The 114,532-nt window shown below is 54.1% G+C and carries 109 protein-coding genes, 1 tRNA gene and 1 riboswitch (1 of these 111 only partly in view); of the genes, 53 read left to right on the top strand and 57 right to left on the bottom strand.

Features of this window, described 5'->3' with window-relative positions:
• Nucleotide 1: 1 nt before the first annotated feature.
• The gene (locus M8Q36_RS02860; protein ID WP_020455386.1) at nt 2-703 is read right to left on the bottom strand and encodes a pirin family protein; all 702 of its coding nucleotides are present in this window, start codon (nt 701-703) and stop codon (nt 2-4) included.
• A gap of 105 nt (nt 704-808) precedes the next feature.
• Between M8Q36_RS02860 and M8Q36_RS02855 the strand changes: the two genes are divergently transcribed.
• Complete coding sequence (locus tag M8Q36_RS02855; RefSeq protein ID WP_200552321.1) at nt 809-1,705, top strand: LysR family transcriptional regulator; 897 nt, start codon at nt 809-811, stop codon at nt 1,703-1,705.
• A gap of 32 nt (nt 1,706-1,737) precedes the next feature.
• On the opposite strand, the gene M8Q36_RS02850 is transcribed toward M8Q36_RS02855, so the two are convergent.
• From M8Q36_RS02850 to M8Q36_RS02800, 11 genes are all read right to left on the bottom strand, one after another.
• Nucleotides 1,738-2,085 (bottom strand): DUF805 domain-containing protein, encoded by a 348-nt coding sequence (locus M8Q36_RS02850; protein ID WP_045513183.1) that lies wholly within the window; start codon nt 2,083-2,085, stop codon nt 1,738-1,740.
• 124 nt (nt 2,086-2,209) lie between these two features.
• Nucleotides 2,210-3,196 (bottom strand): glutathione S-transferase family protein, encoded by a 987-nt coding sequence (locus tag M8Q36_RS02845; protein ID WP_249879973.1) that lies wholly within the window; start codon nt 3,194-3,196, stop codon nt 2,210-2,212.
• Between the two features lie 75 nt (nt 3,197-3,271).
• Nucleotides 3,272-3,664 carry a DoxX family protein gene (locus M8Q36_RS02840; protein ID WP_020455382.1) on the bottom strand — a complete coding sequence of 131 codons (393 nt, stop codon included), beginning with the start codon at nt 3,662-3,664 and terminating at the stop codon, nt 3,272-3,274.
• Between the two features lie 218 nt (nt 3,665-3,882).
• Entirely contained in the window at nt 3,883-4,173 is a 291-nt protein-coding gene (locus M8Q36_RS02835; RefSeq protein WP_017457399.1) for a YqjK-like family protein, read from the bottom strand.
• Nucleotides 4,170-4,565 carry a phage holin family protein gene (locus M8Q36_RS02830; protein ID WP_017457400.1) on the bottom strand — a complete coding sequence of 132 codons (396 nt, stop codon included), beginning with the start codon at nt 4,563-4,565 and terminating at the stop codon, nt 4,170-4,172. The genes M8Q36_RS02835 and M8Q36_RS02830 overlap by 4 nt, the downstream gene beginning before the upstream one ends.
• A 1-nt stretch (nt 4,566) precedes the next feature.
• Nucleotides 4,567-4,869 (bottom strand): ElaB/YgaM/YqjD family protein, encoded by a 303-nt coding sequence (locus tag M8Q36_RS02825; protein WP_017457401.1) that lies wholly within the window; start codon nt 4,867-4,869, stop codon nt 4,567-4,569.
• A 38-nt stretch (nt 4,870-4,907) separates the two neighbouring features.
• Nucleotides 4,908-5,276 carry a DUF1090 domain-containing protein gene (locus tag M8Q36_RS02820; protein WP_025263828.1) on the bottom strand — a complete coding sequence of 123 codons (369 nt, stop codon included), beginning with the start codon at nt 5,274-5,276 and terminating at the stop codon, nt 4,908-4,910.
• A gap of 148 nt (nt 5,277-5,424) precedes the next feature.
• On the bottom strand, nt 5,425-5,811 hold the full coding sequence (mzrA, locus tag M8Q36_RS02815; protein ID WP_249879972.1) for an EnvZ/OmpR regulon moderator MzrA: 387 nt from the start codon (nt 5,809-5,811) through the stop codon (nt 5,425-5,427).
• A gap of 4 nt (nt 5,812-5,815) precedes the next feature.
• The gene (gene yqjA, locus M8Q36_RS02810) at nt 5,816-6,478 is read right to left on the bottom strand and encodes a DedA family general envelope maintenance protein YqjA (protein WP_017457404.1); all 663 of its coding nucleotides are present in this window, start codon (nt 6,476-6,478) and stop codon (nt 5,816-5,818) included.
• Between the two features lie 326 nt (nt 6,479-6,804).
• Nucleotides 6,805-7,581 (bottom strand): transcriptional regulator ExuR, encoded by a 777-nt coding sequence (exuR, locus tag M8Q36_RS02805; protein WP_020455378.1) that lies wholly within the window; start codon nt 7,579-7,581, stop codon nt 6,805-6,807.
• A 123-nt stretch (nt 7,582-7,704) separates the two neighbouring features.
• Nucleotides 7,705-9,006 (bottom strand): MFS transporter, encoded by a 1,302-nt coding sequence (locus M8Q36_RS02800; protein WP_160268575.1) that lies wholly within the window; start codon nt 9,004-9,006, stop codon nt 7,705-7,707.
• A 465-nt stretch (nt 9,007-9,471) separates the two neighbouring features.
• Here M8Q36_RS02800 and uxaC point away from each other — a divergent pair, with 465 nt between their 5' ends.
• The 3 genes from uxaC to M8Q36_RS02785 all read left to right on the top strand — a co-directional run bounded on the left by uxaC (nt 9,472) and on the right by M8Q36_RS02785 (nt 13,112).
• Nucleotides 9,472-10,884: a glucuronate isomerase gene (gene uxaC / locus M8Q36_RS02795; RefSeq protein WP_200552315.1), complete on the top strand. Its 1,413-nt coding sequence runs from the start codon at nt 9,472-9,474 to the stop codon at nt 10,882-10,884.
• A 17-nt stretch (nt 10,885-10,901) separates the two neighbouring features.
• Nucleotides 10,902-12,389, top strand: coding sequence for a UxaA family hydrolase (locus tag M8Q36_RS02790; protein WP_249879971.1), 1,488 nt, complete (start codon nt 10,902-10,904; stop codon nt 12,387-12,389).
• Between the two features lie 171 nt (nt 12,390-12,560).
• Nucleotides 12,561-13,112 (top strand): YgjV family protein, encoded by a 552-nt coding sequence (locus tag M8Q36_RS02785; protein ID WP_020455374.1) that lies wholly within the window; start codon nt 12,561-12,563, stop codon nt 13,110-13,112.
• A gap of 15 nt (nt 13,113-13,127) precedes the next feature.
• On the opposite strand, the gene sstT is transcribed toward M8Q36_RS02785, so the two are convergent.
• The 4 genes from sstT to M8Q36_RS02765 all read right to left on the bottom strand — a co-directional run bounded on the left by sstT (nt 13,128) and on the right by M8Q36_RS02765 (nt 17,432).
• Nucleotides 13,128-14,372, bottom strand: a complete 1,245-nt coding sequence (sstT, locus tag M8Q36_RS02780) for a serine/threonine transporter SstT (protein ID WP_249879970.1) — start codon at nt 14,370-14,372, stop codon at nt 13,128-13,130.
• A 240-nt stretch (nt 14,373-14,612) separates the two neighbouring features.
• Nucleotides 14,613-15,578, bottom strand: coding sequence for a TerC family protein (locus M8Q36_RS02775; protein WP_249879969.1), 966 nt, complete (start codon nt 15,576-15,578; stop codon nt 14,613-14,615).
• Between the two features lie 248 nt (nt 15,579-15,826).
• The gene (locus tag M8Q36_RS02770) at nt 15,827-16,825 is read right to left on the bottom strand and encodes a Gfo/Idh/MocA family protein (RefSeq protein ID WP_065369432.1); all 999 of its coding nucleotides are present in this window, start codon (nt 16,823-16,825) and stop codon (nt 15,827-15,829) included.
• 106 nt (nt 16,826-16,931) lie between these two features.
• A complete protein-coding gene (locus M8Q36_RS02765; RefSeq protein WP_249879968.1) occupies nt 16,932-17,432 on the bottom strand; it encodes a M48 metallopeptidase family protein in 501 nt (166 codons plus the stop codon).
• 70 nt (nt 17,433-17,502) lie between these two features.
• Between M8Q36_RS02765 and rlmG the strand changes: the two genes are divergently transcribed.
• Nucleotides 17,503-18,633, top strand: coding sequence for a 23S rRNA (guanine(1835)-N(2))-methyltransferase RlmG (gene rlmG, locus M8Q36_RS02760; RefSeq protein WP_249879967.1), 1,131 nt, complete (start codon nt 17,503-17,505; stop codon nt 18,631-18,633).
• 89 nt (nt 18,634-18,722) lie between these two features.
• Here the strand turns inward: rlmG and M8Q36_RS02755 are convergent, their stop codons facing one another.
• Both M8Q36_RS02755 and lsrK read right to left on the bottom strand, forming a co-directional pair.
• Nucleotides 18,723-20,744, bottom strand: coding sequence for an NADPH-dependent 2,4-dienoyl-CoA reductase (locus tag M8Q36_RS02755; protein WP_249879966.1), 2,022 nt, complete (start codon nt 20,742-20,744; stop codon nt 18,723-18,725).
• A gap of 142 nt (nt 20,745-20,886) precedes the next feature.
• A complete protein-coding gene (gene lsrK, locus M8Q36_RS02750; RefSeq protein ID WP_249879965.1) occupies nt 20,887-22,461 on the bottom strand; it encodes an autoinducer-2 kinase in 1,575 nt (524 codons plus the stop codon).
• Nucleotides 22,462-22,599: 138 nt separating this feature from the next.
• Here lsrK and lsrF point away from each other — a divergent pair, with 138 nt between their 5' ends.
• Together lsrF and lsrG are read left to right on the top strand one after the other, a co-directional pair.
• Nucleotides 22,600-23,487, top strand: a complete 888-nt coding sequence (gene lsrF / locus M8Q36_RS02745; protein ID WP_017457417.1) for a 3-hydroxy-5-phosphonooxypentane-2,4-dione thiolase — start codon at nt 22,600-22,602, stop codon at nt 23,485-23,487.
• Nucleotides 23,484-23,777, top strand: coding sequence for a (4S)-4-hydroxy-5-phosphonooxypentane-2,3-dione isomerase (gene lsrG, locus M8Q36_RS02740; RefSeq protein ID WP_249879964.1), 294 nt, complete (start codon nt 23,484-23,486; stop codon nt 23,775-23,777). The genes lsrF and lsrG overlap by 4 nt, the downstream gene beginning before the upstream one ends.
• Nucleotides 23,778-23,959: 182 nt before the next feature.
• Here lsrG and ygjG read toward each other — a convergent pair whose 3' ends face one another.
• Nucleotides 23,960-25,339, bottom strand: coding sequence for a putrescine aminotransferase (gene ygjG / locus M8Q36_RS02735; RefSeq protein WP_249879963.1), 1,380 nt, complete (start codon nt 25,337-25,339; stop codon nt 23,960-23,962).
• A 431-nt stretch (nt 25,340-25,770) separates the two neighbouring features.
• Between ygjG and M8Q36_RS02730 the strand changes: the two genes are divergently transcribed.
• Both M8Q36_RS02730 and M8Q36_RS02725 read left to right on the top strand, forming a co-directional pair.
• Nucleotides 25,771-27,291, top strand: coding sequence for a methyl-accepting chemotaxis protein (locus tag M8Q36_RS02730; protein ID WP_249879962.1), 1,521 nt, complete (start codon nt 25,771-25,773; stop codon nt 27,289-27,291).
• A gap of 443 nt (nt 27,292-27,734) precedes the next feature.
• Nucleotides 27,735-29,297, top strand: coding sequence for a methyl-accepting chemotaxis protein (locus M8Q36_RS02725; RefSeq protein WP_249879961.1), 1,563 nt, complete (start codon nt 27,735-27,737; stop codon nt 29,295-29,297).
• On the opposite strand, the gene M8Q36_RS02720 is transcribed toward M8Q36_RS02725, so the two are convergent.
• Nucleotides 29,294-29,815 (bottom strand): PadR family transcriptional regulator, encoded by a 522-nt coding sequence (locus tag M8Q36_RS02720; RefSeq protein WP_249879960.1) that lies wholly within the window; start codon nt 29,813-29,815, stop codon nt 29,294-29,296. The two genes, M8Q36_RS02725 and M8Q36_RS02720, sit on opposite strands and share 4 nt — an antisense overlap.
• Before the next feature lie 239 nt (nt 29,816-30,054).
• Here M8Q36_RS02720 and M8Q36_RS02715 point away from each other — a divergent pair, with 239 nt between their 5' ends.
• Entirely contained in the window at nt 30,055-30,825 is a 771-nt protein-coding gene (locus M8Q36_RS02715) for a siderophore-interacting protein (RefSeq protein WP_249879959.1), read from the top strand.
• Between the two features lie 36 nt (nt 30,826-30,861).
• Here M8Q36_RS02715 and M8Q36_RS02710 read toward each other — a convergent pair whose 3' ends face one another.
• From M8Q36_RS02710 to M8Q36_RS02680, 7 genes are all read right to left on the bottom strand, one after another.
• The gene (locus tag M8Q36_RS02710; protein ID WP_249879958.1) at nt 30,862-32,031 is read right to left on the bottom strand and encodes a DNA repair protein; all 1,170 of its coding nucleotides are present in this window, start codon (nt 32,029-32,031) and stop codon (nt 30,862-30,864) included.
• Nucleotides 32,032-32,297: 266 nt separating this feature from the next.
• Entirely contained in the window at nt 32,298-33,440 is a 1,143-nt protein-coding gene (locus tag M8Q36_RS02705) for a response regulator (RefSeq protein ID WP_017457425.1), read from the bottom strand.
• Complete coding sequence (locus M8Q36_RS02700) at nt 33,433-34,527, bottom strand: HDOD domain-containing protein (RefSeq protein ID WP_249879957.1); 1,095 nt, start codon at nt 34,525-34,527, stop codon at nt 33,433-33,435. The genes M8Q36_RS02705 and M8Q36_RS02700 overlap by 8 nt, the downstream gene beginning before the upstream one ends.
• Nucleotides 34,518-35,627 carry a sensor histidine kinase gene (locus M8Q36_RS02695; RefSeq protein WP_249879956.1) on the bottom strand — a complete coding sequence of 370 codons (1,110 nt, stop codon included), beginning with the start codon at nt 35,625-35,627 and terminating at the stop codon, nt 34,518-34,520. Before M8Q36_RS02695 ends, M8Q36_RS02700 begins: the two co-directional genes overlap by 10 nt.
• Before the next feature lie 5 nt (nt 35,628-35,632).
• Nucleotides 35,633-36,745, bottom strand: coding sequence for an FIST N-terminal domain-containing protein (locus M8Q36_RS02690; RefSeq protein ID WP_249879955.1), 1,113 nt, complete (start codon nt 36,743-36,745; stop codon nt 35,633-35,635).
• A gap of 391 nt (nt 36,746-37,136) precedes the next feature.
• Complete coding sequence (locus M8Q36_RS02685) at nt 37,137-37,505, bottom strand: STY0301 family protein (RefSeq protein WP_249879954.1); 369 nt, start codon at nt 37,503-37,505, stop codon at nt 37,137-37,139.
• A 301-nt stretch (nt 37,506-37,806) separates the two neighbouring features.
• Nucleotides 37,807-37,882, bottom strand: a tRNA-Ile gene (locus tag M8Q36_RS02680).
• A gap of 126 nt (nt 37,883-38,008) precedes the next feature.
• Between M8Q36_RS02680 and mug the strand changes: the two genes are divergently transcribed.
• Nucleotides 38,009-38,515 (top strand): G/U mismatch-specific DNA glycosylase, encoded by a 507-nt coding sequence (gene mug / locus M8Q36_RS02675; protein WP_131407639.1) that lies wholly within the window; start codon nt 38,009-38,011, stop codon nt 38,513-38,515.
• Nucleotides 38,516-38,573: 58 nt separating this feature from the next.
• On the opposite strand, the gene rpoD is transcribed toward mug, so the two are convergent.
• From rpoD to rpsU, 3 genes are all read right to left on the bottom strand, one after another.
• A complete protein-coding gene (gene rpoD, locus M8Q36_RS02670; protein ID WP_020455309.1) occupies nt 38,574-40,415 on the bottom strand; it encodes an RNA polymerase sigma factor RpoD in 1,842 nt (613 codons plus the stop codon).
• A gap of 156 nt (nt 40,416-40,571) precedes the next feature.
• Nucleotides 40,572-42,317, bottom strand: a complete 1,746-nt coding sequence (dnaG, locus tag M8Q36_RS02665) for a DNA primase (RefSeq protein ID WP_097400771.1) — start codon at nt 42,315-42,317, stop codon at nt 40,572-40,574.
• Between the two features lie 168 nt (nt 42,318-42,485).
• Nucleotides 42,486-42,701, bottom strand: coding sequence for a 30S ribosomal protein S21 (rpsU, locus tag M8Q36_RS02660; RefSeq protein ID WP_001144069.1), 216 nt, complete (start codon nt 42,699-42,701; stop codon nt 42,486-42,488).
• Between the two features lie 238 nt (nt 42,702-42,939).
• Here rpsU and tsaD point away from each other — a divergent pair, with 238 nt between their 5' ends.
• Nucleotides 42,940-43,953, top strand: a complete 1,014-nt coding sequence (tsaD, locus tag M8Q36_RS02655) for a tRNA (adenosine(37)-N6)-threonylcarbamoyltransferase complex transferase subunit TsaD (RefSeq protein ID WP_020455307.1) — start codon at nt 42,940-42,942, stop codon at nt 43,951-43,953.
• 39 nt (nt 43,954-43,992) lie between these two features.
• Here tsaD and plsY read toward each other — a convergent pair whose 3' ends face one another.
• A complete protein-coding gene (plsY, locus tag M8Q36_RS02650) occupies nt 43,993-44,616 on the bottom strand; it encodes a glycerol-3-phosphate 1-O-acyltransferase PlsY (RefSeq protein WP_017457434.1) in 624 nt (207 codons plus the stop codon).
• A 163-nt stretch (nt 44,617-44,779) separates the two neighbouring features.
• Here plsY and folB point away from each other — a divergent pair, with 163 nt between their 5' ends.
• Both folB and bacA read left to right on the top strand, forming a co-directional pair.
• Nucleotides 44,780-45,148, top strand: coding sequence for a bifunctional dihydroneopterin aldolase/7,8-dihydroneopterin epimerase (gene folB, locus M8Q36_RS02645; RefSeq protein WP_065370028.1), 369 nt, complete (start codon nt 44,780-44,782; stop codon nt 45,146-45,148).
• Between the two features lie 107 nt (nt 45,149-45,255).
• Nucleotides 45,256-46,074: an undecaprenyl-diphosphate phosphatase gene (gene bacA, locus M8Q36_RS02640; RefSeq protein WP_249879953.1), complete on the top strand. Its 819-nt coding sequence runs from the start codon at nt 45,256-45,258 to the stop codon at nt 46,072-46,074.
• Nucleotides 46,075-46,085: 11 nt separating this feature from the next.
• Here the strand turns inward: bacA and M8Q36_RS02635 are convergent, their stop codons facing one another.
• Nucleotides 46,086-47,327, bottom strand: a complete 1,242-nt coding sequence (locus tag M8Q36_RS02635) for a multifunctional CCA addition/repair protein (RefSeq protein WP_249879952.1) — start codon at nt 47,325-47,327, stop codon at nt 46,086-46,088.
• 67 nt (nt 47,328-47,394) lie between these two features.
• Complete coding sequence (locus M8Q36_RS02630; RefSeq protein WP_249879951.1) at nt 47,395-48,009, bottom strand: TIGR04211 family SH3 domain-containing protein; 615 nt, start codon at nt 48,007-48,009, stop codon at nt 47,395-47,397.
• A gap of 239 nt (nt 48,010-48,248) precedes the next feature.
• On the opposite strand from M8Q36_RS02630, the gene M8Q36_RS02625 reads away from it, so the two are divergent.
• The 3 genes from M8Q36_RS02625 to hldE are packed head-to-tail and all read left to right on the top strand — an operon-like array spanning nt 48,249 to nt 53,890.
• Entirely contained in the window at nt 48,249-49,550 is a 1,302-nt protein-coding gene (locus tag M8Q36_RS02625) for a CYTH domain-containing protein (RefSeq protein ID WP_249879950.1), read from the top strand.
• Nucleotides 49,551-49,566: 16 nt separating this feature from the next.
• Nucleotides 49,567-52,416 carry a bifunctional [glutamate--ammonia ligase]-adenylyl-L-tyrosine phosphorylase/[glutamate--ammonia-ligase] adenylyltransferase gene (glnE, locus tag M8Q36_RS02620; RefSeq protein WP_249879949.1) on the top strand — a complete coding sequence of 950 codons (2,850 nt, stop codon included), beginning with the start codon at nt 49,567-49,569 and terminating at the stop codon, nt 52,414-52,416.
• Between the two features lie 46 nt (nt 52,417-52,462).
• Nucleotides 52,463-53,890 carry a bifunctional D-glycero-beta-D-manno-heptose-7-phosphate kinase/D-glycero-beta-D-manno-heptose 1-phosphate adenylyltransferase HldE gene (gene hldE, locus M8Q36_RS02615; RefSeq protein WP_249879948.1) on the top strand — a complete coding sequence of 476 codons (1,428 nt, stop codon included), beginning with the start codon at nt 52,463-52,465 and terminating at the stop codon, nt 53,888-53,890.
• 57 nt (nt 53,891-53,947) lie between these two features.
• Here the strand turns inward: hldE and ubiK are convergent, their stop codons facing one another.
• Nucleotides 53,948-54,247 carry a ubiquinone biosynthesis accessory factor UbiK gene (gene ubiK / locus M8Q36_RS02610; protein WP_160268646.1) on the bottom strand — a complete coding sequence of 100 codons (300 nt, stop codon included), beginning with the start codon at nt 54,245-54,247 and terminating at the stop codon, nt 53,948-53,950.
• 122 nt (nt 54,248-54,369) lie between these two features.
• Nucleotides 54,370-54,519: riboswitch (FMN riboswitch) on the top strand.
• Nucleotides 54,520-54,625: 106 nt separating this feature from the next.
• Between ubiK and ribB the strand changes: the two genes are divergently transcribed.
• A complete protein-coding gene (gene ribB / locus M8Q36_RS02605; RefSeq protein ID WP_020455297.1) occupies nt 54,626-55,279 on the top strand; it encodes a 3,4-dihydroxy-2-butanone-4-phosphate synthase in 654 nt (217 codons plus the stop codon).
• A gap of 441 nt (nt 55,280-55,720) precedes the next feature.
• Here the strand turns inward: ribB and zupT are convergent, their stop codons facing one another.
• The gene (gene zupT / locus M8Q36_RS02600) at nt 55,721-56,497 is read right to left on the bottom strand and encodes a zinc transporter ZupT (protein WP_020455295.1); all 777 of its coding nucleotides are present in this window, start codon (nt 56,495-56,497) and stop codon (nt 55,721-55,723) included.
• Nucleotides 56,498-56,694: 197 nt separating this feature from the next.
• Here zupT and ygiD point away from each other — a divergent pair, with 197 nt between their 5' ends.
• From ygiD to M8Q36_RS02580, 4 genes are all read left to right on the top strand, one after another.
• Nucleotides 56,695-57,483 carry a 4,5-DOPA-extradiol-dioxygenase gene (ygiD, locus tag M8Q36_RS02595; protein WP_020455294.1) on the top strand — a complete coding sequence of 263 codons (789 nt, stop codon included), beginning with the start codon at nt 56,695-56,697 and terminating at the stop codon, nt 57,481-57,483.
• A gap of 310 nt (nt 57,484-57,793) precedes the next feature.
• Nucleotides 57,794-58,771 carry a TRAP transporter substrate-binding protein gene (locus M8Q36_RS02590; RefSeq protein WP_020455292.1) on the top strand — a complete coding sequence of 326 codons (978 nt, stop codon included), beginning with the start codon at nt 57,794-57,796 and terminating at the stop codon, nt 58,769-58,771.
• A gap of 62 nt (nt 58,772-58,833) precedes the next feature.
• A complete protein-coding gene (locus tag M8Q36_RS02585) occupies nt 58,834-59,343 on the top strand; it encodes a TRAP transporter small permease (protein ID WP_097400782.1) in 510 nt (169 codons plus the stop codon).
• A 29-nt stretch (nt 59,344-59,372) separates the two neighbouring features.
• Nucleotides 59,373-60,659: a TRAP transporter large permease gene (locus M8Q36_RS02580; protein ID WP_249879947.1), complete on the top strand. Its 1,287-nt coding sequence runs from the start codon at nt 59,373-59,375 to the stop codon at nt 60,657-60,659.
• 37 nt (nt 60,660-60,696) lie between these two features.
• Here the strand turns inward: M8Q36_RS02580 and M8Q36_RS02575 are convergent, their stop codons facing one another.
• The 3 genes from M8Q36_RS02575 to tolC all read right to left on the bottom strand — a co-directional run bounded on the left by M8Q36_RS02575 (nt 60,697) and on the right by tolC (nt 64,104).
• Nucleotides 60,697-61,857, bottom strand: coding sequence for a glutathionylspermidine synthase family protein (locus M8Q36_RS02575; RefSeq protein WP_249879946.1), 1,161 nt, complete (start codon nt 61,855-61,857; stop codon nt 60,697-60,699).
• A gap of 5 nt (nt 61,858-61,862) precedes the next feature.
• Nucleotides 61,863-62,531: a DUF1190 family protein gene (locus tag M8Q36_RS02570; RefSeq protein ID WP_249879945.1), complete on the bottom strand. Its 669-nt coding sequence runs from the start codon at nt 62,529-62,531 to the stop codon at nt 61,863-61,865.
• Nucleotides 62,532-62,673: 142 nt separating this feature from the next.
• Nucleotides 62,674-64,104: an outer membrane channel protein TolC gene (gene tolC, locus M8Q36_RS02565; protein ID WP_249879944.1), complete on the bottom strand. Its 1,431-nt coding sequence runs from the start codon at nt 64,102-64,104 to the stop codon at nt 62,674-62,676.
• 206 nt (nt 64,105-64,310) lie between these two features.
• On the opposite strand from tolC, the gene nudF reads away from it, so the two are divergent.
• The 5 genes from nudF to parE are packed head-to-tail and all read left to right on the top strand — an operon-like array spanning nt 64,311 to nt 68,723.
• Entirely contained in the window at nt 64,311-64,943 is a 633-nt protein-coding gene (nudF, locus tag M8Q36_RS02560; RefSeq protein ID WP_020455286.1) for an ADP-ribose diphosphatase, read from the top strand.
• A complete protein-coding gene (locus tag M8Q36_RS02555) occupies nt 64,940-65,362 on the top strand; it encodes a DUF1249 family protein (RefSeq protein WP_020455285.1) in 423 nt (140 codons plus the stop codon). The genes nudF and M8Q36_RS02555 overlap by 4 nt, the downstream gene beginning before the upstream one ends.
• Nucleotides 65,363-65,386: 24 nt before the next feature.
• Nucleotides 65,387-66,214 carry a 3',5'-cyclic-AMP phosphodiesterase gene (cpdA, locus tag M8Q36_RS02550; RefSeq protein WP_249879943.1) on the top strand — a complete coding sequence of 276 codons (828 nt, stop codon included), beginning with the start codon at nt 65,387-65,389 and terminating at the stop codon, nt 66,212-66,214.
• The gene (gene yqiA, locus M8Q36_RS02545; protein WP_249879942.1) at nt 66,214-66,789 is read left to right on the top strand and encodes an esterase YqiA; all 576 of its coding nucleotides are present in this window, start codon (nt 66,214-66,216) and stop codon (nt 66,787-66,789) included. The genes cpdA and yqiA overlap by 1 nt, the downstream gene beginning before the upstream one ends.
• Nucleotides 66,790-66,830: 41 nt before the next feature.
• Complete coding sequence (parE, locus tag M8Q36_RS02540; protein WP_017457459.1) at nt 66,831-68,723, top strand: DNA topoisomerase IV subunit B; 1,893 nt, start codon at nt 66,831-66,833, stop codon at nt 68,721-68,723.
• Nucleotides 68,724-68,804: 81 nt separating this feature from the next.
• On the opposite strand, the gene M8Q36_RS02535 is transcribed toward parE, so the two are convergent.
• Nucleotides 68,805-69,134: a hypothetical protein gene (locus tag M8Q36_RS02535; RefSeq protein ID WP_249879941.1), complete on the bottom strand. Its 330-nt coding sequence runs from the start codon at nt 69,132-69,134 to the stop codon at nt 68,805-68,807.
• A 196-nt stretch (nt 69,135-69,330) separates the two neighbouring features.
• Here M8Q36_RS02535 and M8Q36_RS02530 point away from each other — a divergent pair, with 196 nt between their 5' ends.
• Complete coding sequence (locus M8Q36_RS02530) at nt 69,331-71,079, top strand: hypothetical protein (RefSeq protein ID WP_249879940.1); 1,749 nt, start codon at nt 69,331-69,333, stop codon at nt 71,077-71,079.
• Between the two features lie 10 nt (nt 71,080-71,089).
• Here the strand turns inward: M8Q36_RS02530 and M8Q36_RS02525 are convergent, their stop codons facing one another.
• Complete coding sequence (locus M8Q36_RS02525; protein WP_249879939.1) at nt 71,090-71,953, bottom strand: helix-turn-helix transcriptional regulator; 864 nt, start codon at nt 71,951-71,953, stop codon at nt 71,090-71,092.
• 165 nt (nt 71,954-72,118) lie between these two features.
• Between M8Q36_RS02525 and M8Q36_RS02520 the strand changes: the two genes are divergently transcribed.
• Genes M8Q36_RS02520 through M8Q36_RS02510 form a run of 3 tightly spaced genes read left to right on the top strand, consistent with a single transcriptional unit; the run spans nt 72,119 to nt 76,500 of the window.
• Nucleotides 72,119-73,945 (top strand): DUF2264 domain-containing protein, encoded by a 1,827-nt coding sequence (locus tag M8Q36_RS02520; protein ID WP_249879938.1) that lies wholly within the window; start codon nt 72,119-72,121, stop codon nt 73,943-73,945.
• A 58-nt stretch (nt 73,946-74,003) separates the two neighbouring features.
• Nucleotides 74,004-75,263, top strand: a complete 1,260-nt coding sequence (locus tag M8Q36_RS02515) for an oligosaccharide MFS transporter (RefSeq protein WP_045512101.1) — start codon at nt 74,004-74,006, stop codon at nt 75,261-75,263.
• Between the two features lie 46 nt (nt 75,264-75,309).
• Nucleotides 75,310-76,500: a glycoside hydrolase family 88 protein gene (locus M8Q36_RS02510; RefSeq protein WP_249879937.1), complete on the top strand. Its 1,191-nt coding sequence runs from the start codon at nt 75,310-75,312 to the stop codon at nt 76,498-76,500.
• A gap of 39 nt (nt 76,501-76,539) precedes the next feature.
• Here the strand turns inward: M8Q36_RS02510 and M8Q36_RS02505 are convergent, their stop codons facing one another.
• The 4 genes from M8Q36_RS02505 to qseB all read right to left on the bottom strand — a co-directional run bounded on the left by M8Q36_RS02505 (nt 76,540) and on the right by qseB (nt 79,580).
• On the bottom strand, nt 76,540-76,854 hold the full coding sequence (locus M8Q36_RS02505) for a putative quinol monooxygenase (RefSeq protein WP_020455276.1): 315 nt from the start codon (nt 76,852-76,854) through the stop codon (nt 76,540-76,542).
• A 34-nt stretch (nt 76,855-76,888) separates the two neighbouring features.
• On the bottom strand, nt 76,889-77,470 hold the full coding sequence (locus tag M8Q36_RS02500; RefSeq protein ID WP_020455275.1) for an NAD(P)H-dependent oxidoreductase: 582 nt from the start codon (nt 77,468-77,470) through the stop codon (nt 76,889-76,891).
• Between the two features lie 107 nt (nt 77,471-77,577).
• Nucleotides 77,578-78,924, bottom strand: a complete 1,347-nt coding sequence (gene qseC / locus M8Q36_RS02495) for a quorum sensing histidine kinase QseC (protein ID WP_249879936.1) — start codon at nt 78,922-78,924, stop codon at nt 77,578-77,580.
• Nucleotides 78,921-79,580: a quorum sensing response regulator transcription factor QseB gene (gene qseB, locus M8Q36_RS02490; RefSeq protein ID WP_249879935.1), complete on the bottom strand. Its 660-nt coding sequence runs from the start codon at nt 79,578-79,580 to the stop codon at nt 78,921-78,923. The genes qseC and qseB overlap by 4 nt, the downstream gene beginning before the upstream one ends.
• A 144-nt stretch (nt 79,581-79,724) precedes the next feature.
• Here qseB and M8Q36_RS02485 point away from each other — a divergent pair, with 144 nt between their 5' ends.
• The 5 genes from M8Q36_RS02485 (at nt 79,725) to M8Q36_RS02465 (ending at nt 87,260) form a co-directional block, all read left to right on the top strand.
• On the top strand, nt 79,725-80,114 hold the full coding sequence (locus M8Q36_RS02485) for a YgiW/YdeI family stress tolerance OB fold protein (RefSeq protein ID WP_249879934.1): 390 nt from the start codon (nt 79,725-79,727) through the stop codon (nt 80,112-80,114).
• A gap of 118 nt (nt 80,115-80,232) precedes the next feature.
• Entirely contained in the window at nt 80,233-82,491 is a 2,259-nt protein-coding gene (parC, locus tag M8Q36_RS02480) for a DNA topoisomerase IV subunit A (protein ID WP_249879933.1), read from the top strand.
• A gap of 242 nt (nt 82,492-82,733) precedes the next feature.
• A complete protein-coding gene (gene plsC, locus M8Q36_RS02475) occupies nt 82,734-83,471 on the top strand; it encodes a 1-acylglycerol-3-phosphate O-acyltransferase (RefSeq protein ID WP_249879932.1) in 738 nt (245 codons plus the stop codon).
• A 71-nt stretch (nt 83,472-83,542) separates the two neighbouring features.
• A complete protein-coding gene (gene ftsP / locus M8Q36_RS02470; RefSeq protein WP_249879931.1) occupies nt 83,543-84,955 on the top strand; it encodes a cell division protein FtsP in 1,413 nt (470 codons plus the stop codon).
• 121 nt (nt 84,956-85,076) lie between these two features.
• Nucleotides 85,077-87,260 (top strand): YgiQ family radical SAM protein, encoded by a 2,184-nt coding sequence (locus M8Q36_RS02465; protein WP_249879930.1) that lies wholly within the window; start codon nt 85,077-85,079, stop codon nt 87,258-87,260.
• An 89-nt stretch (nt 87,261-87,349) separates the two neighbouring features.
• Here the strand turns inward: M8Q36_RS02465 and dkgA are convergent, their stop codons facing one another.
• Together dkgA and yqhD are read right to left on the bottom strand one after the other, a co-directional pair.
• Nucleotides 87,350-88,177, bottom strand: a complete 828-nt coding sequence (gene dkgA / locus M8Q36_RS02460; protein ID WP_249879929.1) for a 2,5-didehydrogluconate reductase DkgA — start codon at nt 88,175-88,177, stop codon at nt 87,350-87,352.
• 101 nt (nt 88,178-88,278) lie between these two features.
• On the bottom strand, nt 88,279-89,442 hold the full coding sequence (gene yqhD, locus M8Q36_RS02455) for an alcohol dehydrogenase (protein WP_249879928.1): 1,164 nt from the start codon (nt 89,440-89,442) through the stop codon (nt 88,279-88,281).
• Nucleotides 89,443-89,637: 195 nt separating this feature from the next.
• On the opposite strand from yqhD, the gene M8Q36_RS02450 reads away from it, so the two are divergent.
• Complete coding sequence (locus M8Q36_RS02450; protein WP_017457477.1) at nt 89,638-90,537, top strand: AraC family transcriptional regulator; 900 nt, start codon at nt 89,638-89,640, stop codon at nt 90,535-90,537.
• 34 nt (nt 90,538-90,571) lie between these two features.
• On the opposite strand, the gene M8Q36_RS02445 is transcribed toward M8Q36_RS02450, so the two are convergent.
• Together M8Q36_RS02445 and metC are read right to left on the bottom strand one after the other, a co-directional pair.
• The gene (locus M8Q36_RS02445) at nt 90,572-91,231 is read right to left on the bottom strand and encodes a DedA family protein (RefSeq protein WP_249879927.1); all 660 of its coding nucleotides are present in this window, start codon (nt 91,229-91,231) and stop codon (nt 90,572-90,574) included.
• A 116-nt stretch (nt 91,232-91,347) separates the two neighbouring features.
• Nucleotides 91,348-92,535, bottom strand: a complete 1,188-nt coding sequence (gene metC / locus M8Q36_RS02440) for a cystathionine beta-lyase (RefSeq protein WP_249879926.1) — start codon at nt 92,533-92,535, stop codon at nt 91,348-91,350.
• Between the two features lie 251 nt (nt 92,536-92,786).
• Between metC and exbB the strand changes: the two genes are divergently transcribed.
• Nucleotides 92,787-93,518, top strand: coding sequence for a tol-pal system-associated acyl-CoA thioesterase (gene exbB / locus M8Q36_RS02435; RefSeq protein WP_249879925.1), 732 nt, complete (start codon nt 92,787-92,789; stop codon nt 93,516-93,518).
• Nucleotides 93,519-93,524: 6 nt separating this feature from the next.
• A complete protein-coding gene (gene exbD, locus M8Q36_RS02430) occupies nt 93,525-93,950 on the top strand; it encodes a TonB system transport protein ExbD (protein WP_017457481.1) in 426 nt (141 codons plus the stop codon).
• Between the two features lie 48 nt (nt 93,951-93,998).
• Here exbD and M8Q36_RS02425 read toward each other — a convergent pair whose 3' ends face one another.
• From M8Q36_RS02425 to M8Q36_RS02415, 3 genes are all read right to left on the bottom strand, one after another.
• Nucleotides 93,999-94,895, bottom strand: a complete 897-nt coding sequence (locus tag M8Q36_RS02425; protein WP_502825465.1) for an SDR family oxidoreductase — start codon at nt 94,893-94,895, stop codon at nt 93,999-94,001.
• Between the two features lie 116 nt (nt 94,896-95,011).
• Nucleotides 95,012-95,455, bottom strand: coding sequence for a cytoplasmic protein (locus M8Q36_RS02420; protein ID WP_249882713.1), 444 nt, complete (start codon nt 95,453-95,455; stop codon nt 95,012-95,014).
• Complete coding sequence (locus M8Q36_RS02415; RefSeq protein ID WP_249879924.1) at nt 95,448-95,852, bottom strand: hypothetical protein; 405 nt, start codon at nt 95,850-95,852, stop codon at nt 95,448-95,450. Before M8Q36_RS02415 ends, M8Q36_RS02420 begins: the two co-directional genes overlap by 8 nt.
• A gap of 102 nt (nt 95,853-95,954) precedes the next feature.
• On the opposite strand from M8Q36_RS02415, the gene M8Q36_RS02410 reads away from it, so the two are divergent.
• Together M8Q36_RS02410 and M8Q36_RS02405 are read left to right on the top strand one after the other, a co-directional pair.
• Complete coding sequence (locus tag M8Q36_RS02410; RefSeq protein WP_017457485.1) at nt 95,955-96,461, top strand: ESA_00282 family adhesion-associated protein; 507 nt, start codon at nt 95,955-95,957, stop codon at nt 96,459-96,461.
• Between the two features lie 87 nt (nt 96,462-96,548).
• On the top strand, nt 96,549-97,043 hold the full coding sequence (locus M8Q36_RS02405; RefSeq protein WP_017457486.1) for a TIGR00645 family protein: 495 nt from the start codon (nt 96,549-96,551) through the stop codon (nt 97,041-97,043).
• A gap of 41 nt (nt 97,044-97,084) precedes the next feature.
• Here the strand turns inward: M8Q36_RS02405 and M8Q36_RS02400 are convergent, their stop codons facing one another.
• The gene (locus tag M8Q36_RS02400; RefSeq protein WP_045512128.1) at nt 97,085-98,125 is read right to left on the bottom strand and encodes an aldo/keto reductase; all 1,041 of its coding nucleotides are present in this window, start codon (nt 98,123-98,125) and stop codon (nt 97,085-97,087) included.
• A 166-nt stretch (nt 98,126-98,291) separates the two neighbouring features.
• On the opposite strand from M8Q36_RS02400, the gene yghX reads away from it, so the two are divergent.
• The 11 genes from yghX to hybG all read left to right on the top strand — a co-directional run bounded on the left by yghX (nt 98,292) and on the right by hybG (nt 108,935).
• Nucleotides 98,292-99,179, top strand: coding sequence for a YghX family hydrolase (yghX, locus tag M8Q36_RS02395; protein WP_249879923.1), 888 nt, complete (start codon nt 98,292-98,294; stop codon nt 99,177-99,179).
• 989 nt (nt 99,180-100,168) lie between these two features.
• Nucleotides 100,169-101,818 (top strand): methyl-accepting chemotaxis protein, encoded by a 1,650-nt coding sequence (locus M8Q36_RS02390; protein WP_249879922.1) that lies wholly within the window; start codon nt 100,169-100,171, stop codon nt 101,816-101,818.
• 68 nt (nt 101,819-101,886) lie between these two features.
• The gene (locus M8Q36_RS02385; RefSeq protein ID WP_025263833.1) at nt 101,887-102,174 is read left to right on the top strand and encodes a DUF2623 family protein; all 288 of its coding nucleotides are present in this window, start codon (nt 101,887-101,889) and stop codon (nt 102,172-102,174) included.
• A gap of 241 nt (nt 102,175-102,415) precedes the next feature.
• Complete coding sequence (gene hybO / locus M8Q36_RS02380) at nt 102,416-103,534, top strand: hydrogenase 2 small subunit (RefSeq protein ID WP_020455253.1); 1,119 nt, start codon at nt 102,416-102,418, stop codon at nt 103,532-103,534.
• Between the two features lie 2 nt (nt 103,535-103,536).
• Nucleotides 103,537-104,514: a hydrogenase 2 operon protein HybA gene (hybA, locus tag M8Q36_RS02375; protein WP_249879921.1), complete on the top strand. Its 978-nt coding sequence runs from the start codon at nt 103,537-103,539 to the stop codon at nt 104,512-104,514.
• Entirely contained in the window at nt 104,504-105,676 is a 1,173-nt protein-coding gene (gene hybB, locus M8Q36_RS02370) for a Ni/Fe-hydrogenase cytochrome b subunit (RefSeq protein ID WP_249879920.1), read from the top strand. The genes hybA and hybB overlap by 11 nt, the downstream gene beginning before the upstream one ends.
• Nucleotides 105,673-107,376: a hydrogenase 2 large subunit gene (gene hybC / locus M8Q36_RS02365; RefSeq protein ID WP_045512141.1), complete on the top strand. Its 1,704-nt coding sequence runs from the start codon at nt 105,673-105,675 to the stop codon at nt 107,374-107,376. Before hybB ends, hybC begins: the two co-directional genes overlap by 4 nt.
• Nucleotides 107,376-107,873, top strand: a complete 498-nt coding sequence (locus tag M8Q36_RS02360) for a HyaD/HybD family hydrogenase maturation endopeptidase (protein ID WP_249879919.1) — start codon at nt 107,376-107,378, stop codon at nt 107,871-107,873. The genes hybC and M8Q36_RS02360 overlap by 1 nt, the downstream gene beginning before the upstream one ends.
• Nucleotides 107,863-108,342, top strand: a complete 480-nt coding sequence (hybE, locus tag M8Q36_RS02355) for a hydrogenase-2 assembly chaperone (RefSeq protein WP_249879918.1) — start codon at nt 107,863-107,865, stop codon at nt 108,340-108,342. Before M8Q36_RS02360 ends, hybE begins: the two co-directional genes overlap by 11 nt.
• Nucleotides 108,335-108,673 (top strand): hydrogenase maturation nickel metallochaperone HypA, encoded by a 339-nt coding sequence (gene hypA, locus M8Q36_RS02350; protein ID WP_249879917.1) that lies wholly within the window; start codon nt 108,335-108,337, stop codon nt 108,671-108,673. The genes hybE and hypA overlap by 8 nt, the downstream gene beginning before the upstream one ends.
• A gap of 7 nt (nt 108,674-108,680) precedes the next feature.
• Nucleotides 108,681-108,935 carry a hydrogenase maturation factor HybG gene (hybG, locus tag M8Q36_RS02345; RefSeq protein WP_249879916.1) on the top strand — a complete coding sequence of 85 codons (255 nt, stop codon included), beginning with the start codon at nt 108,681-108,683 and terminating at the stop codon, nt 108,933-108,935.
• Here the strand turns inward: hybG and fucR are convergent.
• The 4 genes from fucR to M8Q36_RS02325 all read right to left on the bottom strand — a co-directional run bounded on the left by fucR (nt 108,926) and on the right by M8Q36_RS02325 (nt 112,251).
• A complete protein-coding gene (fucR, locus tag M8Q36_RS02340; protein WP_249879915.1) occupies nt 108,926-109,648 on the bottom strand; it encodes an L-fucose operon activator in 723 nt (240 codons plus the stop codon). The genes hybG and fucR overlap by 10 nt on opposite strands.
• Nucleotides 109,645-110,631 carry a sensor domain-containing diguanylate cyclase gene (locus tag M8Q36_RS02335; protein WP_249879914.1) on the bottom strand — a complete coding sequence of 329 codons (987 nt, stop codon included), beginning with the start codon at nt 110,629-110,631 and terminating at the stop codon, nt 109,645-109,647. Before M8Q36_RS02335 ends, fucR begins: the two co-directional genes overlap by 4 nt.
• Before the next feature lie 132 nt (nt 110,632-110,763).
• Entirely contained in the window at nt 110,764-111,627 is an 864-nt protein-coding gene (gene yghU, locus M8Q36_RS02330; RefSeq protein WP_249879913.1) for a glutathione-dependent disulfide-bond oxidoreductase, read from the bottom strand.
• Nucleotides 111,628-111,693: 66 nt separating this feature from the next.
• Nucleotides 111,694-112,251, bottom strand: a complete 558-nt coding sequence (locus M8Q36_RS02325; protein WP_249879912.1) for a DsbA family protein — start codon at nt 112,249-112,251, stop codon at nt 111,694-111,696.
• 435 nt (nt 112,252-112,686) lie between these two features.
• Between M8Q36_RS02325 and M8Q36_RS02320 the strand changes: the two genes are divergently transcribed.
• Complete coding sequence (locus M8Q36_RS02320) at nt 112,687-113,166, top strand: hypothetical protein (protein ID WP_249879911.1); 480 nt, start codon at nt 112,687-112,689, stop codon at nt 113,164-113,166.
• 285 nt (nt 113,167-113,451) lie between these two features.
• Here M8Q36_RS02320 and M8Q36_RS02315 read toward each other — a convergent pair whose 3' ends face one another.
• Nucleotides 113,452-114,532, bottom strand: partial view of a TonB-dependent siderophore receptor gene (locus M8Q36_RS02315; protein ID WP_249879910.1) — the end only. It continues 1,109 nt past the right edge of the window; the window shows 1,081 of its 2,190 coding nt (coding positions 1,110-2,190); its start codon lies beyond the right edge, outside the window; the stop codon is at nt 113,452-113,454.

The raw sequence follows: 114,532 nt of genomic DNA, 5'->3' as shown, positions 1-114,532 counted from the left end.
ATCACACGGGTAAATCTATCAGCAAAGCGCGCAACGGCGTATCCGCAACCAGGGTTATGTTAGCCTCGTCACGAATAAACGCGCCGTCACCACAGGTGAGCGCTTCTTTTGCTTCGCAATGCGTTACTGCGTGTACCGTACCGTGAATCGATTGCAAATAGGCGCGCGGGCCATGCAGTTGAATCTGCAACTCTTCGCCTTTGGCAAGCTCGATATGGTGCAGCCACACTTGCTGGCGAAGCTGCAAACTTCCCTGGCTGCCATCGGGGGAAGCCAGCAGTTGCTGCGCCACATCGGCAATGGTCATTTTTTGCACCGGTGGGTTTTCACGCTCGGGACAGGCATCCAGCCATAACTGCATGCGCGTTAACGATTTGTCTTTGCTAAGGTTATGTTCGCTGTAGCTGATGCCGGGCTGGGTGGCAATTAACAACGCTTCACCGGCTTTCGCCTGGACATGGTTGCCCTCGCTGTCGCGATACTCCGCTTCGCCTTCCAGAATCAGATTTAAAATATCCACTTTCGGGTAGGTGCGTGGCTGGAACGACGCGCCAGGGGCGAGCACTTCCTGGTTCAACACACGCAGGGAGGCATAGCCCAGTAATTTCGGGTCGAAGTAATGTCCAAAAGAAAAAGTGTAGCGGGCCTGAAGCCAGCCGAAGTCAGCTTGTCCGCATTGTTTTGCAGTACGTGTAGTAATCATAATTGTTGACCTCTCTTTACTTAAAACAATGTTAAAGGTATGGACGCTGCATTGTTAGCCAGATATTCTGCCCGGTATGTTCAAATTTCCTGAATGAGAACACTTATGGCCAAAGAAAGGGCGCTGACGCTGGAAGCGTTACGTGTGATGGATGCGATTGACCGACGCGGAAGCTTTGCCGCGGCGGCGGATGAGTTGGGACGCGTGCCTTCTGCGCTCAGCTATACCATGCAAAAACTTGAAGAAGAGCTGGATGTCGTGCTGTTTGACCGTTCCGGGCACCGAACGAAATTCACCAATGTCGGGCGAATGCTGCTGGAGCGAGGTCGCATCCTGCTGGAAGCCGCCGATAAACTGACAACCGATGCAGAAGCGCTGGCGCGCGGTTGGGAAACACACTTAACGCTGGTCACTGAAGCGCTGGTGCCAACGGGGGATCTGTTTCCGCTGGTCGACCGGCTGGCCGCAAAAGCCAATACGCAGTTATCGATCATTACTGAAGTGCTGGCCGGGGCGTGGGAGCGGCTGGAGCAGGGGCGTGCCGATATCGTTGTCGCGCCGGATATGCATTTTCGCTCTTCGTCGGAAATCAACTCACGCAAGCTTTACTCGGTAATGAACGTCTATGTTGCTGCGCCGGATCACCCGATCCATCAGGAAGCGGAACCGCTCTCGGAAGTGACGCGCGTGAAATACCGCGGCGTGGCTGTTGCCGATACCGCCCGCGAGCGTCCGGTGCTGACGGTACAGCTTTTGGATAAGCAGCCAAGGCTGACGGTGAGTACCATCGAGGATAAACGCCAGGCGCTGCTGTCCGGCCTGGGCGTGGCGACGATGCCTTATCCACTGGTTGAACAGGATATCGCCGAAGGTCGCTTACGTGTTGTGAGCCCGGAATATACCAGCCAGGTAGATATCATTATGGCCTGGCGTCGCGACAGTATGGGCGAAGCGAAAGCCTGGTGTCTGCGGGAAATTCCCAAGCTGTTTGCCGGTAAATAAGTCATTGCTCCACGTTTGTGGAGCAATGCCATTCAGGGGAACGCTTTCGGTACGGGGCCAAAGGGGTTTTCTACCGGCGTGCCGCGCTGGCTGTAAAACGCCAGCAGCATCAACCAGCCAATCACCGGAAACAGCAGCAGCAACAGCCAGCGCCAGCTTCGGTTGGTATCATGCAGGCGGCGTACCTGAACCGCCAGGTTTGGCACCAGCACCAGCAGGGCGTAAATCTGGCTTAACAGGTGCCAGCCGATGATCCTGTCGACCACATACAGCACGCCAAAGAGGATAAGGTTGACCAGTGTGAACATCCAGAATTCGCGGCGGTGCGCGCGTCCGTGAAATGTCGCGTAGTTGCTCAGTACCCTAAAATACCAGTCCATTTCCCACCTCGATCAACGGTCAATCCGTTGTTTTCTCAACGATCCCTGTAAGAATAGACGGCAAAAATACAAAGCGAAAACCCGGCGAGAAATAATTTGGGCGCGGTGAAACGCGCCCGGAAGATCAGGAGAAACGCAGGTCGCGTCCGTGTGGTTCATCCAGATCCTGCCACGGCCCGATAGAGATAATTCCGGTCGGGTTAATGGTTTTGTGGCTGCGGTAATAGTGGTTGCGGATATGGGCGAAATCGACCGTTTCCGCAATACCCGGCATCTGATAAATGTCGCGCAGAAAGCCGTGCAGATTCAGATAGTCGCTGATGCGATGCTTATCGCACTTGAAGTGAGTGACATAGACCGGATCGAAACGCACCAGCGTTGTCCACAGGCGGATATCCGCTTCCGTAAGCCGGTCGCCGGTCAGGTAACGATGCTGTCCGAGGATCTGCTCAAGGCGTTCCAGCGCATTGAAAACATTGACCACTGCTTCGTCATACGCCTGCTGGCTGGTGGCGAAACCGGCTTTATAGACACCGTTATTCACGTTGTCGTAGATCCAGCCGTTCAGTTCATCGATCTGATCGCGTAATTCTGGCGGGTAGTAATCGCCCGCTTTCGCGCCCAGACCGTCAAAAGCGGTATTGAACATGCGGATGATTTCCGCCGATTCATTGCTGACAATGGTGTGATTCTTTTTATCCCACAGCACAGGCACCGTGACGCGTCCGGTGTATTGCGGGTCGGCATGCAGGTAGAGCTGATAAAGGAATTCGTGTTGATACAGCGTGTCGCCAGTTGCCGCCGGAAAGTCATCGTCAAATGTCCAGCCGTTCTCCAGCATCAACGGGTTGACCACGGAAACAGAGATAAACGGCTCAAGGCCTTTGAGTTTACGCAGGATCAGCGTGCGATGCGCCCACGGGCAGGCGAGTGAAACATATAAGTGGTAGCGGTCTTTCTCGGCGGCAAAGCCACCTTCGCCAGAAGGACCTGGTGCGCCATCTGCGGTAAGCCAGTTGCGAAATGCGGATACCGAGCGCTGGAAACGTCCGCCGGTGGATTTGGTGTCATACCAGTTGTCGTGCCAGACGCCGTCAATCAGTTGTCCCATTTTGTCTCCTCCTTCTGAATAGCAAAAGCGAGGAGTGGTCTCCTCGCTTTGATCTCTTCACTCAGTATAGAGCGCTTACCATTTTTTATTCAGGACGCGGTCGATACTGATGGCGCCCGGGCCAGTGATGCCCAGCAGCAGGTAACCGCCAGCGATGGTCAGGTTTTTCATGAACATCAGCGAGTTCACGCCTTCTGCAAAATTGCTGTGGAAGATGAACGCGGTCAGCAGCGTAAAACCTGCGGTGAACAACGCTGTGGTACGGGTCAGGAAACCGAACAGGATCGCCAGACCGCCGCCAAACTCAAGAAGAATGGTCAGTGGCAGGAAGAACCCCGGCACGCCCATCGCTTCCATATATTGCTGAGTGCCTGCATAACCGGTGATTTTGCCCCAGCCTGCGGTAATAAACAGAATCGGCATCAGGATACGAGCAACCAGGAAACCAACATCTTCTAATTTTTTCATCTTTCTCTCCAGGGAACCACAATAGCGGCTTTCAGTAAAATGTCTGCAATTACGGGCGAATGCCGCGTGCTTGCTGTCGATGGAGAGGATAGTAATCGTGACGGGAAAAGATTGTTAGCAAGGAAAACTGTCGAAATTTTTCAAAAAAACTGAGCAAGCAGAAAAGCAAACGGGCGATGGATAACCATCGCCCGCGTAAGCCGTGCTGTGATTGTGTTTCAGTGCGTTGCGTTGAGCGTTGACTTGACCAGCCGCCATAAGCTCCATGCGCCTAAGCCGCGTTTAGCCCAGCGCACAAGCATATTGGGGTGGCGCACGGACCATATCGCCATCGCGCTGCTGCCCACCAGCGCCCAGGAGCGCAAGCTGAGCAGCGTATTCCAGCCGCGATCGTAGGCTCCTGTGGCCTCCAGCCACTCACGGCGGCTGGCGGTGAGATCCAGGCGTTGTTGTTGGATCTCACTAAGCAAACGAGCTTTGCGCTTCAGACGTTCCGCTTTGCCGCTCACTTATCCTCCTCCAGCAAGGCGCGGTCGTTTGCCAGCTCCTGGCGAGTATGACGCAGAAGCGTCGAGGCTCGCGCTTTACGCAATGTCCAGATGCCGCCTATCAACGCCAGCACCAGCAACACGACGGTGGTTGCAATCATCGCGTTCAGGCGATATTGCGGATCGATGGCCCAGATAATCAGCACCATCAGGCTCATCAGGCCAAATGCGGCGAAAAGCATGGTCAGCCCTACCATAAGCAGCAGCTGGAATAAGTTCGCTTTCTCTTCTTCCAGCTCGACAACCGCCAGCCGCAGGCGGGTCTCAACCATTTCAACAAGAATGGTCACAATGCGTTGACCAATCCCCAGTACGCTTTTGCCCGGCCCTTGCGCGTTTCGCAAATCCGTCATCTTAGCGACGCGACAGCAGTACGCCCAGCACCACACCGACGGCGGCGCCGATACCTACGCTGGCCCACGGGTTGTCACGCACATACTCGTCGGTACGCGCAGCCGCTTCGCGGGTTTGGCGGGCGAGCGCATCGCCAGTTTCGCCCAAACGGTGACGGCTGTCGCGCAACGCCTGTTCCGCTTTAGTGCGTAATTTACTCAGCTCTTCTTTCGACTTATCGCTGGAATTGCTCAGCACTTCTTCCAGCGTATCCGCCAGGGATTTCAACTCAGCGCGCAAATGGTCAGCATTATCTTTCGACATAATTCTCTCCAGGTGAGTGAGTGGTTATTTCCATTAAATCAGTAGTCACGCGCCTCCAGGGCTTTCAGTTCCGCCTGTGCCTCTTTCAGCTTGTGCTCGCGTTTGCTTATTTTCTCCGCATTGCCTTTTTGCTTTGCCTCATTCAGATCGTGGCGACGCTCGGCAACCTCTTCTTTCATCTCAGCGATTTTTTTCTGATGGGCGGCGCGCAGCTTGCTGTCAGAGCAATTGGCGCGCACTTCTCGTAGCGCCTTGTTCAGACCGTCAATTCGGCTCTGATTGTTATGCTTTTCGGCATAGCTGATTTCGCGCTGGATCTCATGTTCCTTTTCCTGGCAGGGCGAAGCCGCCTGGGAAAATGCGCTTAGCGAAAAAAGGGCCAGCGCCAGTGCAATGCGGTTTTTCATAATCGAGAACCTTCCATTGTTGGCCAGCGAAACGATGGTTACGCCAGCGTCCAGTGACATAAAGCGAACTCTGGTTCCGTGTACTCAAGCATAGTAAGTAAACGGCCAAACACCAAAGTGAGTGAAAAGATTCAGAATCCTGGAAAGGTTAACCGAATCGATGTGTGCTGTTGCGCAGGCGGGTCAACCATGCGGAGGTTTGGTTGTTATCATCGTCCTGGGCGGCGATGATGTAACCATGAGGTAAGGTGCGATCGAGTACGATTTTCGCCGCCGCGCTCTGCTCACTGGATTCAAATTTGATTAACAGCGTGTCGTCCTGCGGCGTAATACTTTTAAAGTGAATGCCGTTGGCATCAAGATGGTGCCAGACAGAGAAACCATCCGGCACGCTGACATTTTGCGCGCTCGGGCGAATCGCCAGCGTTGATTCACGGTTTTGCAGCGTCGTCCAGGCGAAAAACATCACGCTGAAAACGGTCATCGCCGCGACACCCATCAGTAACCAGCGTAAAAAGGGACGTTGCAATTCCATGGTCTTAACCCCGATTGCGGTATTTTTTCTTCCACAGCACCACCAGTGAGCCGGCAAGGCCAATCACCAGTAATACTACCGGAAGCAACATCAGACAGGACATCAGCGCATCTTCGTATTTACGAAACACCGGCGTCTTGCCCAGCAGATAGCCCAGCGTGGTGAGTATCAGTACCCACAGCAGACCGCTCATCCAGTTAAAGAACTGGAAGCGGGCATTACTCAGACCAGAAAGTCCGGCAATAGTTGGTAACAGGGTGCGAACAAATGCAATAAAACGACCAATCAGCAGGGCGGAAAGGCCATGTTTGTGAAAAAGATGGTGCGCGCGCTGATGATAATGCGCAGGCAGATGCGATAACCAGTTTTGCACGATGCGCGTATTACCCAGCCAGCGCCCCTGAATGTAACTAAGCCAGCACCCCAGGCTTGCCGCCACTGTCAGTAATAAAATGGTTTGCGGATATCCCAGTGCGCCTTTTGCAATCAGCACACCAATCAGTACCAGCAGGCTATCGCCAGGAAGAAACGCTGCCGGAAGCAGGCCGTTTTCAAGAAATAAAATGACAAATAAAACAAAATAAAGCATGCCGATCATACCGGGCTGCGAGAGTGTCGCGAAATCCTGGCTCCAGAGGGCATGGAGTAATTGGCTTAAAAGTTCCATTCAGTGTTCCTGGTACATCGGTTTACGTCACGCCCAGCACAGCACGGCGATTATCTTTAATACATTATGGTCGCTCGTGGCACACTCGATACGGCATATTCTGATAACGGACGTTGTGAGCAAGCACTAACTTACATGATGACAAATGCATCCAATTGTAACAAATGCCGACGTTATGAGTCAGTCAGAAAAATGAGTTTCGGTGATGATTTTGCTTGTCGCAGCAGGGGGAGGCGAGGCTATTTACAAAGGCTGACACTCTAGACGGTTTACTTACCTTAAACCAGGGCAGGCGCAGCGTAAGTGTGCGCCTTACAGGACATTTTTTATTTACTGCCGGTTGCGGCGGTATCGAGATGCACCACCGGGTTTTCCGCAAACAAATAACGATCGGCGTTGAACTCAAAATCATCACTGGTTTCGTTAAACAGCATCTGTTTGGTGTTTTCCAGATGTTGCCACATCGCCAGTTTCGCCGCGTGCGGGTCTTTGCGAATCAGCGCACGCAGGATCTGGTCATGATCATCACACCAGTTATCCACGGTGCGTAAGTCGATGTGATCGTGCAGTTTTTTCCAGTATGGGTTGTGAACACGCTGTGTCCACATTTTCTCAACGATGGCCGCCAGCGCCGTGTTTTGTGTGGCCAGCGCAACTTGCACATGGAACTGCAAATCCCACTCAGAATCGCGGAAGCACTTCTCTTTACGCGCGTTATCCTGAATTTCCATCAGCTTCATGATGTCCTGTTTCGTCACCTGGGTGGCGGCGAATTCAGCAATATTACTTTCGATAAGCTGACGTGCCTGCAGCAGTTCAAACGGGCCGTAATTAGCGAACTCAAGGTTTTCATCCGGCGCCTGGGTGTGACGTGCTACGTTGGAAATAACATGGATACCGGAGCCTTTGCGAACTTCAACATACCCTTCCACTTCGAGCATAATAATGGCTTCACGAACCACGGTCCGGCTTACGCTTTTTTCATCGGCGATGAAGCGCTCGGCGGGCAGTTTGTCTCCCACCAGATAGACGCCTTGCTCAATACGGCTTTTAAGCTCCGCGGCAAGCTGCTGGTACAAACGTCGTGACTCGGAGATTTCCATATGTGAGCTCCAGGGAAAAGAAGGGCAATAATAGATTTGTTATACCACTTTTACTGCTTTCTCACCATCGCAGATAGTAAAAAAGCCGCACCAGGCGGCTTTTTTAAGTATCAAAATTGAGGTTTAACTTTGTGCTGCCGGGCCACCGAGCGAATGCTCTTTCACCACCTCTTCGGCTGATTTGTTTTTCAGCACCGTCCAGATTACCACGGCACCCAGCAGGTCGAACAGAGCCAGCACAGCGAACAGCGGGCTAAAGCCGATGGTATCCGCCAGCGCACCAACCACCAGGGCAAACAGGGTACTTGCTGTCCACGCTGCCATACCGGTCAGGCCGTTCGCCGTTGCCACTTCGTTACGACCGAATACGTCAGAAGAGAGTGTAATCAGCGCACCGGACAGAGACTGGTGAGCAAAACCACCGATACACAGCAGGCCGATTGCCACATACGGGCTGGTGAACAGGCCGATCATACCTGGGCCAATCATCAGTACCGCACCCATGGTCACTACCATTTTACGGGAAACAATCAGGTTCACACCGAAGACACGCTGGAACAGCGGCGGCAGGTAACCGCCCACGATGCAACCCAGGTCGGCGAACAGCATCGGCATCCAGGCGAACATGGCGATTTCTTTCAGGTTAAAACCGTAAACCTTGAACATGAACAGCGGGATCCAGGCGTTAAACGTACCCCAGGCTGGTTCTGCCAGGAAACGCGGCAGCGCGATGCCCCAGAACTGACGGGTACCCAGAATCTGCCAGACGGACATTTTTTTGCCGTTGTTGGTCTGGTGTTGTGCTTCCTGACCGCCAATGATGTACTCGCGTTCTTCTTCGCTCAGTTTTTTCTGATCGCGCGGGTGTTTATAGAAAACCAGCCAGGCCATCGCCCAGGCAAAGCTCAGCACACCAGAGATGATGAACGCCATTTCCCAACTGTGCATCACAATTGCCCACACCACCAGCGGCGGCGCAATCATCGCACCAATAGAAGAACCGACGTTGAAGTAACCCACTGCGATAGAGCGTTCTTTCGCCGGGAACCATTCGGACGCCGCTTTCAGACCCGCCGGGATCATCGCTGCTTCAGCGGCACCCACCGCGCCACGCGCCAGTGCCAGACCACCCCAGCTGCCTGCCAGCGCAGTCGCGCCGCAGAATACCGCCCAGGTAATCGCAAAGAAGGCATAACCAATTTTGGTGCCCAGAACGTCCAGTACGTAGCCTGCAACAGGCTGCATAACAGTATAAGCCGCGGAATAAGCCGCAATGATGTAAGAGTATTGCTGAGTAGAAATGTGCAGCTCTTCCATCAAGGTTGGAGCGGCAGCCGCTACGGTGTTACGTGTCAGGTAGCCCAGCACGGTGCCGACCGTCACCAGTGCTATCATGTACCAACGTAATCCTTTGATTTTACGCATGTAAACCTCATCGTTATGTTATTACCGCCTGCGCGGCCATCCTTCGATCGGGTTCGGAGGATGAAACGGGGAGGACGTACCCGGGAGAACTCCCGGTACGGCCCAAACCTTGCCATAAGTAAGCGTGTTTAAGTCGGTATCCGTACCCAAAAAATCCGATTAACTTTTTATCGGGAATGCATTCCGTCGGCTTATGTGTTCGACGGCAGGAAAGATAACTTGTCATACAACTTGAAAAGGTGAGTGACATCACAAAAGCGTTTTTCTTTGTGTGGTCTTTAACTTTGCCGGGATAAGCCAGAAATGGCGCGGGTTGGCGGGATATTCAGGCGCCTGGATTGTCAGTTTTTGTCTGCTTTTATTGATCCAACTCACGAAAATATCTTCGGTCTATAGAAATTGGTGTGATAACTTTGTCAGCATTAAAGGTAAGCATCAGACGCACTCGTTTAGAGGAAGACGATAATGACCCCGTTTATGACCGAAGATTTTCTGTTAGATACCGAATTTGCTCGCCGTCTGTACCACGACTACGCAAAAGACCAGCCGATTTTTGACTACCATTGCCACTTGCCGCCGCAACAGATCGCTGACAACTACCGCTTTAAAAACTTGTATGACATCTGGTTGAAAGGTGATCACTACAAATGGCGCGCCATGCGTACCAACGGCGTACCTGAGCGCCTGTGTACCGGTGACGCTTCCGATCGTGAGAAGTTTGACGCCTGGGCTGCGACCGTGCCGCACACCATTGGTAACCCGTTATACCACTGGACGCATCTGGAACTGCGTCGTCCATTTGGTATTACAGGTAAGGTGCTGTCGCCGTCTACCGCCGACGAAATCTGGAACCGGGGCAATGAACTGCTGGCGCAGGATAAGTTCTCCGCGCGCGGCATCATGCAACAGATGAACGTGAAAATGGTTGGTACTACCGACGATCCGATTGACTCGCTGGAACATCACGCCTCGATCGCCAAAGATGGCACCTTCCACATCAAAGTGCTGCCGAGCTGGCGCCCGGATAAAGCGTTCAACATTGAACAAGCCACCTTCAACGATTACATGGCGAAGCTGGGCGAAGTTTCTGATACCGACATCCGTCGTTTTGCCGATCTGCAAACGGCGTTGAGCAAACGCCTGGATCACTTTGCGGCGCACGGTTGTAAAGTTTCTGACCACGCGCTGGACGTGGTGCTCTTCGCTGAAGCCAGCGAAGCCGAACTGGATAGCATCCTGGCGCGTCGCCTGGCGGGTGAAACGCTCGGTGAGAAAGACGTGGCGCAGTTTAAAACAGCGGTACTGGTATGGCTGGGTGCGGAATACGCCCGTCGCGGTTGGGTGCAGCAGTACCACATCGGCGCACTGCGTAACAACAACCTGCGTCAGTTCAAACTGCTGGGGCCAGACGTCGGCTTCGACTCCATCAACGACCGTCCGCTGGCGGAAGAGCTCTCCAAACTGCTGAGTAAGCAGAATGAAGAGAACCTGCTGCCGAAAACCATTCTGTACTGCCTGAACCCGCGTGATAACGAAGTGCTCGGCACCATGGTCGGCAACTTCCAGGGCGAAGGTATGCCAGGCAAAATGCAGTTCGGTTCCGGCTGGTGGTTTAACGACCAGAAAGATGGCATGGAACGTCAGATGACGCAGCTGGCGCAACTGGGTCTGCTGAGCCGCTTTGTTGGCATGCTGACCGACAGCCGCAGCTTCCTCTCTTACACCCGCCACGAATATTTCCGTCGCATCCTGTGCCAGATGATTGGCCGCTGGGTCGAAGCGGGCGAAGCCCCGGCGGATATTCAGCTGCTGGGCGAAATGGTGAAAAACATCTGCTTTAACAATGCGCGTGATTACTTCGCGATTGAACTGAACTAAGGCCGTTTGAGGTTGATATGCAATACATCAAGATCCATTCACTGGATAACGTTGCGGTAGCACTGGCGGATCTCGCTGAAGGCGCGGAAGTCATTATCGACAACCAAACCGTTCGGCTGCGCCAGGCGGTGGTACGCGGGCATAAGTTTGCCCTGCAACCCATCGCCAAAGGTGAAAATGTTGTCAAGTATGGTCTGCCAATTGGTCATGCGACAGCAGATATCGCGTCGGGCGAATACATCCATTCCCATAATGCCCGTACCAATCTGAGCGATGTGGACGAGTATAGCTATCAACCTGATTTTCAGGAGGAAGGCGCACAGGCGGCGGATCGTGACATTCAGATCTACCGCCGCGCTAACGGCGAAGTCGGGATCCGCAACGAGTTATGGATCCTGCCGACGGTCGGCTGTGTGAATGGCATTGCCCGTCAGATCCAGAGCCGTTTCCTGAAAGAGACGCAGGACGCCGAAGATATCGACGGCGTTTACCTGTTCAGCCACACCTACGGTTGTTCCCAACTGGGTGACGACCACATTAACACCCGCACTATGTTGCAAAATATGGTGCGTCACCCGAACGCGGGTGCGGTGCTGGTGATTGGTCTGGGCTGTGAAAACAACCAGGTCGACGCCTTCCGTCAGACGCTCGGTGAATTCGATCCGGAACGCGTCCACTTTATGGTCTGCCAACACCAGGATGACGAAGTGGAAGCCGGTCTTGAGCATTTGCATGAGCTTTATCAGGCGATGCGCAACGACAAGCGTGAACCGGGCAAACTGAGCGAGCTGAAATTCGGCCTTGAGTGCGGCGGTTCTGATGGCCTTTCTGGCATCACCGCCAATCCAATGCTGGGCCGTTTCTCGGACTACGTAATCGGCAACGGTGGCACTACCGTGTTAACCGAAGTACCGGAGATGTTCGGTGCGGAACGTATTCTGATGAGCCACTGCCGCGACGAAAGTACCTTTGAGAAGACCGTCACCATGGTCAACGACTTCAAACAGTACTTTATCGCGCATAATCAGCCGATTTACGAAAACCCATCGCCGGGTAACAAAGCGGGCGGTATCACCACGCTGGAAGAGAAATCACTGGGCTGCACGCAAAAAGCGGGTGCCAGCCAGGTGGTGGACGTGCTGCGTTACGGTGAGCGTCTGAAAACCCACGGTCTGAACCTGCTGAGCGCACCGGGTAACGATGCGGTTGCTACCAGCGCGCTGGCCGGGGCAGGCTGCCATATGGTGCTGTTCAGTACTGGTCGCGGCACACCTTACGGCGGTTTTGTTCCGACGGTGAAAATTGCTACCAACAGCGAACTGGCAGCGAAGAAGAAACACTGGATCGACTATGATGCCGGTCAGTTGATTCACGGCAAAGCGATGCCGCAACTGCTGAGCGAGTTCGTGGATGTGATCGTCGATATCGCCAACGGCAAAAAGACCTGTAACGAGAAAAACGATTTCCGCGAACTGGCTATCTTCAAAAGCGGCGTAACGCTTTAATTTACCTTTATCTTTCGCGCCATGCCTGTGTTGGCTACGCTCATTCACCCCGGTCAGCTCCCGGGGATTTGTGAGCTTGCCGCCTTGCCCTGGCGCGAAATTTTTGGGTCAGGCCTGCTCGCAGGCTTTCAGTGATGTGTCGCTTTCCCCAAAATCCTACAAGGAATTTCCATGACCACGTATTGGCTTGCCCAGGGCGTTGGTGTGATTGCTTTTCTGATTGGTATTACCACGTTTATCAACCGTGATGAACGGCGCTTCAAAAAGCAACTCTCAGTCTATAGCGCCATTATCGGCGTACATTTCTTTCTGATGGGCGCGTTCCCGGCGGGCTCCAGCGCCATGCTTAATGCCATCCGCACCCTGATTACTCTGCGTACCCGTAGCCTGTGGGTCATGGCACTGTTTATTGTGCTTACCGGCGGATTAGGGCTGGCGAAATTTCACCATCCCATGGAGTTGTTACCGGTTGCCGGGACGATCGTCAGCACCTGGGCGCTGTTTCGTTTTAAAGGCTTGCCGATGCGCTGCGTGATTTGGTGCTCAACCGGCTGCTGGGTGATCCACAACATCTGGCTCGGATCGATTGGCGGTTCGCTGATCGAAGGCAGCTTTTTAGTGATGAATGGCCTGAACATTATTCGCTTCTGGCGCATGCAAAAACGCGGCATCGACCCGTTTAAAGTCGAAACCGCGCAGCAAGAGAAACCGGCTGCCCGGTGAAGGCAGCCAAAAAGATCAGTTACGCAGGGCGTTATTCACCAGGCGTGTATCTTCCGCCTGACACACCGCTGCGGTAAACAGCACATCGGTGGAGGAGTTGAGCGCGGTTTCGCAGGAATCCTGCAAGACGCCGATAATAAAGCCGACCGCTACCACCTGCATGGCCACATCATTGGAAATACCAAACATGTTACAGGCCAGCGGGATCAGCAGCAGGGAACCGCCCGCCACGCCGGACGCGCCACAGGCACAGAGCGACGCCACCACGCTCAGCAGCAGCGCCGTTGGCACATCAACCGTAATGCCCAGCGTATGCACTGCCGCCAGTGCCAGCACGGTAATGGTGATTGCCGCGCCCGCCATGTTAATGGTGGCACCCAGCGGAATAGAAACCGAATAGGTATCGCGATCGAGATTCAGCTTCTCACACAGCGCCATGTTCACGGGAATATTCGCTGCGGAACTGCGGGTGAAAAAGGCGGTGACGCCGCTTTCACGCAGGCAGGTAAAGACCAGCGGGAAAGGGTTGCGGCGGATCTTCCAGTACACCAGCAGCGGGTTAACCACCAGTGCGACAAACGCCATGCAGCCCACCAGTACCATCAGCAGTTGCGCGTAGCCTAACAGTGCGCCAAAACCGGATGTCGCAAGGGTAGAAGAGACAAGGCCGAAAATGCCGATTGGCGCAAAGCGGATCACGATGCGCACCATAAAGGTGACGGCGCTGGCCATATCCTGCACCAGATTTTTGGTGCTCTCGTTACTGTGGCGCAGCGCAAAACCCAGCCCCACGGCCCACACCAGAATGCCGATGTAGTTCGCGTCCATGATCGCGGTCACCGGGTTGGCGATCATGCTGGTCAGTAAACCGCGCAGCACTTCGACAATACCGGATGGCGGCGTGACATCATTGGCGCCTGGCACAAGCTGAAGTGTCGAAGGGAAGAGAAAACTGACCAGTACAGCGGTCAGCGCAGCACTGAACGTGCCTAACAGGTACAGCACCAGCACCGGGCGCAGATAGGTTTTTTGCCCCTGCTGATGACCCGCGATAGAGGCCATCACCAGCATCAGCACCAGAACCGGTGCCACCGCTTTTAACGCGCTGACGAAAAGCGTGCCCAGAATGCCGGTCGCAACAGCGGCGGGCGTTGAGATCCACGCCAGTAAAATACCCAGAACTAAGCCAATAAGGATCTGTTTCACCAGGCTGCCATCAACCAAGCGTTGCAGTAACCCGGTGGAGCGGTGCGTTGTCATGCCATGTTCCTTTCGTGTTGTGGAGTTGCATCCCGCATGCCTTTTTGGGTGACATTTGTCAGGATGTAACATTTGATTGCAGAAAGGAGTATATGGACTCTGCGGCAACACGGAAGGGAGAAAGGCGCACTTTTCCAGCCTGGCGCGGCTTTTTGAATTTTTGTGTTAACGTTTTGTGATAAAGGCGACAAGGCTGATGAAATGACCGCTCCGCGCACTGGCAGAGCGGCCATTTACGGCTTACGCCCTATTTTTCTTGTCATTCTGGTGGTTAACCCACGCGTTGAGCAGCATGGTCAGCACGAGGATCCCACCCACTACGCCAAGCGAGATGGCGATCGGAATATGGAAGAAGTCGACAATTAGCATCTTAATGCCGATAAACACCAGAATAACCGACAAGCCATATTTCAACATCGAGAAGCGTTCCGCCACGCCCGCCAGCAGGAAATACATCGCACGCAGGCCCAGAATCGCAAACAGGTTTGAAGTCAGCACGATAAAGGGATCGGTGGTCACGGCAAAAATCGCCGGGATGCTATCGACCGCGAAAATCACATCGCTTAGCTCAACCAGAATCAGCACCAGCAGCAACGGTGTGGCGAACAGCAGGCCATTTTTGCGCACGAAAAAGTGCTCATTTTCGATGGTATCGGTCATGCGTAAATGGCTGCGTAGCCAGCGCACCAGCGGTTTATCGCCAATCCCCGTTTCGTCTTCTTTTGCCAGCGCCATTTTCACGCCGGTAAACAGCAGGAACGCGCCAAAAACATACAGCAGCCAAGAGAACTGAGTGATAAGCCAGCTGCCGGCGAAAATCATAATCGTGCGCAGCACAATCGCGCCGAGCACGCCGTAAACCAGCACCCGGCGCTGCAACGCGGCAGGCACGGAGAAGTAGCTAAACAGCATCAGCCAGACGAAGACGTTATCGACCGCCAGCGCTTTTTCAATCAGATAACCGGTGAGGAACGCCAGCGCCTGCGTGTCGGCAACGGCGCGTCCTTCGGTTTGCGTGAGATACCACCAGAAGGCGGCATTGAACAGCAGGGAGAGGCTAACCCAAACCACAGACCAGGCGGCCGCCTGCTTTATGGTCATCGTATGGACGCCGCGACGCCCCTGAAGCAGAAGGTCGACGGCCAGCATAATCACGACCACAATCGCGAAGCCGCCCCATAACATCGGTGTACCGACAGTATTCATTGTGTGAATCCTTACCTAAAAACAAAAAACGGCTAACGTCGGAAGAGGTTAGCCGTTTGCTTTAGGTGCAATGGATCCTCGCCTTCCGGCAAGGTCTCACTTACGTCTGTGAAGACGCCCGGCGACCGGATGCATATACGCATCGTAATGACGATCCACCGGCAATGAAGTTACTCCCCTTTGCAGGTAACAAAATATGTCAGCACATTGATTCCGTCAATGTAAAGCCAGGTATGCTTTACGAACTTTTACGCCGGAAGCTGTTCGCCGATGTCATCCGCCGGGAAAACAACGCCGATCTGGCGGCGAATTTCCGTTTGCAGTTTGGCCGTAACCCGGCTGACATCCAGCCCAGGGTGGTTGACTTCGTTCTCTTCCACCAGGCGGGCAAAGGTTTCCGCTTCATACAGCATGGTATTGATGTGCTGCGGCTGGGTCAGTTCCTGCGCTTTGCCGCCGCGCGGCACGAACGAGATTTTCTGGCATTCGGAGATTTTCTCGATCACCAGCGATCCCGCCTCGCCCTGAATTTCGCTCGGCAGCACGGAATCACTCACTTTCGAGTGTTGCAGCGTGACGCTGAAATCACCGTAATCCATCACCACCACGCCGTGGGCATCCACGCCGCTTTCCAGCAGGCTGGCGGTGGCCTGAACGCTGTGCGGCTCGCCCCACAGCGCCACGGCGGACGCCAGGCAGTAGAAGCCAATGTCCATAATCGAACCGTTAGAAAACGCCGGATTAAAGGTATTCGGGTTTTCTCCGTCCAGGTAGCGCTGGTAGCGCGACGAGTACTGGCAGTAGTTGATAAAGGCTTTACGGAGCTTGCCCGCTTTGGCAAGCGTTTGTTTCAGCAAGATAAAATTCGGCAGGCTGGCGGTTTTGAACGCTTCAAACAGCACCACCTGATTTTCCCGCGCGCAGGCGATGGCCGCTTCCACTTCACGCAGGTTAGAGGCCAGCGGTTTTTCGCAGATCACATGCTTTTTGTGACGCAGAAAAAGCTGCGTCTGCGGGAAGTGCAGGGAATTCGGGCTGGCAATATAAACCGCGTCAATCGCATCGCTTTGCGCCATATCTTCAAGCGAGGTAAACAGATGTTCGACCGGGTAGTCGTTGGCGAACGTTTGCGCCTGTTCCAGGCTGCGGGAAAAAACGGCGGTGAGTTTATATTTGCCCGTTTCATGGGCGGCATCGACAAACTGGCGGGTGATCCAGTTCGTACCTATGACAGCGAAACGTATCATACAGGCGCTAATTCTCCGTAAGGGGGGTCTTTGATCACTCTAGCATGACGAGATGACAAAACCAGTGCACTGCCCCGCACAAGCACAAAAGGTGATGGCGAAAATCTCACCCGTTACGATCCTGCGTCAGATGCGTTAGCCACAATCGCGTATCAAACTCGAGCTGGTGGTACTGCGGCTCCATATAGCAGCACAGCTGGTAGAACGCTTTGTTGTGATCTTTCTCTTTAAGATGTGCAAGTTCGTGAACCACGATCATCCGCAAGAAGGCTTCTGGCGCATCGCGAAACACCGTGGCAACGCGGATTTCCGCTTTGGCTTTTAACTTGCCACCCTGCACGCGGGAGACCGCCGTATGCAAACCGAGTGCATTATTTAACACGTGGATTTTGCTGTCATACATCACCTTATTCACCGGCGCGGCGTTACGCAGATACTGATTTTTCAGCGCTTGCGTATAGTGATAAAGCGCTTTGTCGGTAGTGATGTCGTGGCTTTCCGGATAGCGCTTTTTCAGCACCTCGCCCAGCCGGTTCTGTTCAATCAGGGCGGTAACCTGCGTCAGCAGGGATTCAGGGTAGCCCTGAAGATAGGTCAGCTTGTTCATGGCGAAATATGTTTACATCTCCGGATAATTAAGCGATAAAACGCGCGAATTTTAGCATTGCGGAGGGGCGATGAGCCAGGTTGAGTTAAACGGACAATCATTCACTTTAGACAGATTCCCTGTCGGCGTGGAAGAGGCGTCGCTACAGGCGTGGGACGCGGCGGACGAGTATCTGCTGCAACAGGTGAATGAGGTCGATGGCCCGGTTCTGATTTTTAATGACAGTTTCGGCGCGCTGGCCTGTGCGCTGGCGTCGCATCGCCCGGTTTCCGTCAACGACTCCTATATAGCGGAGCTGGCGACACAGCATAACTTACGCATTAACGATCTGGACGAAACCGCCGTCACGTTGCAAGACAGCCTGAGCCAACTGCCCGCAAACCCGGCGTTAGTGCTGATTAAAGTGCCAAAACAGCTGGCATTGCTGGAGCAGCAACTGCGCGCACTGCGCAACGTGGTGACGCCGCAAACGCGGATTATCGCCGGGGCGAAAGCGCGCGATGTCCACAACTCGACGTTAGCGCTGTTTGAAAAAATCCTCGGGCCGACCACTACGTCGCTGGCATGGAAAAAAGCGCGGCTCATCAACTGCACCTTTAGCGCACCTGCGCTTGACGAGAATTCGATGCTCGCCAGCTGGAAGCTGGACGGCACGAACTGGACTATCCATAACCATGCCAATGTCTTTTCCCGTAGCGGGCTGGATATTGGCGCGCGATTTTTCCTGCAACATCTGCCGGAAAACGTGGAAGGTGAGATGGTTGATTTAGGCTGCGGCAACGGTGTAATTGGTTTAAAACTGCTGGCGCAAAACCCGAACAGCCGTGTGCTGTTTGCCGATGAGTCGGCAATGGCGGTGGCTTCCGCGCGGCTGAATGTGGAAGCGAATCTGCCACAAGCCGTTGAACGCAGCGAGTTTATGATCAACAACTCGCTGTCCGGCGTGGAGCCGGACAGGTTTGACGCAATAGTGTGCAACCCGCCGTTCCACCAGCAGAGTGCGATTACCGATCATATTGCCTGGCAGATGTTTAACGATGCGCGTTTTTGCCTGAAATATGGCGGCGAGCTGCGCATTGTTGGCAACCGCCACCTCGACTATTTCCGCAAGCTAAAACGCGTATTTGGCAACTGCGAAACCCTCGCCACTAACAACAAGTTCGTGGTGCTGAAAGCGGTGAAAGTGCGTAAGAAACGCTAATGGAAAGTGGCTCGCTCTGCGGGCCACTTTGTTATCCATAGAAAACTTCCAGCCAGACTGGGAGGCCGGAAAGCTTTAAGGCAGTTATTTTAAATCGCCAGCGCCAGCTTTGTCCCTTGTGCAATCGCCCGGCGGGCATCCAGCTCCAGCGCCACATCGCAGCCACCTATCAAATGCACTGTTTTGCCCGCTTCACGCAGCGGTTCCGCCAGCTCGCGTTTTGGCTCCTGGCCTGCGCAGATCACCACATGATCAACAGCCAATAGCTGAGGTTCACCGCCGATCAACAGGTGCAACCCGGCATCATCGATCTTTTGATAACTGACCGCCGGGATCATTTTCACGCCACGCGACAGCAACGTGGCACGGTGGATCCAGCCGGTGGTTTTCCCCAGACCTTCACCAGGTTTGCTGGCTTTACGCTGCAACATCACAATGCGGCGCGGGCTTTTCGGCAACTGTGGTCCTTCCGGGCGCAGACCGCCCACTTCATTCAGGCTGGTATCAATTCCCCATTCCACACAAAATTCGGCGATGTTCTGGCTGGTTGGCTCGCCCGGCTGGCTTAAATACATGGCGGTATCAAAGCCGATCCCGCCGCAGCCAATAATGGCCACACTTTCACCCACCGGTGCTTTATCGCGCAGCACATCAAGGTAGTTCAGCACTTTTGGATGGTCGATCCCGTCGATCGGCGGCATTCGCGGTTCAATGCCGCTGGCGAGGATCACCTCGTCAAACTCCAGCAGTCGGGCCGGATCGACGCGTTGATTCAGGCATAACGTAACACCAGTCAGATCGATCATCCGCCGGTAGTAACGCAGCGTTTCGTAGAACTCTTCTTTGCCGGGGATCTGTTTGGCGACATTAAACTGCCCGCCGATCTCCGCCTGGGCATCAAACAGCGTTACGCCATGCCCGCGTGCGGCGGCATTAATGGCGAACGCCAGCCCGGCAGGGCCTGCGCCGACCACCGCCAGGTTTTTCTTTTGCACAGCCGGAAGTACCGGCATTAGCGTTTCATGGCAGGCGCGGGGGTTAACAAGGCAGGAGGTGACTTTACCGGCGAAGATCTGATCCAGGCAGGCCTGGTTACAACCGATGCAGGTATTGATCTCATCCGCGCGACCATTTTGTGCTTTCGACACAAACTCGGCATCGGCCAGAAACGGGCGCGCCATCGATACCATATCGGCATCACCACGCGCGAGGATCTCGTCGGCCACCCCAGGATCGTTAATGCGGTTGGTGGTAATAAGCGGCACCTGCACTTTGCCTTTCAGCTTGCGCGTCACCCAACTGAATGCGCCGCGCGGCACCGGCGTGGCGATGGTCGGGATACGCGCTTCGTGCCAGCCAATACCGGTATTAATCAGCGTCGCGCCTGCAGCTTCTACCGCCTGCGCCAGCGCGATGGTTTCTTCCAGCGTGCCGCCGCCTTCGACGAGATCCAGCATCGACAGGCGGTAGATAATAATAAAGTCGCTGCCGACGCGCTCGCGCACGGCACGCACCACTTCCAGCGCAAAGCGCATACGCCGGGCATAATCGCCGCCCCATTCGTCCTCACGGTGATTGGTGCGCGCGGCGAGAAATTCGTTAATCAGGTAGCCCTCAGAACCCATCACTTCAACGCCGTCGTAACCGGCCTGCTGTGCCAGCGCAGCGCAACGGGCGAAATCATCAATCAGCATGAGAATTTCATCATGGCTCAATTCATGCGGCGTAAAGCGGTTGATCGGCGCCTGTAACGCCGATGGCGCGACCAGCTGCGGCTGGTAGCTGTAACGCCCGGTGTGCAGAATTTGCAGGGCGATCTTGCCGCCTTCCTGATGCACCGCTTCAGTGATTTGCCGGTGATGGGGAAGCTGGCTGGCATCGTGCAGCACCGCGCCGCCTTCCATGGTGACGCCGGAAAGCGCAGGCGCAACGCCGCCAGTGACAATCAGCCCGACACCGTGACGGGCGCGTTCGGCATAAAATGCCGCCAGCCGCTTTGCACCGTCCGGGCGCTCCTCCAGCCCGGTGTGCATCGAACCCATCAGCACACGGTTTTTTAGCGTGGTAAAGCCCAGATCGAGTGGGGTGAACAGCGACGGGTAATGGCTCATGCTCTCTTCCAGTGTAAAATTATTGTTATGTGGTCGGATGAGTTCTACTTTAGCCGTCGCGGCAGAAAAGGGAAAAGGCGGAGCGAATGATTGTGATGGGATTCAAATATCCCTCTCCCGCAACGGGAGAGGGAAACACGCGTCAGGCGCCGGTTGTCAGGCCGGGTGCCTGCCACAACGATGTGGTTAAACCGCTGTCGACGAGGCCTAGCTGCTCCGCGTAGATTTTCTGCCACTTCAGCATCATGGTGTCGTACAGTTCGCGGTGTTCCGGGTTTGGCGTAAATTCCCGGCTCCAGCGCACCAGCCGTTCGCCAGTGGCCGCCATATCGTCATACAACCCGGCTCCCACACCCGCGGCGATAGCGCAGCCCAGCGCGGTGGCCTCTTTCACTTCCGGTACGCGTACTGGCAGGCCCGTGACATCGCTTAAAATCTGGCTCCACAGCGCGCCTTTCGCCCCCCCACCCGCGAAGACCAGGCTCTCGAACTGTACGCCGGAAAAGCGTGAAATCTGCGCCAGATTGCAGGCGGAAACGATGGCCGCGTTCTCTTCCAGTGCGCGGAACAGCGTGGCTTTGTTGCATTTTTCCGGGTCGATGGAGAGGTTAATAAACGACGGTGCGGCGTGATACCACTGCTTAAAATGCATGGCATCGGAGAAAATGGGCATCACGCCCCATGAACCGGCTGGAACCCGGCCTGCCATCTCTTCCAGTAAGGTGTAGGCGTCAATGCCCATCCGCTCGGCAATCAATTTTTCTTCGGCGCAAAACGCGTCGCGGAACCAGCGCATGGTCAGGCCGGTGAAAAAGCTTATCGACTCAGCTTGTACCATGCCAGGAATGACATGCGGATTGACGCGGATATTCATTTCCGGGTCGGTGCGCACTTGCGGCAGGTTCACCACTTGCTGCCAGAACGTGCCGCCGAGTACGGCGGTTTGCCCGGCGCGCACCACGCCAAGGCCAAGGCTGCCGAGCTGTACATCACCGCCGCCCATCACTACCGGCGTGCCTTCGCGCAGACTGCACTCTTGCGCCGCCTGGTGAGTCACTTCGCCCAACAAGCTGCCGGTCTCTTTCACCGGTGATAACAGATCCGGGCGTAACCCGGCCATATCCAGCAAATCGGGTCGCCAGTCACGCGTGAAAAGATCGAGCATACCGGTGGTGCCGGCATTGGAAGGATCCACCGCTAACCAGCCGGAGAGGCGCGAGGCCAGCCAGTCGCTGATCATGGTGATGGTGGCGGTGTCGCGGTAAATGTCGGGGCGATGGTGCGCCAGCCACAGCAGACGCGGCATGGCGCTGAGCGCCAGTGTCTGCCCGGAAACGCTGTAGACTTCGGCTTCAAACTGCCAGTCATGGATCTCTTTTAACTCGGCAACTTCATGGCTGGCGCGGGAATCCACGTTGGCGCACGCCCAGATGGCGTCGCCATTGTTGTTATACAGCACAATGCCTTCGCGCATGGAGCAGCAGGCGACTGACTGGATATCCGCGCCGCTAAGACCGGCGGTTTTCAGCGCCTGGCGGATGCACTGGCAGGCCAGTTGCCAGTTGGTGTTGAGGTCAAATTCCATTGAGCCGGGGACGTTTTCCACGCTGAGGTGTTTCCACTCGGCCTGACCGACGGCAATTTGCCGCCCGCTTAAGTCGAAGATCACTGCCCGAATGCTGCCAGTTCCTGCATCTAACGCTAAAAGGTAACTCATGGGTTTTGCCCCCTCGCAAGCATCATAGATAAAACTGTGATCCTCGTACGGTCGTAAATATAGTTCAGCGCCTACGCTTTTGAACATTCTTCAGTCACAAAATCACTTGTTCTATCACAGCTTTTTGCGGGAGGCAGGATGGCGGATGTAGATGACATCAAAGATGGCAAAGACTTTGGACTGGGCACCGCGCAGCAAAATGTGCCTTTCACCCTGAAGGGCTGCGGTGCGCTGGACTGGGGCATGCAATCGCGGCTGGCAAGGATCTTTAACCCACAGAGTAACCGCACGGTGATGCTGGCCTTCGATCACGGCTATTTTCAGGGACCGACGACCGGGCTTGAGCGTATTGATCTATCGATTGCGCCGCTGTTCGCGCAAACCGATGTGCTGATGTGTACGCGTGGCATTTTGCGCAGTGTGGTGCCGCCCGCCACCAATAAACCGGTGGTGTTGCGCGCCTCTGGCGGCAATTCAATCCTTGCCGAACTCTCTAACGAATGCGTGGCGGTGGCGATGGAAGATGCGCTGCGGCTCAACGTCTGTGCGGTGGCGGCGCAAATCTACATCGGCAGCGAATATGAGCACCAGTCGATTAATAACATCATCAAGCTGGTGGATGCGGGCAACCGCTACGGTGTGCCGACGATGGCGGTGACCGGCGTAGGTAAAGAGATGACGCGCGATGCGCGTTATTTTTCGCTGGCCAGCCGTATCGCCGCCGAAATGGGCGCGCAGTTTGTGAAAACCTACTTTGTGGAAGAGGGGTTCGAAAAGGTCACTGCCAGTTGCCCGGTGCCGATCGTGATTGCTGGCGGGAAAAAGTTACCCGAGCAGGAGGCGCTGGAGATGTGTTTCCGCGCTATCGATCAGGGTGCGTCAGGCGTGGATATGGGGCGCAACATTTTCCAGTCCAGCGCGCCGCTCGCCATGCTCAAGGCGGTGAAAAAAGTGGTACACGAGCACATGCACGCCCGTGAGGCGTACCAGTTCTGGCTGGAGGAAAAACAAGGAGAGCAACCATGAATGTGACGCTGGTGGAAATCAATATCAAACCGGACAGGGTAGATGAGTTTTTACAGGTCTTTCGCGCCAATCACGAAGGCGCTATCCGCGAGCCGGGGAATCTGCGTTTTGATGTATTACAGGATCCGAAAGTGAAAACCCGCTTTTTTATTTATGAAGCGTATCAGGATGACGCCGCTGTCCAGGCACACAAGGAGACACCGCATTACCTGGCGTGCGTGGAGAAACTGGAAGAACTGATGTCGGAGCCGCGCAAAAAACGCAGCTTTATTGGTTTGCTGCCGCAGTAAACATCCGCTTTCATGGTGCATTGATTGCGCCAGGAGGCGCATACCGCACCTGCAAAAGCCGTTTCTGCGTGAGATTGAAATCTCAAGGTACCAGGGCAGAAAACCTGAACGGCTGATGACCACTAATTTTCCATGGGCAATAAAAAACCCTCTCCCGCGGGGAGAGGGTTTTATCCAGACATTTACGCCAGCTCTTCGGTAACCCGCAGTGCTGCCAGTGCGTTGGCTGCCGCTTTCAGTACTTCCTCACACTGCTCAATGGTCAGCGTCAGCGGCGGTTCGATACGAATGGTTTTCGCATTATTCAGCGTTCCGGCAACCAGCACACGCTGGCGGAACATCTCACTGGCAAAGTTGTAGCCCGTTTCGTTATCGACAAACTCAATCGCCATCAGCATCCCGCGACCACGCGCATCCTGCACCAGATCCGGATATTGACGCACCAGCGCGCGGAAACCGTCCAGCAACATGTCGCCTTTCTGCTCCGCCTGAGCGGGCAGGTTCTCTTCCAGCAGCACATTGATGGTCGCCAGCGCTGCCGCACAGGCCAGCGGGTTACCGCCAAAGGTGGTGGTATGCAGGAATGGGTTATCAAACAGCACCGAGAACACCTCTTCGGTGGCGACAGTCGCGCCAATCGGCATCACGCCGCCGCCCAGCGCTTTCGCCAGGCACAAGATGTCTGGCTGCACGTTTTCGTGTTCGCAGGCGAACATTTTGCCCGTACGACCCATGCCGGTCTGCACTTCGTCAAAAATCAGCAGCGCGCCAAACTCATCGCACAGCTTGCGTACCGCTGGCAGATAACCGACTGGCGGTAAGATCACGCCACCTTCACCCTGGATCGGTTCCAGGATCACGGCGGCGACATCATCACCGGTTTTCCGGCATTCGCTAAGCAGCGTACGCATCGCGTCTATATCGCCAAACGGCACATGACGAAAGCCTGGTAACAGGGGCATAAAGGGTTTGCGGAAGGTCGATTTTGCCGTTGCCGACAATGCGCCCAGCGATTTACCGTGGAACGCACCGCTGGTGGCGACAAAGGTGTATTTACCGCGCGGTGACTGGTAGGCTTTCGCCAGTTTTAACGCCGCTTCGACGGACTCCGTGCCGCTGTTGCTAAAGAAGCTGTATTTCAGTTTGCCAGGCGTCAGTGCCGCCAGTGTTTTCGCCAGCATGGCGCGTAACGGATCGAGCAATTCCTGGCTATGCAGAGGTTGTTTCGCGAGTTGATTCTGTACGGCGGAAACCACAACTGGATTACGGTGCCCCACATTGAAAATTCCAAATCCACCCAGGCAATCTAAAAACTCCTGCCCCTGGGTGTCGACAAGCGTGTTCAAACTGCCAGCTTGCCACTCTACGGCTCCGTAATCCCCGCCGGCGGTAACAGATTTTCGATACTCCAGAAACCCCGGATTGACATGCTCTTTAAAGTAATCCACCACCTCTCGGTTTAATGCTTTCATCTCCTCATGGTCAAGCGTTCGCTTTTCAATGAGATTCAGTGCGTGAGCGCTGCACGCTAATGCCGATGCGCTGGAAGGTAACCTGTTCAAAATGGGCTCCGGGGGCTCGCGTATCACATGATACCGATTTAAGTATTGCAGGGATTACGCCACTTCGGTGCAGGGAGCATAAATCGGGATAAATGCCAGGGAAAAATGAAGGTGCGCAAAATTTAATCATGCCGTTACGTTAATAATTTGTATCTTTTGTGATTAAAAATTGTTCTCTTCAGGAGTGGTGCTGAGCGCATTGCGCCCATTTGGTGCAATAAATGCGCGATTATAGGGCGTTTGTGTTACGAAAACTCAGTGATAACATAGCGAAATTATTAAAATCATAGAGTTAACGGACCCACGAAAAACAGGGTTTTATTGCAAATTGCGATCTAAATCAAATTTAACAACTAAAGATAAACCCATTATCGCCGAAATAACATTCGCAGTAATTTTTAACAGCAATATAACCTGCATAGGACGCAATCATGTCTTCTCCTCCTTATGTCAGCCAACAGCGCTTTATGCTGGAGGATGACACCACGCTGATGTCGACAACTGACCAGCAAAGTTACATCACCCACGCCAACGACGCGTTTATCCATGCCAGTGGTTATACCCATAATGAGCTGCTTGGCCAGCCCCACAATCTTGTTCGCCATCCGGATATGCCCAAAGCGGCTTTTGCTGATATGTGGTACACCCTGAAACAGGGCGAGCCGTGGAGCGGCATCGTCAAAAACCGGCGTAAAAATGGCGACCATTACTGGGTGCGAGCTAATGCTGTTCCCATGGTGCGCAACGGCAAAGTGACCGGCTACATGTCGATTCGCACCGAGGCGAAAGATGAAGAGATCGCCGCCGTTGAACCGCTGTACAAAGCGTTAAACGAAGGGCGCTGTAATAAACGCGTCTATAAAGGCCTGGTCATTAGCAAGCACTGGTGGGGAAAACTGGCAGGCATGCCGCTCCGCTGGCGTGCGCGTAGCGTCATGACGTTGTTGTGGGCTGCGCAATTTGCTGGCTTATGGTTCACCGGCGCAGGCGGCCTGGCGCTGGCGGTGAGCACGCTGGCGATGTTGCTGGGCTGCCTGGCATTTGAGTGGCAAATCGTTCGCCCGGCGGAAAACGTGGCGCGTCAGGCGCTGAGTGTGGCCACCGGGGAACGCAATAGCGTGCAACCGTTGAATCGCAGCGATGAACTGGGGCTGACATTGCGGGCGATCGGGCAACTGGGGCTGATGTGCCGTTGGTTGATCAATGACGTTTCAACCCAGGTTCACAGTGTGCGTAGCGGCAGTGAAACGCTGGCGAAAGGTAATGAAGATCTTAATGAACGCACGCGCCAGACGGTGGTGAATGTGCAGCAGACGGTTGCCACCATGAGCCAGATGGCGGCATCGGTACAAAACAACTCGCAAACAGCATCGGCGGCAGACGAGCTCTCCAGCTCCGCCAGTAACGCCGCCACGCACGGCGGTAAGGCGATGGAGACGGTGGTGAAAACCATGGACGAGATTGCCGATAGCACCGGGCGTATCGGCTCTATTACCAAGCTGATTAATGACATCGCTTTCCAGACCAATATCCTGGCGCTGAATGCCGCGGTAGAAGCGGCCAGGGCCGGCGAGCAGGGCAAAGGGTTTGCGGTTGTGGCGGGTGAAGTTCGCCACCTGGCGAGCCGCAGCGCCAGCGCGGCGAATGATATTCGTAAGCTGATCGACGCCAGTGCCAGTAAAGTGCAGTCTGGTTATGACCAGGTGCATGCCGCAGGCCGCACGATGGAAGATATTGTTAATCAGGTACAAAACGTGACTGCGCTGATAGGTCAGATTAGCCAGTCGACATCGGAGCAGGCGACGGGGCTCTCCGAACTGACGCGTGCGGTGGCGGAACTGGATGCCATCACGCAGAAAAACGCCGGTTTGGTCGAGGAGAGCGCGGCGGTTTCGGCAATGGTTAAACATCGCGCAGACCGCCTGCAGGATGCGGTTGCCGTATTGCACTAATAGCTGACCTTTCTCTTAAAAACCACTGGCTCCGTGCTGGTGGTTTTTTATTTGTAAGCGCTTGATTTCTGCCATTTCATGTAAGTGCGATATATATATTTTGTTAATTTTATATTAAGCACAGTTCGCATTGTGAAGTATAAATATTTTACCCTGGTGCTTATTTAATGACGCGTTAAATTCAATGTAGCGATATTAATATGCGTTGCGCAAATCTATTTTTTCGCACATATAACGATCGATAAATAACAATTAATCGTTGCTGGCTATCAGAAGATTCATTAAGTAATTAAAAAAACGATCAAACTCATAAAGTTAGCGCTAACGTTACCGATAACGGCTAGTGGCTGCATTCTTTTAATTTGCGCCAGGGACTTAAGCGCGCCATTAGGGTGAGGGCGCGGAACTTTCGTCAATAAAATAATCAAACCCATGGAGAATATATGTTTTTACATGATGTAAAAATCGGCACGAAATTATTTCTGGCGTTCGGCTTTTTTATTGCGTTAATGGTAGTGAGTTCCTGTCTGTCTCTCTTCAGCCTGAACCGCGCGAATAACGGAATGCAAGAGATCGTGCACGAGGATTACCCAACCACGGTAAAAGCGAATCAGCTTATTGATAATTTCCAGACCTTTGTCAGCACACAGCAACTGATGCTGCTGGATAGCGACGGCAAATGGACCGGTGAGTCGCAAAAGCAGCTTGCTGAGATAAGCTCCCACATTACCGCTCTGCTGGAGGATTTATCTAAAAATCTGCGTGATGATAAATCGCAGAAAATCCTCGCCGACATCCGCACCGTGCGCCAACAGTACCTCGACTCTCGTTTCCGCATTCTCGATGCCGTTAAAAAAAACGACCGCGCGGGTGCGATTCAGGAGATGATGACCAAAACCATTAACATCCAGAATGCTTACAAAGAGCGGGTGTTGGCGCTGATCGCCATTCAGGATGGGCAAATGCGCGCGGCGGGCGATCAGGTGCAGAACGATTTCAGTTCTAACCGCCTGATGCTGATTCTGCTGGCTATTGTGAGCATCGGCATGGGCAGCCTGATTGGCTGGTATATCGTACGGATGATCACGCGCCCGCTGAGTGAAGCGGTTGCCTTTGCCGAAGCGATTGCCGATGGCGATTTGACGCGTACTATCGATTCCCGCCACCGCGATGAAACCGGCGTGCTACTGCGTGCGCTGATGGAGATGAAAAACCGTCTTGTTGAGATTGTCCATCAGGTACAAAACGGCTCTGAGAGTATTTCCAGCGCGGCGGCGCAGATTGTGGCCGGTAACCAGGATCTGGCGGCGCGTACCGAAGAGCAGGCCAGCTCCGTCGAGCAGACGGCGGCGTCCATGGAGCAGATCACCGCGACGGTAAAAAACACTGCCGATCACACCTCCGAAGCGACCCACCTTTCTGCCGATGCGGCGACAGTCGTGAAGAACAACGGCGAGATGATGAAGCAGGTTACCGAGAAGATGCGCGTGATTAACGACACCTCCAACCGTATGTCGGACATCATCAACCTGATTGACGCAATTGCCTTCCAGACAAACATTCTGGCGCTGAACGCGGCGGTCGAAGCGGCACGCGCCGGTGAACACGGGCGTGGTTTTGCGGTTGTGGCGGGTGAAGTTCGCCAGTTAGCCCAGAAGAGCGCTTCCTCTGCCAACGATATTCGCCATCTGATTGAAAGCTCTACCAGCCAGACCCGTGAAGGCATGGCGCTGGTCGAAAAAGCCAGTGCGCTGATTAACGGTATGGTCAGTAATGTGGAAGAGATGGATGTTATCCTGCGCGAAATTGGTCAGGCGAGCCGCGAGCAGACCGATGGTATTTCGCAGATTAACAGCGCGATTGGCCTGATTGACTCCACCACCCAGCAGAACTCCAGCCTGGTGGAAGAGTCGGTGGCTGCAGCAGCGGCGCTGAACGATCAGGCGTTGCATCTGCGCGAGCTGGTGCAGGTGTTCCGCCTGCGCGACGCGCGACAGGCAGTTTAATCGAGTTGTGAAATCTCCAGCGCTGCGCGGTCGATAATGCCAATTATCTGTTTAAGCTGCGTGGCGCTGACTTCCCCCTGATTCACCCGTAAATCCAGCACCGCTTTAAAGTTCTCCAGCGCCCGTTTCATCTGTGGGTTTTTGCGCAGTTGATAGCCAACGTTGCGTGCTTTAATCCGCTCTTCAATCTGTGCCAGCGATGGCGCATTTTCCACCAGCCACTGCGTGCCCTGCTGCGTGATGGCGATCATTCTGCGTCCGTTTTCTTCATCGCTAACGGTAATTAACTGCTGCGCTTGCAGAGCATCCAGAGTGGGATAAATCACACCAGGGCTGGGTGTGTAGTTGCCCTGCGTCAGCGCTTCAATGGCTTTGATCAGCTCATAGCCGTGGCTGGCGTTTTGGCTGAGCAAATGCAGGATCACCAGACGTAATTCGCCGTGACCGAAAAAGCGCTGGCGTCGGCCGCTGTGTCCGTGGTGGTGCTCCCTGTCGGTATTGCCGTGATGATGACGCATAGCTGCTTACTCTTTTAATTTGATATATCTAATTTATATCTAAAATAGCCCGCTTAAACAATACTGACGGTGTTTTTTCTTTAATTTGATGATTTTTAATGACTTTTATTTCTGGTTTGGCAACCGATGCGCTTTCGCGTGGCTATATCATAAAAAGATCTTGCCTTCTTCCCAATCAACAATCATTATCATTTGCACAACATTTAGATATATCGTATTCACGTTCACGAAGGCCGATTATGACAACCAACCCTCAACGCTATCCCCAGCGCGTGCGCAATAAGCTGCGCTTTCGCGAGTTAACTGTTTTGCGCGTCGAACGCGCAGGTTCGGGCTTCCAGCGCATTGTGCTCGGCGGCGAGCAACTGGATGGCTTCACCTCCCGCGGTTTTGACGATCACAGTAAAGTCTTCTTCCCGCAGCCGGGTACGCACTTTGTACCGCCGGTGGTAACTGATGAAGGTATCGTCTGGGGCGATGGCCCGCGCCCGGCTTCCCGCGACTATACGCCGCTGTACGATGCCAGCCGCCACGAGCTGACGCTGGATTTCTACATTCACGACGGCGGCGTAGCGAGTAGCTGGGCGATGCAGGCGCAGGTTGGCGATAAATTGACTATCGGCGGGCCGCGCGGTTCGCTGGTGGTGCCGGAAGATTACGCCTGGCAGTTATATGTGTGCGATGAATCCGGTATGCCGGCGCTGCGCCGCCGCCTTGAAGCGCTCAGCCAGCTTGCTGTACGCCCGCAGGTCACAGCGGTGGTGAGCATTGCGGATGTTGCTTATCAAGATTATTTCGCGGATGTAAACGGCTTTGATATTCAGTGGGTGCAGGGGCATAACTCGCAGGCAGTTGCCGACAAACTGGCGGCGATAAGCGTGCCGGAAAACGACTATTTTATCTGGCTGACCGGGGAAGGGGAGGTAGTGAAATCGCTGATGGATCGCTTTGAATCTGCCGACATCGATCAACAACTGGTGCGCGCGCAAGCCTACTGGCACAAGAAATAAACGCAAAGCCCGGTGCGATTACCGGGCTCGTTGCGTTCAGGCCACTTCGTCGTACTCGGCTTCGCTGACCTGCTGTTCCAGCGTCTGGCGGATCTCGGCCAGCGCTTTCTCCTGCTGGCGGAAGTAGGTTTCCCTGTCGCCAAGCGTCGAGACCAACTGCCAGGACTCCTCTTTTTCCAGCGTCGCCAGCTCTTCAATCAGGCTGGCAATATGCTGTTTGACTTCAACAATGCGCTGGCGCAGGCGCTGCAGATCGTTGAGGCGATCGCTTGCCATTAATGGCTCCAGCCCTTTTTGCAGACGGGTCAAAATCGAGCGAATGGCGCTAAGATCACCGCGCTGGCGCGCCTGGTTAAGCTGCACCATCATGCTGTGAGCGTCGTTTTTCAGTTCGTTATCCACCAGGTCCGGATGACAGAGTTTACTGGCCTGGCGCCACAGGCGTTTCAGCTCATGACGCTCGTCTTCGCTCATCTTCTGCTCGAAGCTAAAGCGTTTTTCCGCATCGTGCTGCTGCTCCTGGTAGCTTTCATACTCCTGCCGCGCTTCGTCACGCGCCTGGCGTGTGGGCTCTTCTTCCCGCGTAAGGCCGCGCTCCAGCTCCTGCGCTTCGGCGAGCAGCGAGGCAATCAGCTCGCTTTGTTGTTGCAGATGCTTGCGTGCTTCCGCCGCCTGTAATGAGTGCGGTGGCATGCTCTGCCAGCGTTGCGTCAAGGTCACTAAGACTTCCACAGCTTGCGACAGATATTTCTGGCAGCGCAGATAATCCGCCTCGCGACGGCGCGCTTCCGCCTCCTGGCGGCGCACTGCGGCTTCGGCCAGCGTTTTACGCAGTCGCAGGATCTGCGACATCAGCGGCCCAAGGCGGGTTAAGTAGAGATCGTTGAATTCGTCCAGCAACTGGATACGCGCATTGCGTTTATCAATGAGTTCGCGCATTTGCTCTTCCAGCGCTTTCAGCTCCAGTTTGCTGGCGGCCACTTGCGGATCCTGCCAGCTGACCACTGAGCGCTGGTTTTGCAGCCAGACGGTGATGGCGCGCATCGCTTCGCTGTAATTTTTCTCTTCAAGCGCGTGAACGATAAACGCTAACTCCGGGTCCGTAACTTCATTTTTAAGTAAAGGAAGCTGGCTGAGGATGATACCGTCATCCTCCAGTTCAATGGCGTATTTGATGATTTCAAGCCGTTTTATAGGTTTGTTCATGGCGTTTCGTCAAAGCGCGTTGAGTGTGTTAAAGGGAGTTGTTAATTCATCAAATCTGGACCATGGATGCAAATCTCGCAATAGCCCGGAGCCATATTACATGGGACATATTTCAATGCGTTAGTCTTTCTGTGAAAATTGCGTTTATGGCGTCTTTTTGCCGCGAAACGAGCGAAAAGTTGCTTTATGGCGGGGGGGTGCCCCGCTTGCAACGGTTTATCTATTTGCAGCATAGCGACGCGATTACCCACCCGATCACGTAATGATTATGCCGATGCGGTGCTGTCTGGTAGCCCGCGAACCCGGATGGGCTCCTCAATGGCGTTGGCAGCGAGCAAGCGTTGTAACGCCGAGATCGCGGTATCGGTCAACTCGTGTCCTTTGGTCAGCACCATCAAGCCATTGGTGGTGCGAATATCTTCGTCTACTACCCAACCCGGCATCAGTTCGCGAATACGCGCAGAGCGTACGCCGGTGACATTTGAGCGGAAATCCGACAGGGATTTAATGATGTATTCGGGTAACGGTGGGTGAGCCGCCCGCAGAATTTCCCATGGCCGTTCCAGGCTCCATCCCCGCGCCGCATGCCGCTCCAGCTCAAGGGCTGCGCGCAGCAGATGGGCACCGCGTAAAACCTCAAGCGGCACATTCGGCGCCGGTTCTTTTGCCTGGTGGCGAATGATCCCGGCGACCAGTTCAAGACGGGGAATATTTTCCACCAGCTTTCCCGCGACGTCGGGATGCCCCAGCAGCAGTTTTTTCTCCTCCTCGGAGAGTTTGCGCTGAGCGGCATCGGCCTGAACGATATCGGCGGGGATACCAACACACCCAATTTGGCTTAATGACGCAGCAATGGTGTAGATCCATTCGTCTGGCCACTCCAGCTTCGGCAGCGCGTGGCGAACACAAGATTGGGCGAACGCCGCCCGCTGAAAGGCCCACGGTGCGACCATGGCAAGCACTTCCGTCAGCGTTTTGACCGAGGCGGTGAGGGTGGTTGCCAGCAGCTCTTTTTCTGCGCAGACGAGACGATACTGGCGCACGGCGTCGTTAAGCGCCGCGACCAGCTCTTCTTTCGGACACGGTTTGCAGAGATAGCGGAAAATGGCGCCTTTATTAATGGCGGCGATAGAGGACTCCACATCAGCCTGGCCGGTAAGCAGGATCCGCACACTGTCGGGCGAGAGTTCCCGCGCTTTTGCCAGAAAAGTGGCGCCATCCATGCCGGGCATGCGCATATCGGACATGATCACCGCAAAGCGTTCTCCCCAACGAACCGCGTCCAGAGCGGCTTCTCCACCCGGAGCTACTACCACATCAAATTCACCAAACAGGTTTCGTTCCATCGCGGCGAGCACGTTAGGTTCATCATCTACGCACAGCACCCTGGGTAAGGCGGTATCAGTCATGAAGAGTGTCCTGTAGGTTAGCGAGCATTTGTTGCCATAAGGGGAGCTGGTCAAGCACGCCTGCTTTTTCAAGGTAATCGCGATCGGTTGTGCTGTTGTTGGCCAGTGCCACAGCGACATGCACCACACCAAGCGCACCGAATGCATCATGTGCGAAACGTGAGGGCTGAGCCTGCCCTGCCACTATTTCGACGATATCCAGCGGTAATCCCCATACCGCCAGCAGGTAAGCGCTCACCGCTGAATGCATGGGAATAGCATTACATGTGGTTATTTCGCTACCGATCTCGCTCATTTCGGGGATCAGCTTCGCAATATTCGCGAGCAGTGCGGCGGTGGCCTCCAGCCCCTGATGGCCCGTCATCCGGGCGGCGAGTGAGGAGGCAAGAAGAGAGACCCGGCGTAACTCGTTGATCAAAGGATCCCTTTTCGCATCGGTAAAACAGTGAGACGCCAGCACCAGCAATTTCACCTGATCCATGCCGAGAAGCGTAATAGCGCTACCGATATCGTGGATCGACGAACCTCTGTTGAACCAGGCTGAGTTCGCAAGCTGCATGATTTTGGCGCTCAGCGCCGGGTCGCTGCCCAGCAATTCGGCAATCTGTCGGATATCGCTCTCGGGGTTATTGAGAAGATGCTGAACTGCAGTAAACACCTTCGGTGCGGCGGGTAATTGGTTGATCCGACCAACCACGTCGAGCACTGCCGGATCGTTGAACAGCGTGCGCAGAGAAAGCGCGCTTTCAATTATCGCTATTAACGTCGCGCTGTCGCAGGGTTTCGAGACAAATCGATGTGCGACTTCCAGCATTCGCTGGGTGGCGCCTGGCTCTGAGTAGCCGGATAAAATGATCCGTATCGTACCCGGCCAGCGGTTGCGCACCTGCGCCAGTAACTCTGCGCCATCCATAAAGGGCATGCGCATATCGGAGACCACGACATCCGCTGGCGTCTCTTCCAGCATGGTCAGCGCTTCAGGGCCGCTGGTGGCAAAGCGGCACTCCCATTCGGTATCTTGCAACATGATGGCGCGCTCAATGCCTGAAAGCACCCGGCTTTCATCATCAACGAACATCACTTGCATGCAGGCTCATCCTCGTTGCGGCAGTTGAGCGGGAATTGCAGGATAAACGTGGAGCCCACGCCTTCTGCTGACTCGCAGCGAATCTTTCCATTATGTTTGTCCACCACGGTGGAATAGACGATCGCTAAGCCTTGTCCTGTCCCTTTACCCACCGCTTTGGTGGTGAAGAAAGGATCGAAAATGCGCTCGCGAATGGCGGCAGGTATGCCACTGCCATCATCCTCGACGCGGATTTCTAAATAGTCGCCGTTCTGTAATGCCGAGATAACGATGCGGCCTTTCTCTTTCACTCCTTCCTGCAGGGTATCCGCAATGGCGTGGGCGGCATTGACCACCAGGTTGAGAATGGCCTGGCCGACCATGTCTCGCAGGCAAGGAAGCTGCGGTAAGTTTTCGGCGATGTTAGTTTCGAGTTCCGCCACATATTTCCATTCGTTGCGGGCCACCGTGACCGTGGTATTAATTACATCGCGCACATCTATCCGCTCTTTCACATTCTTCGAAGGGTGGGAAAATTCCTTCATGGCGGCGACAATCCGCGCAATATGCTCAAGCCCTTCCAGAGACTCGTCCAGCGCGCCTGGAATTTGCCGACGCAGAAAATCAATTTTTGTGCGTTTGAGCGTCGTATCGAACTCTGTCATTACCGGATCATCGACCATTTTTTCTCGCGCAACGTCAGCGAGCGCGAGGGCGGCATTCAGCAGTTTTAGCAGCGAGTCCGTGGCACCTTTGATGAAGCCAACATTATCGGCAACATATTGTGTCGGGGTGTTGATTTCGTGGGCGATACCGGCGGCAAGCTGACCGATAGACTCCATTTTTTGCGCCTGAAGTAGCTGGGTCTGCGCCAGACGCAGCTCGGCCAGCGCCTTTTCCAGCTCATGCCGTTCGTTTTCTAATTCCCTTGTCTTACGCGCGACCACTTTCTCCAGCCCGACATTTTGTTCGAGAATGGCAAACGGTGTGGCGTGACTGTGCCGGGCTTCCTGGGCGATGCGGCGTTTAAGCACATCAATGGTTTTATCCCGGGCAGCGAGTTTGCGCTCGTAGTCAGCAGGGGAGAGAGGCGGGGTAGAGGCTTCGGAATAGAGCGACATGATATTTACCCTCCAATGGCGACACCGGTAAATGTCTGGTTGACATGCAACCCGTTGTACTGCTCACCGTAGGTTGAAAAACCCACTACCCGGTTCTGCACCATGATTTCGCCGATCTGCTGTTCCAGCCCCTCTTTTTCGAACTGGAGACGGCGCAGGATACAATCGCAGCCGATGATGACGGCAGGGTTTGGGATCGTCTCGTGCACTTTTTCAAACGCCTGGCTAAACGTCTGGATCGGATCCTCCGCTTTGCCGATCGAGACGATCAGCCCCTCTTCGATAGCGCAATAACAGGTAAGCGAGAGATCGTCGTTCATTTTCTGAATGGAGCGAACGTAGGGCTCATCCCCGAAAGAGAGCACCAGCGGGTTGCGGGAAAAGACAGTTGGTGTCAATTCATCGACGGTAAGACCAAGGGATTCGGCATAGATCTGCGCGGCGGGTTCACCGTTGATCTCCATAATGAGCCGTTTTTCCGCGTCCGCCTCGGTGATAACCAGCTCGACATCGCTGGGTACAAAATGCTGGATCTTAAACGTGGCGACCGGTGAACTGGTTTCGATAACCGCGAATACGGCAGCGTCAGAGATAAAATGTCCATCGGCATCATAAATAAAGCTTTTTTCGAAACGCAAATCGTCACCGGCAGAGCCGCCAATGAGGGGCACATTACCAATCTGTTGATAAAGATTGGCCACCAGTCGCTCTTCGGCCATCGACAGACCATCCACCAGCAGCAGACCAAAACGATGCAGGGTTGGTCTCTCTTCAGTGTCGCGGCGAATGGTTTCCGCGATATCCGTAATGACCGAGGTGTATTCAAGCAGAGGATGAATGATAAACGCGCGGGCGTGAAAACCACTGCTCAGCCCAAGACCCAATAGCCCCGAATGCTGAAAGCCTTCAGTGCCAATATGACCGGAAGAGGTACAGCCAATGCAGGGGCAGGAGAAGGTGTTTTTTATTTCGCGGCCTAACACCTCCAGATCGTAATCCGGAGAGCAAAAGAAAAGGATGGTTTCAACATCGTCATGACCGATTTGGGCGGCAAACTGGGCAACGGCTTCGACCGGATCAGGAGATTCACTGCTGGCATATCTGGGCTGGAAACTCACGGCAAATTCTCCCACTCTGTGCAGCGGTTGTCGCCTCTGCGGTAGCATGGCCCAATGCATTGCTCATTGGTCTGATGAAGGAAGATTAGGAGGTGGGTGAATAAATATCAAATCGGCAGGTTGATAATTTGACAGGCTTTTTACTTCTTTTTTCTTTTTGCATCGGTACGGTAAATTCCGCGCATTTCCACTGGTTAAGAAACGGCTGAAGGATTAACTTTCTTGAAACCCAGAAGCAGCATGCCGAAGAGATAAAGAACGTGTTGATGAGGTTATTCGGGGCAATGAGTCACACCGATATGCTGTGGTGCGCGGGGGCAATTATTCAGAGAAATCAGCGCTTAGCTCATTTCGAACGCCACTATTTCATTCCTCGCTTACTGTGGCGGGATTATTGGCAATGGGCGATCAGATTATTGTGCTGGTCATATGAGGCCGAGCATTTTTGCGCCGTTGCCGGAACCACCAATTCGACAGTTTGCAGCGTATTTTTATACCGGCAAACAACGTAGAGCGAAGTCTTATGCTGCCTTGCTTCGTCCTGATAATCTGCCAGGGTCCAGGCTGTGTCTTTATCAGTATCCGGCATGAGTTCGACCTGCTCTTTTGGCGGCCCGACAAACAAGCTGGCATCCGTCAGGGCATGTTGTTTCATCGTCAGGGAGGGGAATTGCGGGCACTGAATGCTTTCTGCCTGCGCAATTCTGGCGAACGACAACACGGCTAAAGCGAAAAGAGTACGTTTATTCCACAACATCATAATTATCCCCGTTGTTTGCCGCGTGTGATGCCTGATGAACACGAATCATACGTTGCTGACAGGATGAGGTGCAGTCACTTTTTTACCAAAGGATAAAATTCGGCGAGAAAACCTTGTAACGCACTCCGCAGAATAAACAGCCGCATGAGAGAACCCATTAGTATGATTACCCTATGCTTTTTTGGCAGAAGTTTTAGGCATCTATTTAAAATCAGCCGCTTTTTTGCGACTCGCAAGTAGGCAGAAACAAAAAAGCCACTTCAAGGAAGCGGCTTAATCATATGATTTTAAAGCTAAAATTTGGTGGCCCCTGTTGGGTTTGAACCAACGACCAAGCGATTATGAGTCGCCTGCTCTAACCACTGAGCTAAGGGGCCGTGGCGGGGAATTATAAAGTAACTTACCCCTGCAATCCAGCAGGAATCACCTGGCTGATGTTTTTATAAACAACGCATTTTCAATCTCTTATACTGGAGTTTATCGCTTTTGTTCGGGAGTTAAGCATGATCCACGATATTCTGGCGCCGGGGCTGCGGGTGGTGTTTTGTGGCATCAATCCGGGTAAATCTTCTGCCCATACTGGTTTCCATTTTGCCCATCCGGGGAATCGTTTCTGGAAGGTTATCCATCAGGCTGGTTTTACCGACCAGCAACTGCGCCCGGAAGATGAGCGGCATCTACTGGATACCCGCTGTGGTATCACCATGCTGGTTGAGCGCCCAACGGTGCAGGCCACGGAAGTCGGGTTGCATGAGCTGCGTAGCGGGGGCAGGGAACTGGTCAAGAAAATTGAGGATTATCAACCTGCTGCGCTGGCGGTGTTAGGAAAACAAGCCTTTGAGCAGGCGTTTAGCGTACGCGGTGCGAACTGGGGCAAGCAAAATATGACAATCGGCGTGACGCAGGTTTGGGTGCTGCCAAACCCCAGCGGGCTTAACCGCGCAACGCTGGATAAGCTGGTGGAAGCGTATCGTGAACTGGACGAAGCACTGGTGACGCGCGGCCTGTAATGGCAACCAGCGGGCAAAAAAAAGCTCCCGTGCGGGAGCTTTTTTATCGCCTGACGAATTAATCGTCGAGGAAGCTACGCAGCACTTCAGAACGGCTCGGATGGCGCAGTTTACGCAGCGCCTTCGCTTCGATCTGACGGATACGTTCGCGGGTTACGTCAAACTGTTTACCCACTTCTTCCAGCGTGTGGTCGGTGTTCATATCGATACCGAAACGCATACGCAGAACTTTCGCTTCACGGGCGGTCAGGCCAGCCAGAACGTCGTGCGTTGCGGCGCGCAGACTTTCAGTGGTTGCAGAGTCCAGCGGCAGCTCGAGGGTGGTATCTTCGATGAAATCACCCAGATGCGAATCTTCATCATCACCGATTGGTGTTTCCATGGAGATAGGCTCTTTCGCGATTTTCAGCACCTTACGGATCTTATCTTCCGGCATCAGCATACGCTCAGCCAGCTCTTCCGGCGTGGGTTCACGGCCCATTTCCTGCAGCATCTGGCGGGAGATACGGTTGAGCTTGTTGATAGTCTCAATCATATGCACCGGAATACGGATGGTGCGCGCCTGATCCGCGATGGAACGGGTGATCGCCTGACGGATCCACCAGGTTGCATAGGTGGAGAATTTGTAACCACGGCGGTATTCGAACTTATCAACCGCTTTCATCAGACCGATGTTGCCTTCCTGAATCAGATCGAGGAACTGCAGACCGCGGTTGGTATATTTCTTGGCGATAGAAATAACCAGACGCAAGTTCGCTTCCACCATCTCTTTCTTCGCACGACGCGCTTTCGCTTCGCCGATAGACATACGGCGGTTGATGTCTTTTACCTGCTCAATGGTCAGGCCGGTTTCTTCTTCAATCTGTTGCAGTTTCATCAGGCTGCGTTGAACTTCTTCTGCCACTTCATGCAGTTTTTCCGACCACGGTTTGTTCATGGCCAGCGCAGCGTTGAACCAGGTTTCATTGGTTTCGTTGCCAGTGAACAGCGTAATGAAGTTTTTCTTCGGCATTTTGCACTGTTCAACGCACAGTTTCATGATGATGCGTTCCTGGGTACGTACGCGATCCATCATGACACGCATGCTGTTGACCAGGTAATCGAACTGTTTTGGCACCAGACGGAACTGTTTGAACACTTCAGACAGCTTCAGGATCTCTTCCTGCGCGGCAACGTGGCTGCGTCCTTTGGCTTTGATAGTGTCGCGAGTCAGTTCGTACTGGGTACGTAGCTCAGCGAATTTTTCACGCGCCAGTTCAGGATCGATGCTGTTGTCATCATCGCTGTCGTCGTCTTCTTCATCTTCTTCGTCTTCATCATCATCCATCTCTTCGCTGGAGAGTTCAGAACCGACGTGGGTCGCGGTTGGCGCCATGTCTTCTTCAGCGTTTGGATCGACAAAGCCGGTGATCAAATCAGAGAGGCGAGCCTGCTCAGCTTCAACGCGATCATACTGCTCCAGCAGATAGGTGATCGCTTCCGGGTATTCGGCAACGGAGCACTGAACCTGGTTGATGCCGTCTTCGATGCGTTTAGCGATGTCGATTTCGCCTTCGCGGGTCAGCAGCTCAACGGTGCCCATTTCGCGCATGTACATGCGCACCGGGTCAGTGGTGCGCCCGATTTCAGATTCAACGCTGGAAAGCACTTGTGCGGCGGCTTCTTCCGCATCTTCGTCAGTGTTGTTGGAGTTTTCGGCCAGCAACAGATCATCGGCGTCCGGTGCTTCTTCCATCACCTGGATGCCCATGTCGTTGATCATTTGGATGATGTCTTCGATCTGATCGGAGTCGACGATATCTTCCGGCAGATGGTCATTGACCTCGGCATAGGTCAGATAGCCTTGCTCCTTACCACGGGTGACAAGAAGCTTCAGCTGTGACTGCGGGTTTTGCTCCATAAGACGGTATCCACACTTAATTCATGAGGGTTGGTGTCGGTCGGCGAAATAAACCGCCAACATTTAACGCGAGGGTGTATTTATATTTTTGCCGCTGGCCCTCATCGCGGCTGTCGGGATCTTCCCGATCGGTTATCGGCACTTAAGCCGTTGAATTCACTTTTTTGCCAGTTCCTGGTTCAATTGCCAGAGTTCCCGGCGTTCTTCGCTGCTTAAACCATGTGTGCGGTCACGAGCTATTAACTCTTCTTGCCGCCGTTCAAGCATCGAATCAAACATATGATTGAGCGCGTCGGTGAACGTTTTTTCAGCGATGTCTTTATCTGCTATATCGTCCCACATCGACAGTTTTTCAAGGGTTGCGGCCTCTTTTGTGCCGCGATAGTGCTCAAGCAACTGGCCAGTAGTCAGGCCTGGCTGTGACAAACAAGTGTTGACCAGTTCTGTAAATAAGCCAAGCCCGGCAAGCCTTGAGTGATCCAAACCCTCTAACGGCGGCACCTTCGGAGCCAGTTCCGGGTTCTGGATCAATAACCCTATCAGTATACGCATGGTTGTGCGTTTTAGCTGCGGAGCGGGGCGAGTCGTTGCGCTTTCCACCTGTTTTGGCATTAATCGATCAAGTTGCGCATCGTCGAATATGCCAATTTTATTCCCCAACAGCTGGCGCAGCTGGATGCGTAGCGTTTCGCCCGGCACCTGGTTGATTAACGGCAGCGCTAATGCGGCAAGCTGCGTTGTACCATCCGGTGTGGTTAAATCCGCCTGCGGCAACAGGCTGTTGAACAGAAACGTGGAGAGCGGCAGTGCCTGCTCCATCCGCGCTTCGAACGCCTCTTTGCCCTCTTTACGCACCAGCGTGTCCGGATCTTCGCCATCCGGTAAAAACATAAAACGCAGCTGACGGCCATCGCTCATATAAGGCAGCGCGGTTTCCAGCGCTCGCCATGCGGCATCACGTCCGGCACGGTCACCGTCGTAACAACAGATAACATTTTTAGTTACGCGAAAAAGTAACTGAATATGATCCGCCGTTGTTGACGTTCCAAGCGACGCCACCGCGTAGTTGATGCCGTATTGCGCCAGCGCCACCACGTCCATATAGCCTTCGACGACTAGCAGTCGCTGAGGCTCGTCATTGTCCTGCTGCGCTTCATAAAGGCCATACAGCTGGCGGCCCTTATGGAAAATATCTGTTTCCGGGGAGTTCAGGTATTTAGGCGTATCGTTACCCAGAACGCGCCCACCAAAACCAATCACCCGGCCACGTTTGTCACGAATGGGAAACATGACCCGTTCGCGGAAACGATCGTAACTGCGTCCTTGATCGTTTGTGACCAGCATGCCCGCATCAATCAATGACTTACGGTTTTCGCTGTTGCCGCCAAAACGTTTTAATACGTTGTCCCAGCCGGGAGGGGCGTAACCAATGGCGAACCGCTCAATGATTTCGCTGCTCAAACCGCGTCTGGACAGATACTGGCGTGCAGGCTCTGCTGCAGGTTGTGTCAACGATTGCTGATAAAACGCGTTTAGCCCATCCATTAATTGATAGAGCGTTTGCCGTTGATGGCGCTCTATCAGGCTGGGTCCACTGCCTGCTTCAAATGGCACTTCAAGGTTGTGCATTGCCGCCAGTTCTTCGACGCTTTCGACAAACTCGAGCTTGTCGTAGTTCATCAGGAAGTCGAGGGCGTTGCCATGCGCGCCGCAGCCAAAGCAGTGGTAAAACTGTTTTTCACCGTTCACGGTGAAAGAGGGCGTTTTTTCGTTATGGAAAGGACAACACGCGTGATAGTTCTTGCCCTGCTTTTTCAGCTTTACACGCGCGTCGATGAGATCGACGATGTCGGTGCGCGCCAGCAGGTCATTAATAAAGACACGTGGAATTCGTCCAGCCATAAGCCCCGTTTTGATCTTTTATAGCCGTTGTTTTCCGGGCCAACATAATGCGACCGAAATCCGCAGGTTATATCAGGTTATAAACGAAAATAAGCCGCGCATTCCTTTCGGAAGCACGGCCTTACAACTACAACTCGGTCTAAACGAAAGGGCGCTTGCCCTGACAGATTAGTACAGACGAGTACGGCGTGCGTTTTCGCGAGCCAGTTTCTTCGCGTGACGTTTCACTGCGGATGCTTTAGCGCGTTTACGTTCGGTAGTCGGTTTTTCATAGAACTCACGACGACGAACTTCCGCCAGAACACCTGCTTTCTCGCAGGAACGTTTGAAGCGACGCAGAGCTACGTCGAACGGCTCGTTTTCACGTACTTTAATTACCGGCATGTGCCTCTCACCTTTGATTAATTCGGTTTGCCGCTGGCGTTCACGCCAGCTTATTTCAAAATGGTGCGGAATTTTACTGCAAGTGCTGCTACTTTGTAAAGCACCGCCGCCCTTTTTGAAAGGGGACTTTTGTAAGGGTGAGGAGTATACACGAACTCCGCTGCATGAGTGAGCAAAGTTTTACTTCGACCCGCATTCGCCCTACACTGCGCGCTATTGCAAAGAGGTAAACAGAGTCATGCGCATACTGGGCATTGAAACATCCTGCGATGAAACCGGCATCGCAATCTATGACGATCAACAAGGGCTGTTAGCCAACCAACTGTATAGTCAGGTAAAACTTCACGCCGATTACGGCGGTGTTGTGCCAGAGCTGGCTTCACGCGATCACGTGCGTAAAACCGTACCGCTGATTCAGGCCGCGTTGAAAGAGTCCGGATTAACCGCGAAAGATATCGATGCAGTGGCTTACACCGCAGGGCCTGGCCTTGTCGGCGCGCTGCTGGTTGGCGCGACGGTTGGCCGTTCGCTCGCTTTCGCCTGGGACGTTCCCGCCATCCCGGTTCACCATATGGAAGGGCACTTGCTGGCGCCAATGCTGGAAGAGAATCCGCCGGCGTTTCCATTCGTTGCGCTGCTGGTTTCCGGTGGGCATACGCAGCTTATCAGCGTAACCGGCATCGGACATTATGAGCTGCTTGGTGAGTCGATTGATGATGCCGCCGGGGAAGCTTTTGATAAAACGGCTAAGCTGCTGGGGCTTGATTACCCGGGCGGGCCGATGCTCTCAAAACTGGCGGCTCAGGGCACGGAAGGCCGTTTTGTCTTCCCGCGTCCGATGACCGATCGTCCGGGGCTGGATTTTAGCTTCTCCGGTCTGAAAACTTTCGCGGCGAACACCATTCGTAACAACGGTTCTGACGATCAAACCCGCGCCGATATTGCGCGTGCGTTTGAAGACGCCGTAGTCGATACGCTGATGATCAAATGCAAGCGTGCGCTGGATCAAACCGGTTTTACGCGTCTGGTTATGGCCGGTGGCGTGAGCGCCAACCGTACGCTGCGCGCGAAACTGGCGGAAATGATGCACAAGCGTCGTGGCGAAGTGTTCTATGCGCGCCCGGAGTTTTGCACCGATAACGGCGCGATGATCGCCTATGCGGGAATGGTGCGTCTGAAAGCGGGTAATGATGCAGGGCTGGGGGTGACAGTGCGTCCGCGCTGGCCGCTGGCGGAGTTGCCTGCGGCGTAAACCGTGATGGCCCGGTAGCACACTGTGCGCCGGGCGATATTATGACGCTTTTTCCTTCTCTTCTTTTTTCTTTTTCAGCTTCGACCAGATTTTGCCTTCCTGGTGCCGCCACAGGCGCTGAATATTGTCGTGATGGCGTAGCAGGATCAGGCAGGACAGCATCGCGACCGGGAAAGTGAACTGCGGTTTGAACCACCAGACGTAAAATGGTGCGATCAACGCGCTGACAATCGCCCCCAGCGATGAATAGCCGCTCAGTAGTACCGTTAACAGCCAGGTTCCCGCCATCACGCCCGTTAAATCCCAGCCGATAGGTGCGATAGCGCCAAATGCCGTCGCCACGCCTTTACCGCCTTGAAACTTAAAGAAAACCGGCCAGATATGACCCAGACAGGCGGCAATCGCGATAAGGCCGAGCCAGAACGGCGTGACGCCAAGCGCGTACGCGCCCCACACCGGCAGCATGCCTTTTAAGACGTCAAAAATCAGTACCGTTAGCGCGGCACCTTTGCCGCCAATGCGTAATACGTTAGTCGCTCCGGGATTACCGGAGCCACTCTCGCGCGGATCGGGCAGACCGGCGATGCGGCAGACCAGAATGGCGCTGGAAATAGAGCCACAAAGGTATGCAAGGAGAATCATCCCAGGCGCGATTGCACTCATAACGCTGTTCCGTTGTGAAAATGTCGTTTTATTCTCTGCATCCATGGATAATACGCATAAATGATGGAAAGTGGTATCCAGGTTTTGCGCAAAATCTGACAGGCAGTCAATAAAGGTGCGGCCTGGCGGCGGCAATGGCGGGGCAAATAGCAGGCGAGGTGAAATGGACATTGTATTTATAGAGCAGCTTTCGGTTATCACCACCATTGGTGTTTACGACTGGGAACAGACCATTGAGCAGAAGCTGGTGTTCGATATCGAAATGGCCTGGGATAACCGCGTTGCGGCGAAAAGCGACAATGTGAACGATTGTCTGAGCTATGCGGATATCGCTGATGTGATTATCGGCCACGTCGAAGGCGGGCGTTTTGCACTGGTTGAACGCGTTGCCGAGGAGGTGGCTGAGCTGTTGCTGGCGCGCTTTAATTCGCCCTGGGTGCGTATCAAATTGAGCAAACCAGGTGCGGTTGCGCGGGCGCTGAATGTGGGCGTAATCATTGAGCGTGGCTTAAATCCGAAAGAAAGTATTTAAATTCATAATAGTTAAACCAAGCGCTAGTATTCAGGTCATAGATCTCGGTCTTTCACGGCTTCTCCGCGGGATAAGCCGTTTTTTATATCTTTTTAGGGGTTTATTTGATGGGCGATATGCATTCATTGCTGGTAGCAGCCATTCTGGGTGTCGTTGAAGGTCTCACAGAATTTCTGCCCGTATCCAGTACCGGTCACATGATAATCGTTGGGCATTTATTAGGCTTTGAAGGTGATACGGCAAAAACGTTCGAGGTGGTGATCCAGTTAGGTTCGATCCTCGCGGTGGTGGTGATGTTCTGGCGGCGTTTGTTTGGCCTGATTGGCATTCATTTCGGCAAGCAGCCGCATGAAGGGACTGGCACCGGCCGCCTGACACTGATTCATATCCTGTTAGGCATGATCCCGGCGGTGGTGCTGGGGCTGGTATTCCACGACACCATCAAATCGCTGTTTAACCCGTTAAACGTGACCTATGCGCTGGTAGTCGGTGGCTTCTTGCTGATTGCCGCCGAAGTGCTAAAGCCGAAAGTCCCGCGCGCGCAGGGCGTGGATGATATGACCTATCGCCAGGCGTTTATGATTGGTTGCTTCCAGTGTCTGGCGCTGTGGCCGGGTTTTTCCCGTTCCGGGGCGACGATCTCCGGCGGTATGTTGATGGGCGTTAGCCGCTATGCGGCGTCCGAGTTCTCTTTCCTGCTGGCGGTGCCGATGATGATGGGCGCGACGGTACTGGATCTCTACAAGAGCATGGGCTTTCTCACCGTGGGTGATTTCCCGATGTTCGCCGTGGGTTTTATCACCGCATTTATCGTTGCGCTGATCGCTATCAAAACCTTCCTGGAGCTGATTAAACACATCTCCTTTATTCCGTTTGCGATTTACCGTTTTGTGGTCGCGGCAGCGGTTTATCTGGTCTTCTTCTAAGACTTGCGCCCTCAGTCTTTTGGCTGAGGGCAACGATGTTCCTTCCAGACCGCCAGTGCTGCAATCCGTCGACGCGTCAGCTCTTCGCGTACTTCTGCTCCCGTAAACCCTGCCTCTATAACTGCTTTTGTCGGCACGGCGCGCGCCACTTCCCAGGCTTCGCGCAGCAAACGCCCCTGCGAATAGTCGCAGGCTTCAAAACCGGTGCGCCCACGCACGTCCGCTTCGCTGGTCAGTGCGATTTGCTCGACACGCTGCGGTTTACGCCATGCGTCGATGGAATCGAACAATTTGACGATGGTTTTCGGCTGCAAAATGGGGAAGGTATGGATCAGGTCGTGAAACTCCGCCACCAGTTTGGCTAAATCGCGGATCTCGTTGGGTACGCGCAGCCGCTGGCACAACCCCTCGACCAGTTTAACGCCCGCCGGGCCGTGCCCATGATGGCGCGGCCAGAGCGATTTTGGCGTTAGCGCTTTGCCTAAATCGTGGCACAACGTGGCGAAGCGCACATCCACCTGCGGGCTGAGCATCGCCGCCATCGAGAGTGTCATTAGCGTATGTATGCCGGTGTCGATTTCCGGGTGCCATTTCGCCGGTGCCGGGACACCAAACAGCGCGTCGATTTCCGGGAACAGCACTTTCAGCGCGCCGCAATCGCGTAGCACCTGGAAATAAACCTGCGGATTGCGGGTTTGCAGCGCGCTCTCGGTCTCTTTCCACACCCGTTCGGGTGTCAGGTGTTCAAGTTCGCCCGCATCGGTCATCGCGCGCATCAGGGCCAGCGTTTCATCGGCGATACGGAAGCTGAGGTGCGCGTAACGGGCGGCAAAGCGCGCAACGCGTAACACGCGCAACGGATCTTCGCCAAAAGCCGGGGAGACGTGGCGCAGAATGCGGTTACGCAAATCCTGCTGGCCACCATAGGGATCGATAATCTCGCCCTGGCTATCTTGCGCCAGCGCGTTCACGGTTAAATCGCGGCGCAGCAGATCCTGCTCCAGCGTCACGTCTGGCGCGGCATAACAGGTGAAACCGGTATAGCCGGAGCCAGATTTGCGCTCGGTACGCGCCAGCGCATACTCTTCGTGGCTTTGTGGGTGGAGGAACACAGGAAAGTCGCGGCCTACCTGCTGGTAACCCGCGTCGAGCATCTCTTGCGGCGTCGCGCCGACAACAACCCAATCTTTGTCTTTGACCGGCAGGCCCAACAACGTATCACGTACTGCACCACCGACCAGATAACTCTTCACGCCGCCACTCTCCTCTACACATTTGCCGACAGATAATACGTAAGTGTAGAGAAGATGGCGAATCTGCTTAGTTCATCCAGCGATCTTTGCGTTTACGGGTAGGGATCATATGCGGTAACAGCAGACCGAGGATCAAGCCTGCGCCTAGCACGCCGCCACCATACATAAACCACTGCATAATGATGGTGCGCTGTTTGTCATCCAGTTGCAGGTTCGCGGCATTCACCTTCTTCTGCGCCACGATTAACTCATTTTTGAGCTTTTGATTTTCATCTTTCAGACTGCTAATCACGCTATCGCTCTGGGCGACTTTCTGCTGCATTTCGGCGGTTTTCTGGTTCCAGGTATTGTCGATATTGCTCAGTTTATCGGTCAGCGTTTTCACCTGGTTTTCCAGCTCTGGCACGCGGGTGCGCAGACTTGGCTGGCTGTTCAGCTCTTTCAGGGGGATCCACGCGGTACGCCCGGTGCTGTCGCGCACCTGGCCGTAATCACTGTTTTCTTGCAACAGCGTGACTTCCTCGCCGGCATTTACCGTGCCGACAAGGCGATAATTATCGCCCGGGCCGCTACGTACCCAGGTATTCAGTTCATCGGAAACGTAACGTTTTTCTTCGGCGTGGGTACCAACGGACACGCTAAGTGCAAAAAGGGTCAATCCAATCAGGCGTAATTTTGGCATCAGGCAGTCATTTTTTTCATTAAATGTGAGTGATAAACAGTGGCAACAGTCTGACGATACCTGGCTGCTGGCATCAATCGGAATCTTCCAGGTCAAACTGCGCACTTACGCGAACTTTTGCACCCGTCAGATTGCGCATTGCATGGCAATTTGACGCAAAATACTATCTACTGACAAACATCGGGCGCGTTAGTTCGCCGAAATTTTCACTGATGTGACATAACCATAAGTGCAAGGCCATGGCTCAGGAAATCGAATTAAAGTTTATCGTGAAGAGCGATAGCGTGGAAACGCTTCGTCAACATCTGCACACGCTGACCGAAGAACATATCGCGTCCAGCCAGTTACTCAACATCTATTACGAGACGCCGGATAACTGGCTGCGCGGCCACGATATGGGGCTGCGCATCCGCGGTTTTGACGGTCATTACGAGATGACGATGAAAATCGCCGGGCGGGTAATTGGCGGTTTGCATCAGCGGCCTGAATACAATATTCCGCTTACCCAGCCGGAACTCGATCTGGCGCGCTTCCCGGCGGAAGTGTGGCCTGATGGCGTACTTCCGCAAGATTTACAGGCGCGAGTGCAGCCGCTGTTTAGCACCGATTTCTACCGTGAAAAATGGCTGGTTAACGTTGGCGAGAGCCGTATTGAGATTGGCCTTGATTTAGGCGAAGTCAAAGCGGGTGAATTTGTTGAGCCGATTTGCGAACTGGAGCTGGAACTGCTGAGCGGTTATCCGGCGGATATCCTCAAGCTGGCGCGCCAGCTGGTGAATGTCTCCGGGTTGCGTCAGGGGAGCCTGAGCAAAGCGGCGCGCGGTTATCACCTGGCGCAGGGCAATGCCGTGCGCGAACGCCGCCCAACGGCGATTCTGCAAACCCCCGCCAAGGCCAGCATTGAACAGGCTTTTGCCGCCGCGCTGGAACTGGCGTTATCGCAATGGCAATACCATGAAGAGCTGTGGGTGCGAGGAAATGAGAAAGCGAAAGCCGATGTTTTGAGCGCCATTGCGCTGCTGCGCCACACACTGGCGCTGTTTGGCGGTATTGTCCCACGCAAAGCGAGCGCTCACTTACGTGATCTGCTGACACAATCTGAAGTGACCATTACGTCTGCCGTTTCAGCGAATACGGCGGTGTGGAGCGCACAGTCAGCCTTGGCGAAACTGGTGCTCACCGAGTGGTTAGTGACGCAGGGCTGGCGAACCTTCCTTGATGAAAAAGCGCAGGCCAAATTCGCCGACTCCTTTAAACGCTTTGCCGATGTCCATCTGTCACGCTGCGCCGCCGAGCTGAAAAAAGCCTTTGCCCAGCCGCTGGGCGACAGCTATCGCGACCAGTTGCCGCGCCTGGCGCGTGATATCGACAGCGTGTTACTGATGGCCGGGCATTACGATCGCGCACGCGCCGTGGAGTGGCTGGAAAACTGGCAGGGGCTTCAGCACGCCATTGAAACGCGCCAGAGAGTCGAAATCGAACATTTCCGTAATACCGCGATTACCCAGGAGCCGTTCTGGTTGCACAGCGGAAAACGTTAACGAAAGGATATTTCGCATGCCGCACCACGCAGGATTGTCGCAACACTGGCAAACGGTTTTTTCTCGTCTGCCAGAAGCGCTCACCGCGCAGCCATTGAGCGCGCAGGCGCAGTCAGTGCTCACTTTTAGTGATTTTGTTCAGGACAGCATCATCGCGCATCCTGAGTGGCTGGCAGAGCTTGAAAGCGCGCCACCGCCGGCGAACGAGTGGCAACACTATGCGCAATGGCTGCAGACGGCGCTGGAGGGTATCACCGATGAAGCCTCGCTGATGCGCGCGCTGCGGTTGTTTCGCCGTCGCATCATGGTGCGCATCGCCTGGAGCCAGGCGCTCCAGTTGGTGGCGGAAGAGGATATCCTGCAACAGCTTAGCGTGCTGGCGGAAACCCTGATTGTTGCCGCGCGCGACTGGCTTTATGACGCCTGCTGCCGTGAGTGGGGAACGCCGTGTAATCCGCAAGGTGTGCCGCAGCCGATGCTGGTGCTCGGCATGGGCAAACTGGGCGGCGGTGAACTCAATTTCTCATCCGATATCGATTTGATTTTTGCCTGGCCGGAAAATGGCGCAACGCGCGGCGGACGCCGTGAACTGGATAACGCGCAATTTTTCACCCGCCTTGGTCAACGGCTGATTAAAGTCCTCGATCAGCCAACGCAGGATGGCTTTGTCTACCGCGTCGATATGCGCTTGCGCCCGTTTGGCGACAGCGGCCCGCTGGTGCTGAGTTTTGCTGCGCTGGAAGATTACTACCAGGAGCAGGGGCGCGACTGGGAGCGCTACGCGATGGTGAAAGCGCGCATTATGGGCGATAACGACGGCGACCATGCGCGGGAGTTGCGCGCAATGCTGCGCCCGTTTGTTTTCCGCCGCTATATCGACTTCAGCGTGATCCAGTCTCTGCGCAACATGAAAGGCATGATTGCCCGCGAAGTGCGTCGCCGTGGTCTGAGGGACAACATAAAACTCGGCGCGGGCGGGATCCGCGAAATTGAATTTATCGTCCAGGTTTTCCAGCTGATTCGCGGCGGTCGCGAGCCTGCGCTGCAATCGCGTTCGCTGTTGCCGACGCTTGCGGCCATTGATCAACTGCATCTGCTGCCGGATGGCGACGCAACCCGGCTGCGCGAGGCCTATCTGTGGCTGCGACGGCTGGAAAACCTGCTGCAGAGCATCAATGACGAACAGACACAGACGCTGCCGGGCGATGAACTGAATCGCGCGCGCCTCGCCTGGGGAATGGGTAAAGAGAGCTGGGAAGCGCTGAGCGAAACGCTGGAAGCGCATATGTCGGCGGTGCGTCAGATTTTCAACGATCTGATTGGCGATGATGAAACGGATTCGCCGGAAGATGCACTTTCTGAGAGCTGGCGCGAACTGTGGCAGGATGCGTTGCAGGAAGAGGACTCCACGCCCGTGCTGGCGCATCTCACCGAGGACGATCGCCGCCGCGTAGTGGCGCTGATTGCCGATTTTCGCAAAGAGCTGGATAAACGCACCATTGGCCCGCGCGGGCGGCAAGTGCTCGATCACTTAATGCCGCATCTGCTCAGCGATGTATGCTCGCGTGACGATGCGCCAGTGCCGCTGTCTCGCCTGACGCCGCTGCTCACCGGGATTATTACGCGCACCACTTACCTTGAGCTGCTAAGTGAATTCCCCGGCGCGCTGAAACACCTCATTTCCCTGTGCGCCGCGTCGCCGATGGTTGCCAGCCAGCTGGCGCGCTACCCGATCCTGCTTGATGAACTGCTCGACCCGAACACGCTCTATCAACCGACGGCGATGAACGCCTATCGCGATGAACTGCGACAATACCTGCTGCGCGTGCCAGAAGATGATGAAGAGCAACAACTGGAGGCGCTGCGGCAGTTTAAGCAGGCGCAGTTGCTGCGCGTGGCGGCGGCGGATATTGCCGGTACGTTGCCAGTAATGAAAGTGAGCGATCACTTAACCTGGCTGGCGGAAGCGATTATTGATGCGGTGGTGCAGCAAGCCTGGGGGCAGATGGTGGCGCGTTACGGACAGCCGACGCATCTGCACGATCGCGAAGGGCGCGGTTTCGCGGTGGTCGGTTATGGCAAACTGGGCGGTTGGGAGCTGGGTTACAGTTCCGATCTGGATCTGGTGTTCCTGCACGACTGTCCGATGGATGTGATGACTGATGGCGAGCGTGAAATCGATGGTCGCCAGTTCTATCTGCGCCTTGCACAGCGCGTGATGCACTTGTTCAGCACGCGCACGTCATCCGGCATTCTTTATGAAGTTGACGCGCGTCTGCGCCCATCTGGCGCTGCGGGGATGCTGGTCACCACTGCGGAATCGTTCGCTGATTATCAGAAAAACGAAGCATGGACGTGGGAACATCAAGCGCTGGCCCGCGCGCGCGTGGTGTATGGCGATCCGCAACTGACCTCCGAGTTTGATGCCATTCGCCGCGATATCCTGATGACGCCGCGCGACGCCACTACGCTGCAAACCGAAGTGCGCGAAATGCGCGAGAAAATGCGTGCCCATCTTGGCAACAAACATAAAGACCGCTTCGATCTGAAAGCCGATGAAGGTGGTATCACCGACATTGAGTTTATCGCCCAATATCTGGTGCTGCGCTTTGCCCATGACAAACCGAAACTGACGCGCTGGTCGGATAATGTGCGCATTCTCGAAGGGCTTGCGCAAAATGGCATCATGGATGAGCAGGAAGCGCAGGCATTGACGTTGGCGTACACCACATTGCGTGATGAGCTGCACCACCTGGCGCTGCAAGAGTTGCCGGGACATGTGGCGCTCTCCTGTTTTGTCGCCGAGCGTGCACTTATCAAAACCAGCTGGAACAAGTGGCTGGTGGAACCGTACGCCCCGGCGTAAGTGTGGTATTATCGCGCGCAAATTTTGTATCTCTCAGGAGACAGGAATGAAAGTGACGCTGCCAGAGTTTAAGCAAGCCGGTGTAATGGTGGTGGGTGATGTGATGCTGGATCGTTACTGGTACGGCCCAACCAGCCGTATCTCTCCGGAAGCGCCAGTCCCGGTTGTTAAGGTCGATACCATTGAAGAGCGACCGGGCGGTGCGGCAAACGTGGCGATGAACATTGCCTCGCTGGGCGCAACGGCGCGTCTGGTTGGCCTGACTGGCATTGACGATGCGGCGCGCGCACTGAGCAAAGCGCTGGCCGATGTTAACGTTAAATGTGACTTCGTTTCTGTTCCGACGCATCCAACCATCACTAAGCTGCGCGTGCTGTCGCGCAACCAGCAGCTGATTCGCCTGGATTTTGAAGAGGGTTTTGAAGGGGTTGATCCGCAACCGCTGCATGAACGCATCAGCCAGGCGCTTGGCAACATTGGCGCGCTGGTGCTGTCGGATTACGCCAAAGGGGCACTGGCAAGTGTTCAGCAGATGATCACACTGGCGCGTAAAGCCGGTGTGCCGGTGCTTATCGATCCAAAAGGCACGGATTTTGAACGCTATCGCGGTGCCACACTGTTGACCCCGAATCTGTCTGAGTTTGAAGCGGTGGCCGGGAAGTGCAAAAGCGAAGACGAGATCGTGGAACGCGGTATGAAAGTGATTGCCGATTACGAACTCTCTGCGCTGCTGGTTACCCGTTCCGAGCAGGGGATGACGCTGCTGCAGCCGGGCAAAGCGCCGCTGCATATGCCGACCCAGGCGCAGGAAGTGTATGACGTCACCGGTGCGGGCGATACGGTGATTGGCGTGCTGGCGGCGACGCTGGCGGCCGGGAATTCGCTGGAAGAGGCGTGCTACTTCGCCAACGCGGCCGCAGGCGTGGTGGTCGGTAAACTCGGTACCTCAACCGTGTCGCCAATCGAGCTTGAAAATGCCGTGCGTGGCCGTGCGGAAACCGGCTTCGGTGTGATGACGGAAGATGAACTGAAAGTCGCTGTCGCGGCGGCGCGTAAGCGCGGCGAGAAAGTGGTGATGACCAACGGTGTGTTCGACATTTTGCATGCCGGGCATGTCTCTTATCTGGCGAATGCGCGCAAACTGGGCGATCGCCTGATTGTTGCGGTTAACAGCGATGCGTCCACCAAACGCCTGAAAGGGGAAACCCGTCCGGTGAACCCGCTGGAGCAGCGCATGATTGTGCTGAGCGCGCTGGAGGCTGTGGACTGGGTGGTGTCGTTTGAAGAGGATACGCCGCAGCGTCTGATTGCCGGGATCCTGCCGGATCTGCTGGTGAAAGGTGGTGATTACAAACCCGAACAGATCGCGGGCAGCGAAGAGGTGTGGGCCAACGGCGGAGAAGTGCTGGTGCTCAACTTTGAAGACGGCTGCTCAACCACCAACATCATCAAAAAGATCCAGAAAGACAGGTAATAACGGCGCTGCTGGTGAATGGTGAAAAGAAAAAGCCCTCTTTATGAGGGCTTTTTACTATTGTTCATCAACCGGTGGAATGGCGGGGGCCGGTTTCACTTCGGCGACGTTGCCACTGCTGCGGCTTTCCAGCTCGCTGAGGCGCTGTTCCAGCAACGCCAGTTTTTCGCGGGTGCGCAGCAGAACCTGCGTCTGCACGTCAAATTCTTCGCGGCTGACCAGATCGAGGCGGGTTAACTGCGATTGCAGCGTCTGGCGGATTTTCTTCTCAACGTCTTCCCCAAACTCACGGATCCCTTTCGGCATGGATTCGTGAACCTGTCGCGCAATCTGTTCAATTTTTTTCGGATCAATCATGTTGGGGTCCCTGTTCGGATAGGCTCATAGGGTTATTGTAGTGTGATAACCCCAGGTGATAAACCAGAATTGTTTGAAGCTTATGCATTGCCGAAGATTATCAATGGCGTTATAGTTATCGCGCTTATTCTCAGGGCGGGGCGAAATTCCCCACCGGCGGTAAATCAGCGCATGCTGAAAGCCCGCGAGCGCTTCAGGTTAACGCCTGAAGGTCAGCAGATCCGGTGTAATTCCGGGGCCGACGGTTAAAGTCCGGATGGGAGAGAGTAACGAATCTGTCGGGCAATGACGCCCGCTCGCGTTATTTTTTTGCCGCATTGCGACACTCCTAAGACTGCCCTGATTCTGGTAACCATAACTTTATTGAGGTCTTTTACCATGAATCAGACGCTGCTTTCTTCTTTTGGCACGCCTTTCCAACGTATTGAACACGCGCTTGCCGCGCTGCGCGAAGGCCGTGGTGTGATGGTGCTCGATGACGAGAACCGCGAAAACGAAGGCGACATGATTTTCGCCGCCGAAACAATGACCGTTGAGCAGATGGCACTGACCATTCGCCACGGTAGCGGCATTGTTTGCCTGTGCCTGACCGACGAACGCCGTAAACAACTCGATCTGCCAATGATGGTAGAGAACAACACCAGCGCATTTGGCACCGGTTTTACTGTGACCATTGAAGCGGCGCATGGCGTAACCACCGGTGTTTCGGCGGCTGACCGTATTACTACTGTTCGTGCGGCGATTGCCGATGGCGCAAAACCGTCCGATCTGAACCGTCCTGGTCACGTCTTCCCGCTACGTGCGCAACCGGGTGGCGTGCTGACCCGTGGTGGTCACACAGAAGCGACTATCGATTTAGTGACGCTGGCGGGCTTCAAACCGGCGGGTGTGCTGTGTGAATTAACCAATGATGATGGTTCAATGGCGCGCGCCCCGGAATGCATCGCGTTTGCGAAACAGCACAATATGGCGGTAGTGACGATTGAAGACCTGGTGGCTTATCGCCAGGAGCATGAGCGTAAAGCCAGCTAATATTCAAACTTATCCATAAAAATCCGCAGCTTTTAGCTGCGGATTTTTTTTGCCTGTTCTGCATCAAAGTTTGGCACGCTTCTGGTCATCACGCATTGAAAATCAATTGTTCTACTTATAAAGTGGTAAGCGCTGCGGCGAGTATTACAAGGGATTTGAGATTTTTCTAACTCATTCAATTTAAGTGGCTTTGTAATTAATTTGTGAAGCAATTTTTGCCGAATATATGACGGAGGCAATGTGTTCATTTCCTGGTATTGGATTGTGGCTGTTGTTGTGATTGTCTTTGGTTATATCCACGTGCTTAAACGTAATTGCAAAGCCTGCCGTCATGATCGGGAGGCGATATATAAAGGTTATTTACGCGTGGTGGAGGAGTTGAAAAAACACCGGCGCGTTGGGCAGGGCGATTAATACACCGCTGCCCGTCATCACTCTGACTTACCCGCCAAACCCCATCGCCTGTAACGCCACCAGGCTTAATCCCATCACCGACATGCCGCACAGCACGCCATAGCTTGGGTTGTTATTGGGATCGATCTCTTTTGCCAGCGGCATCAGCTCATCGACCGACAGCGCTACCATGATCCCGGCGACCGCCGCCATAATCGCCGCCATCACTACCGGCGAGACCAGGCTTCCCAGAATCAGCCACGCCAGCACGCCGCCAAGGATTTCCGCCATACCTGAAATACCCGCCCAGAATACCGCACTGCGTTTTGACCCGGTCGCCGCATAGACCGGCCCTGCAACCGCCAGTCCTTCAGGAATATTGTGTAATGCGACCGCAAAAGCGATGCCAAAGCCGAGTTCCAGGTCGTTACTGGCGGTAACGTAAGTGGCGATCCCTTCGGGAAAATTATGCAGGCTGATACCGAGCGTCAGCAAAATGGCGGTACGGCGAATGCCGCGCGGAAAAGTTTGCTGTGTGCCTTGCATTAAATCTTGTGGATGCGCGTGCGGCAGCAGGCGATCCAGTGCGAAATAGCCCAGCAACCCGACCACAAACATGCCGTAGCCGAGCATGGGCGACATATTTTCCGTTGCCAGCGCGGCGGGCAACATCTCCATCAGCGAGATAAGTAGCATGATCCCGGCGGCAAAACCGAGCGAAAACGCCAGTACGCGGTTTGAGGGCTTCTGGCCGATAACACCAAGAAGCGCGCCAATAAATGTCGCCGCGCCTGCCAGGATGGTCAGAATCAAAGGTACTGACATAGCTTACTCCTTTATGATAATCATTCTCATTAATCTAAGTTTTTGTTGCAGGAAAAGCGAGACGGGTTGGCGATCTTTACGCATTCCTTACATTCAAAATTACTGATGATCTTCATCATGGTTATCTGAGTTCTTCACCCGCCGAAAAAGCGTAATCTACGTTTATCAAAATAGACACACTCAGTAAGGATATCACCATGTCAGCACCTCGCATGCCTGCACTGTTTTTGGGCCACGGCAGCCCAATGAATGTGCTGGAAGATAACGTTTATACCCGCGCCTGGAGCGCTCTGGGCGAGACGCTGCCACGCCCGAAAGCGATTGTGGTGGTATCCGCGCACTGGTTTACTCGCGGAACCGGCGTGACCGCTATGGAAGCGCCGAAAACTATCCATGATTTCGGCGGTTTCCCGCAGGCGTTATACGATACGCATTACCCCGCTCCTGGCTCGCCGGAACTGGCGCAACGCCTGGTGGAATTACTCTCGCCAGTACCGGTAACGCTGGATAAAGAAGCCTGGGGTTTTGACCACGGTTCATGGGGCGTGTTGATTAAAATGTACCCGAACGCGGATATTCCGATGGTGCAGCTCAGTATCGACAGCACCAAACCGGCGGCATGGCACTTCGAAATGGGGCGCAAACTGGCGGCACTTCGCGATGAAGGTATTATGCTGGTGGCCAGCGGTAATGTGGTACATAACCTGCGTACTGCGCGCTGGCATGGCGAAAATACGCCGTATCCGTGGGCCATTGCGTTCAATGATTATGTGAAAGAGAACCTGACCTGGCAGGGGCCAGCCGAGCAGCATCCGTTGGTCAATTATCTTGACCATGAAGGCGGTTCGCTCTCTAACCCTACGCCGGATCACTTCCTGCCGTTGCTGTATGTGCTTGGCGCATGGGATGGCAGGGAACCTGTGTCGATACCGGTCGATGGTCTCGAGATGGGATCGCTCAGTATGCTCTCGGTGCAGGTTGGCTAAATGAATGGCGCGTTATGCGCCATTTTTTGTGCCTGAAAATGGAAAACTTCGAGGAAGATCGCAAAAAAAAGCACCTGAAATACGGTTTTTTTGAAAATAAAAAGAGCTTCGCTACAAAAATGAAACGCCGTGCTGAATTTCTGCTCTTTTTGTGAACACCATCGTCGCAATAACCCACCTGAGTGACTACGCTTCAGAATGTCTGGTTTTTAGACATATCCATAAAAATAATCCGGTGTAATGCCACGAACATTCTGTTCGCGGTCGGTCTTTTGCGCCTAAAAAATAAACCCTCTGGAGACACGGAAATATGAACTCAGCGAAAACCTTACTGAAAGTCTGTATTAGTTCCGCTCTGCTGTTTATCTCCCACGCCTCTGTCGCCCAAACCTTTCGCGCTGCCGATGTTCACCCTGCCGACTACCCGAATGTGGTGGCGGTAAAACATATGGGGGAAAAGCTCAGTAAGGCGACTGATGGTCGGCTGGATATTAAGACCTTTCCAGGCGGCGTATTAGGTGATGAGAAACAAGTTATTGAGCAGGCGCAAATTGGTGCCATTGATATTATTCGTGTCTCTATGACGCCAGTGGCGGCGATATTACCGGAGATAAATGTCTTTACGCTGCCCTATATTTTCCGCGATGAAGACCATATGCACAAAGTGCTGGATGGCATGATTGGCCAGGAAATTGGTAACCGCCTGTCGGAAAGCAGCAAATCACGGCTGATCTTCCTGGGCTGGATGGACGCCGGGACGCGTAACCTGATCACCAAAGCGCCAGTCACTAAGCCGGAAGATCTTAAAGGTATGAAAATCCGCGTGCAGGGCAGCCCAATAGCACTCGATACCCTGAAAGCGATGGGCGCTAACTCGGTGGCGATGGGGGTAAGCGAAGTGTTCAGCGGAATGCAAACCGGCGTGATCGATGGCACGGAAAATAACCCGCCCACTTTCGTCGCGCATAACTATTTACCGGTCGTCAAAAATTATACCTGGAGTAAGCATTTTATTATTCCCGAGCTGTTTTTGTTCTCAAAAGCCAAATGGGACAAGCTGAAAAAAGAGGATCAGGAATTAATTCTGAAACTGGCGAAAGAGGCCCAAGCTGAGCAGCGAGAATTATGGAAAACCTATAACGAAAAATCGCTGGAAGCGATGAAAACGGGCGGCGTGCAATTCCATGACATCGATACCAAAGCGTTTTTTGAAGCGACACAACCGGTTCGCGATAAATACGGCAAAGAGCATCAGGAGCTGATTACCCGTATTCAACAAGTGCAATAACTTTTGCCGGGCAGGCGCGTTTTGTGTTCTGCCCATTTGCAACTTTCACCGGGAAAACTGCTATGGCTGAACGCTATTCGTTGTTGATGGATATTTTGTACCGGATATCGATGTGGATTGCAGGTCTGGCGCTGTTAATTATGGTGGCGATTATTCCGGTGGGCATTTTCGCCCGCTATGTCATGAACAGCGCGTTATCGTGGCCGGAGCCGGTCGCCATTATTTGCATGGTGACCTTTACCTTTATTGGCGCCGCCGTGAGTTACCGCGCGGGTTCGCATATTGCGGTTAGCATGGTTACCGATCGTTTAAGCGAACCGTTGCGCAAAGTCTGCTTTGTGTTCGCGGATTTAATGCTGCTGGCGATCAGCGTTTTTATTCTCTGGTACAGCACTGCGTTATGCGCGGAATTATGGGAACAACCGGTCGCCGAATTCCCGCTCTTTACCGCAGGAGAAAGCTATTTGCCGCTGCCTGTCGGTTCTGCCATTACCATCTTGTTTATTATCGAAAAAATGCTTTTTGGCGCGCAATATCACCGCCCGGTGGTGATGCTGGGTTCGTCGAGCTAATCCCCGATCACATCCCGTAAGGAACGTTTATGGATGCATTTATTCTGCTCTTTACGCTGGCTATTATGCTGGCGGTGGGTGTACCGGTGGCTTACGCCGTGGGCATTAGCGCGGTGCTGGGTGCATGGTATATCGATATTCCGCTGGAAGCGGTGATGATCCAGCTGACGAACGGCGTGAATAAGTTCTCGCTGCTGGCGATCCCGTTTTTTATTCTCGCGGGCGCAATCATGGCCGAAGGGGGGATCGCCAGGCGGTTGGTGAATTTCGCCTATATCTTTGTCGGCTTTATTCGCGGCGGACTGTCGTTAGTAAATATTGTCGCTTCTACATTTTTCGGCGCAATTTCCGGATCGTCCGTGGCAGATACCGCCTCGATCGGTTCGGTGATGATCCCGGAAATGGACAAAAAAGGGTATCCGCGTGATTTTGCCGCCGCGGTCACCGCCAGCGGCTCGGTGCAGGCGATCTTAACGCCGCCGAGCCATAACTCGGTGATCTACTCGCTGGCGACGGGCGGTACGGTTTCTATTGCCGCGCTGTTTATCGCCGGGATCTTGCCGGGGTTGTTGCTCAGTTTTACATTGATGGTGATGTGCGTGGCATTCGCCCATAAACGCGGCTATCCAAAAGGGGAGCGTGTGCCGTTTCGCCAGGCGTTGAAGATCTTCGTGGATACGCTGTGGGGGCTGATGACCGTGGTGATCATCATGGGCGGCATCCTGTCCGGGATTTTCACTGCGACAGAGTCAGCGGCGATCGCCTGCCTGTGGGCCTTTTTCGTCACCATGTTTATTTACCGCGATTACAAATGGTCGGAACTGCCGAAGCTGATGTACCGCACGGTGAAAACAGTGACGATTGTGATGATCCTGATTGGCTTTGCCGCCGCGTTCGGGGCGGTAATGACCTATATGCAATTGCCCGCTCGCATTACGGAAGCCTTTACCCAAATCTCGGATAACAAATACGTTATTTTGATGTGCATTAACATCATGCTGCTGTTGCTTGGCACGCTGATGGATATGGCACCGCTGATTTTGATCCTGACGCCGGTGCTGCTGCCGGTGACCAATGCGCTGGGCATCGATCCGGTACATTTCGGCATGATCATGCTGGTGAACCTGGGAATTGGATTGATTACCCCGCCTGTCGGTTCGGTGCTGTTTGTCGCCAGTGCGGTCAGTAAGCAGAAGATCGAACAGGTGGTAAAAGCGATGTTACCGTTCTACCTGATCCTGTTCTTCGTATTGATGCTGGTGACCTATATTCCGGCGATCTCGCTGTTCCTGCCGAAGCTGTTTGGTGTGTTGTAAGGCAATAAAAAACCCGGCTGAGTTGCCGGGTTTTAGCTTATTCCACAAAGACATGCGGATAGAAGCGAGAGAGATCCTGGGTTATCAATGCGCGATCTTCGCGAATGCCGATCCCGGCGGGTTGATCGTTGATAAGCCAGCTGCCAATTAGCATGTAGCTGTCGCCGAATTTAGGTAGCGGGCAGAACTGCTGCACGATCATGCCTTCTTCGCCGTACGGCCCTTCAACGGCTTCGACCGTTTTGCCATTTTCAATGATCGACACATTGGCGCCTTCGCGGGAGAAAATGGGTTTAACAACGTATTTGTCCATCTCCGGGTGCGCGTCTTCGGCAAAATAAGCCGGCAGCAAGTTCGGGTGATCCGGAAACATTTCCCACAACATCGGTAACAATGCTTTATTGGAAATAATGCTTTTCCAGGCGGGTTCCAGCCAGCGTACGCCTGCGTCTTCCAGCTTGGTAGAGAACATTTCGCGCAGCATATATTCCCACGGATAGAGCTTAAACAGGTTACCAATCACCTGGTCTTGCAGATCCGTGAACTGGCCTTTTTCCCCGAGACCGATATCTTCGATATAAAGAAATTCGGACGCCAGTTCTGCTTCTGCCGCACAATCCTGCAAATATTGCACCGTACCGCGATCTTCGACCGTATCGCGACAGCAGGTGAAATGCAGCAGCTGAAAACCGTGCTGCTCACGCAACTCGGTAAAGCGCTCAATCAGCTTCTCTTGCAGGCTATTAAACTGATCGCTGCCTTGCGGCAGGTTGCCGGCATTGAGCTGATCTTCCAGCCAAATCCACTGGAAGAACGCTGCTTCATACAACGAAGTCGGCGTGTCAGCATTATTTTCCAGCAGCTTAGGTTCGCCCGCGCCATCCCAGGCGAGATCGAGGCGCGAATACAAAGAGGGCTGATGCGTGGCCCATGACTGGCGCACAAAACTCCAGGTGTGCTTAGGAATGCGAAACTTCGCCATCAGCTCATCGCTGGCGACGACTTTCTCCACCACCTTCAGGCACATCTGATGCAATTCTGCGGTGACCTCTTCCAGCTTTTCAACCTGTGCAAGCGTCAGCTTGTAATAGGCGTCCTCACACCAGTAGGGCTCGCCGTACATGGTGTGAAAATTGAAGCCGTACTCGGTGGCTTTTTCGCGCCAGTCCGGGCGCTCGGTAATACTGATTCTTTCCATGGCGCTTAGCCGCCCATTGAACGGGTGGTTGTACCGCTGGCGCTACGCTGCATGGTGTTCTGCTTCGCCACAGACTCACCAAAGCCGCCGCGCGTTACCGTGGTGGTGGTCGCCGGTTTCGGTGCCATCGCCGTTTTTGGTACGTTCATGGTACGGCCCGGCTGCGCTGCACCGTAACCTTTACCGGAAGCATCGGTGTATTGACCGTAAGCCGGGCTTGCCGGGTTACGCGAGCTGAACAGCGGTTGCTGCGCAAAGCCTGCGCCGCCGCCCATCATCCGGCCCATCATGTAACCGGCCATCAGCGGCATCCAGAAGCTGCCGCTGGACTGCGCCTGAGCCTGGTTTTCCGGCGCTACGCCCGCCTGCACAGGTGCTGCCTGGCACTGACCTTCACCGAACTCGGCGACGCAATCTTCACGCGTGGCATATTTCGGCGCGGTGCGCTCGGCTTCTTTCAGCGCGTTGTTGTACGCGGCGGTACATTCCGCGCTTTTCCCCGGGTTTGCTGATGAGCAATCATCCGCGTTTTGATACAGGGAAACTGTCTCGTCACTTTTTTCACAACCCGCCAGCATAAAAACGGCGGTAACCGCCAGCGCGACAGGCGTCAGATGGCGCGCGCTCCAGCTTTTGCGGAACGTCGCGTGTTGGATGTTTTTTGTCCGTTTCATTGTAATATTCCTGGACCCCAAAGGCATGAGTAAACGCTCAGGATAGAGGATGAGAGAGGGAAGTTAAAGCAAGGAGGGGAGGCCTTTACGTTGCCTTACGTAAAAACGGGGGCTGGATGCCCCCGTTGTCGAAAAGTACTGCTTAACGTTTCACGCTGGTGCGTGCGGCGGCAGGTTGCGCGTTGCCGTTGAAGTTATCAACGCTGGCTGCCTGCTGCGCATTTTCCGGCGCGACGCTTTCCGGCGAGGTATCGACTGGTTTACCCAGCGTGCTGTTCAGCGCCAGCAGATCCTGCTCGTTCAACGAACCCAGCGCGGATTTGATGTTCAGCTGGTTGATCAGGTAATTGTAACGTGCGCTGGAGAGTTGCTGCTTGGCGTTATACAGCGTGGTGGTCGCGTCCAGCACATCAACGATTGTACGCGTACCCACAGAGTAACCCGCTTCCATCGCATCCAGAGAACTCTGGGCAGAAACCACCGCCTGTTTGTAGGCGTTGATGCTGCTGATGGAGGCGTTCACGTTGTTAAAGGAGGAGCGCACGGTCTGCACCACGTTGCGGTGCGCGCTTTCCAGTTGCTCGCTTGCGCCAACAAAGTTGTACTGCGCCTGTTTGACCTGCGAACTCACCTGGCCACCCTGATACAGCGGCAGGGAGAAGCTCAAACCCACTTTATTCTGGCCAGCGTCAACATCCGGGTTTTGCGCGCTTTTGGAGCCGCTGTAAGAGGTGTTAGAAACACCTGTTGAGGCGGTTAAATTCAGGGTTGGCAAATGACCATCTTGCGCCTGACGAATTTGCTCGCGCGCCAGATCCTGGCTCAGACGCGCCTGCAGCAGCGTCAGGTTACGGTTTTCCGCTTCCTTCAGCAGGGCATTAACAGCTTGCGGTTTATCAGTCTTGAAGTTGTCGACGTTCAGCGAGGCCAGTTGCGGGTAGTAATTACCGGTGACCTGACGCAGCGCTTCCACCATGTTGTCGAGGTTGTTGCGCGCGGTCACTTCGTTCGCCAGAACGGTATCGTACTGCGAGCGGGCGTTTTGCACGTCGGTGATGGCAACCAGGCCAACGTTAAAGCGTTGGGTCGTTTGATCCAACTGGCGGTAGATAGACTGTTTCTGTGCTTCGGTGTAGGAAAGCGTATCAATGGCGCTCAGCACGTTGAAATAGGCGGTGGCCGTATTCAAAATCAACGTTTGCTGATCGGTCTGCCAGGTGACGTCCTGAATGCCGGCGGTTTTTTCCTGCAGCGTCAGGGCGCGCCATTTCGACATATCAAAAATGGTTTGCGTTAACTGCAAAGATGCGCTGGTGACATTCGAATTGACGCCTTTGCTGTCACGGTAGCCATTGGAATAGTCATAATCTGCACCCAAACCAAGCTGAGGCAGTAACGGGCTACGCGCTTCGTTAATCTTTTCAAAAGCAGCATCGCGGTCAGCGGCGGATTTACGCAGATCCGGGTTGCTTAAACGCGCCTGCTGATAAACCTGTAACAGGTTTTCTGCCTGGCTCATGGCGCTGAAGCCGGTCAGGCTCAGGCCGATAAGGAGGGGGAGCAATTTCTTCATTTGCATTCCTTGTTGTGAAGCAGTATTAGCGCTGGTCTAAATTAGAAAAAATAATCGCCGATTCTACCAGATAGTGGCACCGCTTAAGCTTGGCGTAACGTGCCATCGGCGTAAATATGCATCAATCTATCACATAGCACTTGAAACGATAGCTATACAGGCTTGAAATCTACTGTTTTGTCATTATTTCAAAAGAGATGCCGCTCATGAGTAAGCCAGTAACATCCGCAGTGACTTTCACAAAAAACGATGTAGAAATTATTGCACGGGAAACGCTCTATAGCGGTTTTTTTTCGCTCGATCTATACCGCTTTCGCCACCGTTTATTCAATGGCGAAATGAGCGGTGAAGTCCGCCGTGAAATTTTTGAACGCGGTCATGCCGCAGTCTTGCTACCCTTTGACCCAGTGCGCGACGAAGTTGTGCTGATCGAACAGATCCGCATTGCGGCGTTTGATACCAGCGAAACCCCATGGTTACTCGAAATGGTGGCCGGCATGATTGAAGAGGGCGAAAGCGATGAAGATGTTGTGCGTCGCGAAGCCATCGAAGAGGCCGGTCTGCACGTTGGTCGTGTGAAAAGAATGTTGAGTTATTTGGCAAGCCCCGGCGGCACCAGCGAGCGTTCCGCCGTGTTGGTGGGCGAAGTGGATGCCACGCAGGCCTCGGGTATTCATGGTCTGGTGGATGAAAACGAAGATATTCGTGTTCATGTGGTGAGCCGGGAACAGGCTTACCAGTGGGTAGAAGAGGGGAAAATCGACAACGCAGCGTCTGTCATTGCCCTGCAATGGCTGCAACTGCATCATGAGAGCTTACGAAACGAGTGGAAAAAATGAAGCGTTATACACCTGACTTCCCAGAAATGATGCGCCTGTGCGAAACCAATTTCGCCCAGTTGCGCCGCTTGCTGCCGCGTAATGACGCAGCGGGCGAAACGGTGAGCTATCAGGTGACCAACGCGCAGTACCGGTTAACGATAGTCGAGTCCACCCGCTACACCACGCTTGTGGAAATTGAACAGACCGCGCCATCAATTAGTTACTGGAGCTTACCGTCAATGACGGTGCGCCTTTATCACGATGCGATGGTGGCTGAAGTGTGTTCGAGTCAGCAGATCTTTCGTTTCAAAGCGCGTTATGATTATCCGAATAAAAAGTTGCATCAACGCGACGAAAAGCATCAAATTAACCAGTTTCTGGCCGATTGGCTGCGTTACTGTTTAGCACATGGAGCAATGGCGATTCCGGTTTGTTAGCGTCGTGAAACCTAAGGACACCATTTGGAAAGCCTGTTAAACCTCTCTCTGGCGGGTGAGCCCAGAGTGAGGGTATTACAAATAACTGATTCTCACCTGTTTGCCGAAAAGCATGAAACGTTGTTAGGGGTGAATACCTGGGAAAGCTATCAGGCGGTACTGGAGGCTATCCGCTCTCAGCAGCGTGAATGCGATCTTATTGTCGCCACCGGCGACCTGGCACAGGACCATACCGCTGCGGCTTATCAGCTTTTCGCTGATGGTATCGCACGCTTTGACGCGCCTTGCGTTTGGCTGCCCGGTAACCACGATTTCCAGCCCGCCATGTACAGTGCGCTGCAGGATGCGGGGATCTCGCCGGCTAAACGTGTATTTATTGGCGATCATTGGCAAATTCTGCTGCTGGACAGCCAGGTGTTTGGCGTACCGCACGGTGAATTGAGCGAGTTTCAGCTTGACTGGCTGGAGAAGAAACTCACCGACAGCCCGCAGCGCCACACCTTATTGCTGCTCCATCACCATCCACTTCCTTCCGGCTGCAGTTGGCTCGATCAACACAGCCTGCGTAACGCGGGTGAACTGGATAACGTGCTACAGCGTTTTCCGCAGGTGCGGTATCTGTTGTGCGGGCATATTCACCAGGAGCTGGATCTCGACTGGAACGGCCGCCGTCTGCTGGCGACGCCATCAACCTGCGTCCAGTTTAAACCGCACTGCGCCAACTTCACGCTTGATACCATCGCGCCCGGCTGGCGCTGGCTGGATCTCTACCCGGACGGAACGTTGCACACAGAAGTTTGCCGTCTGGAAAGCACCCAGTTCAGGCCGGATACCGCTTCAGAAGGTTACTGATGTCGACGCTTCTTTATCTGCACGGGTTTAACAGTTCGCCGCGTTCCGCTAAGGCGACGCTGCTTTCGCAATGGCTGGCGCAGCATCACCCGGAGATCAACGTGATTGTGCCGCAACTGCCGCCTTACCCCGCTGCGGCGGCAGAATTGCTGGAGTCACTGGTGTTGGCGCAGGGCGGAAAACAGCTCGGTATCGTCGGCTCTTCGCTCGGGGGCTATTACGCCACCTGGCTTTCGCAATGTTTCATGTTACCTGCGGTGGTGGTGAATCCTGCGGTGCGACCATTTGAATTGCTGGCAGATTATCTTGGCAATAACGAGAACCCCTACACAGGGCAGCAATATGTGCTAGAGTCTCGCCATATTTACGAGCTCAAAGTGATGCAAGTTGACCCGCTCGAAGCGCCGGATTTAATCTGGCTGCTACAACAAACCGGGGACGAAGTGCTGGATTACCGCCAGGCGGTGGCATATTACGATGCCTGCCGTCAGACAGTGGAAGAGGGCGGAAACCATGCCTTTGTGAGCTTTGAGAATCATTTCACACAGATTATCGATTTCCTTGGGCTGCATTGAGCCATCAGGGAAACGATGCGGTCACTATCTACGAACAAACCATGACGCAATCCTATAACGCTGATGCCATAGAGGTACTCACCGGGCTTGAGCCGGTTCGCCGCCGTCCGGGGATGTACACCGATACCACGCGCCCTAACCATCTGGGCCAGGAAGTTATTGATAACAGCGTCGATGAAGCGCTGGCGGGCCACGCTAAGCGCGTGGACGTGATCCTGCACGCCGATCAGTCGCTGGAAGTTATCGATGACGGGCGCGGTATGCCGGTGGATATCCACCCGGAAGAGGGCGTTCCGGCCGTTGAGCTGATCCTCTGTCGTCTGCACGCGGGCGGTAAATTTTCCAATAAAAACTACCAGTTCTCGGGTGGCTTGCACGGCGTTGGCATCTCGGTGGTTAACGCCTTGTCCCGCCGCGTGGAAGTGACCGTCAAGCGTGACGGCCAGGTCTATAGCATCGCGTTTGAAAACGGTGAAAAAGTGCAGGATCTGCAAGTGATCGGCACCTGCGGTAAACGCAATACCGGCACCAGCGTGCATTTCTGGCCGGATGAATCCTTCTTTGATAGCCCGCGTTTTTCCGTTTCCCGTTTGACGCATCTGCTGAAAGCCAAAGCCGTTCTGTGCCCGGGCGTTGAGATCACCTTTAAAGATGAGGTGAACAACGCCGAGCAGCGCTGGTGCTACCAGGATGGCCTGAACGATTATCTGTGCGAAGCGGTAAATGGCTTGCCGACGTTGCCGGAGAAACCGTTTATCGGCAATTTCTCTGCTGAAACGGAAGCGGTGGATTGGGCGCTGCTGTGGCTGCCGGAAGGCGGCGAGTTGCTGACGGAAAGCTATGTCAACCTGATCCCCACCATGCAGGGCGGCACGCACGTTAACGGTCTGCGTCAGGGATTGCTGGACGCGATGCGCGAGTTTTGCGAATACCGCAATATTCTGCCGCGCGGTGTGAAGTTGTCGGCGGAAGATATCTGGGATCGCTGCGCTTATGTGCTGTCGGTGAAGATGCAGGATCCGCAGTTCGCCGGGCAGACCAAAGAGCGATTATCTTCCCGTCAGTGCGCCGCATTTGTTTCTGGCGTGGTGAAAGACGCATTCAGCCTGTGGCTGAACCAGAATATTCAAACGGCGGAACTGCTGGCGGAGATGGCCATCTCCAGCGCCCAGCGGCGTATGCGGGCCGCCAAAAAAGTGGTGCGCAAAAAGCTGACCAGCGGCCCGGCGCTGCCTGGCAAACTGGCGGATTGTACCGCGCAGGATCTGAGCCGCACCGAACTGTTCCTCGTGGAAGGTGACTCGGCGGGCGGCTCCGCGAAACAGGCGCGCGATCGTGAATACCAGGCGATCATGCCGCTAAAAGGCAAGATCCTGAACACCTGGGAAGTCTCTTCCGATGAAGTGCTGGCTTCGCAAGAAGTACACGACATTTCGGTGGCGATCGGTATCGATCCAGACAGCGACGATCTGAGCCAGTTGCGTTACGGCAAGATCTGTATTCTCGCGGATGCGGATTCCGATGGCTTGCACATCGCCACACTGCTGTGCGCATTGTTTGTAAAGCACTTCCGCGCGCTGGTGAAAAACGGCCATGTTCATGTGGCGCTGCCGCCGCTGTACCGTATCGACCTCGGCAAAGAGGTTTATTACGCGCTCACGGAAGAAGAAAAAACCGGTGTGCTGGAGCAGTTAAAACGTAAAAAGGGCAAACCGAACGTGCAGCGCTTTAAAGGGCTGGGCGAAATGAACCCGATGCAGTTGCGCGAAACCACGCTTGATCCGAATACCCGCCGCCTTGTGCAACTGGTGATCAGCGATGAAGACGAGCAGCAGACCAACGCGATGATGGATATGTTGTTGGCGAAGAAGCGTTCAGAAGATCGCCGCAACTGGCTACAAGAAAAAGGCGACATGGCGGATATTGAAGCCTGATACAGTCCGAAAGGCTTACCCGGCTAGCGAATGCGCGGGCCGGGTAAGTAAGCAGAGTGCACAACGGAGCCACATTCACCATCAGTTCAGTTTGGGATAGTCGCGCTTCTCGTAACGATAAATATTGACCAGTGCGCGGCCGCAGTTCGGGCTGCCGTGGCGCAACCCGTCTGACAGGGCGCTTTTCAACTGTGGCAGTTTCATCAACTCTTGCTGAATAAGTTGCGGCAAGATGTCGTTGAACTGATTCACCGCTTCGTTAAATCCGCTCTGAACCCCAACGGCTAAACCGTCTTTAAACCCGTCCAGATACGAACCTCCACCGCCACCTCCAGCGCTTTGTGAGCCTGACAGCCACTCGCCTTCCTGCGCCGCCACCTGCGGCAGATTGCTTTTTGCTTTATCGGACATACGTCCCCCCTTTTCATGTATATGATTGATTGCGCTGACGGTACAATCAGTCAGCGCCGCCAATGTAGCCCGCTGAAAAAGGGGTTGGTATGCCACAGGAAATTATTTTTTCAGTATTGTTATTTATCTTTAAGTGTGTTAGCTGCACGGTGATTGGCTGATCGATCCCGGCGCTACCTTTGCGGAGGCTTATGACGTGGCAATCGACATTCAGGACAGAATTACGAAAATCTTCGAAACCGGCATCTATTACCACGCGGCGCTGCAAAAATATAAAAGCCAGGTTGAGGGTATTGATTACCTGGAAAAAATGGTTGTGCAGAGTTCCATTCCCGCAAAGACGGATTTATGGAATGCGATCAATTTATATTTGACTGAGCATCATCCGTATAAGGCGCAACAAATCTATTTTGTCCTTGCAGGAAAAGCCGCGCATACGGATATTCCGCGTTATGTCAGGATGATGAAACTGGATAGGAACCTCGTTCTGTCATTAGATATTTTATCCGAAGCATTCAGAAAGAAATTAAATACCGAATCACTGCTGGAAAACTATTTTTCCGTGCACCATCTGACAAAAGGCTTTACGGTTTTTGATGAGCAAGCGCTCGCAGATATATTGCAAAAGCTGCGTCCTCTGGAGTTAATTCGTGAGAATAATCTGCTGTTCTGCAACCGTATCTCATGTCAAATAGACAAACAGAGCGGTCATATTTCTGTTTATTACGATGACAAGAAAACCTCTTTCCGCCAGGCGTTGAAATGGGCTGTGGCGGTTGTCGGCAAGCAAGATGGTCTGGCAACGCTGAGTGAAGGAAAAACCGCGTTAACTCTTAAACATTGCGCAGGTATCCTGGCGACATTTGCTTTTGAGAGCCAACGGAAAACCCCCGGCATTGGCAAGCAGCAGTTTTTTAAGCATTTGTGTGATAAATACCCTTATGAAACCGAAGTGGGGTTTGCCGATACGCGCTTTATTACTCGCGCACAAGAGAAGATTGATGAGATAAAGAACGTTATTTCTCAGTTCTATGAAATCAATAAAGAAGATAAAGCACGTGAGGCATTTTCAATTGCTGAACAGCCAAAAATTGAGTCGCTGGATAATGTCGATCCGCACACCCGAGTAAAAAGCGCCTTATCCGTTTATGTGAATTATTATGCCTATCTTTTGGCAAAACATGAGTTCTTCCGCGCGTTGTATACCGTAAGAACGGCTATCGATACTGAATTACAACGATGCAAAATAAGCGAAGCGCAACGTAAATCTGACTTATTATCAATTCTCAATGGTGCTCATATTATTGATGATCCTAAGGTTAAAGCTATTGAGCAAAAATATGCCGCCGTACTTGAAAGAATTAATGAAGTATCGCCCGATTTTAAAAGCTGGGGATATTTTTTCTGTGAAGATTTTGTTCCCTCTCTTCCGGGAATTATTGCCCTCTTTTCGCAACTGAAAAAATCCTGCGGCGATGATTTTTCTCAGCTTACGCATGCTGATATCTCACCTGAAAAAATTCATATCGATCTGAAAAAGGCGATAGTCATTAATATGCTTTTGCCCCAGCAAAATATGTTTACTGCTGCGGGTTATGGTGCCGGGAACCCGGCGAAAATCCTGCCACATAACAATAAAGAGGATGTCGTGGGCAATATTCAGGCCGCGCTCGATCTTTTTGATGGCCACCTACTGCGGCACTATCTTTCCCATGTCACGCTGGATAATAAACTGAAAAAACTCGAAGAGTTGTTATGGGGTATGCATTACCACTATGAGAAGGCGTGGGGGGCAGTAAAAATCACCGATGATAAATGCCTGCAGCAAATCGATGCGTGGTATGACGAACCGGTTTCTGTAAGCCGTTTTCAGCAGGGGAAAAAAGCGGCCAGGAAATTGATTAATAGCTTCATGTTGCCGATGGAAAATGCAGGTGGGCACTAAGCATGGGCACCTATGCCTCAACAGAAGTAGCGCGATTTTTCCGGTATTGCAGCGGCGTTTCGCCAATGCCTTTCTTAAACGCGCTGATAAAGTAAGTGACATCTGAGAAGCCCACTTCGCTGGCGATATGATGAATGGCCAGCGCGCTATGCAGTAGCAAGTCGCACGCTTTGCGCAAGCGCAACGTGTTCAGATACTGGTGAATAGGTTCGCCGGTCTCAAAATGGAAACGGCGCGAGACATAACTGCGGGATTTACCCAACTCCTGCGCCAGCCGCGCAAGGCTGAATTTCTGCCGGTAGTTCTCCTCCAGCCAGAACATCACCGGGGTAGCAATGCCGTTGCGTTCATCCGGCAATTTCTGCTTGTCTTCCGGCAGCATACTCAACAGATTAAGCAACAAACAGGCGACCTGTTCACCATTCAGACTGTGGTTTTCGGTAAGCCTGGCGTAACTGCTAAACAGATGGTCGATATGCGGGTGAATAGCCGCGACATCCATCACCACCGCTGCGCCACCGCGTAAAGCGAGATGCTGCAAACGCTGGTGATTGTGCGGGAACGCGCGCAGGTTTTGCAGCACGGCATGGTGATCAACGTGAATAATAGTGCGCCGATAAATGGCCTGCGCTTGCTCATCCACCATCACTTTATGGATGGTGAAAGGCGGAAAGAAAAAGAGCCGCCCAGGGCGCATAGTGTACTGGCGGTTATCAACCATCACCACGCCAAACCCCTCTTCAACGTACAGCACCTCCAGACACTGGTGCCAGTGATGGTAGCGCACGGTATTGGCGAACAGGCGGCTAAACGACACCACCGCATCGTTTAAGGTGATCAACTCAAGTCGTTCGTTCTGCAATGGTGTCGTCATAGTGCAACCCATCTCAATTTTTACCCCGCAAGATACATTTATAAACCACGGTTTTAAATTTTTTCAACAGCGGGTTCAGGCAAAGCGTGCTGATGTGACAAAGCTAACATTTCCGGCGGTTGTTCATTCACTATCCTTCAGCCACACCATGAAGGAGAGAACGTTATGCAGGCGGCGGAAGTGAAAACATCAAATCCATTGTCATCCCGCGACGATGTGCTCGGCGCGCTGAAGCAGATGCTGGCGGCGCTGGATAAACAATTTCCTGAAGGGGCGTCGCATTTCTCGTTGGGAGCCACCAGCGCGCATTACAGCGATGCGATTGCTGAAATGGAAGGGCTGTCCCGTGCGTTGTGGGGGCTGTTTCCGTTAATGGTCAACGGCGACGCAGAACCGTTCAGCCACAAATATCTGGCAGCGATCAAACGCGGTGTCGATCCACACAGCGCGGGCTACTGGGGCGCAACGGAACCCTACGATCAGCGGCTGGTGGAGATGGCGGCTTATGGTCTGGGGCTGGCGCTGTTGGGCGATAAATTCACTACGTTGATGAGCGAAGCTGATGTCCGCAATCTGCACCAGTGGCTGAACCAAATCACCGACGCGCAGATGCCCGACAGCAACTGGAATTTTTTCGCCATCATGGTGCAGCTCGGTTTTAAACGCGCCGGATTCCCCTGGGATGCCGCAGCCATCGAACGTCGCTTTCGCATGATGGATGCCTACTACCTGGGTGACGGTTGGTATTCCGATGGCCCGGGCCGACCAAAAGATTACTACATCTCGATGGCATTCCATTTTTACGGGCTGATTTACGCCACGCTGAACGCGGAAGACGATGCAGCGCGCGCGGCGACGCTCCGCGAGCGGGCAACGCTTTTTGCCGAAGATTTTATCTATATGTCAGCGGCGGGGGGCGAATCCGTGCCTTTTGGCCGCAGCCTGACGTACCGTTTCGCAATGGTCGCTTTCTGGAGTGCGGTTGCCTTCTCCGGGCTGGCGGTGTTCTCTCCTGGCGTGGTGAAAGGGATTATCCTGCGCCATTTGCGCTGGTGGTTACAGCAGCCGATTTTCGATCGCGACGGCATTTTAACGCTTGGTTTCGCCTACCCGAACCTTGCGATGTGTGAAGACTACAATTCGCCGGGCTCGCCATACTGGGCGCTGAAAGTTTTCCTGATTCTGGCGCTGCCGCAATCACACGATTTCTGGCAAGCGGCAGAACTGCCGCTGCCTGCGCTAAACACGCAGCGCACAATTGCGCCTGCCGGGCAGATTATTGTCCACAGCGATCGCTCGCGGCATGTCTGGATGCTCACCGCCGGACAACTGGAGCTGAACAATTACGTCAATACCGAGGCGAAATACACTAAGTTTGCCTACTCAAGCCGTTTTGGTTTCACCATTGAACGCGGGCGCTACGGAATTAAACACGCCGCTTGCGACTCGATGCTTTTGCTCAGCGACGGGGATAACTATTTTCGTGGCCGCCGCGAGTGTGACGAAGTCGTTGTGACAGAACAGGCGATTTTCTCGCGCTGGTCGCCATGGTCAGACGTGCATATCGCAAGCTGGCTTATTCCCTGTGGCGACTGGCATTTGCGCGTGCATCGCATTGATTCCGCCCGTCATTTGCAAAGCGTGGAGGGTGGATTTGCGGTGCTGAAAGCGCCGCATCGCAACGAGCAGGGCGGTAGCCTGGTGTGCGCGGAAAATGGTGTCAGCGGCATCTTTGAATTACTTCCCACCGCGCCGCGTGAAGCCGACAGCGTGGTCACACCGCCCAACAGCAGCATTATGTTTTCCCCTTGCGCGTCAATCCCGCTGCTGCGTGGAGATATCGCACCGGGCAGGCAGTGGCTGGCCTGTGCAGTTCAGGCGGCTATTACCGAGCAGGCTTTTGATTTTTTCTTACCGCAGTTGAATATCGAAGAACAGGCGCTGGTGATTAAAAAACCGGGGCAGAAAAATAATATTGTTATTGCCTTTTAATTCCCGGCTACGGCCGGGCTATAAACTCTGAACCCTACATGCTTTCGTCGAGGATAGTATGGAAAAGATCGCGATAAATAATAAAGCCGAATATTACAAAATCAGTAGCTTTATCTTTCTCTATTTTTTTACCTGGTCGGCAAGTATCGGCTTACTGGCCATCTGGCTAGGGCAAAAAGCCAATCTTAGCGGCACGGTTATTGGTACGGTGTTTGCCATTAACGGGATCTTTTCCGTTATTTTAAAACCGATTTATGGTTATATTCTGGATAAAATCGGCATGAGCAAATATTTGCTCTATTTTGTGGTACTGATGTCGGCATTAATGGCACCCTTCTTTATCTATGTTTACCAGCCGTTATTAATTTCAAATACCCTGCTGGGCATTATTGTTGGCGCTATCTATTTAAGTTTTGCCTGGTATGCGGGCGTCGCCGCCTGTGAATCTTATACCGACCGCTACAGCCGCTTAAACGGCATGGAGTTTGGTCAAATCAGGATGTGGGGCTCGCTCGGTTGGGCGGTGGCATCCTCGTTCTCCGGCCTGCTGTTTAACCTCTCACCGGCGTATAACTTCATCATGGGATCGGTCGCGTCGCTTATTATGCTGGCGGTGCTGCTGAGCCTGAAAGTCAACGTTAACGCCGCCAACGCCAGCGAGGTGCTGACCAAAGAGAAAATCGCCCCGGCGGATGTCTACGCCCTGCTGCGTAACCGCAAATTTTGGGCATTCTGTCTGTATGTCGCCGGTGTGGCGTGGATGATGTTTATCGCCGAGCAGCAGTTCTCCCGCTATTTCGTCACTTTCTTTGATGATGTTCATCAGGGCAACGCCGTGTTTGGTTATTTGGGCACGGTGCAATCCGGCATGGAATTCGTCATGTATATGGTGATCCCGCTGTTTGTGAATTTCATCGGCGCGAAACGCGGATTATTGATTGTCGGGCTGGTGGTGGGTGCGCGGTTGATTATTTCCGGACTGTGCGAATCGCATCTGCTTATTTCAGTATTAAAACCGTTATACGGTCTTGAGATTTGTCTGCTGCTGGTGTCAGTCTTTAAATATATTGCTGAGCATTTCGATAAACGCGTTAATGCCACCATGTATTTATTAGGCTACCAGGCAATGTTATATGTCGGTAATGTCGTGGTCTCTTCCCCGGCCGGTATTTTGTATGACCGTATCGGTTTTGAAAATACCTATATTATTATGGGCTGCGTGGCACTGACCTTCACATTAATTTCCCTATTTACGTTATCGGCCTGCCAAAGTAAATGGCGTCAGCATCGCGCACTGGATATCGCGGGAAATAACTAGCGCGTTAACGGCTATTTTAAATTACGCACCAAAAAGGAACCGAAATATGTTAAGTAAAATCGTTGAGGAAACGTTACGCGATTATCCCGGCGCACTTGTGGATGCGCAGGTATTTAAAGATGAACTTGATTCGGCGCGTAGCCATACCCTTGAACTGATTCGCCGTCATTTAACGGAATTCGGTGAACGCTTTCCCGCCGAAACCTGCGTACAGGGTTATTACCCGTTAACCGACAATATTGAGTGGACCACCAGTTTCTGGACCGGGCAGCTTTGGCTGGCGTGGGAGATGAGTGGTGATGAGCAGTTCCGCGCGCTGGCAGAGCGCCATGTGCGATCGTTCGGCCTGCGCATTGCCGGGCGCAGCGACACCAACACCCACGATCTTGGTTTCTTATATACGCTTTCGTGCGTGGCAAGCTGGCGGCTGACCGGCAATCGCGATGCGCGCGGTTTCGCCCTGCTGGCGGCAGAAGCGCTGCTGGAACGCTTCCACCACAAAGCGCAGATCATCCAGGCGTGGGGCGATCTGCGCGATCCTGAACAAGCCGGACGGATGATCATCGACTGCAATATGAACCTGCCGCTGCTCTACTGGGCGACAGAACAGACCGGGGATCGGCGCTTTGCCGATGCGGCGCAAGCCCATGTGCGGCAGGCGGCGAAATACCTGATTCGCGAAGATGCCTCCACGTTTCACACGTACTATATGGATACCAACACCGGTGCGCCGCGTTACGGCAATACGCAGCAGGGCTACGCGGATGATTCCTGCTGGTCGCGCGGGCAGGCGTGGGGGATTTACGGTTTTCTGCTGAGCTTTATCTACACCGGCGATCAAACGATGGTGGCGCTGTCGAAACGGCTGGCGAACTACTTTCTCAACCGTTTGCCGGAAGATGCGGTGTGCCACTGGGATCTGGCGCTGGTCGGCACCGATGCGCTGCGCGATTCGTCATCGGCGGCGATTGCCGTCTGCGGACTACTGGAGCTGGTTAAGCATCTGCCCGTTACCGATCCGGACAGAGAACGCTACCAGCAATGGGCAATGCGCATAATGTCATCGCTTAATAAGCACTATCTGGCGGGGAAAAACGAACCGACTAACGGGCTGCTGAAACATTCCGTATATCATCTGGCGAGCAATAAGGGCGTTGATGAGTGTAGTAGCTGGGGGGATTACTTCTATGTGGAAGCGCTGATGCGCTTTTCGCAGAGCTGGAAACTCTACTGGTAAAAGCAGTGTCCCTCTCTTTAAACGGAGAGGGACAAACGCTTAGAGGCCCGCTTCCAGGATGCGGATATGCGTCTCAAGCACGTCGCCTTTTACCGCTTCGCTCCACGCTTTCATATGCGGTGTTTGCAGGTGCGCTTCAAGATGCGCCACGCTTTCCCACTGTTCCACCATCATGATCGAGTCCGGCGCGGTCGCCTGGAAACTCACATTCGCGACGTGATCGACCAGCGGCGCGTAGCCGTGGCAACCCGCTTCCTGCAACACGACCGGTACAATCTTCGCGAATTCGTCGAGTACTGCCTGGCGGTGATGCTGTCCTGGACGGGTACGGATTTCTGCAATTACTGTCAACATGATTAACCTACTCCCTATAAGTCCAGCTTCACAGTTAAGCAAAAATCTCACCGAGATGCTTGCGATATTCTGCGATATAGCGCGGCACGTCCGGCATTTTAATCACGTCATTAACGATAAAAGTCGGCAGAGCTTCCATGCCAAGGAACTGGTTCGCTTTATGGAATGGCAGATAAACCCCGTCAACCCCGACGCCGTGGAAGAACTGCTCTTTATCCGTAAATGCTTCCATTGGCGCGTTCCAGGTCAGCGACAGCATATAGGTTTTGCCCTGAATCAAACCGCCGGAACCGTATTTTTTCGACGCGTCAGAACGCGTGCGACCGTCGCTGGCGTACAGCGAACCGTGGCCTTCGGTGAACACGTCGTCCATATACTTTTTTACTGTCCACGGTGCACCCATCCACCAGCCTGGCATCTGCCAGATAATGGTGTCGGCCCACAGGAAGTTTTCCACTTCCGCTTTGATGTCGTAATCGCCGTCGGTACGTACGGTTTTAACATCATGCCCGGCGTCGCGCAGAAAACTTTCCGCGACCTCGGTCAGGGTGTCATTCAGTTGGCCGTTAGAGTGCGCGAATTTCTTCGCACCGTTGATAATTAAGATATTGCTCATGAGAAATCCTCGGTTAAATGCGTTTGACCGCGATTTTAACCGCATCAACGGTGCGGAAAAATTGGCAAAACGTGCAAAGACTTTTGCTTGAGCCGCAATAAACCTCGCTACCAGCTCACCTGCGCGATAAACCCGCCTTGCGGATGATTGCCAAATGCGACGCGCAGATGATGCAGGCGGGCAATGCGTTGCACAATCGATAACCCCAGCCCGCTGCCGGTTTGCGTTTGTCCCGGCGGGCGATAAAAACGCTCGCCAATGCGCGCCAGCGCTTCATCGTCAATACCGGGGCCATTATCGCGAACGCTAAACGCGGTGGCGTCCAGCGTTACATCGACCACGCTGCCTGGCGGGCTGTAGCGAAGAGCATTATCCAGCAGATTACGCACCAGCAGGCTAAGCAAAAGCGGTTGCGCCTGGCGGCTGACAACAGGGGCACTGAGATGCAGGCGTATATCAATACCTGCTTGCTGCGCTGTCGGGTAAATCTCCATTACCGCCGATTGCAGTAGCTCCGCCAGAGAAACTGTTTGCAGATCGTCGAGATCATCAAGCGAGTCGAGCCGCGAAAGGGTAAGCAATTGATCCACCAGACGCGTGGCGCGATCGATACCCACGTGCAACTGGGCAAGGGCTTTTTGCTGTGCGGCGGGATCGTCATCGGAAAGCTGTGCGACCTCGGTTTGCACTTTCAGCGCCGCCAGCGGGCTGCGTAACTCATGCGCGGCATCAGACGTAAAGCGGCGTTCACGCTGCATCATACTGTGCGTGCGGTCAAAGAGTTGGTTCAGCGCATCCACTAACGGGCGCACTTCATTGGGAACGCCCTCGTTACTGAGCGGATCGGCACGATCCGGCGCCCGTGAGCGCAGCGCCTGCGCCAGTTTTTTCAGCGGCCGCAATTCCAGGCTCAGCAATACGATTAACAGCACCAGCATCAAAGGCAGGGCGATAAGCCACGGAGTAAGCTGCGAGGTGATGATCTCCAGCGCCATCTCGTGGCGATAATCCCACTCCTGGCCGACTACCACACGGAATTTCCCGTTCGGCGCAGTAAGCCACAGAAAACGCCATTGATCGTCGTCATCACGTAGCTGCCCGTTCTCAAACCCTTCCCGCCGGTAGTTGTAGGGGATCGCTTTGCCGTTTTCGCCATCGTGCAGCAGCATATTGCCGTCGGTTGAGTAGATAGCGAAAGCCAGCGCGTCATCATCCAGATGGCCGTGTTTGATCTTCTTTTTACCGAGCGACGGCGCGGCGTTTTTCAGCGGTTCAAACTCCATCACGCTGAGCCGTTTGGCGAACAGCGTTTGCTGGGTATCAAACAGTTTGTCGAGTTTATCGCGGGTTTGCTGCCAGGCAACCAGACTGGCGCTAAGCCAGGCGACCATCGACAGCAGTAAAAAGAGCATTGTCAGGCGCAGGCGTAAACTCAGCGGACGGGTCAGTTTCATGCGTCTCCCAGGGTATAACCAATGCCATGAACGGTGCGGATAAACGCCGTACCGAGCTTGCGGCGTAAATGGTGTACATGCACTTCCACCGCGTTGCTGGTGACTTCGTCATCCCAGGTATAAAGTTTCTCTTCGATTAATTTACGCGGCAAAACGCGCCCGGCATTACGCAGCAGCAGCTCCAGCAGGGCGAACTCTTTCGGTTTTAGCGCCAGCGTTTCGCCGTCAAGCGTGGCGACCAGATTACCAGGATCGAGCGTGACATTGTCGTGGCGCAGCACGCTTTGCGTCTGCCCGTGGCGGCGGCGAATAAGCACTTCGAGCCTTGCTGCCACTTCAACCAGCGCAAACGGTTTGCACAGATAATCATCTGCGCCCAGCCGCAACCCCTCAACGCGCTGGTCGATAGCATCGCGCGCGGTGAGGATCAATACCGGTTCCGTGCGCTTTTGTTCGCGCCAGTCGCGCAGAATATCCAGCCCGTCGATGCCCGGCAGCGTTAAGTCGAGGATCACTGCATCATAAGGCGCGCTAAACAGGGCGGCCTTGCCTTGTTTGCCATCGGTAAACCAGTCGACGCTGAAGCCTTTTTTGCCCAGCCCGGCTTTTAAACCGTCACCGATGAGCGTGTCATCTTCCACCAGTAAAATGCGCATTTTGCCTCCTTTCACTCCGTTTTATTGGCAGTAAAACCGCTGCTGGTCGACAATGTACAGCGGAAAATAATCTTTTTTCCCGTTAAGAAGTCGTTAAGGAGTGACGGGTTAAATGGACGTTAACCATCGTAAGGGAGATAAAACATGAAAAAGATTGCTGCACTTGTCGCTGTTCTCACACTCTGTTCCGCACCCGTTTTAGCGGCGAATCCTGGCGGCTTTACCGGACCGGGCGCAACCTCACAGAGCGGCGGTTTTACCGGGCCGAACGGCAGCAAAGCCACCGTTGAAAGCGCGAAATCATTGCGCGACGACGCCTGGGTGACGCTGCGCGGTAATATTGTCGAGCGCATCTCTGATGATACCTACCTGTTTAAAGATTCGACCGGCACCATCAATGTCGATATCAACCACAAGCGCTGGAACGGCGTGACCGTTGGGCCACAAGATACGGTAGAGATCCAGGGCGAAGTCGATAAAGACTGGAATTCGGTTGAAATTGACGTCAAAGAGATCCGCAAAGTCACTCAGTAAGCGCTAAACGCGCGTGAAAAAATCGCTCATCGCTATGACTCCTCGCCGCAGATAAGGTAGTATCTGCGGCAATATTGCCGCCGCACAGGCGGGCGCATACGTTGAGGAATCACGATTAATGAGCGATATGGCAGAGCGCCTTGCGCTGCATGAATTTACGGAAAACGCATACCTGAACTACTCCATGTACGTCATCATGGATCGTGCGTTGCCGTTTATCGGTGATGGCCTGAAACCCGTTCAGCGTCGCATCGTTTACGCAATGTCAGAACTGGGGCTGAACGCCAGCGCGAAGTTCAAAAAATCCGCCCGTACCGTGGGCGACGTGCTGGGTAAATACCATCCGCACGGCGACAGCGCCTGCTATGAAGCGATGGTGCTGATGGCGCAGCCGTTCTCCTACCGTTACCCGCTGGTCGATGGCCAGGGCAACTGGGGGGCGCCGGACGATCCGAAGTCCTTCGCGGCGATGCGTTACACCGAATCCCGCCTGTCCAAATACGCCGAACTGCTGCTGAGCGAGCTGGGGCAAGGCACCGTTGACTGGGTGCCGAACTTCGACGGCACGATGCAGGAGCCGAAAATGCTGCCTGCGCGCCTGCCGAATATCCTGCTCAACGGTACCACCGGTATTGCCGTGGGGATGGCGACGGATATTCCGCCGCATAACCTGCGCGAAGTAGCCAACGCGGCGATTACCCTGATTGAGCAACCGAAAACCACGCTCGATGAGCTGCTGGATATCGTGCAGGGGCCAGACTACCCAACCGAAGCGGAAATCATCACCTCCCGCGCTGAAATCCGCAAAATCTACCAGAACGGTCGCGGTTCGGTGCGTATGCGCGCGGTGTGGAAAAAAGAGGATGGTGCAGTCGTCATTACCGCGCTGCCGCACCAGGTTTCTGGCGCGCGTGTGCTGGAGCAGATCGCCAGCCAGATGCGCAATAAAAAGCTGCCGATGGTCGATGATTTGCGTGACGAGTCGGATCATGAAAACCCGACGCGTCTGGTGATTGTGCCGCGCTCCAACCGCGTGGATATGGAACAGGTGATGAATCACCTGTTCGCCACCACCGATCTGGAAAAAAGCTACCGCATCAACCTGAACATGATCGGTCTGGATGGTCGCCCTGCGGTGAAAAACCTGCTGGAGATCCTCACCGAGTGGCTGGCGTTTCGCCGTGATACCGTGCGCCGCCGCCTGAATCACCGGCTGGATAAAGTGCTCAAACGCCTGCATATCCTCGAAGGTTTGCTGGTGGCGTTTCTCAATATCGACGAAGTGATCGAAATCATCCGTACGGAAGATGAGCCGAAACCGGCGCTGATGTCGCGCTTCGGTCTCAGCGAAACGCAGGCGGAAGCGATCCTTGAGTTAAAACTGCGCCACCTCGCCAAACTGGAAGAGATGAAGATCCGCGGCGAGCAGGACGATCTTGCAAAAGAGCGCGATCAATTGCAGGCGATCCTGGCCTCTGAGCGCAAGATGAACAACCTGCTGAAAAAAGAGCTGCAAGCCGATGCCGACGCATTTGGCGACGATCGTCGTTCACCGCTGCACGAGCGCGAAGAAGCGAAAGCGATGAACGAGCACGATATGCAACCGTCTGAACCGGTGACCATTGTGCTGTCGCAAATGGGCTGGGTGCGCAGCGCCAAAGGCCACGACATTGACGCGCAGGGGCTGAGCTACAAAGCGGGCGATAGCTGGAAGTCTTCCGTGAAAGGCAAGAGCAACCAGCCGGTGGTGTTTATTGATACCACCGGGCGCAGCTACGCCATTGACCCGATTACGCTGCCTTCCGCACGCGGCCAGGGCGAGCCGTTAACCGGTAAGCTGACGCTGCCGCCGGGGGCGACCGTTGAGCATATGATGATGAGCAACGAGGATCAAAAACTGCTGATGGCGTCCGATGCGGGTTATGGCTTCGTTTGTACTTTCAACGACTTAGTGGCGCGTAACCGTGCCGGTAAGACGCTGATTAGCCTGCCGGAAAACGCCAAAGTGATGCCGCCGCTGGAGATCGAGAACGACAGCGACATGCTGCTGGCGATTACTGCTGCGGGCCGCATGTTGATGTTTCCGGTCAACGAGCTGCCGCAGTTGTCGAAAGGTAAAGGCAACAAGATTATCGGTATCCCTTCCGCTGATGCAGCGTCAGGCGCAGATAGCCTTGCACATCTCTATTTGCTGCCGCCACAAAGCACGCTAACCATCCACGTGGGTAAACGCAAAATCAAACTGCGCCCGGAAGAGCTGCAAAAAGTGCAGGGCGAGCGCGGACGTCGCGGTACGCTGATGCGCGGCCTGCAAAAAATTGATCGCGTTGAGATTGACGCGCCTTCCCGCCCGAGTGCGGGTGACAGCGAAGAGTAATCTTCGCCGCCAGGCTCCCCACCTTCCCGGTGGGGAGATCTTTCTGAGAAAATTTCCCGTAAAAGCGTTGTTAATTCGTGCATTGCGATTAACAATACGTTTTTTTAAAGGCCGCACACCCTACTGCGACCTTTAAAAAAATAGCCCAGGCCCGCTGCGGGTCGACGGCGACACAGCCAGTTTCAGCGTGATGGCGCTGGCGTGTATATAATGCTCAAAGGTATGGGCTTCAGAGGTTTGTTATGCTATTCATTTTTCGCGTCATTATTGTCGTCATCTACTCCATTCTGGTGTGCGTATTCGGCTCTCTCTATTGTTTACTCAGTCCGCGTAATCCTAAACACGTTGCCACCTTCGGCCATATGTTCGGTCGCCTTGCGCCGGTCTTTGGTTTGAAAGTCGAAACCCGTCTGCCGGCAGGCGCGGAAAAGTTTGGTAACGCTATCTATATTGCGAACCACCAGAGCAACTACGATATGGTGACCGCCTCCAGCATTGTGCTGCCGCCAACGGTCACTGTTGGTAAGAAAAGCCTGCTCTGGGTGCCGTTCTTTGGTCAGCTTTACTGGCTGACTGGCAACCTGCTCATCGATCGCGATAACCGCGCAAAAGCGCACGGTACCATTGCCGAAGTGGTGAAACAGATCCAGAAACGCAATATTTCCATCTGGATGTTCCCGGAAGGCACCCGCAGCCGCGGTCGCGGTTTGCTGCCGTTTAAAACCGGCGCGTTTCACGCGGCGATTGCCGCTGGTGTTCCGATCATTCCTGTTTGTGTTTCCAACAACGCGAACAAAGTTAACCTCAACCGCCTGCGCAACGGGCTGGTAATTGTCGAGATGCTGCCGCCGGTCGATGTTTCGCAATTTGGTAAAGATCAGGTACGCCAGCTGGCGACGCACTGTCGCGAACTGATGGCGGCCAAAATTGCAGAGCTCGATAAAGAAGTTGCAGAACGCGAAGCAACCGGCCGGGTTTAATCTGTTTTATTTCGCAACACCGGAGGAGCGAAAACCTCCGGCGCATTGAGTCAGTTTTACACGGAGCAAATATGTCACTCAGTCGGCGTCAGTTTCTTCAGGCATCCGGGGTTGCGCTTTGTGCAGGCGCGGTGCCGCTGAGGGCAAATGCTGCCGGGCCGCAACCGCCGCTGCCCATTCCTCCGCTGCTGGAATCCCGGCGCGGTCAGCCGCTGTTTATGACCTTACAACGCGCGCACTGGTCGTTTGCCACCGGCACTCGGGCGCAGGTTTCCGGCATTAACGGGCGCTATCTTGGGCCGACAATCCGCGTCTGGAACGGCGATGACGTTAAGCTGATTTACAGCAACCGGCTGGCGGAAAACGTGGCGATGACCGTGAGCGGATTGCAGGTGCCTGGCCCGCTTATCGGCGGTGCGGCGCGCATGATGACCGCCAATAACGACTGGGCGCCGGTACTGCCGATCCGCCAGAGCGCGGGGACGTTGTGGTATCACGCCAATACGCCGAACCGCACCGCGCAGCAGGTGTATAACGGCCTGGCCGGTATGTGGCTGGTCGAAGATGAGATCAGCAAAACGCTGCCGATCCCTAAGCACTACGGCGTAGATGATTTCCCGGTCATTATTCAGGACAAACGGCTGGATAATTTCGGCACGCCGGAATACAGCGAGCCGGGCAGCGGGGGATTTGTCGGTGATACGTTGATGGTCAACGGTGCGCAAAGTCCGTATGTCGAAGTCTCTCGCGGCTGGGTGCGTCTGCGTCTGTTAAACGCTTCAAACTCCCGCCGTTATCAATTGCAAATGAGCGATGGTCGTGCGCTGCATGTGATCGCCGGCGATCAGGGTTTTTTACCCGCGCCTGTTTCAGTTAAACAGCTTTCGCTGGCACCGGGTGAGCGGCGCGAAGTGCTGGTGGATATGACCAACGGCGATGAAGTGTCGATCACCTGCGGTGAAGCGGCGAGCATTATGGACCGCCTGCGCGGCTTCTTTGAACCGTCGAGCATTTTGATCTCCACGCTGGTGTTGACGCTGCGACCAACCGGCCTGCTGCCGCTGGTCACCGACACGTTGCCGATGCGCCTGTTGCCGTCCGATATTCAGGCCGGTACGCCAACCCGCAACCGCGACATTACCCTGGGTAGCGATCCGGGCATTAACGGCCAGCTGTGGGATACGCAGCGTATCGATATTACCGCCCAGCAGGGCACCTGGGAGCGCTGGACGGTGCGTGCGGAGATGCCGCAGTCGTTCCATATTGAAGGCGTCATGTTCCTGGTGCGCAACGTGAATGGCGCGATGCCTTTCCCGGAAGATCGGGGCTGGAAAGATACGGTCTGGATTGACGGTCAAGTGGAGTTGCTGGTGTGGTTTGGTCAGCCTTCGTGGCCGCACTTCCCGTTCCAGTATCACAGCCAGACGCTGGAAATGGCCGATCGCGGTTCGATGGGGCAACTGCTGGTGAACCCCGCGCCATAACTGAGCTGGCCTGGTGGCTGCGCGCTTATCAGGCCTTGACAAAATCCTCCTTCATTTCATGCAAGTTTACGGCGTATAATCGCCGCCCTTTGATGATTTTTTTACCACCTTTGGAAGCAAGATGAGCGCAATATCCCTGATCCAACCGGATCGTGACCTTTTCTCATGGCCCCAGTACTGGGCGGCCTGCTTCGGCCCCGCGCCGTTTTTGCCGATGTCGCGCGAAGAGATGGATCAACTTGGCTGGGATAGCTGCGACATCATTCTGGTGACGGGTGATGCTTACGTCGACCACCCGAGTTTCGGTATGGCGATTTGCGGCCGTATGCTGGAAGCGCAGGGCTTTCGCGTTGGCATCATCGCCCAGCCGGACTGGAACAGCAAAGACGACTTTATGCGTCTCGGTAAACCGAACCTGTTTTTCGGCGTGACCGCCGGCAACATGGACTCGATGATCAACCGCTACACCGCCGATCGTAAGTTACGCCATGACGACGCTTACACGCCGGATAACGTCGCCGGTAAACGTCCGGATCGCGCGACGCTGGTTTATACCCAGCGCTGTAAAGAGGCGTGGAAAGATGTGCCGGTGATCCTCGGCGGCATCGAGGCCAGTCTGCGCCGTACCGCGCATTACGATTACTGGTCCGATACCGTGCGTCGATCGGTGCTGATCGATGCCAAAGCTGACATGCTGATGTTTGGTAACGGCGAGCGCCCGCTGGTGGAAGTGGCGCATCGCCTCGCTGCCGGTGAACCGATCGGTGAAATCCGCGACGTGCGTAACACCGCGATCATTGTCAAAGAAGCGCTGCCGGGCTGGAGCGGCGTTGATTCCACGCGCCTTGATACGCCGGGCAAAATCGATCCGATCCCACATCCGTACGGCGACGATCTACCGTGTGCCGATAACAAACCGGTTGAACCGAAAGTGCAGGAAGCAAAACGTGTTACTGTTCAGCCGCCGCGCCCGAAACCGTGGGAAAAAACCTACGTGCTGCTGCCTTCTTTTGAGAAGGTGAAAGCCGATAAAGTGCTCTACGCGCACGCGTCACGCATTCTGCACCACGAAACAAACCCTGGCTGCGCCCGTGCGCTGCTGCAAAAGCATGGTGATCGTTATATCTGGATCAATCCTCCGGCGATCCCGCTGTCGACCGAAGAGATGGACAGTGTTTTTGCGCTGCCTTATAAGCGCGTGCCGCATCCGGCATACGGTAACAGCCGTATCCCGGCTTACGAGATGATCCGCTTCTCGATTAACATCATGCGTGGCTGCTTTGGTGGCTGTTCTTTCTGTTCGATCACCGAGCATGAAGGGCGCATTATCCAGAGCCGTTCCGAAGATTCGATCATCAACGAAATCAAAGCGATTCGCGACACGGTGCCCGGTTTTACCGGCGTTATCTCCGATCTTGGCGGGCCAACCGCCAACATGTATATGCTGCGCTGCAAATCACCGCGCGCCGAGCAGACGTGCCGTCGTCTCTCCTGCGTTTACCCGGATATCTGCCCGCACATGGACACGAACCACCAGCCGACAATCGATCTCTATCGTCGTGCCCGCGATCTGAAAGGTATCAAAAAGATCCTGATCGCTTCCGGCGTGCGTTACGATCTGGCGGTGGAAGATCCGCGTTATGTGAAAGAGCTGGCGACGCATCACGTCGGTGGTTATCTGAAGATTGCACCGGAGCATACCGAAGAGGGGCCGCTGTCGAAGATGATGAAACCGGGGATGGGCAGCTACGATCGCTTTAAACAGCTGTTCGACACCTATTCTAAAGAGGCGGGTAAAGAGCAGTATCTGATCCCGTACTTTATCTCCGCGCACCCCGGCACGCGCGATGAAGATATGGTGAACCTGGCGCTGTGGCTCAAACGTCACCGATTCCGTCTGGATCAGGTGCAGAACTTCTACCCGTCACCGCTGGCTAACTCGACGACCATGTATTACACCGGGAAAAACCCGCTGTCGAAGATCGATTACAAGAGCGAAGAAGTGGTGGTGCCGAAAGGGGATAAACAGCGCCGTCTGCATAAAGCGCTGCTGCGTTATCACGATCCGGCCAACTGGCCGCTGCTGCGCCAGGCGCTGGAAGCGATGGGTAAAAAGCACCTGATTGGTTCGCGCCGTGAATGCCTGGTGCCGGCGCCTACGCTTGATGAAATGCGCGAAGCGCGTCGCCAGAATCGCCAGTCGCGCCCGGCACTAACCAAGCACACGCCGATTGTGCATCAGCGCAGCAACGGCAAAAACATCGCCGCTGCGCCGGCGAAGAAAAAAGCCTCACGCGTGCGTTAAGCACATAAAAATCCCGGCGAGATGCCGGGATTTTTATTTTCTTGAAACAAAAAGGCCACAACGACAGCGTTATGGCCTTTTAGAAAAACTTAACCCCCAAACTGATCCGGGTCCGGGCCCAGCCGTTTACCGGCGTCCAGTTTGGCGATCTCCGCCAGTTCGTCTTTATCCAGGCGGAAATCCCAGACGTTAAAGTTCTCGGCGATACGTGCAGGTGTGACCGATTTCGGGATCACTACCAGGCCGCTATCAAGATGCCAGCGGATCACCACCTGAGCAGGCGTTTTGCCGTATTTATCCGCCAGATCGCGGATAATTTTCTGATCAAATACCCCTTCGCCGCCCTGCGCCAGCGGGCTCCAGGACTCAGTCTGGATCTTATGCGTCGCGTTCCAGGCATGCAGTTGCCGCTGCTGCATTAAAGGATGCAGTTCGATCTGGTTGATAACCGGGATGACGCTGGTTTCATCAATGATCTTTTGCAGATGGTGGATCTCGAAATTACACACGCCGATACTTTTTACCAGCCCCTGTTTTTGCAGCTCGATCATGCCTTGCCAGGCCTCAACGTAATGATCGATAGCCGGAACAGGCCAGTGCATCAGATAGAGATCGACATAATCCAGTTGCAGCTTTTTCAGGCTGGTTTTCAGCGCTTCGGCGGGATGTTTTTGATCGTCATTCCACAGCTTGGTGGTAATAAACAACTCCTCACGCGGCACCCCTGCATTGGCTAAGGCTTTGCCAACGCCCTCTTCGTTCTTATAGGCGGCGGCGGTATCAATGGAGCGATATCCCACCTCCAGCGCCTTTTGGATGGCGGTTATCACTTCCTCGTTGCTCGCTTTCCACACGCCAAGACCCAGTTGCGGCATCAGGTTGCCGTCAGAAAGCTTAATCACGGTTGGATGTGTCATGCATTTCTCCTTTGAATAAGCTTACCGGGACGAGCCCGATAAGGTGATGTGCATTAAGTGTGGTCGAAAAAACCAAAAACGGAAGGCGGGGCAATGAGACCTTAGCGTGCCGCTTCGTAGATACGACGGCTCACATCCAGCGTGATATCCTGGCGCTCGCCCAGTTTTGTCATGCCGTGTTCTTCCAGTTTCGCCAGCAGCGCCGGAATGGAACTGCCGTCCAGACCATAACCGGAAAGGCGGGTCGGAACGCCCATCTGCTCGAAGAAGTTGCGCGTGGCTTCGATAGCCGCGTCAATGCGCTCGTTATCGGAACCTTCTTTGATGTTCCAGACGCGCTCTGCGTATTGCAGCAGTTTTTCGCGTTTGGTATCGCGCTTCTCATTCCACAGTGCAGGCAGAACCACCGCCAGCGTCTGGGCGTGGTCAAGACCATGCATCGCGGTCAGTTCATGACCCAGCATATGCGTAGCCCAATCCTGCGGCACGCCAGCGCCAATCAGGCCGTTCAGCGCTTGTGTCGCCGCCCACATCACGTTGGCACGCACGTCGTAGTTTTCCGGCTCCTGCAACGCTTTCGGGCCTTCTTCAATCAGCGTCAGCAGAATGCCTTCGGCGAAGCGATCCTGAATTTTGCCATCAACCGGATAAGTGACGTACTGCTCAACGGTATGAACAAAGGCGTCAACCACGCCGTTCGCCACCTGACGCGGCGGCAGGGTATAGGTGTAGACCGGATCCAGTACCGCGAAGACCGGCTGAACGAACGGGGAGTGGAACGCCTGTTTGTCGCCGGTCGCTTTACGTGACACCACTGCGCCCGCGTTGGACTCGGAACCGGTCGCCGGCAGCGTCAGCACTGAACCCATCGGGATGGCGCTTTTAATTTCGCCGCCGCGCGTTTGCAGGATATGCCATGGATCAACACCCTCGGCATAGTGAGCCGCTGCGGCGATAAATTTGGTGCCATCCAGCACGGAACCGCCACCGACCGCCAGCAGGAAGGTGATGTTTTCATCTTTAACAACCTGTACCGCTTTCATCAGCGTTTCGTAAGTCGGGTTCGGTTCGATGCCGCTGAATTCTCGCACATCCAGCCCTTGCAGCGCGCTGTACACCTGGTCGAGCACGCCGTTTTTCTTCACGCTGCCGCCACCGTAGGTGAGCAGCACGCGTGCGCCAGTCGGGATTTGCTCACGCAGATTGGCAATGGCACCTTTGCCGAACAGGATGCGGGTCGGGGTATGCAGATTAAAATTGTTCATTGCTCGTTCCCTTCTTATTGAGGTGAAAAAAAGTGCGGCGGTGTTTTGCCCAATAGCGATTATTGTGGGCGCGGGCACGCGCGCTCTCAATGCACATTCCTGCCGATGTCTTGCCTGTTTCTCCTTGTGGCTGGAGAAAAAGCCCAAAAATTTGCACACTGTACGGGTCGAAATAGTCTACCGGAGTGGCGAGAAATGAAGCGTGAAGAGATCTGCCTGCAGCTCACTGAAAAGATTAAGCGATTGAAAGTGAATGAAAATAGGCTCAATGCACTGCTGCCGGATATCCGCTTGCTGTACGGTACTCAGCCGGGAACCCGTACACCGGTGATGTACCAGCCGGGCATCGTTTTTCTCTTTTCCGGTCACAAAATTGGTTATATCAATGAAAGAGTCTTTCGTTATGACACCAATGAATATTTACTGCTGACCGTGCCGTTGCCGTTTGAGTGTGAAACCTTCGCCACGCCGGAAGTGCCGCTGGCGGGGATCCGTCTGAATGTCGATATCCTGCAATTGCAGGAGCTGCTGATGGATATCGGCGAAGATGAACATTTTCGCCCGGATGTGGCGGCAAGCGGCATTAACTCGGCAGTGCTTTCAGAAGAGATCCTCTGTGCCGCTGAGCGTTTGCTGGATGTGATGGAGCGTCCGCTGGATGCGCGTATCCTCGGCAAACAGATTATCCGCGAAATGCTCTACCACGTGCTAACCGGGCCGCGCGGCGGGGCGCTGCTGGCGTTAGTTAGCCGCCAGACCCATTTCAGCCTGATCAGCCGTGTGCTCAAACGCATTGAAAGCCAGTACACGGAAAACCTCAGCGTTGACCAACTGGCGGCGGAAGCCAATATGAGCGTCTCGGCGTTTCACCATAACTTTAAATCGGTGACCAGCACGTCGCCGCTGCAATACCTGAAAACCTACCGCCTGCACAAAGCGCGCATGTTAATGGTGCATGATGGTATGAAAGCCGGGGCGGCGGCCATGCGCGTTGGCTATGAAAGCCCGTCGCAATTCAGCCGTGAGTTTAAGCGTTATTTTGGTCTGACGCCGGGAGAAGATGTGGCGAGAATTCGCATGATGCAGGGAATGTAAAACGTCCCCTCTTCATGGCGAAGAGGGGAACACGTTATGCGCTGCAGTACTTTTTCTTCAGCACTACCGTGACGGCGCCAACCAGGCCAACCACCAGCAGGAATACCGGCAGCAGCATCAGGAACGTCATGACCTGATCTTCATGGCGTTTTACAAACGGGATCATGCTGATGGCGTAGCCCAGCGAAGTTACCGCGCCGACCCATAGCAGCCCGCTCAGCCAGTTAAATAACTGGAAACGGCGGTTAGAGAGGCCGGAGATGCCCGCCATCGTCGGCAGCAGGGTACGAATAAAGGCCAGGAAACGCCCCGCCAACAGTGCCAGCAGACCGTGGCGGTCAAACATGTAGGTTGCCCGCTCGTGATATTTCACCGGCAACTGCGAGAGCCAGCTTTTCACCACGCGCGTATTCCCAAGCCACTTGCCCTGGATATAGCTCAGCCAGCAGCCGAGACTGGCGGCGGAAGTGAGGATGGCTAACGTCGCGACGAAATCCATGCAGCCGCGCGCAATCAGCGCACCGGCCAGCAGCAGCAAACTGTCACCGGGTAAAAACGAAGCAGGAAGCAGGCCGTTTTCTAAAAAGAGGGTGGCAAACATTACTAAATAAACAACACCCACAACATGTGGATTTGCCAGCGCAGCAAAGTCGTGATGCCAGAGCGCAGCAATAATATCTTGAATAACAGCCATGGACTTTCCCGTGGAACCGCGTAGAGGAGGCTATTGTACTCCAGTTCGCCTGAAACACCTTGATCGGGGGCGCAAGAAACGAGAATTTTCTGAATACTTACGCCCGTACGCCTGGTTTACACGATGCGCTGAAAGCCCGCCACTAAATCCTCTATCAGATCGTCAACATTCTCTAAACCAATGTGCACTCGGATTAATGTGCCGGTGAAATCCACTTCGCCGTCCGGGCGAATCGCCGCCAGTTGCTCCGGCTGGTTGGCGAGTATCAACGATTCGTAACCGCCCCATGAGTACGCCATGCTGAACAGCGAGAAATGATCGAGGTAGTTGGCTAACTCTTCATTACTTAAGCGCTTATTCAGCACAAACGAGAACAAGCCGCTGCTACCGGTAAAATCCCGCTGCCAGAACTCGTGGCCTTTGCTGCCGGGAAGCGCCGGATGATTCACGCGCGCCACCTGCGGATGTGCCGCCAGCCATTCGGCAATTTTCAGGCTGCTTTCGTGGTGCTGACGCAGACGAACGCCCAGTGTGCGCAGACCACGGCTGGTCATATACGCCGTGTCGGCATCCACCATTTGCCCCATCAAATAGGCGTTTTCGCGCAGTTGTTCCCAACAACGGGCGTTGGACACCGCCGTACCGATCATGCCGTCGGAGTGGCCAATCAGGTATTTGGTCGCCGCCTGAATGGAGATATCAATATCGAATTCCAGCGCCTTGAACAGCACGCCCGCCGCCCAGGTGTTGTCGATCATAATGATCGCGTCTGGCGCAACGCTTCGCACCGCCTGCACAATGGCCGGAACATCGTGGACTTCCATGGTGATTGAGCCGGGAGATTCCAGGAACACCACTTTGGTGTTCGGCTGAATCAGCCGCACGATGCTGGAACCGATCATCGGGTCGAACCAACTGGTGGTGACACCCAGTTTGGTGAGTATTTTGGTGCAAAAATCCTGGCTGGGTTCATAGGCGGTGTTGGTCATCAACACATGATCGCCTTGTTCAACAAACGCCAGAATGGTGTTTGCCACCGCCGCCGCGCCGCAGGGGAAAAGCGCGCAGCCCGCGCCGCCTTCCAGTTCGCACATCGCGTCTTGCAGCGAAAAGTGCGTGAGTGTGCCGCGACGCCCGTAAAACAGCTCGCCGTTGGCGCGGTTACGCGTCGCGTGTTTTTTGGCTTCAACGGTGTCGAATACCAGTGAAGAGGCGCGCTGGATGACGCTATTCACCGACCCTTGCGTGTATTTTTTGCTGCGCCCTGCGTTAACCAGAGCGGTATCAAGATGCTTTGCTGTCATTCTCGCTCAACCTGTTTTTATACGTCTGGATGTCCAGACTACCATGATTGTCGGCGGATGCCTCGCAGTGTTATGCCGGTGAGTGAATTTTTTCCAGAAAATGTCCAATGGTGTCTGTTTACTGCGTAAGCGCAAAGAAAATGACTTTTAATTCAGGCACTCTGCAAATACTAATGAGAACTACTATCAATTCGACGACTTTTTGATATCATGGCGCACAGATTTTGTGATTTGCGTCTCGGAGATACACTGTGGGTAATAATTTGATGCAGACGGATCTATCCGTGTGGGGCATGTACCAGCATGCCGACATCGTTGTGAAGGTGGTGATGATCGGCCTAATTCTGGCGTCTGTCGTCACGTGGGCGCTTTTCTTCAGCAAAAGCGTTGAGATGATTTCGCACAAGCGCCGCCTCAAGCGTGAGCAGCAGCAGTTGGCTGAAGCCCGCTCTCTGGATCAGGCGAGTGAAATTGCTTCCGCTTTCCACGCGCGTAGCCTGAGCACAATGTTGATCAACGAAGCCCAGAACGAACTGGAGTTATCCGCAGGCAGCGAAGATAACGAAGGCATTAAAGAGCGCACCGGTTTTCGTCTGGAACGCCGCGTTGCCGCCACCGGTCGTCATATGGGGCACGGGAATGGCTATCTGGCAACGATTGGCGCGATCTCGCCGTTTATTGGTCTGTTTGGTACCGTCTGGGGCATCATGAACAGCTTCATCGGTATTGCGCAGACGCAAACCACCAACCTCGCGGTTGTCGCGCCGGGCATCGCAGAAGCGCTGCTGGCAACGGCTATCGGCCTGGTTGCTGCTATCCCGGCGGTGGTGATTTACAACATCTTCGCCCGTATGATCGGCAGCTATAAAGCGATCCTCGGCGATGTTGCCGCGCAGGTTCTGCTGCTGCAAAGCCGCGATCTGGATCTGGCCGCCAGCAACGCTCAGCCGGTTCGCACCGCGCAAAAATTACGAGTAGGTTGATTCGTCATGGCAATGCGTCTTAATGAAAACCTGGACGATAACGGCGAAATGCACGAAATCAACGTCACGCCGTTTATCGACGTGATGTTAGTGCTGCTGATTATCTTTATGGTGGCCGCGCCGCTTGCCACGGTTGATGTGAAAGTTAACCTGCCGGCATCAACCAGCCAGCCGCAACCGCGCCCGGAAAAACCGGTTTACCTGTCGGTAAAAGCAGATAACACCATGTTTATTGGTAACGATCAGGTTACCGATGAAACGATGGTTAACGCGCTGAATACGCTAACCGAAGGTAAAAAAGACACCACTATCTTCTTTCGCGCGGATAAAACCGTGGATTACGAAACAATGATGAAGGTAATGGATACACTACATCAGGCGGGATATCTGAAGATCGGTCTGGTGGGCGAAGAAGTCGCGAAAGCGAAGTAATACTGAATCAATTAAAAAGCTGGCGAATGCCAGCTTTTTTTATGCCTGTTATCCAAGGTGTTCGCCGCCCGTCACGCCATGCACTTCGGCGGTGACGTAGCTTGATTCCTGGCTCGCCAGATAGACATAAATTGGTGCCAGTTCCGCAGGCTGGCCGGCACGTTTCATTGGCGTTTGCTGGCCAAACTGCGGCAGTTTCTCCTGGGGTTGCCCACCGGCAATTTGCAGCGCTGTCCAGATTGGCCCCGGGGCTACGATGTTAACCCGAATCCCTTTTTCCGCGACCTGCTTCGCCAGTCCCCGGCTGTAATTGAGGATTGCCGCCTTGGTTGAGGCGTAATCCAGCAAATGCGTGCTCGGTTGATACGCCTGAATAGACGAGGTGGTGATGATGCTCCCGCCCGGTGGCAGCAGCGGCACGGCTTCCTGGGTTATCCAGAACAGTGCAAAAACGTTAACGGTGTAGGTTTGGGTAAATTGCTCTGTCGTCAGGTTGGCAATCTCTTCCACGGCAGTCTGTTTACCTGCCACCAGCGCCAGAATATCCAGCCCGCCAAGCTGCTCTTTTGCCTTGTGCGGCAAAGCGCGGGCAAAAGACTCATCGGTCAGGTCACCGGGAATTAACACCGCTTTGCGCCCGGCGGCTTCGATTTGTGCTTTCACCTGCTGTGCGTCTTCCTCTTCCGCAGGCAAATAGTTGATGGCGACATCTGCGCCTTCGCGCGCATAGGCAATAGCTGCCGCGCGACCAATGCCCGAATCGCCGCCGGTCACCAGCGCTTTGCGATCTTTTAGTCGCCCGCTACCGACGTAGCTGTTCTCTCCGCAGTCGGGAACGGGATCCATCTTCGACTGTACGCCTGGCGTTGGTTGCCGCTGTTTCGGGTATTCGCCAGTGTAATACTGCGTGGTGGGATCCTGCATTTTCGTCTGGTTATTCGCCATTACGTACCCTCCATATCGGTTGTTGAGTACTTAAGGGTAGAAGCCTGAGCTGAAAATGCAGACTAATTCAGGATTATCTTGAGGCGAAGGTGTACAAGCGAGGGAGGGGTAATGGGCTATTTGCTGTTTGCGGCTCGCTTCGCCGCCGCTTCTTCTTCCAGTGCCACGGTTGTTACATTCGAGGTGCGATATTCGCCATCGCTTAGTTTGCGACTCAGGCGTAACGTCGCAGTTTCGCGGCTCAGAATGTACTGATAGTTCGCCTCCAGGCGCCCCATGATTTTGTCCCGCAGCTCTGGTTTTTGCGCGATGATGGCGTCGATGACAGCGCCATAAATCTCTTCTTTCACCTGCAGCGGATAGATTTCGCGACGGTTCTGCCATTTCAGGCGCACCAGCGCCGCAGGAATAGAAATTAGTTCACGCGCGATTCGCTGAATAGTTTCGTTTTTGCTTAATATCAGGGCTTCTTTATTTTGCTTTAAGATAAATTCATCGCTTTTTTTCTCTTCTAAAGCTAAATAAACGTTATTATTATCGACCTCTTTCACGTTATTCATCCCCGAGCTTATAAAACATTGGCGTATTTTTTTCTCGGGTAATGAGATTAAGCCAAATCTCATTACCTGCTTCATTTATTTGCTGAGTTTTATCCGCAATTATTTGGCTTAATGTTTGGGCATCTATCTCGCCTTCCGCTTGTAAATCATTAAGTAAACGCGCGAAAGTCTCGATTTTTACCACACACAATAGCCGCTCTTTTATATGGCGGTCGCGTTCTTCCAGCAGCATATTTCTCGACTGCCCGGTACGGCTGGCATTCGCTAATATATCGTTAGCATGTTCAGCGAGTGTTCTTTTACCCTGAGTTAAATTAGGCTCTTTTCCTTCTTCTCCAGGCTTGGTTTCAACGGCAGAAATGTGAAATCGTGCCGGGACAAGATTCTCGGGAAGCATTTCCAATGTCCTTTAATATCAACAGGGAAGAGGGTGTTCAGGCGTGAGGTTCGTTGACAATATCATGGCGCACTTTTAAAATCAAAAAAAAGGAGCCTGCTCATGAACAGTATTTTTTATTCTGTTATCGCCTTATTGCTGCTGACGGGCGGCGTTCTTTTATTGATGCGCGAGTACAATAAAAAAGCTCCCCTTAGTGAAATTGACAATCCGCCTTTACCACCGCAACCGTTGTCAAAAGAGGAGGGGGAAGATCATTTCTCCGCGTTAATGAATGCGATTACTCCAGTGTGGTACTGGCGCGTTAATCATGAATATATAGATTTTCTTCATGCGACAATTAAGCGCATGAATATGGCGGAATTAAATAGTACGCCTGGGTTATTTGAAGCGCAGCGTCGCTGCAGCGATCTCAATTCAGCGGTGTATAAGTATTACGACAATATAAAGAAGCGCTGCGTAAATGGTGAAAAAGTACCGCATTCGGATCTGGATGTGCTCAACCTGCGCCAGTGTTTTCGTGAATTCAGTATGGAAGCGTATCCCGCGCTGGTCGTGCTGGTATGGCCAGAGAACCAACGTCCCTGGGTCAATCCCGAAGAGGTGTAGCGACGTGTTGCTTTAGTGTTGCAAATTGTTTGCCTGGCTGGGATATACTGAACGCCGGTTTAGCAATCAGAAGAGACTTTACGCAACATGGAACGCTTTCTGGAAAACGCAATGTACGCTTCGCGCTGGTTGCTCGCCCCGGTTTACTTCGGCCTCTCCCTCGCCCTGCTTGCGCTGACGGTAAAATTCTTCCAGGAGATTTTTCACGTCCTGCCCAATATCTTCAATCTGGCGGAAGCGGATCTGATCCTGACGCTGTTGTCGCTGGTGGATATGACGCTGGTGGGTGGTTTGCTGGTGATGGTGATGTTTTCCGGCTATGAAAATTTCGTCTCACAGCTCGATATCGCCGAGCATAAAGAGAAGTTGAACTGGCTGGGCAAAATGGACGCCACATCGCTGAAAAACAAAGTCGCGGCGTCAATTGTCGCCATTTCGTCGATTCATCTGCTGCGCGTGTTTATGGATGCCAAAAACGTCCCGGATAACAAACTGATGTGGTATGTGATTATCCACCTGACGTTTGTGCTTTCCGCTTTTGTGATGGGCTACCTGGACCGATTAACCCGCCACCAGCACTGAGTTCATTGCCGGGCCGCGTTCTGCCGCCCGGCATTACCGTTTTACTTATCTGAAGAAGCCTGCCACAGATTCAGCTCACCATCGGCAACGTGTTTGTCGATTTGCGCTAACTCCTCGCGACTAAAACTCAGGTTGTTCAACGCCTGAACGTTCTCTTCCAGCTGTTCCGGGCGGCTCGCGCCAATCAGCACCGACGTGACTCGCGCATCTTTTAACAGCCAGCTTAGCGCCATTTGCGCCATCGACTGACCACGGCGCTGCGCCATGTCATTGAGTAAGCGCAAGCTGTTGAGGTTGCTCTCTGTCAGCATTTTCTCCGTCAGACCACGCACTTTTTTGCCTTCACGCTGCATACGTGACCCTTCCGGAATGCCGTTCAGGTATTTGCCGGTCAGCAGCCCTTGTGCCAGCGGGGTAAAGGCGATGCAACCCACGCCATTATCTTCCAGCGTATCCAGCAGGCCGGTTTTATCCACCCAGCGGTTCAGCAGGTTGTAAGAGGGCTGGTGGATAAGCAACGGGATTTTCCACTCACGCAACAGCGCCGCCATTTGCTGTGTGCGTTCGGTGGAATAGGAAGAGATACCGACATACAGCGCTTTACCGCTCTGCACGGCCTGCGCCAGCGCGGATGCCGTCTCTTCCATTGGCGTTTTTTCATCAACCCGGTGCGAGTAAAAGATATCAACATACTCAACGCCCATTCGCTTCAGGCTCTGGTCGAGGCTGGCGAGCAGGTACTTACGTGAACCGCCGGAACCGTACGGTCCTGGCCACATATCGTAACCGGCTTTGGTGGAGATAATGATCTCGTCGCGGTATGCGGCAAAATCCTCACGCAGCAAGCGGCCAAAATTCTCTTCCGCGCTGCCTGCTGGCGGCCCGTAGTTATTGGCTAAATCAAAGTGGGTAATGCCGAGGGAAAATGCTTTGCGTAGCAAGGCGCGCTGTGAGTCCAGGGCGTGCCCGTGACCAAAACTGTGCCACAGACCGAGAGAAAGCGCGGGCAGTTGCAAGCCGCTCTTGCCGCAGTAACGGTACTGCATCTGTTCGTAGCGATTCGGGTTGGCGAAGCCAGGCATGATGTCTCCTTTCTTTTTAATCTTATCGATGAAAATTCGAAACAACGTTTCTATCTTACGTCTGTTTTCTGCACATCAAAAGATGAGGTTGTGTCTGGATGTTTTTTGAGCGAAAAGCGGAGCGCTATGCTTTGCTTAGAGAGGCATACAAAGACGGAGATAAACGATGACGCGGTTAACGGCGAAAGATTTCCCGCAGGAGTTGCTCGATTACTACGACTACTACGCACACGGCAAGATCAATAAGCGAGAGTTTTTACAGCTGGCGGGCAAATATGCGGTGGGCGGCATGACGGCGCTGGCGCTGTTCAACCTGTTGAAACCGAACTACGCGCTGGCAACGCAGGTGGAATTTACCGATCCGGACATTCATCCCGAATACATTACTTATCCGTCGCCAAACGGGCATGGCGATGTGCGTGGCTATCTGGTCAAACCGACAAAAGCGCAGGGCAACGTGCCGGCAGTGGTGGTGGTACATGAAAACCGTGGGCTAAATCCGTATATCGAAGATGTGGCTCGCCGCGTCGCCAAAGCAGGTTACATTGCGCTGGCACCGGATGGTTTAAGCTCCGTGGGCGGCTACCCAGGTAACGATGATGAAGGTCGCGCATTGCAGCAGAAAGTTGACCCGACAAAGCTGATGAATGACTTTTTTGCCGCCATCGAGTTTATGCAAAAGCATCCGCAGGCGACGGGCAAAGTGGGGATTACCGGTTTTTGCTATGGCGGCGGCGTGTCAAACGCGGCGGCGGTGGCTTACCCTGAACTGGCGTGCGCGGTGCCTTTTTATGGCCGACAGCCTACAGCGGTGGATGTTGCGAAAATCAACGCGCCGCTATTGCTGCATTACGCTGCGCTGGACAAGAACATCAATGAAGGCTGGCCGGCCTATGAACAGGCGTTAAAGGCCCATCGAAAAGTTTATGAAGCGTGGGTTTATCCCGGCGTTAACCACGGTTTTCACAACGATTCGACGCCGCGATACGATAAAGCCGCCGCCGAATTGGCCTGGCAACGCACCCTGGATTGGTTCAAAACCTATCTCACCTAGCGGCTGCTGCACTGGCAGGGATGCCGGAAAACATAAAAAAGCTGAATATTTCGCATTGGGTTTGTTTATCAACGTAAATTCACGCCATAAGCAATACTTACCAGGTTTTTACGTCAGAAATACAGGGGGGCGATAATTAATGCAATGTCTTTCGTTTTCTGGCTTTTCCTGGCAGGCAAAAACGCGTTTTTAATTTACTTTAGGCACCCGTTCTTTCTACGAAAATTCCTGGAAAAGCGGCCAAAAAAACGGCAAAACATAAATCGTTGTGGGCTATTCATAATATTTATCAATGTATACAAAAATAATCATCTGTGGAGGTTTTGTCCCAACGGCTAATGCATGACACAGCAAAGTACGTGAACCACAGTACTTCTGCAGACCGCGACATAACTGAGTTTTACCCTTTCTCTCTGTATCTTTATCTGCCTGGCTATCGGGTTGTGTTGCATAAAAAAACATCTTTTTTAACATCGCTTCACAAGCATTTAAAGGTTGCTTAACTCTTATTTTTTTTAAGTTTTTAAGCGAATGATTAGTGATATTTATCGGTATTTTTCAAATGGTGATAATAATTATTATCGCTGTATTTAAGCATCTTCATTATATCGTTAGCTGAGGGGGTTCTTATTATTTTATTGTGGGTTACGATTTTGTGGCACAGAGTTTTAATAATTAAGATTTCCTCAATTGTCATATTTATGGTTGTTTCTATAATAGAGTAAAAAATGAAAATATCTTTAAATATTAGTTGGTTATTGTTTTTTTATTGGCGGTTTGTATAGGTGTTAACCTCATTAATGCTGAAATAAAGTTAGCAGAATAATCATTTTGTCGGTGGTTTAAGTGGCAGAAGAAAGAGAAAAGGTCAACGCGGTTTTCATACGAAAATTTTTATCCAGACATTTAATATTTTCCTCATCTTGCCGATAAATGGAGATAAGTCTCGCCCGCAGGCGAGAAAGCACCATTACCGCAAGGACAATATTATGAATATGCTTCGCAACTTTACTATACGCGCCGTGATGCTGGTGATCCTTGGGATCTTCGGCGTGCTGTGGTCTGGCGTCGGCTTGTATAGCGTTTTTTCTCTGTCAAAAGTCGCTGATGGCAATGAAGTTGATCGCCAGCTTGTGACGCAAATGACCCTTCTTAGCCAGGGTAATGATCAGTACTTCCGATTTGTTACTCGTCTTAGCCGTGTGATGGAAGCCAAAGCTGCGGGTGGCACGCCAGATATGGCACCGGTGCAACAGGCGCTGGACACCATGTCACGTAAATTGACGGAGTTTAAAGCCGTATCGCCAGGCCCGATGGATCCTAAAGTATCCGAACAAGTGATTACTGCCTGGCAGGCGCTGCTGGATCAAGGGGTTACTCCGCAGATGCAACTGGCGCAGCAAGGTACGCCAGACGCGTACCGCCAGCAGGCCAATAATGTCACGCCGGGTTTGAGCCGCAACTTCGGTACGGCGACGGAAAGCTTTAATAAAGCGGCCAGCAACAGCCTGGATGAAACGCGCGTGATGGTTGATGGGCGCACCAGCACCACGCGCGTCGCGATTATTACGGCGATGGTGATTGGTTTGCTGATCCTGCTGTTCACCGACCGTTATCTGGTCACCATGCTGGTGAAACCGCTGAACCGTATTCGCGCGCACTTCCGCTTGATGGCGCAGGGCGATCTTAGCCAGCCGCTGGAAGATATGGGGCGCAACTGCGTGGGTCAGGTGATCCCGCTGCTGTTAGCAATGCAGGATAGCCTGCGTGAAGCGGTGAGCAGCATCCGCCACGGCAGCGAGAATATCTGGCGCGGCGCATCCGAAATCTCCACTGGCAATAACGATCTCTCTTCCCGTACTGAAGAGCAGGCTGCGGCGCTGGAACAAACCGCTGCCAGCATGGAAGAGCTGACTTCAACGGTAAAACTGAACGCGGATAACGCCAACCAGGCCAGCGAACTGGCGCAAGTGGCGTCAACCACCGCCAGCAAAGGCGGCGCGCTGGTAAAAGAAGTGATCAGCACAATGGATGGCATCTCTGACAGTTCGAAGAAAATCGCCGAAATCACCAACGTGATTAACAGCATCGCTTTCCAGACCAACATTCTTGCGCTTAACGCCGCCGTGGAAGCCGCGCGTGCGGGTGAGCAAGGTCGTGGTTTCGCAGTGGTTGCGGGTGAAGTGCGTAACCTCGCCAGCCGCAGTGCCGGCGCGGCGAAAGAGATCGAAACGCTGATCGCGGATTCCGTTTCCCGCGTGGAGAAAGGCGCGAAACTGGTCAATGACACCGGCACCACCATGGAAAGCATTCTGCGTTCGGTGAGAGAGGTGACCACCATTATGAAAGAGATCGCTTCTGCGACGGATGAACAGAGCAAAGGCATCTCTCAGGTGGGCGTGGCGATTACCCAGATGGACAGCGTAACGCAGCAGAACGCCGCGCTGGTGGAAGAAATTTCCGCCGCCGCCGCTGCGCTGGAGCGCCAGACCGAAGAGTTGCAGCGTTCCGTTCAGCAGTTCCGCCTTTCCAGTGACGAGCAGCAGAAACCTGCGGCCACCGCGCTGGTAAAACCGGATTTATCACGCGGAGGATCGCGTAAAGCATCAACCTCTTCGGATGAGTGGGTCGCGTTTTAATCAGCGCTATCGCCGCCACGGAAGATCGTTATATAATTTTTTATATAGCGTTTGTGGGGGTGATAACGATGGACAACCATTTTGGTAAAGGCTTGATGGCCGGGCTGAATGCGGCGCAGGCGGACAGCGCCAGTAACGTGGCGCATTTCTGCCCGGACTATAAGCGTGGTTTTGTACTCGGGTTTTCGCATCGTATGTTTGAAAAAACCGGCGATCGTCAACTCAGCGCGTGGGAAGCAGGCATTCTGACGCGTCGCTACGGGCTGGATAAGGACATGGTGATGGATTTCTTTCGCGAGAGCCACTCCAGCACTGTGATCCGATTTTTTATGGCGGGTTACCGCCTCGAAATCTAAAAATAAGCTTTGCTCAAAATGTCGTTCTCTTTTGTGAAGGTCACTTTTGTCGAGGGTGACTTTCATTTTTTTTGCCGTTTTGTGCCCCTAAACCCCTCATTTTTCTGTGACTACTGCAACACTCTCCGCCTTTTTGCATAATACCCTTGTTTTTTATGTGATTATTTGTCGGGGCGATCGCAGCATTCATCTGCTGAATAGGTGGAGAATAATCCTAGTCCAGGCTAAGGGATAACAATAAATGGCAGGAGAGAACCAACAATTTGCGTCTCATGGCGTGAGCCGTCGTGATTTTATGAAACTGTGTGCTGCACTGGCGGCGACCATGGGGTTAAGCGGTAAAGCCGCTGCCGAAATGGCCGAAGCCGTCAGCCACCCTCAGCGTCCACCCGTTATCTGGATTGGCGCGCAGGAGTGCACAGGCTGTACCGAATCACTGCTTCGCGCGACGCACCCCACGGTAGAAAACCTTGTGCTGGAAACCATTTCGCTGGAATACCACGAAGTGCTTTCTGCCGCGTTTGGTCACCAGGTTGAAGAGAATAAACACCGGGCGTTGGAGCAGTATAAAGGCCAGTACGTGTTGGTGGTTGATGGCTCGATTCCAATGAAAGACGGCGGTGTTTACTGCATGGTCGCCGGCGAACCGATTGTCGATCATATTCGTAAAGCGGCGGAAAACGCGGCGGCGATTATCGCGATTGGCTCCTGTGCCGCCTGGGGCGGCGTGGCGGCGGCGGGCGTTAACCCGACCGGTGCCGTCAGCCTGCAAGAGGTGCTGCCTGGCAAAACGGTGATCAACATTCCCGGCTGTCCGCCGAACCCACAAAACTTCCTTGCCACGGTGGCGCATATCATCACCTTCGGCAAACCTCCGGCGCTTGACGCCAAAAACCGTCCCCGCTTTGCCTACGGACGCTTAATTCACGAGCACTGCGAACGTCGACCGCATTTTGACGCCGGGCGTTTTGCGAAAGCATATGGCGATCAGGGGCATCGCGAAGGCTGGTGCTTGTATCACTTAGGTTGCAAAGGCCCGGAAACCTGGGGCAACTGCTCAACGTTGCAGTTTTGCGATGTGGGCGGTGTCTGGCCGGTTGCCATTGGTCACCCTTGCTACGGCTGCAATGAAGAAGGGGTTGGCTTTCACAAAGGTATCTCCCAGCTTGCGCATGTGGATAACCCTACGCCGCGCGCCGCGAAACCAGACGTCAATCTGAAAGAGGGGGGTACTGTGTCGGCAAGCGCTGTCGGTTTGCTGGGCGGCGTCGTCGGCCTGGTGGCGGGGGTCGGTGTGATGACCGTGCGTGAACTGGGTCGCCAGCAGAAGAAAAACGACACGGATTCACAGGGAGACTAGCCGTGAACAGACGTGATTTTCTCAAGGTGGCGTCCGGCGGGGCGCTGCTGGTGGGGGGATCGTCCGCGAGTTTTGCCGCCGCGCAAAACCGCCCGCCGATCCCCGGCGCGCTGGGGATGTTGTACGACTCCACGCTCTGTGTCGGTTGTCAGGCCTGCGTGACGCGTTGCCAGCAAATTAACACGCCGCAGCGCAACCCTCAGGGCGAGCAAACCTGGTCAAATAACGACAAACTTTCGCCTTATACCAATAACATTATTCAGGTCTGGCACAGCGGCAGCGGGGAGAACAAAGACCAGCTGCGCGACGGTTATGCCTATATCAAAAAGCAGTGCATGCACTGTGTGGATGCCAACTGTGTTTCCGTCTGCCCGGTGCAGGCGCTGAAAAAAGACGCCAAAACCGGCATCGTTCACTACGACGCCAGCGTCTGTACCGGCTGCCGTTACTGCATGGTCGCCTGTCCGTTCGATGTGCCGAAGTATGACTACAACAACCCCTTCGGCGCGCTGCATAAGTGCGAGCTCTGCAACCAGAAAGACGTGGCGCGGCTGGATAACGGCGAGTTACCCGGTTGTGTGGAAGTGTGCCCGGCGGGCGCGGTGATTTTCGGCACGCGTGAAGAACTGCTCGCCGAAGCCAAAAAACGTCTCGCGATGAAACCCGGCTCTGAGTACCGCTACCCGCGCCAGACATTAAACACCAACGACACCTACGTGCATAACGTGCCCAGCTACTACCCGCATCTGTACGGCGAGAAAGAGGGCGGCGGCACGCAGGTGCTGGTGCTGACCGGGGTTCCTTATCAGGAACTGGGGTTGCCGGAGCTGGACGACCTGGCAACCGGCGCACGCTCTGAGCATGTTCAACATACGGTCTACAAAGGCATGATGTTGCCGCTCGCCGTGCTGGTTGGGCTGACCGCACTGGTACGCCGCAATACGCGGGACAACCATGACGGAGGCGATCATGAGTCATGATCCACAAGCGATGGGCGGCAAACTGCTGAGTAAACCGGTGCTGCTGTTCGCCCCGCTGATCGTGCTGTGTGCGATCTTTATCCTCAAGCGTTTGATCTTCGGGCTCGGATCGGTCTCGGATCTGAACGGTGGTTATCCGTGGGGGATCTGGATCGCGTTTGATTTGCTGATCGGCACCGGCTTTGCCTGTGGCGGTTGGGCGCTGGCGTGGGCGGTGTATGTCTTTAACCGGGGCGATTATCACCCGCTGGTGCGCCCGGCGCTGTTGTGCAGCCTGTTCGGTTATTCGCTGGGCGGCTTGTCCATCACCATCGATGTCGGGCGTTACTGGAATCTGCCTTACTTCTATATTCCCGGCCATTTCAACGTCAATTCAGTACTGTTTGAAACCGCGGTCTGTATGACGATTTACATCGGCGTGATGGCGCTAGAGTTTGCCCCGGCGCTGCTGGAAAGGCTCGGCTGGAAGGTTTCGCTGCGCCGTCTCAATAAAGTGATGTTTTTCATCATCGCGCTTGGCGCGCTGCTGCCCACCATGCACCAGTCGTCGATGGGCTCGCTGATGATTGCCGCCGGATATAAGGTTTACCCGCTGTGGCAGAGCTATGAAATGCTGCCGGTTTTCTCGCTGCTGACCGCGTTTATTATGGGCTTCTCGATTGTCATTTTCGAAGGCTCATTAATGCAGGCCAGCCTGCGCGGCAACGGGCCGGATGAAAAACGTCTGTTTAGTAAACTCATCAACATCCTGAGCGTGCTGTTAGCGCTGTTCCTGGTGCTGCGGTTGGGAGAGATCACGTGGCGTGACAAATGGCATTACGCCTTTGCCGGTGATTTTTACAGCCTGATGTTCTGGCTGGAACTGGCGCTGCTGGCCTTGCCGCTGCTGATCCTGCGTGCGCCGCGTCTGCGCCGTGATTCCCGCTTTTTGTTCCTGGGCGCGTTGAGCATGCTGCTCGGCTGTGCGCTGTGGCGGCTCTCTTATTCGCTGTTGGCCTTTAATCCCGGCAACGGCTACCACTACTTCCCGACAGCGGAAGAGTTATTGATTTCCATCGGTTTTGTGGCAATTGAAGTCTGTGCGTACATCTTACTGATACGTCTGTTGCCGATTATTCCTCCGTTAAAAACATCTGCGCGACATGAGGCGAGTAAAGCATGAGTCAACGTATCACCATTGATCCGGTCACCCGTATTGAGGGTCATTTACGCATTGATTGCGAAATTGAAAACGGCGTTGTATCAAAGGCCTGGTCGTCAGGAACCATGTGGCGCGGGATGGAAGAGATTGTCAAAAACCGCGACCCGCGCGACGCATGGATCATCATGCAGCGCATTTGCGGCGTTTGTACAACGATCCACGCCATTGCCTCGGTGCGGGCGGTAGAAAGTGCGCTGGAGGTGAAGGTGCCGCGCAACGCCCAGTACATCCGCAACATCATTCTGGCCGCCCACTCGATTCATGATCATATCGTCCATTTCTATCAGCTTTCGGCGCTCGATTGGGTCGATATCACCAGCGCGCTGAATGCCGATCCGGCGAAAGCCGCCGCGCTGTTACAGGGGCTTTCCGACTGGCCGCTTAACAGTGAAAACGACTTCAAAGCGGTGCAGGAGAAGATCAAAGCGCTGGTCGCCAGCGGCCAACTGGGCATTTTTGCCAACGGCTACTGGGGCCACCCGGCAATGAAACTGCCGCCGGAAGTAAACCTGATTGCCGTCGCGCACTACCTGCAAGCGCTGGAGTGTCAGCGCGACGCTAACCGCATTGTCGCGCTGCTCGGCGGTAAATCGCCGCACATTCAGAACCTGGCGGTGGGCGGGGTTGCCAACCCGATCAATCTTGATGGCATCGAAGTGCTTAACCTTGAACGCCTGATGTATCTCAAGTCGTTTATCGACAAGCTGGAAGGGTTTATCGAGCAGGTTTATAAAGTCGACACGGCGGTGATTGCGGCGTTTTACCCGGAATGGCTCACGCTCGGTAAAGGCGCGGTGAACTACCTGAGCACGCCGGAATTCCCCACCGATGCCAACAACGGCAGCTTCCTGTTTGCTGGTGGCTACATTGAAAATGCCGATCTTGCGACCTACCGTGAAATCAACACCCACACCGATCCTTTCCTGATTAAAGGCATTCAGGAGAGCGCGAAACACGCCTGGTATAAAGACGAGGCGCCGCAGGAGCCGTGGCAGGGCACCACGTTGCCGCAGTACACCGGCTGGCAGGAAGAGGGCAAATACTCCTGGGTTAAATCGCCCACCTTTTACGGCAAAACGGTCGAAGTGGGGCCGCTCGCCAATATGCTCTGCAAGCTGGCAGCGAAACACCCGGCAACGACGGAGAAATTGCACGATATCACCGCCATTTACCAGAAACTCACCGGCAAAACGGTGGCGGTGGAGCAACTGCACTCCACGCTGGGGCGCATTATCGGGCGCACGGTTCATGCCTGCGAGTTACATCAGGTCTTGCAGCAGCAGTATCAGGCATTGATAGACAATATCGGCAAAGGCGATGTGCAAACTATCGCCCATACGGAGATCCCGACCAGCGGCGAGTTTAAAGGTGTCGGCTTCCTTGAAGCGCCGCGCGGCATGCTCTCCCACTGGATCGTTATCAAAGACGGTAAAATCGATAACTACCAGGCGGTAGTGCCGTCAACCTGGAACGCCGGGCCGCGCAACTTCAACGACGACGCCGGGCCATACGAGCTGTCACTGGTGGGAACGCCAATTGCCGATCCGCAAAAACCGCTGGAAGTGGTGCGCACCGTTCACTCGTTCGATCCGTGTATGTCGTGCGCGGTCCACGTGGTGGATGCCGACGGCAACGATGTTGTCGCGGTGAAGGTGCTGTGATGTCGATTTTAGTGTTAGGCGTGGGCAACATTTTGCTCACCGATGAAGCGATAGGCGTGCGGGTGGTGGAAGCGCTTGAGCAGCGTTACCGTCTGCCCGCGCATGTCGAGGTGCTGGACGGCGGCACGGCGGGTATGGAGCTGCTTGAGGCGATGGCTAACCGCGATCATCTGATCATCGCCGATGCGGTGGTCAGCCGCAAAAGCGAGCCGGGTACAGTAATTTGCCTGCGCGATGACGACGTGCCAACGCTGTTCAGCAATAAAATTTCGCCGCACCAGTTGGGGCTATCGGATGTGCTGTCGGCGCTGCGTTTCACCGGCGAGTTTCCGAAAAAACTGACGCTGATTGGCGTTATTCCGTCCTCACTGGAGCCGCATATCGGCATGACACCGGTGGTGGCGGCGAGCCTGGACACTGCGCTTCAGGCCGTGCTGGCGGCGCTGCGTGAATCCGGCGTGGAGCCTGTTTTACGGGAGGCCGAACATGCAGGATGAGGTAATGGGGTTTGACGTTTCGCCGCACCGCGAAGTGCAGGCGGCTTTTATGGCGATAGCCGAGCAGGAGATGCAGAGTCTGCCGTTTATCCATGCAACCATGCCGGTGTATGTCACGCCGTTCACCCGCTTTGAAGAACAGTGGCTGGGCTGCGTGCTGACGCCGTGGATGCTGAGCGTGCAAATCTACCCCGGCCCGCAGCAGTGCTGGCCTCGCCGCCCGATAAGCCAGCGGCTGGGGCTGCGATTGCCTTATGGCGAAATGACCTTTACCGTCGGCGAATTACCCGCATTGGGGCAATACCTGAGCTGCTCGCTGATGTCGCCGCTGGATCGAGGATTGTCTGTTGATGCTGGCATCGCGCTTGCCGATAACTGCCTGAAAATGGCGCTTTCGTTGCCGGTTACCGATGCCGCGCTAAGCCGTCGGGCGTTGCTGCAAGGGCTGCGGGACAAAGCGCATGCATGAGTTATCCCTGTGCCAGAACGCGGTGGAGATCATTGAACAGCAGGCGCGGCAAAACGGCGCGCGGCGCGTGACGGGCGTATGGCTGGAAGTGGGCGCGCTGGCTTGTGTGGAAGAGAGCGCGCTGCGGTTTGGTTTTGATATCGCCTGCCGCGAGACGCTGGCGCAGGGTTGCACATTGCATATCCTGCATAAACCGGCGCAGGCCTGGTGCTGGAACTGTAGCCAGACGGTGAAAACCGAACGGCACGATGAGTGCCCGCTCTGCCACTGCCCGACGCTGCATATTGAGCGCAGTGACGGCGTGCAGATCAAAAGTATCGAAGTGGAGTAAAGCAACGATGTGTATAGGCGTACCGGGGCAGGTGGTGGCCGTTGGCGACGATTTTCATCAACTGGCGCAGGTCGATGTGTGCGGCGTGCGCCGTGACGTCAATATCGCGCTGGTGTGCGAGGATTCACCGCGTGAATTGCTGGGGCAATGGGTGCTGGTGCATGTCGGTTTCGCGATGAGCGTGATTGATGAACACGAAGCGCTGGCAACACTGGACGCGTTGCGCAACATGGAGATCGAAGCGTTTGCCCCTCAGCGCTGAAGCGCGTCGATGTTGGCGTCGGTCACCATTTGCGTGACCTGCGCCAGATTGCCGATTTTCGCTTCGCTGGCGCGATAGAATTTACTCTTATCAATCAACAGCAATGATTGCTGTGCCCGGCGTAACAGCTCGGCTTTGAACACCGCATTGTGGCGGGTGGAATCCCACATATCACCGCGTGCATCCACGCCTTCGCAGGAGAAGATAAACAGATCAATCTCCAGCGATTTCAGAAGACTGGCGAGAGCCGGGTTCACGTAGCAGCGCTCCGTGCGCGCCAGTCGGCCACCCGAGCAGATAAGCTCAATCTGTTCGCGGCGCGCCATCTCCTGACACACCGGCAGGCTGTTGGTTAGCACCGTCAACGGGATATCCGGTAACTGCCGCGCCAGATGAAAACAGGTAGAGCTGGCATCCAGCGCCAGCGTCATCCCGGCTTCTATCCAGTTCAGTGCGTGGCGGGCGATGTCGGCTTTATCCGCATAATGGCTTTTTAGCCGGGTGCGAAACGGCTCCCCGTCATCATGCGACGCTGCGTGCAATGTGCGCGCCAGACCGTGGCGACGCACAATTTTCCCCGCCGTTTGCAGCGCGTTGAGATCGCGGCGAATGGTTTCAATACTGACATTCAGCTGCGCTGCAAGCGCCTGGGTTGTGATGCTGTGCTGGCTGGTGAGAAGCTGCAGAATCGCTTGCTGGCGCGCGTGCTTCATGGCGTTTCTTCATGCCGTGGCGAGAGCGAAATCAGTATTTTGCCGATAGCCGCGCCGTTTTTACCGGTGTGCTTAATGTGATACATCGCGCGATCGGCGCGCATCAGCGCATTAACGAAATCATCCCCGGCTTGCACTTCATCAATGCCTATCGATGCGCCTACCGACGCCTCGCCATTATCCAGCTCGAAGGGGCTGAGAATGGCGCGCAAACAGCTATGCGCCGTGCTGTTAATCAGCAGGCTGTTGAGCGCAAAGGGCAGCAACAGAACAAATTCATCGCCGCCAAGCCGCCCGATGACGGTTCCCTCCGGACAGGCAGCACGCAGGCGCTGGCTTAGCTGGATCAGCAACTCATCGCCGCTGCGGTGGCCAAACGTATCGTTTACCGCTTTGAAATCATCGAGATCGATAAATGCCACACACAGCGGCCCGGCGAGATTGAGTTCAGCGAAGTGTTGCAACAGCGCGTGGCGGTTCGCGAGGCCGGTCAGCGGATCGTGGTTTGCAAGCAGAGCCAGTTGCTCTTCGTACTGCTTCTCTTTGGTCATATCAATGTGCGTGCCGGTCACTTTCAGCGGCGCGCCGCTGGCGTCCCGGTCGGTGACGCGACCGCGATCGAGCACCCAGGTCACGGTGCCATTTTTATGCTGCATGCGGTGCAACGCTTCGTAAAACGGCGTTTTGCCGTGCAAATGGTCATAAAACGCATCCAGCACCTGTTGCCGGTCATCTTCATGCAGGTGTTCGCGCCAGACATCAAAGTGGGCGCTCAGCGCTTTGGGTTGATAGCCAAGCATCGAACCCCAGCGGCGGTTAAAGATAATGAGCTTGCCGCTTGGCACATCCAGTTGCCACAAACAGAGTCCGGTGCCGTCGAGCGCGGCGCTGAGTTTATTGCGCGCATCGCGTGCGATCCGCACCAGCCGGGCGTTGTGCTTCTTCAGATTCTGGATCTGCTGTTTTAACGCGGTTTCAGACATTTGGCGGGCTACGGGTAAATAAAAGGCATTCTTACGAGTTATTTCTGTTATGTAAATATGGTGTGAAAAAAAGAGCAGAAGGTGTGGAGAAAGGCGGGAGAAACCGGGCGGAATGCCGCCCGGTGGGCAAGATCAAGCGTTGCGTTTATCTTCAGTTTGCGTGTCGAAATCGCTGGCGTCGTGGCGCTCGTGCAGTTGCTCACTCGGCTCACCGAAGGTGCGGTTAACCATACGCCCACGTTTCACCGCCGGGCGCTCTGCAATCGCTTTCGCCCAGCGCTGGACATTTTGGTAACTGCCCGCGTCGAGGAATTCCGCCGCGTTGTAGACATTGCCCAGCACCACGTTACCGTACCACGGCCAGATCGCCATATCGGCGATGGTGTACTCATCCCCGGCTACAAATGTGTGCTGTGCCAGTTGCTTATCCAGCACGTCCAGTTGGCGTTTGGCTTCCATGGTAAAGCGGTTGATCGCGTACTCGATCTTCACCGGCGCATAGTTATAGAAGTGACCAAAACCGCCGCCGAGGAAAGGTGCGGAACCTTGCAGCCAGAACAGCCAGTTCAGCGTTTCGGTGCGTTTTGCCGGATCTTTTGGCAGGAAATGGCCGAATTTTTCCGCCAGATAGAGCAGGATCGCGCCGGATTCGAACACCCGCGTCGGCGGTGTAGTACTATGGTCGCGCAGCGCCGGGATTTTGGAGTTCGGGTTAACCTCGACAAAACCGCTGGAGAATTGATCGCCTTCGCCGATGCGAATCAGCCACGCGTCGTACTCTGCGGCACTGACGCCTTTCGCTAGTAACTCTTCCAGCATGATGGTGACTTTCTGGCCGTTCGGCGTACCGAGCGAATAGATCTGTAGCGGGTGTTTGCCGACCGGCAATGTTTTGTCATGCGTTGAGCCGGAAACCGGGCGGTTGATATTGGCAAACGCGCCGCCGCCGGATTTATCCCACGTCCAGACTTTGGGGGGCTGATAGTTGTCTGACATTTTGGCCTGCCTTTTCGTTGATGTGTTGAAGAAGTTAAGCGCCTGCAAAGCAGTGTAGCAGTCGCCTCAGGCGAGAATACGTTGCGCCCAGATGTTGATATCGTCGCCGCTACCGAGATCGGCCTGCACCAGCCCGTTAACCATAAAGGTTGGCGAAACATGGATGCCATTCTGGCGCGCGTATTTGCTGTGCCATTTGATCTCGGTTTGCAGTTCCGGACGAGCAAAAGCCTCTGCCAGTTGCACTCCGCTGTACTGTTCGATGCGTTCAATGATTTGCTGCGGCGTGGTATGCATATTCGGGCCGCTGCAGTGGTCGGTAAATTCAAACTCTTCGCGATGATCGGCAACTGCTTGCAGCACTTTATGCGCGGCATTTTTGCCATCTGCAAGCGTCGATGCCGCGAGGATGCAGCGGATAATCACACCGGAAAACAGATGCCACGGCTGTGATTGCAAACGGATTTTCACCGTGACGTTATCCTCGCCGACCTGATGTAGCAGCGCGTCCAGTTTGTTAAACGCGCGTACAGAAAAAGGGCAAGTAGGTTCGATAAATACCTCGAACGTGCGTGGGCCGTGACCCCAACTGAGCGGGGCGGCATGTAGCGGTTGTTGGCTCATTTTCACTCCTGATATTTTATATTTTTTCGCGTTTCAAAGAGTAGCAGCATGCCGCAGGCAGGGGAAAGGCGCTTTGCTACCGATGCGGTTAAGACGTTTAGCGGTTGCGTTATTTTGCCGATGCGGGCGTTAAAACGTTGCGTGCTGACATGGATATTTGTTTGTTAAAATTTAGTGATAAAAATGGGCGGCGCTTCTTCTTTTAATAATATGCCCTGACTTAACGTATATTTTTTAATATCCAACTGATTTAAGTAAAATTATTGTTTTATTAAATATCGTGTGCTTATTTAATTTTTGTATGTAAATCATCCTGTTTCAGCGCTATTTGTTATTAATCTGTTTCTTTTGCCTGTCGATAATCGTTATGAGGATCTTTTTTTCGGCTCAGGCAGAGTCATTTGGCGGAATATCTGGTCATTGATAGCGGAGATAATGATGCAGGAGATTCAGGCGATTCAGGCAAGCCCGCACCTTGCCACAACAAAAGAAAACACAAACCATAAATCGGCGGCTCATACGGACAATGGCGCGGCAAATAGCGCTTCGCATGATGAGAGCACCAAAGTGACGCTCTCCAGCCGCGCAGAAAAGCACAAACACAGCAACGAGATAAAAGCCGGGCAGCAGGTTCAGGAAAAGAAAAAGGTGGAAAATCATGAAATTGATTATTCACTGGCGATGACCGGTATTCCGCAATTTGGCGGACGACTGGTGACCATCGTTAAATATCCTGACGGCAGAACGGAAATGGTTGATGCGTTTTCGGGTAAAAAAGTGACGCAACAAGAGTTAGCCACCGCGCAGTTACAGAAAGAGAAACGCGTGGCTGAACAACACAAACAGGACGCAAAAGCGGTCGTGCAGCAAGAGCAGATAACGGCGGGCGAATCTGAACCGACGGATATGCAATAAACATCTCCAATAAAACCTGTCTTTTTTCAGGGTTATTAACGTTAGCTGTATTAATCCGGTATCTCTAACTGGATCTTATATTTCGCGGTTGTTATTTCAATATATCTTATATTAGGTTGTCGCTGGCCGGGAAATAGAGTCGCCTCAGTCATCTATTTGGCTTAAGGCAAAAATAACACGATATATTTTCAGCAAAATAATGGCTGAGGATATCGGCTTTTCTGCGTTTTTATTGGGCGTGAATAAAACGCAATATGCCGCCTGATAAACAGGCGGCATATCTCATCAGAACAGAACGGAATAATTCAGGCCAAAAGTACGGCCGCGGCCTTTATAGGTATATAAACCCGCTGCGCCGTAAGTTGGGCTGTATAAACCCGGTGCGCGTTGTCCCCACGCGGTGGTGTAATCTTCGTCCAGCAGGTTTTCAACACTAAAGCTCAACTTACCGACGGGCAGAAGGTAGCTGCCGAGCAGATCAACAGTGTTGTACCCGTCAATATGCTTCCCATCGGCGTCAGAAAGATCAAATGTCTGCGTGCTTTGCAGGCGTAGTGTCCAGTCGCCTGGCGCCCAGTTGACCCACGCGCTCATTTTCGACGGGCTGGCGCTATCCACGGTCAGTTTCTGCCACTTGCCATCGACGCGGGTTTGCGACTTGATGGCGTTAAAGTTTGCGCCGGTGCTCCATTCGCTGTCGCTAAAGAAGTAATCGACCTGGCCTTCCACACCGTAAATACGACGCTGGTCATCTTCAATATTGATGGTCATATCGCTTTTGTTGATGTTGATGGTTTTATCCGAAAGCGAGTAGTACGCGGCGATCTGCGTACGCAGGCTATCGCCGGTGAAGCGCCAGCCCAGCTCGTAGGCATTCACTTTAATGCCGTCCAGCTTCGAATCATTAACGTTGACGCTGTTAACCAGACGGTAGTGGCCATTTTCGAGCTTGTAGGTGCCGGAACCGTAATATTTCGCCAGGTCCGGGATTTCAAAGCCTTGCGAGAAGTTAAACCACACCTGCTGGCGTTCGCTCAGATGACCGAGGATGCCGGCGTTGAACAGCAGATTGTTGTAATCCGTTTTGCCGCCTGGCACCGCGTCTGCCGAGGTCGCCTTGCCGGTGGCGATGGCTTGCTGCTGCGCGTAGCCCACAAAGTCGTCGACTCTGTTTTCCGTGTACTGGTAGCGCACGCCGCCGCTCAGGGTGATGGCCGCAATGTCATAGCTGCTTTGCAGGAACGGCGCGAGGTTCGTGATGCTGTAGCCGGGATAGCGCCCGACGTTATAAGCGTTATCCAGTTTCATCCCGCCGCTGGCGGCGGCGTTGCTGAGATTGAAAAACTGTTGGTTGGCATCGAACGTT

Origin of the sequence: Kosakonia sp. R1.Fl (assembly GCF_023516815.1) — a bacterium.
Lineage (GTDB): Bacteria > Pseudomonadota > Gammaproteobacteria > Enterobacterales > Enterobacteriaceae > Kosakonia.
This window is presented reverse-complemented; position numbering and strand designations above follow the sequence as displayed.

Coding starts and splice junctions, on each gene's coding strand:
- M8Q36_RS02390 (WP_249879922.1), top strand. CDS start 100,169: ATGAATATGCTTCGCAACTTTACTATACGCGCCGTGATGCTGGTGATC.
- M8Q36_RS02700 (WP_249879957.1), bottom strand. CDS start 34,527: ATGCAAGTGATGTTCGTTGATGATGAAAGCCGGGTGCTTTCAGGCATT.
- M8Q36_RS02695 (WP_249879956.1), bottom strand. CDS start 35,627: ATGTCGCTCTATTCCGAAGCCTCTACCCCGCCTCTCTCCCCTGCTGAC.
- hypA (WP_249879917.1), top strand. CDS start 108,335: ATGCATGAGTTATCCCTGTGCCAGAACGCGGTGGAGATCATTGAACAG.
- sstT (WP_249879970.1), bottom strand. CDS start 14,372: ATGACAACGCACCGCTCCACCGGGTTACTGCAACGCTTGGTTGATGGC.
- nudF (WP_020455286.1), top strand. CDS start 64,311: ATGAGTAAGCCAGTAACATCCGCAGTGACTTTCACAAAAAACGATGTA.
- yghU (WP_249879913.1), bottom strand. CDS start 111,627: ATGTCAGACAACTATCAGCCCCCCAAAGTCTGGACGTGGGATAAATCC.
- hybB (WP_249879920.1), top strand. CDS start 104,504: ATGAGTCATGATCCACAAGCGATGGGCGGCAAACTGCTGAGTAAACCG.
- exuR (WP_020455378.1), bottom strand. CDS start 7,581: ATGGAAATCTCCGAGTCACGACGTTTGTACCAGCAGCTTGCCGCGGAG.
- M8Q36_RS02850 (WP_045513183.1), bottom strand. CDS start 2,085: ATGGACTGGTATTTTAGGGTACTGAGCAACTACGCGACATTTCACGGA.
- M8Q36_RS02555 (WP_020455285.1), top strand. CDS start 64,940: ATGAAGCGTTATACACCTGACTTCCCAGAAATGATGCGCCTGTGCGAA.
- M8Q36_RS02580 (WP_249879947.1), top strand. CDS start 59,373: ATGGATGCATTTATTCTGCTCTTTACGCTGGCTATTATGCTGGCGGTG.
- M8Q36_RS02505 (WP_020455276.1), bottom strand. CDS start 76,854: ATGTTGACAGTAATTGCAGAAATCCGTACCCGTCCAGGACAGCATCAC.
- M8Q36_RS02860 (WP_020455386.1), bottom strand. CDS start 703: ATGATTACTACACGTACTGCAAAACAATGCGGACAAGCTGACTTCGGC.
- M8Q36_RS02705 (WP_017457425.1), bottom strand. CDS start 33,440: ATGACTGATACCGCCTTACCCAGGGTGCTGTGCGTAGATGATGAACCT.
- yqjA (WP_017457404.1), bottom strand. CDS start 6,478: ATGGAACTTTTAAGCCAATTACTCCATGCCCTCTGGAGCCAGGATTTC.
- lsrG (WP_249879964.1), top strand. CDS start 23,484: ATGAATGTGACGCTGGTGGAAATCAATATCAAACCGGACAGGGTAGAT.
- M8Q36_RS02830 (WP_017457400.1), bottom strand. CDS start 4,565: ATGACGGATTTGCGAAACGCGCAAGGGCCGGGCAAAAGCGTACTGGGG.
- M8Q36_RS02765 (WP_249879968.1), bottom strand. CDS start 17,432: ATGAACAAGCTGACCTATCTTCAGGGCTACCCTGAATCCCTGCTGACG.
- M8Q36_RS02630 (WP_249879951.1), bottom strand. CDS start 48,009: ATGCCAAAATTACGCCTGATTGGATTGACCCTTTTTGCACTTAGCGTG.
- M8Q36_RS02825 (WP_017457401.1), bottom strand. CDS start 4,869: ATGTCGAAAGATAATGCTGACCATTTGCGCGCTGAGTTGAAATCCCTG.
- M8Q36_RS02525 (WP_249879939.1), bottom strand. CDS start 71,953: ATGACGACACCATTGCAGAACGAACGACTTGAGTTGATCACCTTAAAC.
- rlmG (WP_249879967.1), top strand. CDS start 17,503: ATGAGCCAGGTTGAGTTAAACGGACAATCATTCACTTTAGACAGATTC.
- M8Q36_RS02520 (WP_249879938.1), top strand. CDS start 72,119: ATGCAGGCGGCGGAAGTGAAAACATCAAATCCATTGTCATCCCGCGAC.
- zupT (WP_020455295.1), bottom strand. CDS start 56,497: ATGTCAGTACCTTTGATTCTGACCATCCTGGCAGGCGCGGCGACATTT.
- M8Q36_RS02625 (WP_249879950.1), top strand. CDS start 48,249: ATGGCTCAGGAAATCGAATTAAAGTTTATCGTGAAGAGCGATAGCGTG.
- mzrA (WP_249879972.1), bottom strand. CDS start 5,811: ATGGAATTGCAACGTCCCTTTTTACGCTGGTTACTGATGGGTGTCGCG.
- glnE (WP_249879949.1), top strand. CDS start 49,567: ATGCCGCACCACGCAGGATTGTCGCAACACTGGCAAACGGTTTTTTCT.
- M8Q36_RS02320 (WP_249879911.1), top strand. CDS start 112,687: ATGATGCAGGAGATTCAGGCGATTCAGGCAAGCCCGCACCTTGCCACA.
- M8Q36_RS02720 (WP_249879960.1), bottom strand. CDS start 29,815: ATGCGTCATCATCACGGCAATACCGACAGGGAGCACCACCACGGACAC.
- M8Q36_RS02800 (WP_160268575.1), bottom strand. CDS start 9,006: ATGCGTAAAATCAAAGGATTACGTTGGTACATGATAGCACTGGTGACG.
- M8Q36_RS02715 (WP_249879959.1), top strand. CDS start 30,055: ATGACAACCAACCCTCAACGCTATCCCCAGCGCGTGCGCAATAAGCTG.
- M8Q36_RS02420 (WP_249882713.1), bottom strand. CDS start 95,455: ATGAATAACGTGAAAGAGGTCGATAATAATAACGTTTATTTAGCTTTA.
- mug (WP_131407639.1), top strand. CDS start 38,009: ATGATCCACGATATTCTGGCGCCGGGGCTGCGGGTGGTGTTTTGTGGC.
- fucR (WP_249879915.1), bottom strand. CDS start 109,648: ATGAAGCACGCGCGCCAGCAAGCGATTCTGCAGCTTCTCACCAGCCAG.
- parC (WP_249879933.1), top strand. CDS start 80,233: ATGAGCGATATGGCAGAGCGCCTTGCGCTGCATGAATTTACGGAAAAC.
- hybG (WP_249879916.1), top strand. CDS start 108,681: ATGTGTATAGGCGTACCGGGGCAGGTGGTGGCCGTTGGCGACGATTTT.
- M8Q36_RS02360 (WP_249879919.1), top strand. CDS start 107,376: ATGTCGATTTTAGTGTTAGGCGTGGGCAACATTTTGCTCACCGATGAA.
- M8Q36_RS02535 (WP_249879941.1), bottom strand. CDS start 69,134: ATGTCCGATAAAGCAAAAAGCAATCTGCCGCAGGTGGCGGCGCAGGAA.
- M8Q36_RS02325 (WP_249879912.1), bottom strand. CDS start 112,251: ATGAGCCAACAACCGCTACATGCCGCCCCGCTCAGTTGGGGTCACGGC.
- M8Q36_RS02775 (WP_249879969.1), bottom strand. CDS start 15,578: ATGAATACTGTCGGTACACCGATGTTATGGGGCGGCTTCGCGATTGTG.
- uxaC (WP_200552315.1), top strand. CDS start 9,472: ATGACCCCGTTTATGACCGAAGATTTTCTGTTAGATACCGAATTTGCT.
- M8Q36_RS02575 (WP_249879946.1), bottom strand. CDS start 61,857: ATGGAAAGAATCAGTATTACCGAGCGCCCGGACTGGCGCGAAAAAGCC.
- M8Q36_RS02400 (WP_045512128.1), bottom strand. CDS start 98,125: ATGCCTGGCTTCGCCAACCCGAATCGCTACGAACAGATGCAGTACCGT.
- M8Q36_RS02500 (WP_020455275.1), bottom strand. CDS start 77,470: ATGAGCAATATCTTAATTATCAACGGTGCGAAGAAATTCGCGCACTCT.
- M8Q36_RS02790 (WP_249879971.1), top strand. CDS start 10,902: ATGCAATACATCAAGATCCATTCACTGGATAACGTTGCGGTAGCACTG.
- rpsU (WP_001144069.1), bottom strand. CDS start 42,701: ATGCCGGTAATTAAAGTACGTGAAAACGAGCCGTTCGACGTAGCTCTG.
- M8Q36_RS02415 (WP_249879924.1), bottom strand. CDS start 95,852: ATGCTTCCCGAGAATCTTGTCCCGGCACGATTTCACATTTCTGCCGTT.
- ubiK (WP_160268646.1), bottom strand. CDS start 54,247: ATGATTGATCCGAAAAAAATTGAACAGATTGCGCGACAGGTTCACGAA.
- M8Q36_RS02840 (WP_020455382.1), bottom strand. CDS start 3,664: ATGAAAAAATTAGAAGATGTTGGTTTCCTGGTTGCTCGTATCCTGATG.
- M8Q36_RS02410 (WP_017457485.1), top strand. CDS start 95,955: ATGAACAGTATTTTTTATTCTGTTATCGCCTTATTGCTGCTGACGGGC.
- M8Q36_RS02685 (WP_249879954.1), bottom strand. CDS start 37,505: ATGATGTTGTGGAATAAACGTACTCTTTTCGCTTTAGCCGTGTTGTCG.
- ftsP (WP_249879931.1), top strand. CDS start 83,543: ATGTCACTCAGTCGGCGTCAGTTTCTTCAGGCATCCGGGGTTGCGCTT.
- exbD (WP_017457481.1), top strand. CDS start 93,525: ATGGCAATGCGTCTTAATGAAAACCTGGACGATAACGGCGAAATGCAC.
- M8Q36_RS02785 (WP_020455374.1), top strand. CDS start 12,561: ATGACCACGTATTGGCTTGCCCAGGGCGTTGGTGTGATTGCTTTTCTG.
- M8Q36_RS02725 (WP_249879961.1), top strand. CDS start 27,735: ATGTTTTTACATGATGTAAAAATCGGCACGAAATTATTTCTGGCGTTC.
- M8Q36_RS02845 (WP_249879973.1), bottom strand. CDS start 3,196: ATGGGACAACTGATTGACGGCGTCTGGCACGACAACTGGTATGACACC.
- bacA (WP_249879953.1), top strand. CDS start 45,256: ATGGGCGATATGCATTCATTGCTGGTAGCAGCCATTCTGGGTGTCGTT.
- M8Q36_RS02335 (WP_249879914.1), bottom strand. CDS start 110,631: ATGTCTGAAACCGCGTTAAAACAGCAGATCCAGAATCTGAAGAAGCAC.
- M8Q36_RS02425 (WP_502825465.1), bottom strand. CDS start 94,895: ATGGCGAATAACCAGACGAAAATGCAGGATCCCACCACGCAGTATTAC.
- ribB (WP_020455297.1), top strand. CDS start 54,626: ATGAATCAGACGCTGCTTTCTTCTTTTGGCACGCCTTTCCAACGTATT.
- yghX (WP_249879923.1), top strand. CDS start 98,292: ATGACGCGGTTAACGGCGAAAGATTTCCCGCAGGAGTTGCTCGATTAC.
- lsrF (WP_017457417.1), top strand. CDS start 22,600: ATGGCGGATGTAGATGACATCAAAGATGGCAAAGACTTTGGACTGGGC.
- M8Q36_RS02855 (WP_200552321.1), top strand. CDS start 809: ATGGCCAAAGAAAGGGCGCTGACGCTGGAAGCGTTACGTGTGATGGAT.
- tsaD (WP_020455307.1), top strand. CDS start 42,940: ATGCGCATACTGGGCATTGAAACATCCTGCGATGAAACCGGCATCGCA.
- M8Q36_RS02510 (WP_249879937.1), top strand. CDS start 75,310: ATGTTAAGTAAAATCGTTGAGGAAACGTTACGCGATTATCCCGGCGCA.
- tolC (WP_249879944.1), bottom strand. CDS start 64,104: ATGAAGAAATTGCTCCCCCTCCTTATCGGCCTGAGCCTGACCGGCTTC.
- M8Q36_RS02820 (WP_025263828.1), bottom strand. CDS start 5,276: ATGAAAAACCGCATTGCACTGGCGCTGGCCCTTTTTTCGCTAAGCGCA.
- dkgA (WP_249879929.1), bottom strand. CDS start 88,177: ATGACACATCCAACCGTGATTAAGCTTTCTGACGGCAACCTGATGCCG.
- M8Q36_RS02515 (WP_045512101.1), top strand. CDS start 74,004: ATGGAAAAGATCGCGATAAATAATAAAGCCGAATATTACAAAATCAGT.
- rpoD (WP_020455309.1), bottom strand. CDS start 40,415: ATGGAGCAAAACCCGCAGTCACAGCTGAAGCTTCTTGTCACCCGTGGT.
- M8Q36_RS02770 (WP_065369432.1), bottom strand. CDS start 16,825: ATGATACGTTTCGCTGTCATAGGTACGAACTGGATCACCCGCCAGTTT.
- parE (WP_017457459.1), top strand. CDS start 66,831: ATGACGCAATCCTATAACGCTGATGCCATAGAGGTACTCACCGGGCTT.
- M8Q36_RS02465 (WP_249879930.1), top strand. CDS start 85,077: ATGAGCGCAATATCCCTGATCCAACCGGATCGTGACCTTTTCTCATGG.
- hybE (WP_249879918.1), top strand. CDS start 107,863: ATGCAGGATGAGGTAATGGGGTTTGACGTTTCGCCGCACCGCGAAGTG.
- hybC (WP_045512141.1), top strand. CDS start 105,673: ATGAGTCAACGTATCACCATTGATCCGGTCACCCGTATTGAGGGTCAT.
- hldE (WP_249879948.1), top strand. CDS start 52,463: ATGAAAGTGACGCTGCCAGAGTTTAAGCAAGCCGGTGTAATGGTGGTG.
- M8Q36_RS02710 (WP_249879958.1), bottom strand. CDS start 32,031: ATGAACAAACCTATAAAACGGCTTGAAATCATCAAATACGCCATTGAA.
- M8Q36_RS02485 (WP_249879934.1), top strand. CDS start 79,725: ATGAAAAAGATTGCTGCACTTGTCGCTGTTCTCACACTCTGTTCCGCA.
- plsC (WP_249879932.1), top strand. CDS start 82,734: ATGCTATTCATTTTTCGCGTCATTATTGTCGTCATCTACTCCATTCTG.
- yqhD (WP_249879928.1), bottom strand. CDS start 89,442: ATGAACAATTTTAATCTGCATACCCCGACCCGCATCCTGTTCGGCAAA.
- M8Q36_RS02385 (WP_025263833.1), top strand. CDS start 101,887: ATGGACAACCATTTTGGTAAAGGCTTGATGGCCGGGCTGAATGCGGCG.
- yqiA (WP_249879942.1), top strand. CDS start 66,214: ATGTCGACGCTTCTTTATCTGCACGGGTTTAACAGTTCGCCGCGTTCC.
- metC (WP_249879926.1), bottom strand. CDS start 92,535: ATGACAGCAAAGCATCTTGATACCGCTCTGGTTAACGCAGGGCGCAGC.
- lsrK (WP_249879965.1), bottom strand. CDS start 22,461: ATGAGTTACCTTTTAGCGTTAGATGCAGGAACTGGCAGCATTCGGGCA.
- M8Q36_RS02445 (WP_249879927.1), bottom strand. CDS start 91,231: ATGGCTGTTATTCAAGATATTATTGCTGCGCTCTGGCATCACGACTTT.
- dnaG (WP_097400771.1), bottom strand. CDS start 42,317: ATGGCTGGACGAATTCCACGTGTCTTTATTAATGACCTGCTGGCGCGC.
- hybO (WP_020455253.1), top strand. CDS start 102,416: ATGGCAGGAGAGAACCAACAATTTGCGTCTCATGGCGTGAGCCGTCGT.
- M8Q36_RS02755 (WP_249879966.1), bottom strand. CDS start 20,744: ATGAGCCATTACCCGTCGCTGTTCACCCCACTCGATCTGGGCTTTACC.
- plsY (WP_017457434.1), bottom strand. CDS start 44,616: ATGAGTGCAATCGCGCCTGGGATGATTCTCCTTGCATACCTTTGTGGC.
- folB (WP_065370028.1), top strand. CDS start 44,780: ATGGACATTGTATTTATAGAGCAGCTTTCGGTTATCACCACCATTGGT.
- qseB (WP_249879935.1), bottom strand. CDS start 79,580: ATGCGCATTTTACTGGTGGAAGATGACACGCTCATCGGTGACGGTTTA.
- ygiD (WP_020455294.1), top strand. CDS start 56,695: ATGTCAGCACCTCGCATGCCTGCACTGTTTTTGGGCCACGGCAGCCCA.
- M8Q36_RS02405 (WP_017457486.1), top strand. CDS start 96,549: ATGGAACGCTTTCTGGAAAACGCAATGTACGCTTCGCGCTGGTTGCTC.
- M8Q36_RS02590 (WP_020455292.1), top strand. CDS start 57,794: ATGAACTCAGCGAAAACCTTACTGAAAGTCTGTATTAGTTCCGCTCTG.
- M8Q36_RS02585 (WP_097400782.1), top strand. CDS start 58,834: ATGGCTGAACGCTATTCGTTGTTGATGGATATTTTGTACCGGATATCG.
- M8Q36_RS02730 (WP_249879962.1), top strand. CDS start 25,771: ATGTCTTCTCCTCCTTATGTCAGCCAACAGCGCTTTATGCTGGAGGAT.
- M8Q36_RS02450 (WP_017457477.1), top strand. CDS start 89,638: ATGAAGCGTGAAGAGATCTGCCTGCAGCTCACTGAAAAGATTAAGCGA.
- M8Q36_RS02570 (WP_249879945.1), bottom strand. CDS start 62,531: ATGAAACGGACAAAAAACATCCAACACGCGACGTTCCGCAAAAGCTGG.
- qseC (WP_249879936.1), bottom strand. CDS start 78,924: ATGAAACTGACCCGTCCGCTGAGTTTACGCCTGCGCCTGACAATGCTC.